Annotated in this window: 100 protein-coding genes, 1 tRNA gene and 1 riboswitch (2 of these 102 only partly in view); of the genes, 38 read left to right on the forward strand and 63 right to left on the reverse strand. The window is 69.8% G+C overall.

Translation table 11 applies throughout. The features are described 5' to 3' along the window. Positions 1-500 carry the 3' portion of a carboxypeptidase M32 gene (locus tag BLQ76_RS10525; RefSeq protein WP_090672865.1) on the forward strand. The gene continues 1,009 nt to the left of window position 1, outside the view, so 500 of the gene's 1,509 nt are visible here — the last part of the coding sequence; the start codon falls outside the window, past its left edge; the stop codon is at positions 498-500. A gap of 12 nt (positions 501-512) precedes the next feature. On the opposite strand, the gene BLQ76_RS10530 is transcribed toward BLQ76_RS10525, so the two are convergent. Further along, complete coding sequence (locus BLQ76_RS10530) at positions 513-1,400, reverse strand: NAD-dependent epimerase/dehydratase family protein (protein ID WP_090672867.1); 888 nt, start codon at positions 1,398-1,400, stop codon at positions 513-515. Positions 1,401-1,596: 196 nt separating this feature from the next. Between BLQ76_RS10530 and BLQ76_RS22085 the strand changes: the two genes are divergently transcribed. Both BLQ76_RS22085 and BLQ76_RS10535 read left to right on the forward strand, forming a co-directional pair. Continuing rightward, positions 1,597-1,764: a hypothetical protein gene (locus tag BLQ76_RS22085; RefSeq protein WP_170842555.1), complete on the forward strand. Its 168-nt coding sequence runs from the start codon at positions 1,597-1,599 to the stop codon at positions 1,762-1,764. 101 nt (positions 1,765-1,865) lie between these two features. Then, entirely contained in the window at positions 1,866-2,861 is a 996-nt protein-coding gene (locus BLQ76_RS10535) for an SDR family oxidoreductase (RefSeq protein WP_170842556.1), read from the forward strand. Positions 2,862-2,902: 41 nt separating this feature from the next. Here BLQ76_RS10535 and BLQ76_RS10540 read toward each other — a convergent pair whose 3' ends face one another. Then, positions 2,903-4,135, reverse strand: a complete 1,233-nt coding sequence (locus BLQ76_RS10540; protein ID WP_090672869.1) for an MFS transporter — start codon at positions 4,133-4,135, stop codon at positions 2,903-2,905. A 79-nt stretch (positions 4,136-4,214) separates the two neighbouring features. Here BLQ76_RS10540 and BLQ76_RS10545 point away from each other — a divergent pair, with 79 nt between their 5' ends. Beyond that, positions 4,215-5,186, forward strand: coding sequence for an AraC family transcriptional regulator (locus BLQ76_RS10545; protein ID WP_090672872.1), 972 nt, complete (start codon positions 4,215-4,217; stop codon positions 5,184-5,186). A 46-nt stretch (positions 5,187-5,232) separates the two neighbouring features. On the opposite strand, the gene BLQ76_RS10550 is transcribed toward BLQ76_RS10545, so the two are convergent. Beyond that, entirely contained in the window at positions 5,233-6,429 is a 1,197-nt protein-coding gene (locus BLQ76_RS10550) for a mandelate racemase/muconate lactonizing enzyme family protein (protein WP_090672874.1), read from the reverse strand. Next, a complete protein-coding gene (locus BLQ76_RS10555; protein ID WP_090672876.1) occupies positions 6,426-7,229 on the reverse strand; it encodes an IclR family transcriptional regulator in 804 nt (267 codons plus the stop codon). Before BLQ76_RS10555 ends, BLQ76_RS10550 begins: the two co-directional genes overlap by 4 nt. Positions 7,230-7,348: 119 nt before the next feature. Between BLQ76_RS10555 and BLQ76_RS10560 the strand changes: the two genes are divergently transcribed. The 15 genes from BLQ76_RS10560 to BLQ76_RS22090 all read left to right on the forward strand — a co-directional run bounded on the left by BLQ76_RS10560 (position 7,349) and on the right by BLQ76_RS22090 (position 20,928). Continuing rightward, entirely contained in the window at positions 7,349-7,783 is a 435-nt protein-coding gene (locus tag BLQ76_RS10560) for a VOC family protein (RefSeq protein ID WP_090672878.1), read from the forward strand. A 57-nt stretch (positions 7,784-7,840) separates the two neighbouring features. Further along, complete coding sequence (locus BLQ76_RS10565; protein ID WP_090672880.1) at positions 7,841-9,001, forward strand: mandelate racemase/muconate lactonizing enzyme family protein; 1,161 nt, start codon at positions 7,841-7,843, stop codon at positions 8,999-9,001. 26 nt (positions 9,002-9,027) lie between these two features. Beyond that, entirely contained in the window at positions 9,028-10,209 is a 1,182-nt protein-coding gene (locus tag BLQ76_RS10570; RefSeq protein ID WP_090672883.1) for an amidohydrolase/deacetylase family metallohydrolase, read from the forward strand. A gap of 258 nt (positions 10,210-10,467) precedes the next feature. Next, positions 10,468-11,679: an ABC transporter substrate-binding protein gene (locus BLQ76_RS10575; RefSeq protein WP_090672884.1), complete on the forward strand. Its 1,212-nt coding sequence runs from the start codon at positions 10,468-10,470 to the stop codon at positions 11,677-11,679. A gap of 84 nt (positions 11,680-11,763) precedes the next feature. Then, positions 11,764-12,618 carry a carbohydrate ABC transporter permease gene (locus tag BLQ76_RS10580; protein WP_090672886.1) on the forward strand — a complete coding sequence of 285 codons (855 nt, stop codon included), beginning with the start codon at positions 11,764-11,766 and terminating at the stop codon, positions 12,616-12,618. Then, entirely contained in the window at positions 12,615-13,463 is an 849-nt protein-coding gene (locus tag BLQ76_RS10585) for a carbohydrate ABC transporter permease (RefSeq protein WP_090672888.1), read from the forward strand. The genes BLQ76_RS10580 and BLQ76_RS10585 overlap by 4 nt, the downstream gene beginning before the upstream one ends. A 29-nt stretch (positions 13,464-13,492) precedes the next feature. Further along, positions 13,493-14,302: an aldo/keto reductase gene (locus BLQ76_RS10590; RefSeq protein ID WP_090673342.1), complete on the forward strand. Its 810-nt coding sequence runs from the start codon at positions 13,493-13,495 to the stop codon at positions 14,300-14,302. Positions 14,303-14,318: 16 nt separating this feature from the next. Further along, positions 14,319-15,386: an ABC transporter ATP-binding protein gene (locus BLQ76_RS10595; protein ID WP_090672890.1), complete on the forward strand. Its 1,068-nt coding sequence runs from the start codon at positions 14,319-14,321 to the stop codon at positions 15,384-15,386. A gap of 3 nt (positions 15,387-15,389) precedes the next feature. Next, positions 15,390-16,148, forward strand: coding sequence for an SDR family NAD(P)-dependent oxidoreductase (locus BLQ76_RS10600; protein WP_090672892.1), 759 nt, complete (start codon positions 15,390-15,392; stop codon positions 16,146-16,148). Positions 16,149-16,187: 39 nt separating this feature from the next. Then, positions 16,188-16,937 carry an RraA family protein gene (locus BLQ76_RS10605; protein ID WP_090672894.1) on the forward strand — a complete coding sequence of 250 codons (750 nt, stop codon included), beginning with the start codon at positions 16,188-16,190 and terminating at the stop codon, positions 16,935-16,937. Positions 16,938-17,032: 95 nt separating this feature from the next. After that, positions 17,033-17,512, forward strand: coding sequence for a heme-degrading domain-containing protein (locus BLQ76_RS10610; protein ID WP_090672896.1), 480 nt, complete (start codon positions 17,033-17,035; stop codon positions 17,510-17,512). A gap of 76 nt (positions 17,513-17,588) precedes the next feature. Then, positions 17,589-19,169, forward strand: a complete 1,581-nt coding sequence (locus tag BLQ76_RS10615) for a hypothetical protein (RefSeq protein WP_210184164.1) — start codon at positions 17,589-17,591, stop codon at positions 19,167-19,169. A gap of 144 nt (positions 19,170-19,313) precedes the next feature. Then, positions 19,314-19,949 (forward strand): hypothetical protein, encoded by a 636-nt coding sequence (locus BLQ76_RS10620; RefSeq protein WP_090672899.1) that lies wholly within the window; start codon positions 19,314-19,316, stop codon positions 19,947-19,949. A 39-nt stretch (positions 19,950-19,988) separates the two neighbouring features. Next, positions 19,989-20,690 (forward strand): SDR family oxidoreductase, encoded by a 702-nt coding sequence (locus tag BLQ76_RS10625; protein ID WP_090672901.1) that lies wholly within the window; start codon positions 19,989-19,991, stop codon positions 20,688-20,690. A 73-nt stretch (positions 20,691-20,763) separates the two neighbouring features. Next, complete coding sequence (locus BLQ76_RS22090; protein ID WP_170842557.1) at positions 20,764-20,928, forward strand: hypothetical protein; 165 nt, start codon at positions 20,764-20,766, stop codon at positions 20,926-20,928. A 73-nt stretch (positions 20,929-21,001) separates the two neighbouring features. Here BLQ76_RS22090 and BLQ76_RS10630 read toward each other — a convergent pair. Further along, positions 21,002-21,078 (reverse strand) — tRNA-Arg (locus BLQ76_RS10630). Between the two features lie 49 nt (positions 21,079-21,127). Continuing rightward, the gene (locus BLQ76_RS10635; protein ID WP_090672903.1) at positions 21,128-21,772 is read right to left on the reverse strand and encodes a thiamine diphosphokinase; all 645 of its coding nucleotides are present in this window, start codon (positions 21,770-21,772) and stop codon (positions 21,128-21,130) included. Between the two features lie 64 nt (positions 21,773-21,836). Further along, positions 21,837-21,939, forward strand: a riboswitch (TPP riboswitch). 50 nt (positions 21,940-21,989) lie between these two features. On the opposite strand from BLQ76_RS10635, the gene thiB reads away from it, so the two are divergent. The 4 genes from thiB to BLQ76_RS10655 all read left to right on the forward strand — a co-directional run bounded on the left by thiB (position 21,990) and on the right by BLQ76_RS10655 (position 27,034). Next, positions 21,990-23,000: a thiamine ABC transporter substrate binding subunit gene (thiB, locus tag BLQ76_RS10640; RefSeq protein ID WP_090672905.1), complete on the forward strand. Its 1,011-nt coding sequence runs from the start codon at positions 21,990-21,992 to the stop codon at positions 22,998-23,000. Positions 23,001-23,005: 5 nt separating this feature from the next. After that, positions 23,006-24,610: an ABC transporter permease subunit gene (locus tag BLQ76_RS10645; RefSeq protein ID WP_244519579.1), complete on the forward strand. Its 1,605-nt coding sequence runs from the start codon at positions 23,006-23,008 to the stop codon at positions 24,608-24,610. After that, positions 24,607-25,344, forward strand: a complete 738-nt coding sequence (locus BLQ76_RS10650) for a thiamine ABC transporter ATP-binding protein (protein ID WP_090672909.1) — start codon at positions 24,607-24,609, stop codon at positions 25,342-25,344. Before BLQ76_RS10645 ends, BLQ76_RS10650 begins: the two co-directional genes overlap by 4 nt. 172 nt (positions 25,345-25,516) lie before the next feature. After that, on the forward strand, positions 25,517-27,034 hold the full coding sequence (locus tag BLQ76_RS10655) for a M48 family metalloprotease (protein ID WP_090672911.1): 1,518 nt from the start codon (positions 25,517-25,519) through the stop codon (positions 27,032-27,034). A 21-nt stretch (positions 27,035-27,055) separates the two neighbouring features. Here BLQ76_RS10655 and BLQ76_RS10660 read toward each other — a convergent pair whose 3' ends face one another. The 11 genes from BLQ76_RS10660 to BLQ76_RS10705 form a co-directional block, all read right to left on the reverse strand. Continuing rightward, complete coding sequence (locus BLQ76_RS10660) at positions 27,056-27,544, reverse strand: hypothetical protein (RefSeq protein ID WP_090672913.1); 489 nt, start codon at positions 27,542-27,544, stop codon at positions 27,056-27,058. Positions 27,545-27,658: 114 nt separating this feature from the next. Beyond that, on the reverse strand, positions 27,659-27,817 hold the full coding sequence (locus tag BLQ76_RS22095; RefSeq protein WP_170842558.1) for a hypothetical protein: 159 nt from the start codon (positions 27,815-27,817) through the stop codon (positions 27,659-27,661). A 495-nt stretch (positions 27,818-28,312) separates the two neighbouring features. Then, positions 28,313-29,179 carry an RNA polymerase factor sigma-32 gene (locus BLQ76_RS10665; protein ID WP_090672915.1) on the reverse strand — a complete coding sequence of 289 codons (867 nt, stop codon included), beginning with the start codon at positions 29,177-29,179 and terminating at the stop codon, positions 28,313-28,315. A gap of 276 nt (positions 29,180-29,455) precedes the next feature. Continuing rightward, a complete protein-coding gene (locus BLQ76_RS10670; protein ID WP_090672917.1) occupies positions 29,456-30,049 on the reverse strand; it encodes a CarD family transcriptional regulator in 594 nt (197 codons plus the stop codon). Between the two features lie 395 nt (positions 30,050-30,444). After that, positions 30,445-30,783 (reverse strand): ferredoxin FdxA, encoded by a 339-nt coding sequence (gene fdxA, locus BLQ76_RS10675; RefSeq protein WP_090672919.1) that lies wholly within the window; start codon positions 30,781-30,783, stop codon positions 30,445-30,447. 226 nt (positions 30,784-31,009) lie between these two features. After that, complete coding sequence (locus tag BLQ76_RS10680) at positions 31,010-31,393, reverse strand: RNA-binding S4 domain-containing protein (RefSeq protein ID WP_090672921.1); 384 nt, start codon at positions 31,391-31,393, stop codon at positions 31,010-31,012. A 21-nt stretch (positions 31,394-31,414) separates the two neighbouring features. Next, entirely contained in the window at positions 31,415-34,861 is a 3,447-nt protein-coding gene (locus tag BLQ76_RS10685) for a helicase-related protein (protein ID WP_090672923.1), read from the reverse strand. 91 nt (positions 34,862-34,952) lie between these two features. Then, positions 34,953-35,309: a PepSY domain-containing protein gene (locus tag BLQ76_RS10690; protein ID WP_090672925.1), complete on the reverse strand. Its 357-nt coding sequence runs from the start codon at positions 35,307-35,309 to the stop codon at positions 34,953-34,955. 176 nt (positions 35,310-35,485) lie between these two features. Further along, positions 35,486-35,824, reverse strand: coding sequence for a hypothetical protein (locus tag BLQ76_RS10695; protein WP_090672927.1), 339 nt, complete (start codon positions 35,822-35,824; stop codon positions 35,486-35,488). A 103-nt stretch (positions 35,825-35,927) separates the two neighbouring features. Next, complete coding sequence (gene phbB, locus BLQ76_RS10700; protein WP_090672929.1) at positions 35,928-36,653, reverse strand: acetoacetyl-CoA reductase; 726 nt, start codon at positions 36,651-36,653, stop codon at positions 35,928-35,930. Between the two features lie 173 nt (positions 36,654-36,826). After that, positions 36,827-38,011, reverse strand: coding sequence for an acetyl-CoA C-acetyltransferase (locus BLQ76_RS10705; protein ID WP_090672931.1), 1,185 nt, complete (start codon positions 38,009-38,011; stop codon positions 36,827-36,829). Positions 38,012-38,237: 226 nt separating this feature from the next. Here BLQ76_RS10705 and phaR point away from each other — a divergent pair, with 226 nt between their 5' ends. Beyond that, positions 38,238-38,834 (forward strand): polyhydroxyalkanoate synthesis repressor PhaR, encoded by a 597-nt coding sequence (gene phaR / locus BLQ76_RS10710; protein ID WP_090672933.1) that lies wholly within the window; start codon positions 38,238-38,240, stop codon positions 38,832-38,834. Between the two features lie 90 nt (positions 38,835-38,924). On the opposite strand, the gene rpmF is transcribed toward phaR, so the two are convergent. Beyond that, positions 38,925-39,110: a 50S ribosomal protein L32 gene (gene rpmF, locus BLQ76_RS10715; RefSeq protein WP_090672935.1), complete on the reverse strand. Its 186-nt coding sequence runs from the start codon at positions 39,108-39,110 to the stop codon at positions 38,925-38,927. Between the two features lie 240 nt (positions 39,111-39,350). Beyond that, entirely contained in the window at positions 39,351-40,034 is a 684-nt protein-coding gene (mtgA, locus tag BLQ76_RS10720) for a monofunctional biosynthetic peptidoglycan transglycosylase (RefSeq protein ID WP_090672938.1), read from the reverse strand. 185 nt (positions 40,035-40,219) lie between these two features. On the opposite strand from mtgA, the gene BLQ76_RS10725 reads away from it, so the two are divergent. Further along, complete coding sequence (locus BLQ76_RS10725; protein WP_090673346.1) at positions 40,220-41,134, forward strand: polyprenyl synthetase family protein; 915 nt, start codon at positions 40,220-40,222, stop codon at positions 41,132-41,134. Positions 41,135-41,156: 22 nt separating this feature from the next. On the opposite strand, the gene BLQ76_RS10730 is transcribed toward BLQ76_RS10725, so the two are convergent. From BLQ76_RS10730 to ispG, 3 genes are all read right to left on the reverse strand, one after another. Next, the gene (locus tag BLQ76_RS10730; RefSeq protein ID WP_170842559.1) at positions 41,157-42,359 is read right to left on the reverse strand and encodes a GGDEF domain-containing protein; all 1,203 of its coding nucleotides are present in this window, start codon (positions 42,357-42,359) and stop codon (positions 41,157-41,159) included. Between the two features lie 123 nt (positions 42,360-42,482). After that, on the reverse strand, positions 42,483-43,334 hold the full coding sequence (locus BLQ76_RS10735) for a transglycosylase SLT domain-containing protein (protein WP_090672942.1): 852 nt from the start codon (positions 43,332-43,334) through the stop codon (positions 42,483-42,485). Further along, positions 43,331-44,614 (reverse strand): flavodoxin-dependent (E)-4-hydroxy-3-methylbut-2-enyl-diphosphate synthase, encoded by a 1,284-nt coding sequence (gene ispG / locus BLQ76_RS10740; protein WP_090673347.1) that lies wholly within the window; start codon positions 44,612-44,614, stop codon positions 43,331-43,333. Before ispG ends, BLQ76_RS10735 begins: the two co-directional genes overlap by 4 nt. A gap of 185 nt (positions 44,615-44,799) precedes the next feature. On the opposite strand from ispG, the gene BLQ76_RS21705 reads away from it, so the two are divergent. Beyond that, positions 44,800-44,958 carry a DUF3309 family protein gene (locus BLQ76_RS21705; protein ID WP_139183989.1) on the forward strand — a complete coding sequence of 53 codons (159 nt, stop codon included), beginning with the start codon at positions 44,800-44,802 and terminating at the stop codon, positions 44,956-44,958. Here the strand turns inward: BLQ76_RS21705 and BLQ76_RS10745 are convergent. From BLQ76_RS10745 to BLQ76_RS10795, 11 genes are all read right to left on the reverse strand, one after another. After that, entirely contained in the window at positions 44,955-46,154 is a 1,200-nt protein-coding gene (locus BLQ76_RS10745; RefSeq protein WP_090672944.1) for an MFS transporter, read from the reverse strand. The genes BLQ76_RS21705 and BLQ76_RS10745 overlap by 4 nt on opposite strands. Positions 46,155-46,182: 28 nt before the next feature. Then, complete coding sequence (locus BLQ76_RS10750) at positions 46,183-47,007, reverse strand: DeoR/GlpR family DNA-binding transcription regulator (RefSeq protein ID WP_090672946.1); 825 nt, start codon at positions 47,005-47,007, stop codon at positions 46,183-46,185. Between the two features lie 54 nt (positions 47,008-47,061). Next, positions 47,062-47,925 (reverse strand): formate/nitrite transporter family protein, encoded by an 864-nt coding sequence (locus BLQ76_RS10755; RefSeq protein WP_090672949.1) that lies wholly within the window; start codon positions 47,923-47,925, stop codon positions 47,062-47,064. 86 nt (positions 47,926-48,011) lie between these two features. Continuing rightward, positions 48,012-51,473, reverse strand: a complete 3,462-nt coding sequence (pyc, locus tag BLQ76_RS10760) for a pyruvate carboxylase (RefSeq protein ID WP_090672951.1) — start codon at positions 51,471-51,473, stop codon at positions 48,012-48,014. Between the two features lie 539 nt (positions 51,474-52,012). Then, positions 52,013-52,927 (reverse strand): DMT family transporter, encoded by a 915-nt coding sequence (locus BLQ76_RS10765; RefSeq protein WP_090672954.1) that lies wholly within the window; start codon positions 52,925-52,927, stop codon positions 52,013-52,015. Between the two features lie 449 nt (positions 52,928-53,376). Continuing rightward, the gene (locus BLQ76_RS10770; protein ID WP_090672956.1) at positions 53,377-54,432 is read right to left on the reverse strand and encodes a Gfo/Idh/MocA family protein; all 1,056 of its coding nucleotides are present in this window, start codon (positions 54,430-54,432) and stop codon (positions 53,377-53,379) included. Further along, on the reverse strand, positions 54,432-55,217 hold the full coding sequence (locus BLQ76_RS10775) for a ThuA domain-containing protein (RefSeq protein ID WP_090672958.1): 786 nt from the start codon (positions 55,215-55,217) through the stop codon (positions 54,432-54,434). Before BLQ76_RS10775 ends, BLQ76_RS10770 begins: the two co-directional genes overlap by 1 nt. 11 nt (positions 55,218-55,228) lie before the next feature. Beyond that, positions 55,229-57,937, reverse strand: a complete 2,709-nt coding sequence (gene treY, locus BLQ76_RS10780) for a malto-oligosyltrehalose synthase (RefSeq protein WP_090672960.1) — start codon at positions 57,935-57,937, stop codon at positions 55,229-55,231. A 31-nt stretch (positions 57,938-57,968) separates the two neighbouring features. Next, positions 57,969-59,828: a 4-alpha-glucanotransferase gene (malQ, locus tag BLQ76_RS10785; RefSeq protein WP_090672962.1), complete on the reverse strand. Its 1,860-nt coding sequence runs from the start codon at positions 59,826-59,828 to the stop codon at positions 57,969-57,971. Then, on the reverse strand, positions 59,821-61,737 hold the full coding sequence (gene treZ, locus BLQ76_RS10790) for a malto-oligosyltrehalose trehalohydrolase (RefSeq protein ID WP_090672964.1): 1,917 nt from the start codon (positions 61,735-61,737) through the stop codon (positions 59,821-59,823). The genes malQ and treZ overlap by 8 nt, the downstream gene beginning before the upstream one ends. Positions 61,738-61,889: 152 nt before the next feature. Continuing rightward, on the reverse strand, positions 61,890-63,008 hold the full coding sequence (locus BLQ76_RS10795) for a zinc-binding metallopeptidase family protein (RefSeq protein ID WP_090672966.1): 1,119 nt from the start codon (positions 63,006-63,008) through the stop codon (positions 61,890-61,892). Positions 63,009-63,219: 211 nt separating this feature from the next. Here BLQ76_RS10795 and BLQ76_RS10800 point away from each other — a divergent pair, with 211 nt between their 5' ends. The 4 genes from BLQ76_RS10800 (at position 63,220) to BLQ76_RS10815 (ending at position 71,057) form a co-directional block, all read left to right on the forward strand. Continuing rightward, positions 63,220-66,546 carry a transglutaminase family protein gene (locus BLQ76_RS10800; protein ID WP_090672968.1) on the forward strand — a complete coding sequence of 1,109 codons (3,327 nt, stop codon included), beginning with the start codon at positions 63,220-63,222 and terminating at the stop codon, positions 66,544-66,546. Further along, positions 66,536-68,905 (forward strand): circularly permuted type 2 ATP-grasp protein, encoded by a 2,370-nt coding sequence (locus BLQ76_RS10805; RefSeq protein ID WP_244519580.1) that lies wholly within the window; start codon positions 66,536-66,538, stop codon positions 68,903-68,905. Before BLQ76_RS10800 ends, BLQ76_RS10805 begins: the two co-directional genes overlap by 11 nt. Further along, positions 68,902-69,798 carry a transglutaminase family protein gene (locus BLQ76_RS10810; RefSeq protein ID WP_090672970.1) on the forward strand — a complete coding sequence of 299 codons (897 nt, stop codon included), beginning with the start codon at positions 68,902-68,904 and terminating at the stop codon, positions 69,796-69,798. Before BLQ76_RS10805 ends, BLQ76_RS10810 begins: the two co-directional genes overlap by 4 nt. Before the next feature lie 104 nt (positions 69,799-69,902). Then, positions 69,903-71,057 (forward strand): GGDEF domain-containing protein, encoded by a 1,155-nt coding sequence (locus tag BLQ76_RS10815; protein ID WP_090672972.1) that lies wholly within the window; start codon positions 69,903-69,905, stop codon positions 71,055-71,057. 16 nt (positions 71,058-71,073) lie between these two features. Here the strand turns inward: BLQ76_RS10815 and BLQ76_RS10820 are convergent, their stop codons facing one another. The 15 genes from BLQ76_RS10820 to uraH form a co-directional block, all read right to left on the reverse strand. Further along, positions 71,074-72,021: an aldo/keto reductase gene (locus BLQ76_RS10820; protein ID WP_090672974.1), complete on the reverse strand. Its 948-nt coding sequence runs from the start codon at positions 72,019-72,021 to the stop codon at positions 71,074-71,076. Positions 72,022-72,033: 12 nt separating this feature from the next. Next, positions 72,034-74,256 carry a 1,4-alpha-glucan branching protein GlgB gene (gene glgB, locus BLQ76_RS10825; RefSeq protein WP_090672976.1) on the reverse strand — a complete coding sequence of 741 codons (2,223 nt, stop codon included), beginning with the start codon at positions 74,254-74,256 and terminating at the stop codon, positions 72,034-72,036. Continuing rightward, on the reverse strand, positions 74,253-77,573 hold the full coding sequence (treS, locus tag BLQ76_RS10830; protein WP_090672978.1) for a maltose alpha-D-glucosyltransferase: 3,321 nt from the start codon (positions 77,571-77,573) through the stop codon (positions 74,253-74,255). The genes glgB and treS overlap by 4 nt, the downstream gene beginning before the upstream one ends. 56 nt (positions 77,574-77,629) lie before the next feature. Continuing rightward, entirely contained in the window at positions 77,630-79,678 is a 2,049-nt protein-coding gene (locus BLQ76_RS10835) for an alpha-1,4-glucan--maltose-1-phosphate maltosyltransferase (RefSeq protein ID WP_090672980.1), read from the reverse strand. A gap of 133 nt (positions 79,679-79,811) precedes the next feature. Then, a complete protein-coding gene (locus BLQ76_RS10840; protein WP_090672982.1) occupies positions 79,812-80,651 on the reverse strand; it encodes a fumarylacetoacetate hydrolase family protein in 840 nt (279 codons plus the stop codon). Positions 80,652-80,733: 82 nt separating this feature from the next. Then, positions 80,734-82,050, reverse strand: a complete 1,317-nt coding sequence (gene guaD, locus BLQ76_RS10845) for a guanine deaminase (protein ID WP_090672984.1) — start codon at positions 82,048-82,050, stop codon at positions 80,734-80,736. A gap of 11 nt (positions 82,051-82,061) precedes the next feature. Beyond that, on the reverse strand, positions 82,062-83,318 hold the full coding sequence (locus tag BLQ76_RS10850; RefSeq protein ID WP_090672986.1) for a urate hydroxylase PuuD: 1,257 nt from the start codon (positions 83,316-83,318) through the stop codon (positions 82,062-82,064). 193 nt (positions 83,319-83,511) lie between these two features. After that, positions 83,512-84,600: a BMP family ABC transporter substrate-binding protein gene (locus BLQ76_RS10855; RefSeq protein WP_090672988.1), complete on the reverse strand. Its 1,089-nt coding sequence runs from the start codon at positions 84,598-84,600 to the stop codon at positions 83,512-83,514. Between the two features lie 34 nt (positions 84,601-84,634). After that, on the reverse strand, positions 84,635-85,558 hold the full coding sequence (locus tag BLQ76_RS10860) for an ABC transporter permease (protein WP_090672991.1): 924 nt from the start codon (positions 85,556-85,558) through the stop codon (positions 84,635-84,637). After that, positions 85,555-86,685: an ABC transporter permease gene (locus BLQ76_RS10865; RefSeq protein ID WP_090672993.1), complete on the reverse strand. Its 1,131-nt coding sequence runs from the start codon at positions 86,683-86,685 to the stop codon at positions 85,555-85,557. The genes BLQ76_RS10860 and BLQ76_RS10865 overlap by 4 nt, the downstream gene beginning before the upstream one ends. Continuing rightward, complete coding sequence (locus BLQ76_RS10870; protein ID WP_090672995.1) at positions 86,682-88,208, reverse strand: ABC transporter ATP-binding protein; 1,527 nt, start codon at positions 88,206-88,208, stop codon at positions 86,682-86,684. The genes BLQ76_RS10865 and BLQ76_RS10870 overlap by 4 nt, the downstream gene beginning before the upstream one ends. Next, entirely contained in the window at positions 88,192-89,082 is an 891-nt protein-coding gene (gene xdhC, locus BLQ76_RS10875; RefSeq protein ID WP_090672997.1) for a xanthine dehydrogenase accessory protein XdhC, read from the reverse strand. Before xdhC ends, BLQ76_RS10870 begins: the two co-directional genes overlap by 17 nt. After that, complete coding sequence (gene xdhB, locus BLQ76_RS10880) at positions 89,079-91,484, reverse strand: xanthine dehydrogenase molybdopterin binding subunit (RefSeq protein ID WP_090672999.1); 2,406 nt, start codon at positions 91,482-91,484, stop codon at positions 89,079-89,081. The genes xdhC and xdhB overlap by 4 nt, the downstream gene beginning before the upstream one ends. Before the next feature lie 3 nt (positions 91,485-91,487). After that, entirely contained in the window at positions 91,488-92,939 is a 1,452-nt protein-coding gene (gene xdhA, locus BLQ76_RS10885) for a xanthine dehydrogenase small subunit (protein ID WP_090673000.1), read from the reverse strand. Between the two features lie 3 nt (positions 92,940-92,942). Next, entirely contained in the window at positions 92,943-93,311 is a 369-nt protein-coding gene (gene uraH, locus BLQ76_RS10890) for a hydroxyisourate hydrolase (protein WP_090673002.1), read from the reverse strand. 179 nt (positions 93,312-93,490) lie between these two features. Between uraH and puuE the strand changes: the two genes are divergently transcribed. Genes puuE through BLQ76_RS10905 form a run of 3 tightly spaced genes read left to right on the forward strand, consistent with a single transcriptional unit; the run spans position 93,491 to position 96,428 of the window. Next, entirely contained in the window at positions 93,491-94,927 is a 1,437-nt protein-coding gene (gene puuE / locus BLQ76_RS10895; protein WP_090673004.1) for an allantoinase PuuE, read from the forward strand. After that, positions 94,924-95,943, forward strand: coding sequence for an allantoicase (gene alc / locus BLQ76_RS10900; protein WP_210184165.1), 1,020 nt, complete (start codon positions 94,924-94,926; stop codon positions 95,941-95,943). Before puuE ends, alc begins: the two co-directional genes overlap by 4 nt. Further along, complete coding sequence (locus BLQ76_RS10905; RefSeq protein ID WP_090673006.1) at positions 95,940-96,428, forward strand: ureidoglycolate lyase; 489 nt, start codon at positions 95,940-95,942, stop codon at positions 96,426-96,428. The genes alc and BLQ76_RS10905 overlap by 4 nt, the downstream gene beginning before the upstream one ends. Positions 96,429-96,432: 4 nt before the next feature. Here BLQ76_RS10905 and BLQ76_RS10910 read toward each other — a convergent pair whose 3' ends face one another. From BLQ76_RS10910 to ureC, 5 genes are all read right to left on the reverse strand, one after another. Beyond that, entirely contained in the window at positions 96,433-97,647 is a 1,215-nt protein-coding gene (locus tag BLQ76_RS10910) for a GGDEF domain-containing protein (RefSeq protein ID WP_090673008.1), read from the reverse strand. A 109-nt stretch (positions 97,648-97,756) separates the two neighbouring features. After that, on the reverse strand, positions 97,757-98,410 hold the full coding sequence (gene ureG / locus BLQ76_RS10915; protein ID WP_244519581.1) for an urease accessory protein UreG: 654 nt from the start codon (positions 98,408-98,410) through the stop codon (positions 97,757-97,759). Beyond that, a complete protein-coding gene (locus tag BLQ76_RS10920) occupies positions 98,407-99,129 on the reverse strand; it encodes an urease accessory protein UreF (RefSeq protein WP_244519582.1) in 723 nt (240 codons plus the stop codon). The genes ureG and BLQ76_RS10920 overlap by 4 nt, the downstream gene beginning before the upstream one ends. Then, positions 99,083-99,550, reverse strand: a complete 468-nt coding sequence (locus tag BLQ76_RS10925) for an urease accessory protein UreE (RefSeq protein ID WP_090673013.1) — start codon at positions 99,548-99,550, stop codon at positions 99,083-99,085. Before BLQ76_RS10925 ends, BLQ76_RS10920 begins: the two co-directional genes overlap by 47 nt. A gap of 213 nt (positions 99,551-99,763) precedes the next feature. After that, positions 99,764-101,476 carry an urease subunit alpha gene (ureC, locus tag BLQ76_RS10930; protein WP_090673014.1) on the reverse strand — a complete coding sequence of 571 codons (1,713 nt, stop codon included), beginning with the start codon at positions 101,474-101,476 and terminating at the stop codon, positions 99,764-99,766. A 136-nt stretch (positions 101,477-101,612) separates the two neighbouring features. Here ureC and BLQ76_RS10935 point away from each other — a divergent pair, with 136 nt between their 5' ends. Together BLQ76_RS10935 and BLQ76_RS10940 are read left to right on the forward strand one after the other, a co-directional pair. Further along, entirely contained in the window at positions 101,613-102,035 is a 423-nt protein-coding gene (locus BLQ76_RS10935) for a hypothetical protein (RefSeq protein ID WP_090673016.1), read from the forward strand. Positions 102,036-102,069: 34 nt separating this feature from the next. Beyond that, complete coding sequence (locus BLQ76_RS10940) at positions 102,070-102,582, forward strand: hypothetical protein (protein ID WP_090673019.1); 513 nt, start codon at positions 102,070-102,072, stop codon at positions 102,580-102,582. A gap of 34 nt (positions 102,583-102,616) precedes the next feature. Here the strand turns inward: BLQ76_RS10940 and BLQ76_RS10945 are convergent, their stop codons facing one another. After that, a complete protein-coding gene (locus BLQ76_RS10945) occupies positions 102,617-102,922 on the reverse strand; it encodes an urease subunit beta (protein WP_090673022.1) in 306 nt (101 codons plus the stop codon). Positions 102,923-103,179: 257 nt separating this feature from the next. On the opposite strand from BLQ76_RS10945, the gene BLQ76_RS10950 reads away from it, so the two are divergent. Next, on the forward strand, positions 103,180-103,407 hold the full coding sequence (locus BLQ76_RS10950) for a hypothetical protein (protein WP_090673024.1): 228 nt from the start codon (positions 103,180-103,182) through the stop codon (positions 103,405-103,407). Between the two features lie 16 nt (positions 103,408-103,423). Here BLQ76_RS10950 and BLQ76_RS10955 read toward each other — a convergent pair whose 3' ends face one another. From BLQ76_RS10955 to pncB, 9 genes are all read right to left on the reverse strand, one after another. Then, positions 103,424-103,726, reverse strand: coding sequence for an urease subunit gamma (locus tag BLQ76_RS10955; protein WP_090673027.1), 303 nt, complete (start codon positions 103,724-103,726; stop codon positions 103,424-103,426). A 30-nt stretch (positions 103,727-103,756) separates the two neighbouring features. After that, a complete protein-coding gene (locus BLQ76_RS10960) occupies positions 103,757-104,545 on the reverse strand; it encodes an urease accessory protein UreD (RefSeq protein ID WP_090673028.1) in 789 nt (262 codons plus the stop codon). Positions 104,546-104,605: 60 nt separating this feature from the next. Further along, entirely contained in the window at positions 104,606-105,247 is a 642-nt protein-coding gene (locus BLQ76_RS10965) for an amino acid kinase family protein (RefSeq protein WP_090673030.1), read from the reverse strand. 130 nt (positions 105,248-105,377) lie between these two features. Next, positions 105,378-106,244 carry a dihydroneopterin aldolase gene (locus tag BLQ76_RS10970; RefSeq protein WP_170842560.1) on the reverse strand — a complete coding sequence of 289 codons (867 nt, stop codon included), beginning with the start codon at positions 106,242-106,244 and terminating at the stop codon, positions 105,378-105,380. Further along, on the reverse strand, positions 106,241-107,503 hold the full coding sequence (gene kynU, locus BLQ76_RS10975) for a kynureninase (protein ID WP_090673034.1): 1,263 nt from the start codon (positions 107,501-107,503) through the stop codon (positions 106,241-106,243). Before kynU ends, BLQ76_RS10970 begins: the two co-directional genes overlap by 4 nt. Further along, a complete protein-coding gene (locus BLQ76_RS10980) occupies positions 107,496-107,744 on the reverse strand; it encodes an Lrp/AsnC ligand binding domain-containing protein (RefSeq protein WP_090673036.1) in 249 nt (82 codons plus the stop codon). The genes kynU and BLQ76_RS10980 overlap by 8 nt, the downstream gene beginning before the upstream one ends. A gap of 37 nt (positions 107,745-107,781) precedes the next feature. Next, a complete protein-coding gene (locus BLQ76_RS10985) occupies positions 107,782-108,624 on the reverse strand; it encodes an alpha/beta hydrolase (protein ID WP_090673038.1) in 843 nt (280 codons plus the stop codon). A 7-nt stretch (positions 108,625-108,631) separates the two neighbouring features. Further along, on the reverse strand, positions 108,632-109,447 hold the full coding sequence (locus BLQ76_RS10990) for a ferredoxin--NADP reductase (RefSeq protein ID WP_090673039.1): 816 nt from the start codon (positions 109,445-109,447) through the stop codon (positions 108,632-108,634). Positions 109,448-109,591: 144 nt separating this feature from the next. Next, positions 109,592-110,896, reverse strand: coding sequence for a nicotinate phosphoribosyltransferase (gene pncB / locus BLQ76_RS10995; RefSeq protein WP_090673041.1), 1,305 nt, complete (start codon positions 110,894-110,896; stop codon positions 109,592-109,594). Between the two features lie 152 nt (positions 110,897-111,048). On the opposite strand from pncB, the gene BLQ76_RS11000 reads away from it, so the two are divergent. Beyond that, a complete protein-coding gene (locus tag BLQ76_RS11000) occupies positions 111,049-112,071 on the forward strand; it encodes a M23 family metallopeptidase (protein ID WP_090673042.1) in 1,023 nt (340 codons plus the stop codon). A gap of 92 nt (positions 112,072-112,163) precedes the next feature. Further along, positions 112,164-113,120: the 5' portion of a gamma-glutamyltransferase gene (ggt, locus tag BLQ76_RS11005; RefSeq protein WP_090673044.1), read on the forward strand. It continues 795 nt past the right edge of the window; only the first 957 of its 1,752 coding nucleotides appear in the window; the start codon lies at positions 112,164-112,166; the stop codon falls past the right edge of the window.

The following is a 113,120-nucleotide window of genomic DNA, read 5'->3' on the forward strand; positions in this document are numbered from 1 at the left end:
CGCCCGAGCGCTTCGCACGCGCGGTGAACCACGTCGAGCCGGGCTTCATCCGCGTGGATGCGGACGAGCTGACCTACGACTTCCACATCATGCTGCGCGCCGAGATCGAGCGGCAGCTGATGGACGGCTCGCTCGCGCCAGCCGACCTGCCGGGCGCCTGGAACGAGGCGATGCGGCGCGACCTCGGCCTCACCGTTCCCGACGACCGGCGCGGCTGCCTGCAGGACGTCCACTGGTCGTCGGGCTATCTCGGCTCCTTCCCGACCTACACGGTCGGCAACGCCATGGCCGCCCAGCTCATGGAATCGCTCCACGCCGGCGATCCCGAGCTCGGCGAGCGTCTGGCGGCCGGCGACTATGCGCGCCTGGCGGGGCACCTGCGCGAGGCCGTCTGGCGCCACGGTCGCTCGCGCTCGCGCGACGAGCTCCTCGTGGACGCCACCGGCTCGGCGCTGACGCCGGGGCCGTATCTTCGCTATCTCGCGGCCAAGTTCGGCTGAGGCGGGCGCGCCCTACTCAGCGACGTACTTCCGCCAATCGTGCTGTTCGCGAAAGCCGAGCACCTCGCGGATCTTGCGGTTGGAGAGCGGGGCCTCGAACTCGCCCATCTCGCGCGTGAGCGGCGTTCCGGGCTGGTGGCGGGCCAGGAACGCGGCGGTCGGCTCGCGCGCGGTGATCGTGTCGTTGGTGGCGTTGAACACCTGGTAGCCCAGCCCGTCCTTGTGAAGGCACAGATCCACGATCTGCCCGAGGTCGCGCGCGTCGATGTAGCTCCAGGCGTTGCGCTTACGGCTCATCGGGTCGGCCAGAAACGCGGGGAACCGGTCGTACTCGTGCGGCTCGATCACGTTGCCGATGCGCAGCGCATAGATGTCGGCCCCCGACCGCTCGGCAAAGGCGCGCGCCGTGCGCTCGTTGACGACCTTCGACAGCCCGTAGCTGTCCATCGGGTCGCTGTCGTAGTCCTCCTCCAGCGGAAAGGCGTGGAAGGGGCGGTCGCCTTCCGCAAAGCACACGCCGTAGGTCGTCTCGCTGGAGGCGATCACGATCTTGCGGATGCCGAGCTTCACGGCCGCCTCGACGACGTTGTAGGTGCCCACCGTGTTGATGCGGAACGTCTCGTTGTCGGGGTGGATCAGGACGCGCGGCACGGCGGCAAAGTGCACCACCGCGTCGACCCTGGCCGGGCCGCGCCCCGTGTCGTAGCCCTCAAACCCGAAGTGGCTCGACAGGGCGTTGAACATCTGCCCGCTGTCGGTGATGTCGGCCAGGAGCGTGTTGACGCCGGGATGGTCGAGCGGCTTGAGGTCGACGTTCAGCACCTCGTGGCCCCGGTCCACAAGGTAGGGCACCACATGGCGCCCCGCCTTGCCCGTCCCGCCCGTGAAAACTATGCGCATGTGGAACCTCCCGAAACGGCGGACCGGCGCTGCGGTCCCGTGCGCCATATGGGGGAGCGGCCCGGTTCGTCATGGGCGATCTGCGACCTTACGCGCGCAGGCACGAACGTCGGCCGCAAATACTTATCGTAGTTATTTTTATGTCGCCATCATCCGCAGGGCGCTAGAAGCTGGCCGAACCGCGGGAGGACGGATCATGGCAGACGGAACAGGACATCGGGGCAGGCTCCAGAAGCTGGAGCCGAACGGAGCCGCGGTGATGGTCGTTGCCTCACCCACCCTGTCGCTTCAGGCCTTGCGCAGCGGACTTCTGGCCTCCGCGGTTCTATGGCTCCTTCTTCTCGTGCTCTGGCTGGCGGCCTGACCACGACCGGCGCGACCGGTCGCTTGCAGCGAGGCGCCATGTCGCGGCTGGAACCATCGCGTATCGATCGACTTGGATCCTCTCCAACGGAGAGATCATCCATGACCGATACAAGCCGCCGCACCTTTCTGGCCGGAGCCGCCCTGACCGCCGGCGCGGCGGTGACGGCTGGAACGGCCTCGCGTGCCGCCGCGCAGTCCGCAGGTGCGACCGCGACGACACCGCCCGATCCGGCGACCTACCCCAAGCCCCCCTACCCGACCGACATGCAGCCCTGGCCGGGCCTTGCCTCCAAGATGAACCCACGCCCCGACCACGGCGAGACAAGCTACAAGGGATCGGGCCGGCTCGCGGGCAAGCGTGCGCTGATCACGGGCGGCGATTCCGGCATCGGCCGCGCGGCGGCGATCGCCTATGCGCGCGAGGGCGCGGACGTCGCCATCAACTACCTGCCGCAGGAGGAGCCCGACGCGCGCGAGGTCATCGCGCTGATCGAGGCGGAGGGGCGCAAGGCGGTGGCGATCCCCGGCGACCTGCGCACCGAGGAGTTCTGCCGCAGCCTCGTCGAGCAGGCCGCCACGCAGCTCGGTGGGCTCGACATTCTCGTCAACAACGCCGCGCTCCAGCAGACCCGGCCTTCCATCGCCGAGATTTCGTCGGAACTCTTCGACGACACGATGAAGACCAATGTCTACGCCCCCTTCTGGCTTTCCAAGGCGGCGTTGGAGCGCATGGGCAAGGGCGCGGTGATCGTGAACACCTCGTCGGAGCAGGCTGGCAACCCGTCGGCCGAGATCATGCACTACGCCATGACACGGGCGGCCGTGCTCAACTTCACCAAGGGGCTCGCCAAGGAACTCGCCCCGCGCGGCATCCGCGTCAACGCCGTGGCGCCTGGCCCCTTCTGGACGCCGCTCCAGGTTGCGGGCGGGGCGACGGTGGAGAAGCTGCGCGAGTTCGGTGCCGACTCGCCCATGGGCCGCGCCGGCCAGCCGGCGGAGATCGCCGGTCTCTACGTTGCGGCGGCCGACCCGCTCCTCAGCTACTCCACGGGCCAGATCTTCGGCTCGACGGGCGGCAACGGCCAGCCGGCCTGACGCACAGTCGGGGCGCCGCGCGACGGGCGGCGCCCCTTTCCTCAAGCAAGGGCGGCACGGCGGCGCTCCGACGCGCGACCCGCCGACAGGATGACCGCGGCGCCGAGCGCCACCGCGATCGCCGCATAGACGATCACGCCGGTCGGTCCGACCCCATCGATCAGGAGGCCGCCGATCACCGCGCCGCTCGCGATCGCGACCTGGAAGGCCGAGGACAGGAGCGCGCCGGCGCTCTCGGCCAGGTCGGGCGCGGCACGCGCGTTCCAGATCGAGACCGAGACCGGGAAACCGCCGAACGCGAAGCCCCAGATGGCGGTCGCGGCGAACGCCACCGCCGGCGAGGGACCCTGCAGGACCAGGGCCAGGGCCGAGGCCGCGATCAGCAGCGAGGCGAGACCCACCCCCCAGGCCGGGCTGCGCGAGGCGATCGCGCCCGCCGCGATGTTACCGGCAAAGCCCCCGACGCCGAAGGCGAGGAGCGCCAGCGAGATCGTCGAAACCGACATCTGCGGCACCTCTTCCAGGAAGGGGCGGATGAAGGTGAAGCCGGCGAAATGACCCGACACGACGATCACGATCGTCAGGAGCCCGATCGCGACCGCCGGACGACGCAGGGCGGTTCCAAACGACGCGAGGCTCGGGGGCGCGGTGGGCGGCAGCGACGGCAGCACCACCATCTGCACGCCGAGCGAGACGAGGCCGAGACCGGCCGCCGACAGGAACGTCGCGCGCCAGCCCCACAGCTCGCCCAGCGCCGCACCCAGCGGAGCGGCCACCACGGTCGCCACCGAGACGCCCATGATGATCGTCGACATGGCGCGCGGAACGTCGCGGGGGGCCACGAGCCGGAGGGCCAAGGCCGTCATCATGGCCCAGAAGCCGCCGAGCGCGAAGCCAAGCACGGCGCGCGCCGCCAGAAGCACCGCGACGCTGGAGGCCGTCGCGGCCATGACGCTGGAGGCCACCAGCATCGCCATCAACGCCCACACGATCAGGCGGCGATCGAGCCGTCCCGACGAGAGTACGAGAAGCGGCCCCGCGATGGCCGCGACCACGGCGGTGGCCGTGATCGCCTGGCCGACCACGCCGTTGGTGACGCCGAGTTCGGCGGCCATGGGGGTGAGCAGGCTCACGGGCAGGAACTCGGCCGTCACGAGGCCGAAGGCGCCGAACGAAAGCGATACGACGGCGGGCCAGGCGGCGCGCAGCGTTTCCAAAGGCTCGCCCGGGGCAACGGGCTGGTCGAGGGCAAGCGGTATGGCGAAATCCGACATCGGATCACTCCTGCGATATGCTGCGTTGCGATAACCTCTACGCTCGCCTCGCTGGCGTTTCCATGCCAGAATAGCCATTATGCTTGACCGATCCTCCAAACCTGCCCCGCATGACGCGGCCGATCCCTTGACCGAAATGCTGCGAGGGCTGCGCCTCGACGGCGTCGAATACGGCCGCTGCCGCATGGCCGGCGACTGGTGCTTCGCGTATCCCGCGCAGCCGCACGCCCACTTCCACTTCGTCGCCGGACGCGGCTGCTGGCTCCAGGAGCCGGACGGCACGTGGAGCGAGCTGGCGGCCGGCGACGCCGTCCTCGTGCCACGCGGCGCCGCCCACGCGCTGGCGAGTGCGCCGGGTCTCGAGCCCCGGCCCTTCCCGCGCCGCGAGTGCCTGGCGATCTGCGAAAGCGTCTACGACTACGACGGCGGCGCCCCGGCGGACGGCGAGGCCTGCGTCCTGTTCTGCGGTACGATGCGCTTCAACCTCGACGGGCTGCACCCGCTGCTTCAGGTCATGCCGGACGTCATGCGCGCCCAGGAGCTGATGGTGGCCGAGCCGACTATTCCGCACCTTCTCGATGCCATGGTGGCCGAGTGCGGGCTGAACCGGGTGGGGGCGAGCGGCATCCTGGCGCGGCTGGCCGACGTCATGGCGGCCCAGATCATCCGGTCCTGGGTGGAGCATGGCTGCGGCGAGTCGGCCGGCTGGGTGGCCGCGGTGCGCGACCCGCAGATCGGCCGCGTGATCGCCGCGATCCATGCCGAGCCCGAGCGGAACTGGGCGGTGGCCGATCTGGCCGACATCATGGGAGCCTCGCGATCGGGCTTTGCGGCGAAGTTCACCGCCACCGTCGGCACGACGCCCGCGCGCTACGTGACCGAGATGCGCATGCACCAAGCCCGGCAGTGGATCGGCCGCGACCGGATGCGCGTCGGCGAGGTCGCGCACCGACTCGGCTACGACTCCGAGGCCGCCTTCAGCCGCGCCTTCAAGCGGGTGGTGGGAACGGCGCCGGGCCGGCTGCGCACGGGCGTCATGGCGGACGCCTGAGACAGGCGCGGCGGGATCCTCGCCGGCCCCTCGGCACCCTTTACGGTCAGTCGAAGAAGCCTTCGTCACCCTCCGCCAGATAGCGCCGGGCGCGTTCGGGCACGAGCTCGACGCCCATGCCGGGGCGATCGGGCACCTCGATCATCCCGTTCACGACGATCGGGTCGGGCAGCCCGTCCACGATCTCGTTCCACCAGGACGGATCGCCGGTCGTGTACTCGAAGGCGATGAAGTTGTCGGGCAGCGTGGCCGAGACCTGGACCAGCGCGCCGAGGCCTAGGAGCCCGTTGGCCGTGCCGTGCGGTGCCATCGTGATGCCGTGCAGATCGGCGTATTCCGCGATCCACTTAAGCTCGGCGATGCCGCCGACATCGGCCGGGTCGGGCCCGACCACATGCACCGCGTTGGTCTCGATCAGCTCCTTAAAGTTGCGACGGAGATAGATCTGTTCGCCCGTGTGGATCGGCGTCGTGGCGGTGCGCGTCAGCTCGCGATAGGTGCCCGCATCCACCCACGGCGTGTAGTCGCCTGACAGGAGGTCCTCGACCCACAGGAGGTTGTAGGGCTCCAGCATCCGCACGAGGCGGATCGCGTCGGCGAGCATCCAGCCGGGACCGCAGTCGAGCGTCAGACCGACCCGGTCGCCCGCGACCTCCTTCATCGCCGCTACGCAGCTGACCAGATGGTGCAGGCCCCGCTCGGTCACCGGGCCGCGGTCCAGCGCGCCGTGGAAGGGGCCCGCCCCCAGCTCGCCGTAGGTGAAGTCCGGCACCTCGCGCTTCATGGGCGAATGAAAGCCGATCGGCTGCTTGATGATCGTGAAGCCCTCGGGCGACGCCATCATGCGCTGGAGATCGTCGGCGTAGTCCTCTGGCCGATGCCCCGTGAGCGGAAAGCGCACCGAGCCGTTGTAGACGCGCACGCGATCGCGCACCTTGCCGCCGAGCAGGCGGTGGACCGGCAGACCGGCGGCCTTCCCAGCCAGGTCCCAGAGTGCCATCTCGACGACGCTGACGGCGCTGCCCCAGGGCTTGAAGCCGCCGCGCTGGCGGATCTTGCGCATGGTGCGCTCGACCAGCGTCGGATCCTCGCCGATCAGCGCCTCGCGCAGGGCGAGGATGTGCGGCTTCAGATAGGGCTTCCAGGTCTCGGCCTGCGCGAAGCCCGACACGCCCTCGTCGGTCACGATGCGCACAACGGGACTGCGACCGATCACGGCGCATCGGAGGTCGGTGATCTTCATGCGGCGCGACCTGTCCTGGGGTCCTTGAGGGTACGGGAAACGGCGGCGGCGGCCTCGATCGCGGCCATCCGGATCGCCTCCATGCGCGCCGCCTCGGTTCCGGCGAGGAAGGGGATGCTGAGGGCTGCGACCATCGCGCCGTCGGGACCGTGGACCGGTGCGGCGAAGGCCTGGATGCTCGGCGCGTTCTCGCCCTTGTCCTGCGCCCAGCCAAGGCGGCGGATGCGCGCGAGTTCGGCCTTGAGGCGGCGCGGATCGGTGAGGGTGCGCGGCGTGAAGGCGACGAGCGGGCGGGCCAGCCAGCGCTCCAGCTCGTCCGGCTCCAGATGGGCGAGCAGCATCTTGCTCGCCGCGCCCGCGTGGATCGGCATGCGCTGGCCGGGCGCGACCGTCAGGGCGTATTCGCGCCGACCCTGCGCAGTGGCCAGCACCAGCACACCTTCGCCATCGAGAACGCTGAGCTTCACGCCCTCGCCGAGTTCGGCGGCGAGCCGGTCGAGGTGGGGCTGGCTCGCCGCCTGAAGGTCGATCTCGCTCGCCTGCGAGGCGACATGGGCGGCCAATGTCAGCAGACGCCGGCCGAGAAGATAGCTCCCCGCCTCGTTGCGGCGGACCATGTCGTGGCGCTGCAGCGTGTTGAGGATGCGGTAGACGCTCGTGCGCGGGAGGCCGAGCCGCGCCGTGAGGTCGCTGATCGACAAGCCCTCGGCCCGCTGCTCGAGCGCGGCGAGAAGCTCCATCATGCGGTCGATGGCGGGAATGGTGTGGCGGCTGGCGCCCGCCTCTTCGGGGATGTCCATGCACCTACCCTCTTGGCGGTTGACAGGAAGACGGGAGAGCGTAGCATCAAATAATGAACTGGTGAAGTTCATATTTGAACGACGCGAGACAAGCGTCGGCATCTAGGGAGGACCGCCGCATGCTGACCGTTTCGGCCATCGCTCATGTCGCCATCCGCATCAAGGACATCGACCGGACGATGCGCTTCTACGAGCAGGGGCTCGGCTTTCGCGAGATGCTGCGGCTCGACCGGGACGGACGCCTGTGGCTCGTCTACCTGCGCGTGACCGACCAGCAGTTCCTGGAAATCTTTCCCGAAGGCACGGGCGAGCGCGCCGCCGAGCGCGAGGCGGTGGGCTACAACCATCTGTGCCTCGAAGTGCCCTCGATCGACGGCGCGCTGCGCGAACTGGCGGCGGCCGGCATCGAGCCGATCCGCCCGAAGGTTCTGGGCGCCGACGGCAACTGGCAGGCCTGGATCGAGGATCCCGACGGGCACCGCATCGAGCTCATGGAGATGGCCGAGAATTCCATGCAGGCGCAGGCCATCGCACGCCTGCGCCAGGAGGGTTGAGGCGATGCGCACAACAAAGGCCGATGCGGCGCAGGGCGGATTTCAGGGACGCTGTGCATGAAGATCACGGGCCTCAAGACCTTCGTCGCCAATGTGTCGCGAACCAACTTCGTGTTCGTGAAGATCTATACCGACGACGGGATCGACGGCGTCGGCGAGGCGACGCTGGAGTGGAAGACGCGCACGGTGGTGGCCGCGATCGAGGAGCTGGAGCGCGTCCTCGTCGGGCGCGACCCGTTCGCGGTGGACGCGATCGTCGAGCAGTTGCATCGCGATAGCTACTGGCGCACGGGCGCCGTGTTCCGCACGGCGCTCGGCGGCATCGAAGCGGCCCTTCTCGACATCAAGGGCAAGGCGCTCGGCGTTCCCGTGTTCGAGCTTCTCGGCGGCCAGTATCGCGAGCGCGTCGCCTGCTACGCCAATCACTGGTTCTTCGGCGCGGTGACGCCCGAGGATCATGCCGAAAAGGCCAAGGCCGCCGTCGCCATGGGCTATCGGGCCCTCAAGTGGGACCCGTTCGACACGGCCGACCTCCAGATGGACCGGCGCCAGCGCCACGCCACGATCGCGATCGTGGAAGCGGTGCGCGCGGCGGTCGGGCCCGACATCGACCTGATGCTTGACGTGCACGGGCGGCTCGACGTGCCGACCGCGATCGCGATGTGCCGCGCGCTGAGCCCCTTCGACCTCACCTGGATCGAGGAGCCGACGCCCCCCGAGAGCATCGACGCGCTGGCCGAGGTGCGCGCCAACAGCCCCGTGCCGATCGCGGCCGGCGAGCGCTTCTTCGAGCCCGCGCGGTTCCAGGAAGCGCTCGCCAAGCGCGCGGTCGATATCCTCCAGCCCGACGTCTCGCATGTGGGCGGGCTCGGCGAGACCAAGCGCATCGCCCACAACGCTCACACCCATCTCATCCCGGTCGCCCCGCACAACCCGGTCGGCCCGGTGATGAACGCGATGACGCTCCATGCCTCGGTGGCGATCCCCAACATGCTGGTCTTTGAGACCGTGTCGGTGGACGTGCCGTGGCGGCGCGAGCTGGTGCGCGAGACGCTGCGTTTCGCCGACGGACACCTTCTGGCGCCGACCGCGCCGGGGCTCGGCGTCGAGTTGATCGAGGAGGCCTGCGCGCGCTTCCCCTACGAGGCGACCAACGTGCCGCTCTTCGACGGCTCCATGAACACGACCGGCGTGTCGACCGGCGAGAAGACCTTCTAGCGAGGCGGGGGCTCGGAGGCGGCGGCATGACACCATCCCTCCTTGTTCGCGGCGGGCGCGTGATCGACCCGGCATCGGGCTTCGACGCGGTGGCCGACGTCCTGGTGCGGGACGGCCGGATCGCCGCGATCGCGCCCGGCCTTGCACGCGAGGACGGGGCCGACGTCCAGGTGGTCGAGGCCGCCGGCGCCCTCGTCGTGCAGGGCCTCGTCGATCTGCACACGCACGCCTACTGGGGCGGGACGCTGCTCGGCGTCAACGCCGACAAGATCGGGCCGCGCACCGGCGTCACCACCTGGGTGGACTGCGGCAGCAGCGGCGCGGCGACGCTGGAGGGCTTCCTTTGGCACGTCGTTCGGCCGAGCCGTGTGCGCATCCTGCCCATGGTCAACCTGTCCTATATCGGCCTCGCCGCCGCCGGCCACCTGTCGATGGATGTCGGCGAGCTGCACGACTGGCGCTTTGCGGACCTTCGCGAGATCGATCGCGTGGGGGAAGCGTTCGGATCCGAGATCCACGGCGTGAAGCTGCGCGCCAGCAACAACGCCTGCGGCGCGAACGGCCCCGTCGTCCTGCCGCTGGCGCGCGAGGCGGCCGACCGGCTCGGCGTCCCCCTGATGATCCATGTCGGCACCGCGCCGCCGACCATCGACGAGGTGCTGCCCTTCCTGCGCGAGGGCGACATCCTCGCCCACGTCTACAACGCTAGCGCGGGCGGCTCGGTGCTCGACGCCTCGGGGCGCCTGCGCCCCTCGGTGCGCGAGGCCATGAGGCGCGGCGTGCGCATGGACGTCGGCCATGGCGGCTCGAGCTTCTCGTTCCGCATCGCCGAGCGCGCCATGGACCAGGGCCTCCTGCCCGACGCCATCAGCTCCGACCTCCACGCCCATAATATCGACGGCCCCGCCGGCAGCCTGCCGGAGGTGATGGCGAAGTTCCTGGCGCTGGGGCTGTCGCTGCCCGAGGTCCTGCGCCTTGCGACCACCTCGCCGGCCACTGTCATCCGCCGCCCCGATCTCGGGCGGCTACAGGTCGGCGGCGAGGCCGATCTGGCGGTGTTCCACCTGGAGGAGCGCGGCGTCGATCTCGTGGACTGCGAGGGCGTCGTGCGGCGCGGTTCCGTGAGTCTTCGCAACGTCCTGACGGTGTGCCGCGGCCAGGTGCTGGACAGCGTCGAGGACGGCCGAAACGAGGGACGCCGCTACTGACACCATGAAGAACCGGCTCCGGACTTGGCCGTTGACAAGTCGATCCCGGTCGCGTCACAGTGCATTATAGAACTCTACAAGTTCATATTTGAACTCATCTGCCAGACCCCGAGATCGCCGGAAGAAGCGACGGGGTCATGCCTCCGCCGGACGCGAGGCGCCGGGCTCGGTCCCGGCAGCGCATCGCCGGCGCCGGGCATCGACGGACGATCGGCTCATCGCCGCAACCGCGACGAAACCGTCGCAACGGGAGGAAGCATGCGGAAATCCCTGATCCGTACCGGGCTGGCGGGCGTCCTGTCCGCCCTGACGCTCGGCGGCACGGCCCTTGCGGGCGAGGTCGTCTGGTGGACGCCCAACTTCAACGAGGCGCGCGCCCGCGAGCTCGTCGCAAAGTTCCAGGAAAGCCACCCCGGCATCACCGTCAACCTGCAGATCACCACCACCGACGGCCTGCCGCAGCGCGTCCTGACCGCGCTCCAGTCGGGCGCCGCGCCCGACATCATCGACGTGCAGCATGGCTGGGTCACCGGCTACGCGCAGAACGACCTCGTGCTGCCGCTCGACGACGTCCTCAAGGACCGCGCGGACTACGTTCCCGCCAGCCTCGACTACGTGACCTACGACAACAAGCTGTGGGGCATGCCCTACCGCATCGAGTCGCTGGCGGTTCTCTACAACCGGAAGCACTTCACGGAGGCCGGTCTCGATCCGGCCAAGCCGCCGCAGACCTGGGAGGAGCTGCAGACCGCCGCCCAGGCGCTGACGCGCGACGGGCGCTCGGGCTTTGCGATCACGGGCGGCGGCGAGGTCGGCAACACGATCTTCCGCTCCATGCCCTTCATGTGGATGAACGGCGGCGGCATCCTCTCGCAGGACGGCACCAAGGTGCTCGTGAACAGCCCGGAAACCGTGGCCGCGGTCCAATTCTACACGGACTTCTACAAGAACAAACTTTCGCCCGCCTCGACGCTGGAGAACGACGGCACGGCCAACCGCCGCCTGTTCATCGCCGAGAAGGTCTCGATGTACCAGGCCGGCCAGTTCGACGTGAAGTCGATCCAGACCGAGAACCCGAACATCGACATCGGCGTGATGATCATGCCCCATCCGGCGGGCAAGGATACCGCCGCCGTGCTCGGCGGCTGGAGCTTCGTGGTTCCGAAGGACGCGAAGAACCCCGACGAGGCCAAGGTGCTGGTCGGCTTCCTGTCGGAATCCGCCAACCAGGGCTTCCTGACCGACACCTTCCCCGCCCGCCTCAGCGCGATGGACCTGCCGCGCTTCAGCGACCCGATCCTCCAGGTCTACAAGCAGATGCTGCCCTTCGGCCGCCCGGTCCCCAACCAGCGCAACTGGGTGCAGATCAGCCAGGCCTATTTCGACGGCATCCAGCGCATCCTGCTCGGCGACGAGGACGCCCAGACCGCGATGGACGAGGCGGCCGAGGAGATCGAGGGCCTGCTCTAGTCCCCGCGCCTTTCCCTCTCACGCGGCGGCCCGCTCGCGCGCCGCCGCGCCCCTTCCATGATGCGACCGACGATCGGTACCACCATGCAATCCCAGTCCACGGGCTATCTCTTCATCCTGCCGGCGCTTCTCGTGCTGGCGATGCTGATCGCCTATCCCGTCGCTTATACCGGCCTTCTCAGCGTCACCGACAGCCGGGGTGCCCTGGTCGGGCTCGACAACTTCCGCCGTATCCTCGGTGCGCGCGCCACGGGCACCGCCCTCGTCAACACGCTCTGGTGGGTGGCAGGCTCGATCGTCTTCCAGGTCGTGCTCGGCGTCCTGACGGCGATCCTCCTCAACCAGAGCTTCCGCGGCCGGGCGGTGGTGCGCTCGATCACGCTGATCCCCTGGGTCGTGCCGGGCATCGTCGCGGCCACGACCTGGGCCTGGATGCTGCACACCGAGTTCGGCATCGTGAACTACATGCTGACCGGGCCGGGCATTCTCGAGCATCCCGTCGGCTGGCTCACCAACGGCGACACCGTGCTGCCGGTGATGATCGCGATCAACGTCTGGAAGATGTTTCCCTTCGTCGCGATCATGGTTCTGGCCGGGCTCCAGTCCATCCCGAACGACCTCTACGAGGCCGCGCGCATCGACGGCGCGCGCTACTGGGAAGAGGTCTGGTACGTGATGCTGCCGCAGGTGCGCCCGGTGATCGTGGCCGTCACGCTGCTTCTCGTGATCTGGGCGCTCAACCACATCACCATCATCTACGCCATCACGCGCGGCGGCCCCGCCAACCGCACGCTGATCACCCCGATCCAGATCTTCCGCACTGCCTTCGAGAGCACGCAGTTCAACACGGCCGCCGCCCTGTCGGTGATGTTCTTCGCGGTCGCGATCCTGGTGGTCTTCGCCTATATCCGCCTGCTCGCGGCGGGAGCGGCCCGATGAGCGCGGGCGCCGCGCCCAAGCGCCCCGGTCTGCCGCTGCCCCTGATCTGGCTCGGCTCGCTGGTCCTTGTCCTCGTCTGCCTGTTTCCGTTCTGGTGGATGGGCCTGTCGTCGATCAAGACCTTGCGCGAGCTCTACACCGTGCCGCCGATCTGGTGGCCGGAGGTGCCGAGCCTCGAGAACTACCGCAAGGTTCTCTTCGAATCGAACATCCCGCGCTACTTCCTGAACAGCCTCGTCGTCTCGGTCGGCTCGACGGGCCTGGCCCTGATCCTGGCGATCTTCGCCTCCTACGGTTTTGCCCGCTTCGACTTTCGCGGCAAGCCGCTCCTCCAGTCCTTCGTGCTGATCGGCCAGCTGCTGCCGACCGCCGCGATCATCGTGCCGCTCTTCATCACGCTGCGCGTGCTCGGCCTCGTGAACACCTACTGGGGCCTCATCCTCGTCTACATGATCCTGACCCTGCCGCTCTCGGTCTGGATGCTGACGAGCTACTTCCGCGCCATTCCCGTGGAGCTGGAGGAGGCCGCGATCATCGACGGGGCCAGCCGGCTCGGCTGCCTGTTCCGCATCGTCCTGCCGTTGTCCGTGCCCGGCATCGTGTCGGTCCTGGTCTACGCCTTCGTGACCACCTGGAACGAGTTCATCTTCGCCCTGTGCTTCGCCACCGACGCCTCGGTGAAGACGCTGCCGATCGGGCTCGCCGAGTTCTCCACCGAGTTCAACACGGACTGGGGCGCCGTGATGGCGGCCTCGGTCATCATGACGCTCCCGATCGCCCTCCTGTTCCTGTCCATGCAGCGCCTGTTCGTGGGCGGCATGACGGCGGGGGCGACCAAAGGATGACGCGCACGAGCCTTCCGGAAGGACATGCCATGACCACGACCATTCCCGCGCTCGGCCTCGGCACCTACGGGCGCACCGGCGAGGAGGGCCTGGCCGCGCTTCTCGCCGCGCTGGAGCTCGGCTACCGCCATCTCGACACGGCGCAGAGCTACGGCACCGAGGAAAATGTCGGCGAGGCCATCCGTCGCTCCGGGCTTCCCCGCGACGAGGTCTTCGTCACCACCAAGGTCGCCGACACGAACCTCTCCCGCGCCGACTTCGCACCGAGCGTCCGCCAGAGCCTCGACACGCTGGGACTCGACCGCGTCGATCTCCTCCTGATCCACTGGCCCTCGGAACGCGACCAGGTGCCCTTCGAGGACTACATGACCGCTCTTGGCCAAGCGAAGGCGGCGGGCCAAACGCGCCTGATCGGCGTCTCGAACTTCCCGATCGAGCATCTGAAGCGCGCGCGCGCTCTGCTGGGCGAGGATGCGCTGGCGACCAACCAGGTCGAGATCCACCCCTTCCTCCAGTCGCCCACCTTGCGAGACTTCGCGCGCTCGATCGAGCTGCCGCTGACCGCCTACCAGCCGCTCGCCAAGGGCAGCGTCGGCGAGAACGAGACCCTCCGCGAGATCGCGGCGGGGCACGGCGTCACGCCGGCGGCGGTGGCGCTCGCCTTCCTTCTGGCGGAAGGACACATCGTGATCCCCGCCTCCGGCAGCCGCGCCAATCTCGAGGCGAACCTTCGGGCGCGCGACCTCAAGCTCCGGCCCGAGGAGATCGATGCCGTCCGGCGCCTCGACCGGGGCGAGCGCCGCATCGATCCGGAGAAGTCCCCTCGCTGGGACGACTGAAAGGGAGGGACGCATCATGGGTTCGGTATCGATCCGCGAGGCGCGCAAGAGCTACGGGGCGCTGGAGGTGCTGCACGGGGTCTCGGTGGAGATCGCCGACGGCGAGTTCGTCGTCCTCGTCGGCCCCTCGGGCTGCGGAAAATCGACACTCCTGCGCATGCTCGCGGGGCTGGAATCGATCTCGGGCGGCGAGATCGCGATCGACGGGCGCGTCGTCAACGCGCTGGCGCCGAAAGAGCGCGACATCGCCATGGTGTTTCAGTCCTACGCGCTCTACCCGCACATGACGGTGGCCGAGAACATGGGCTTCTCGCTCAAGCTCGGCCGCCGGCCGCGCGAGGAGATCCAGGATCGCGTCGGCACGGCGGCGCGCACGCTCAGTCTCGACGCGCTGCTCGACCGCCAGCCGCGCCAGCTGTCCGGCGGCCAGCGTCAGCGCGTCGCCATGGGCCGCGCCATGGTGCGGGCGCCCGCCGTGTTCCTGTTCGACGAGCCATTGTCGAACCTCGACGCCAAGCTCCGCGTCCAGATGCGCGCCGAGATCAAGCAGAACCATCAGCGCCTGCGCACCACGACCGTCTACGTCACGCACGACCAGATCGAGGCCATGACCATGGCCGACCGCATCGTCGTCATGAACGGCGGCCGCGTCGAGCAGATCGGAACGCCGCTGGAACTCTACGAGCGTCCAGCCAACCTCTTCGTCGCCGGCTTCATCGGCTCGCCCGCCATGAACCTCCTGCCCGGGCGCATCGCCGAGGGTGCGCTGACCGCCGAGGACGGCACGCGCATCCCGCTCGGCGGCGCGGCTTCGGCGCGAGGAAGCGCCGCAATCCTCGGCGCACGGCCCGAGCATATCGTGATCGATCCCGCCGGCGTGCCAGCCGAGGTGCTGGTGGTCGAGCCGACGGGCGCCGACACGCATGTCACGCTGCGCCTCGCCGGCCAGCCCGTCGTCGGCACGTTCCGCGAGCGCATCACGGTGCGGCCCGGCGAACGGCTGCCCGTGCGGCTCGACCCTGAGCGTCTCCATCTCTTCGACGCCGAAACGGGCCAGCGACTCGAACAGGGAGGCCGAGCCTAAGCCATGGCCGCCATCTATCCCGATCTTCGCGATCGCACCGTTCTTGTCACCGGCGGGGCGTCGGGCATCGGCGAGGCCATCGTGCGAGCCTTCGCCGCCCAAGGCTCACGCGTCGGCTTCGTCGATCTCGACGCGGGGGCCGGCGAGCGGCTGGCGGCCGAGCTTTCGGCGGCCGGCGGGCAGATCCGATTTGCCGCCTGCGACCTTCGCGACATCGCGGCGCTTCAGCGCGCCATCGGCGAGATCCGTGCCGCGCTCGGCCCCGTCACCGTGCTCGTCAACAACGCCGCCAACGACGAGCGCCATCCCACCCCCACCGTCACGCCGGACTATTTCGACGACCGGATCGCGGTGAACCTGCGCCACCAGTTCTTCGCGGCCCAGGCCATCCTGCCCGACATGGAGCGGGCGGGCGGCGGCTCGATCGTCTGCATGAGCTCGATCTCGTGGATGGCGGGCTTCGGCGGCATGGCGCTCTACACCGCCTCGAAGTCCGCCGTGCTCGGCCTCGTGCGCTCGCTCGCCCGCGACTACGGGCCGGCGGGCGTGCGCGTCAACGCCGTCTCGCCCGGCTGGATCATGACCGAGCGCCAGCTCGCGCTCTGGCTGACGCCCGAGGCCGACGCCATGCGCGAGGAGCGCCAGGCGCTGAAGCGCCGGCTCGTACCCGACGACATCGCCCGCCTCGTCCTGTTTCTCGCCTCCGAGGAGGCCGGCGCCATCACCGCGCAGAACCACGTCGCCGATGGCGGCTGGGTCTGACGCCCGTTTCCTTTCTCGCCTGCCTTCGAGGTGCCTTCCATGCAGTCCCCTTCCGACATCCAGCCGATCACCCGCCCGCCCCGCGCCTGGTGCGACGCGCTCGCCGCGATCGGCACGGCGACCTGCAGCAGCGAGCTCAGCCTCATGGGCATCCGCGATGCGCAGATCCATGGGCCACGACCGCTCAAGCTCGGCCGCTCGGTGGCCGGTCCCGCGCTGACGCTCCAGATGATGCCCAAGCGCGAGGACCTCTACGGCTCCAACGAGTACGAGAACCCGGAGGTCCAGCTCCATCGCCACGTTCTCTATCCCGCCGAGGCCGGCGACATGGTGGTGGTGGACGCGCGCGGCGACATGGCGAGCGGCATCTTCGGCGAGATGATGCTGACCTTCCTCGCGGGTCGCGGCGGGTCGGGCGTGGTGGTGGACGGCTGCATCCGCGATTCCGCCAAGGCGCGCGAGCTCGACCTCGGCGTCTGGGTGAAGGGTGTGACGCCCAACTACCACGCGCAGACCAACCTCATCCCCTTCGCCGTCAACGTGCCGGTCGCCTGCGGCGGCGCGCTAGTCATGCCGGGCGACATCATCGTGGCCGACGACGACGGCGTGGTAGTGGTGCCCGTCGCCATGGCGGAGCGGCTGATCGAGGGCGCGAGCCAGCATGTCGAGTGGGAGGAGTTCGCGCGCCTTCGCCTGTCGCAGGGCGGAGACCTGCGCAAATACTATCCCCTCACCGATGCCGTACAGGACGAGTACCAGGCCTGGCGCGCGGCCAACCAACCAGGTTGACGGTCGCGCTTCCGAGCTGCGGTTCGGGAGCGGACCGCAGCCCGGCTCGTCGCGTCGCGATGCCGCCCCCTCCCCAACCCGCGAGATCCGCCACCATGCTGAAGCCGTCGCTTGAGGAACTTCACCGGGAAGCGGACCAGTTCGACCTCGCCCGGTTCGACTATGCCGTGGCCTGGGAGCTCGGGCTTCGGTTGCGGGATCACGCCGTGGAACAGGCTTTGCCGGTCGGCATCGAGGTGTTTCACGGCACCGCGCCGGTCTTCCTGTCGCTCCTGCCCGGCTCCTCGCCCGACAATGTCGACTGGCTGCGGCGCAAGCGGGCCGTGGCGCTGCGCTTTCACCAGAGCTCGCTCGCCATGCGACGGTTGTGCGAGGAGAAGGGCGTCGAGTTCGCCGCGCGCTACCACCTGCCCTCGAGCGAGTTCGTCGCGAGCGGCGGCGCGGTACCGATCACGGTACGCGGCAGCGGCGTCGTCGGCGTCGCGACCGTCAGCGGCCTGCCCGATACGGAGGATCACGCCTTGGTTGTCTCCGCCTTACGGGAACTGCGCCGGGTGCAGGGCATCGGCGACTAACGATCAGGTGACCTGACGATCCGCGTCAGCCGTGGCAACATGGCAGCCGGACACCGTTCGCTGGGGAGGAAACGGAATGCGTGGGATCATCTGGGCCGCGGCGCTGGCTTTGGCGGCGGGCACCGCGCAGGCGCAGGACAAGCCGGTGGTGAACGCCGGCACGCCAGCGCCCGACTGCACCGCACGCGTGAACTACGACCGCAACGCCGACCTGCCGGGCTACCTGGATGGCGACGGCATCTGCCAGCCCTTCCTGCCGTTGAACCAGCTCATCCCGACCGGACGCGACGCCAGCTTCTACACGGCGGACTTCACGGACGCCGCGATCCGCCAGCGCTGGCAGAGCTGCAAGGCCGACGAGGCGTGTGCGGCTGCCGCCCGCAAGGGCGCGCAGGGCTTCGCCCGCGTCGAGACGCGCGAAACCGGGACGGTGGGCGCGACGGGCAAGATCGATCCCGAGGGCGACGTCGATCTCGCCGCGATCCGCCGGCCCGCCTTCTTCGGGCAGGAGCCCTACCGCGAGCCGATCGCGGCCAGCGACGCACGTGCCTATACGGTCGAGTTCACCGCGCCACGCGACACTCTCGAGCGCACCCAGCTCGGCAAGACCGGCGAGATCAAGTTGCGCGGCTGGTACATCCGGGGCGACGGTATCCGCAGTGAGGACGGCACCCGCCAGCGCGCGCTCGTCGTCATGAACAACGGCGGCGGCAACGAGATTACCGCGGTCGACGACCCGCGCTCCCAACTCGTCACGCGCGACGCGGCGAGCGGCAAGTTCACGCTGTCCGAGACGCCCGACGGCCTGACCGAGGAAGCGGGCATGCGCCACTGGCGGGGCTTTGCCGCCGCCTTCCATGCGGCTGGCTTCGACGTTCTTGTTACCGACCGGCGCGGCAACGGCATCTCGGGCGGCATGAACGGCTTCAACACGGCCGAACAGGCCAATGACATGATGCGCGAGTTCGACCAGCTCCGCGCCGGCGAGGGTCTGCGGGCGCTGGGAGCCGAGGGCGGCACGCTGACCGGACGGGCGGCGGCCGACGCCATCCTGCAGGGCGCGGACATCACGGCTATGCCGATCGTTCTCATGGGCTACTCGCGCGGCTCCTATGCGGTCGCCTACGCCATGCAGAAGAATTTCGTCGCCGACTGCAACCGCGACATGCCCGGTGGCACGTGCGGTCCGGCGCTCGGCCGCGCCAACATCAAAGGCGCGATCCTCTATGGTCCGAACTCGGGTGGTCTCGGCACGCGGGTCGCCGGCCACGACATGATCGAGGCGGCGCTGCGCGAGGAGTTCACCACGACCTACTATCCCGACGGCGAGGTGGCAGCCGGCGTCGCGCGCTGGCCGGCGCTGCAGATCGTGAAGGGCACCTGGGACTACGTCGAGGGGATGGAAGGCGCGTTCGCCAGCTACCAGCGAGCGACGGGCCTGAAGGACCTGTTCGTGTTCCACGGGCCCCATGGGCTGGCCACGCAGTCCGACGGCAACATGGCGCTGGCGGGCGACCGCATGGCGCGCTTTGCTCGCGCCGCCGCGCTCGGCCAAGGCCGCCTGGAGGGCACCACGCCGCCGGCCGACCTGCGCGACCTCGTTCTGTCCGCCCCGCCCGTCTGGGACACCAACACGGGACCCGCCCAACAACCTTAGACCAAATCCGGCGACGCGCCTTCCCAGCCTGATCCGGCGCGGCGGGACACGATCAGCAGGCCTGTCGGCGCGGTGCGCTACAGGCCTCCCGTCGTCCGCACATGGTCCGTGCAGCCTTTCCCGGCGCAGGTTCGTTGCAGGAGGATGTCCGACGACACTGCCACCGCCAAGACCGATCTCGTCGCCGAATGGCCCTTCCCGGTCGCGGCGACGCTCGGCTCGGCCGTGCGCGCCAAGGGTATCGAGCAGGAGCTGCGCGCGCGTCTGCCGTTCCCCCGACGCGGCGATCTCGCGATCGAGGCAGGCCGGGTCGTCCTGCGTTTACCGAACGAGAAGGGTCCCCAGTTCGAGGGAGCGCGAGCGACCATCGACAAGGCGCTGGAGGGGATCGCCGCTCTTCCCGTCCTGCCGCGCGAGATCGAGGACATCCTGACGATAACCGGTCACGAACGCCTGAAATGGACGCGCGACGGTCGGCTCCAGAGCGCGGGCACACGCACGGTGAAGCTGCGCGGACGCGCCAAGGCGGTCACGTTTCACGTCTTCGATCCCCGCCATGTCGAGGACCTCCTGGATCGCGACCTCGTCACGATCTGGCGCGAGGAGGACCGGAAAACGGTCGCCGAGAACCGGCGGCGGGCCGCCGGCAAGGCGGCGCTGACGCGGGCCGGCAAGGGAGCCGCCAAAACCGCCGTGCGCGGGGGCGGACGCCGGGACAAGACGGCCAAGCCGTCGCTCGCCGAGTGGGATGCCTTTGCATCCGACGGCCTGCTGCGCTGAAACTGGGCCCGACGAATCGTCCGCCGGGAGTCGAGTGCCATGACCGATCGTGTTGCCGTTGTCACCGCCGGAGGGAGCGGCATGGGCGCAGCCGTCGCGCACCGCTTGGCGGCCGACGGGTATCGGATCGCGATCCTGTCCTCGTCGGGCCGGGGCGAGGCGCTGGCGGCCGAACTCGGCGGCCTCGGCGTGACGGGTTCGAACCAGAGCGAGGACGACCTGAAGCGGCTCGTCGAGGGCGTGATCGAGCGGTGGGGGCGGATCGACGTCCTCGTCAACAGCGCGGGCCACGGGCCCCGCGCGCCGATCACGGAGATCACCGACGAGCAATGGCATCTCGGGCTCGACGTCTATCTTCTCAACGTCGTGCGCCCGGTGCGGCTCGTGGCTCCCGTCATGCAGGCGCAGGGTGGCGGCTCCATCGTCAACATCTCCACGGCATGGGCCTTCGAGCCGAGCCCGATGTTTCCGACCTCGGCCGTGTTCCGGGCCGGGCTCGCCGCCTACACGAAGATCTTCGCCGACAGCTTCGCACCCCACGGCGTGCGCATGAACAACGTCCTGCCCGGCTGGATCGACAGTCTTCCGGCAACCGAGGAGCGGCGCGAAAGCGTGCCCATGGGCCGCTACGGCCGGGTCGAGGAAGTCGCTGCGACCGTCGCGTTCCTGGCCTCCGACGGCGCCGGCTACATCACGGGACAGAACATCCGGGTCGACGGCGGGCTGACGCGGTCGGTGTGAATCGGCCTGCGGTAAACCTCCCGTTCACCATATCGGCGCATCCTTCGTTTCAGTGCAGCGAAGGAGACCGTCCATGACCGACCTCGCGACGATTGTAACCAACCCCGCCCTCCAGTCCCGCATCCGCGACGCCCTGCGCCGCTCCCCCATCCACCGGTTGGAGGAGCGGCTGCCCGGCCGCATCACCCAGCTTCTGGCCGAACTCGATCGGGCGGAGACGCGTCGGCCCCTCCATTGAGCGCCCAGCCCACGGCACGCCGTCGTTGCAGATCCTTAGGCGGCATGGGCCGCGCGTGTTTCTCGGAGAACGGTGGTGTCCCGGAAGGGATTCGAACCCCTGACCCCAGGTTTAGGAAACCTGTGCTCTATCCAGCTGAGCTACCGGGACACGTGCCTATCGGTAGCCGCATCGTGGGGCGGGTTCAAGTGCGCGCCTGTCAGCGTGGGTCCCCGTCCTCCTGGAAGAGGACGACGGCGCGGCCGGTGCGGCAGGTTAGTTCGACCGGCCCCGTCGCCTCGTTGGACTGCGTGAGAAGCGAGCCGAAGGGCAGCGCCACGTCCTGAAGCGGAAAGCGCGCCCCCCGGATCGTCAGCCCCGCGACGTCCGAAAAGCGCAGAACCGAGAACTGCGCGCCGCTCGCCGCCTCGAGCCGGACCGGCGCGGGCCCGAGCGGCAGGCAGCGCTCGCGCCCGTCGCTCATCGCGACCGCAAGGCCCCGCTCGTGCTCGCGCAGGAGCAGCACGAGATGGCTGAAGGCGTGGTCGCTGCGCCCGCCCATCGCCCCGATCAGCAGCACGTCGCGCGCCCCGCGCGCCCGCGCTTCGAGAAGCGCCACCTCACCGTCGGTCTCGGCCTTGTCGCGCGGCAGCGAGCGGCGCTCGACCGCCGGCCAGCCGGCCAGGTCGGCAGGCGTGGCGGAGTCGAAGTCGCCGACCCACAGTTCCGGCGCGACGCCGAGCGCCCTCGCATGGCGGATGCCCGCATCGGCCGCGATCGCGCGACGCCCGCTCACCGCCGCGCGCAACCGCGCGGTCGGCTCGATCGGCCCGGCCAGAAGGATGACGAAGCGGGTCGGGTCCATGACGGGGCCTTTTTCTGTCGCGTCCGGTCTCTTGCCGCCTCCCGGCATCCTCCGCTAGATGGAACCTGTCCACACGGGGTGCCCATCCGGGCTGAGAGGCGGTTGTCCGCCAACCCGCCGAACCTGATCCGGATCGTACCGGCGGAGGGATGGGGGCCATCGCGACATCGATCCCGACGCGACGCCTTTCCGTCCCCTGCCCTGGAGGAGAGTGCCGATGGCCCGCCGCCTTGCCGCCCTTGCTGCCGCCCTGTCGCTGGTTGCCGTCGTGCCGGCACGCGCCGAGGACAAGCCGGTACTCACCGTCTACACCTACGAGAGCTTCACGCCCGACTGGGGTCCCGGCCCCCGGATCGAGGCGGCCTTCGAGCGGACCTGCGCGTGCGACCTGCGCTTCGTCGGGCTGGAGGACGGCGTGTCGATCCTCAACCGCCTGAAGCTCGAGGGCGCCTCGACACAGGCCGACGTCGTGCTCGGCCTCACCGCCGAACTGGTTCCCGAAGCCAAGGCGACCGGCCTTCTCGCGCCGTCGGGCGTCGATCTGTCCGCGCTGACCGTGCCGGGCGGCTTCGGCGACGACACCTTCGTGCCCTTCGATCGGCTCGATCTCGCGTTCGTCTACGATTCCGAGGCGGTGGAGGACCCCGCCACGTCGCTGGACGCGCTGGTGAACGGGGACCCGGACGAGAAGATCGCGATCCAGGATCCGAGAACCTCGACGCCGGGCCTGGCGCTCCTTCTCTGGGTGAAGGCGGTCTACGGCGACCGCGCCGAGGAGGCCTGGACGAAGCTCTCGCGGCGCATCCTCACCGTCACGCCCGGCTGGAGCGAGAGCTACGGCCTGTTCACCAAGGGCGAGGTGCCGATCGTCCTGTCCTATACGACGTCGCCGACCTACCACGAGATCGAGGAGAAGACGGATCGCTACAAGGCGATGCGCTTTGCGGAAGGGCATTACCGGCAGGTCGAGCTCGCCGCCCGCCTCAAGGCGTCGCCGCATGCCGATCTCGCCGAAAGCTTCCTGCGCTTTCTCGTGTCGCCCGAGGTCCAGTCGATCCTCCCGGTCACCAACTGGGCGTTGCCGGTCGCCGCGACCGCCGAGCCGCTGCCGGCCGCCTTTGGCAACGTCGTGCAGCCGCCCAAGCCTCTGGAGATCCCGGCCGAGGAGGTGGCGCGCCAGCGCTCCGGCTGGACCGAGGAATGGTTGCGGGCGATGGCCCGGCGATAAGCGCCGTGCTCGCTCCCGCCGACCGCCGGCTGCGTCGGGCGCTCGGCCTGGCCGGCGGGCTGGTCGCCTTCGGCTTTCTGGCCGGCGCGCTTCTGGCCGTGCCGCTCGTGACCGGACTGTGGCCCGCCGCGCCGCTTGCGCTGCTCCAGGATCCCTATCTGCGCGGCATCGTCGCTTTCACGCTCGAACAGGCGGCGCTCTCCGCACTCCTGTCGCTGGCCCTCGGCATCCCGCTCGGCCTGGCGCTTCACCGCACGCGCCTGCCCGGTCGCGCGTTTGTGCTGCGTTTGTTTCTCGTGCCGCAAGCCCTGCCGCCGCTGGTCGGGGCGCTGGGACTTCTCGCCGTGTTCGGACGCGGCGGCTGGCTTGGCGATGCGTTCGCGCTCGCCGGCCTCCCCCGGCCGTCGATCTACGGGCTCGCCGGCATCCTGTTGGCGCACGTCTTCTTCAACGCGGCGCTCGTCGCCCGGCTGGTGTATGGCGCGCTCGGGGCCGTTCCGCACGAGAGCTGGCGCATCGCGGGGCAACTCGGCCTTTCTCCGCTGGCGGTGCTGCGTCATGTCGAGGGACCGGCCGTCCTGCGCGCGCTGCCCCAGGCCGCCTCGCTGGTGTTCGCGCTGTGCGTGACGAGCTTCACGCTGGTGCTCGTTCTGGGGGGCGGGCCGGCGGCGACGACCGTCGAGGTCGCGGTCTACCAGGCGCTGCGATACGACTTCGATCCGGGCCGGGCGCTGGCCTTGGCGCTTCTGCAGATCGGCTTGGTCGCGCTGGCGCTGGCGCCGCTTCTCATGATCGGAGGCAGCACGGCGGATCTTGGTCTCGGGCATGCGGGAGCGGCCCGCCGCTTCGACCGTCCCAGCCGTGGGCGCACGGTGTTGGACGGGTTCGTGATCGCCCTTGGCCTGGCGCTTCTTCTGTGTCCCCTCGCCGCGCTCGTGGCGAACGGGCTGGCCGCCGATCTCGGCCGCCTCGTCGGCGACCCGGCGGTCGCACGCGCCGCCCTCACCAGCCTTCTGGTCGCGGTTCCCGCGGCGCTCCTCGGCCTTGGCCTGTCGCTCGCCCTTGCGTTGGCCGCGGCGGGCGGCGGCACGTTCGCCCGCCTTGCTGCGGGAGGCGCCTCGGCCCTCGTCCTCGTGGTGCCACCGATCGTGGTGGGTGCGGGCTGGTTTCTTCTTCTGCGCGGCACGGGCGATGTGGCACGTCTCGCGCCGGTCGTGGTCGTGGTGGCGCAGGCCGTCCTGATCCTGCCTTATGGGGTGCGCCTCTTCCTGCCCGCGATCGTGGAGGCTGACCGGCGGCACGGGCGACTGGCGCTGGGCCTCGGCCTGACCGGCTGGGCCCGGCTCCGGCATCTGGAGGGACCAGCGCTGCGGCGCCCAGCAAGCCTCGCGCTCGGCCTCGCGCTGGCGGTCTCGCTTGGAGACCTCAGTACGGTCGCCCTGTTCGGCTCCACCGATTTCACGACCCTGCCGCTCCTTCTCCTGCAGCGCATGGGCTCCTATCGCTCGGCCGACGCGGCCGGCCTCGCCCTTCTTCTGGGACTCGGCGTGCTCGCGGTGCTTCTGGCCGCCGAGGTCAGCGGGCGGCAGCGCGGGGAGACCCGCGCATGAACGGTCTGCAGCTCGACGGCATCCTGTTTCACCACGACGACGCGCCCTTTCGCTTCGACCTCGACGTGCGCCGGGGCGAATGGATGGCGTTGATCGGTCCCTCGGGCGCGGGCAAGTCGACGCTGCTCGATCTCGCCGCCGGCTTCATCGCCCCCGATGCGGGGCGGATCCAGATGGCGGCCCGCGACGTGACGGACACGGGGCCTGCGGAGCGGCCGCTCTCGATCGTCTTTCAGGACGACAACCTGTTTCCCCACCTCACCGCCGAGGAGAACGTGGCGATCGGCATCGCCCCGGGCCTTCGCATCGGCCGCCGGGCACGGGAGCGGGCCCGTCAGGCGCTGGGCGAGGTCGGGCTCGGCGCGTTCGCGCAGCGCCGTCCCGCCGCCATGTCCGGTGGCGAGCGCCAGCGCGTCGGGCTAGCACGCGCCTTCCTGCGCGAGCGACCCGTCCTGCTTCTCGACGAGCCCTTCGCCGCGCTCGGCCCCGCGCTTCGCCGCCAGATGCTGGACCTTCTCGCCGCATCCCGCGCGCGCCGAGCCGATCCGCCGACCGTTCTCATGGTGACCCACCATCCCGAGGATGCGCGCGGCGTCTGCGACCGCGTGGCGTTTCTGGAGGGCGGCGTGGTGCGGGCCGTGGGCGAGACGGATCTCATGCTGGGCGCGCAGGCCCCCACGGCCGTGCGCCGCTATCTCGGCGCCTTGACGCCCGGTGCGGAGCCGGCACCGTAATTTCGGCGGCTTTATCCACCAAGAGACGGCCGCCAAACGAGATGGTCGGGTCGTCGGGGTGTCCGTCTCGTTTTTCCGGCCCTGTGCTCGCGTCGCCCTTTCGCGTTCGAGCGGGGGCGATTACATGAGAACGGACCCGCAACGGACGGGCGGTTCCGGGGGATCGAGGGGCATGGTGGAGAGGCTGGGTGCAGGGCTGGGCGCGGCTGGTCGTCGTTGGGGCGTGATCGCCCTGACGCTGGCCGCGCTGTCGGGCTGCACCTCGCTCGGCAGCGGGCTCGAGGAAGCGGGCGGGGAACTTCAGACCGGCTACCTGCCGGGCCAGAGCCGCACGCCGGTTTCCTTCGAGGGCGTGCAGGAGAACGATCCGCAGTCGCCGATCGGCCGCTCGCAGCATCCCAAGATCCTGGCGGCCTACGGCGGCGCCTATTCCGATCCCAAGCTCGAACTGATGCTGGCCGGGATCGTCGGCAAGCTCGGCGCGGTGTCCGACGATCCCGGCCGCGCCTACCGCATCACCGTTCTCAACTCGCCCAACATCAACGCCTTCGCCCTGCCGGGTGGCTATCTCTACGTGACGCGCGGTCTGCTCGCGCTCGCCAACGACTCGGCCGAGGTCGCGGCGGTGCTGGCGCACGAGATGGGCCACGTGAAGGCCAATCACGGCATCGAACGCCAGCAGCGCGAGGAGGCGGCCGAGCTCGCCGGTCGCGTGGTGCACGAGGTCCTGGCGAGCGACACGGCGGCGCGCGCCGCATTGGCGCGCGGGCGCCTGAACCTCGCCTCGTTCTCGCGCAACCAGGAACTTCAGGCCGATGCCATGGGCATCAAGCAGACGGGCGATGCCGGCTACGACGCCTATGCGGCGGCCCGCTTCCTGCGTACGATGGACCAGTTCTCCTCGTTCCGGAACGCGTTCCAGGCCTCCAATCCCGACCTCGACTTCCTGGCCTCGCACCCGGCCGCGCCGCAGCGCGTCGAGCTGGCCAAGAAGCATGCCAGCGCGTTCGGACCGGAGGGCTCGGGCGCGACCGACCGCGATCGCTACCTGTCGGGTATCGACGGCATGCTGTTCGGCGACACGGCGTCGGAAGGCTACGTGCGCGGACGCGCTTTCTTCCATCCGGGCCTCGGCATCACGTTCCAGGTGCCCGAAGGCTTCGTGATCGACAACACGGCGGAGGCCGTGCTGGCCACGGGTCCCGGCGACACGGCGGTGCGCTTCGACGGCATCGCCATTCCGCAGACGACGACGCTGACCGATTATATCCAGAGTGGCTGGGTCGGCGGGCTCGACCGCACCTCGATCCGACCGTTCCGGATCGGCGAGCTGGAGGCGGTGTCGGCTCAGGCGGCCGGCGGCTCCTACGTCTTCAACGTCACCGTGGTGCGGGTCGGCGGGCAGGTCTACCGCTTCCTGACCGCGCTTCCCGCCGACTCGGCGGAGCGCCTGCCGCCGATCGCCCAAAGCATCGCCAGCTCGTTCCGCCTGCTGGGCCCGGCCGAGCGCGAGCAGTTGAAGCCTCTGCGCGTGCGCATCGTGACGGCGCGGCCGGGCGACACCGAAGCCTCGCTCGCCTCGCGCATCCAAGGCGTTGAGCGCAAGGTCGAGATGTTCCGCCTGTTGAACGACATGGACGACCTCGGCCCCGTCAAGGCCGGCACGCGCTACAAGATCATCGCCGAATAGCCACGCCGTCGTCGGATCCGTTCACGGGATCAGGATGCGCCCCTGAGGCTCGTCGGACGACAGATCGCTGGTCTCGGGCACCTCATCTTCCCTGCCAGCCGGATTGAAGCGCAGTCGCACGACCGAGGTCGGCATGCCGCCGCCCGCATGCGTGACGGCGAGGTCCAACCAACCGTTCGTGCGCGTCGTCAGGACCCGCACCGGCAAACGCACGAGGGGCGCTTGCAGAATGGTTCGGCACGGACCCGTCCCCTCGCAGCTGACGACCCACAGCGTGCAGCCGCCGGTGCCGCAGCTACCCGGGTCCCGATCGTAGACGACGAATTCCGGACCGCCGTCGCCGCCGAAATCGGCCGCTGCCCAGCGGTACCGTGTCACCTCCAGCGCGTCGCGCAGGTATGCGGCGAGCGGCGGAGGCGGTGCCGACCGGGCATGGACGGGAGATGCCAGGATAGCCGTCAGCGTCATCGCCGCCGCGAGACGGGAGCTTGGCCGAATGGGAAGGAGCATGAGGACGCAATCTCTGGGTCGACGGGGTCCCCCGAGATCGCATCGCCTGGTTTCACGACGATGTCTTGGCCGTCTGCTGCACGCCGTGGAACGATCCGGGTGCCGGACGCCCGATCAGGCCTCGGATGCCAACCGCAGACGGTCTCGCGCGCTGTCGGTCTGCATACGCTGCTCCTTGCGGATAATGGCGAACGCGGCCTTGCCCGTCAGGTAGACGATGCGTGGGCGCGCGACCTGGTCGGCCGCTGCCAAGCCCCTGACCAGATGCGGCATGAGGCCGAGGCCGAACCATCAGCGCGGCATGAAATGCCATCGGAGTGCCTACAGCCGCACGCTCCTAGACCGATGCCTGCACCCGTGGGCGGGATGTCATAGAGCAGCGGACCGCGTATGCATCGACCGCTGTGCGCGCATCTGCCGGCTGACGGGCGCGGAACCTGCAGCGGGAGCGCGCCGTCGCAACGTAGTTCCGCTCGTTATTTGAACTCTCCAACGCCTGCGCGCTTCCCTTCCCGATCGATGGGTCGGGTGCGAGGGAAAAGCGCCTTCTGAATAGATCTGAGCCGCCCTGCGGCCACCGTCCGCGATCCCCTGCCAAGAGGTGAGCACGAGACGTGATGCGATACGGGCTGGCGCACTGGAATCTTGCCGGTGAGCGGGTATCCGTCCTATCGCAGCGGTAGCAATCCGCATGATGCGCCGCGACTTGCCGATACGAAAAGGCCGCCACGAGGGCGGCCTTTTGATATTTCTACCGATGCGAAGCGATCAGGCGACGAAGGCGGCTTCGTCCGGATTGGCCTGAAGCAGGGCCACGCGCAGCTTCTCCAGCGCACGGGTCTCGATCTGGCGCACGCGCTCCTTGGAGATGCCGAGCTTGGAACCCAAGGCTTCCAGCGTCGCGCCGTCGTCCTGCAAGCGGCGCTCGCGGATGATCTTGAGTTCGCGCTCCGACAGGACGCCGAGCGCCGAGCGAAGCCACACGACGCGCCGCTCGTCGTCGATCGAGGCCGAGACCATCTCGTCGGGCAACGGGTCGTTGCAGACCAGGAAGTCCTGGCGATCGGCCGAGCCCGAGTCGTCTTCCATGAGAGGAGCGTTCAGCGACGAGTCTGGACCGGACAAACGCGAGTCCATCAGCGCGACGTCGCCTTCGGACACCTTCAGCGCAGTTGCGATCTCGCGGTACATCTCGGTGCCGGACAGGCTCTCGGACCCTTGGCTGAGGCGGGCGCGCAGACGGCGCAGGTTGAAGAACAACGCCTTCTGGGCAGACGAGGTACCGCCACGAACGATCGACCAGTTGCGCAGGATGTAGTCCTGGATCGAGGCGCGGATCCACCAGGTGGCGTAGGTCGAGAAGCGCACCTCCCGCTCGGGCTCGAAGCGGGCGGCGGCCTCGAGCAGACCGACGTGACCTTCCTGGATGAGGTCGTTCATGGCGAGGCCGAAGTGACGGAACTTCGAGGCCATGGAGATGACGAGGCGCATATGAGCGGAGGTGATGCGGTGCAGCGCCTCTTGGTCCTGATGCTCCTTCCACCGGACCGCCAGCTCGTACTCCTCTTCCCGCTGCAGATAGGGGGCGGCCATGGCGGCCTGGATGAGGTGACGGCGGGTGGACTGAGACTTCATTGGTTCGGACCTTCCCAACGGAAAACGCGTGGATCCGAACGCCGCAGAAACGGGACCGAAACCCGGCGCTCTGTTGCGTTAACACTGTCCGCTGACGAAGGTTCCCAAAGGGGTAAACTTTTTTCGGCAAAATAGCGCGGCGTAAAAAAGTTCAAGGGGAAGAAGGAGATGCGCAGGCATGCGTCGATCTCCGACACTTGGCGTATCATTTCATCGCGCAAAAGAAAAGCCGCCCCGAAAGGCGGCTGATCTGGGACGTCCCGGGTTGAGAACCGCTTAGGCGGCCTCCTCCTGCTCGCCGGTTTCGGTGCCGTCGTCGACCTCGTCCTCTTCGAGAACCTTGGCGGTGCGCTTGGGCCCCTTGTTGAGGTTGAGCTCGATGAGGCGTACGGCCTCGGTCTCCGAAACCTCGTTCACGGCGGCGAGTTCGCGCGCCATGCGACCGAGAGCGGCCTCGTAGAGCTGGCGCTCGCTATAGCTCTGCTCCGGCTGCGATTCGGCGCGGTACAGGTCGCGCACGACCTCGGCGATCGAGATCAGGTCGCCGGAGTTGATCTTGGCATCGTATTCCTGCGCGCGGCGGCTCCACATCGTGCGCTTCACCCGCGCCCGGCCCTGAACCACCTTGAGGGCGCGCTCCACGAAGTCGGTCTCGGAGAGCTTGCGCATGCCGACGCTCTCGGCCTTGGCCACGGGGACCTTCAGCCGCATCTTGTCTTTCTCGAAGTCGATCACGAACAGCTCGAGCGTCATGCCCGCCACGACCTGCTCCTCGATCGCCACGATCTGCCCCACGCCATGGGCGGGGTAGACGATGCTCTCGCCGGTCTTGAAGCCTTGACGCTGGGAGACCTTCTTCTGAATGCTCATAACGCTAGCTGAACTCCCTGTTGTGCAGAGCCGCCGAGGCCGCTATGCACGGGGCGACCTCGAAGGGGGTCGCGGGTTGAGCAGGCCGAACGGTCCGAGCGACCGGCGGCGGCAGCCTGGCCTGACTCGGGCACACCGCTTCCGCCACGACGCAGCCGATCCGTTTCCGAGCGGAGACGGACGAGCGATCGGAAGGCGGGAGGAGCGAACCTTTCAAGAGGCCGTGACCGCCGGGTCAAGGGTAGGTTTGGATGTCCGGCGCTCGACTGTTGCAGAAATAATACCCTGTCGAGGCGCAAAATTCAACCCAAATCGCCCGCGCCGCCCGGAGGCGACGCGAGCCGTCCACGATGAATTGCAGTTTCGGGAACGCGACGTGCGAACCCGACGCGATCTCAATCGCCTTGGCCGGGCTCGGGCGAGAAGAACTTCTCGAGCTTGCCCTCGACCCCGTCCATCGCCTTGGCGTCGGCCGGCGCCTCGCGCTTCACCGTGATATTGGGCCACTTATCGGCATAGTCGGCGTTGAGCTTCAGCCAGGTATCCAGCGCAGGCTCGGTATCCGGCTTGATCGCCTCGGCCGGGCACTCGGGCTCGCATACGCCGCAGTCGATACACTCGTCGGGATGGATGACGAGCATGTTCTCGCCCTCATAGAAGCAGTCCACCGGACAAACCTCGACGCAATCCATGTACTTGCAGCGGATGCAGTTGTCGGTGACGACATAGGTCATGGCGGCATTCCCGGCAGAGGCCGCCCGCGGAGCCGGCAGGCGGGAGAGAGCCGGCGGCGGGCGTCAGGAGAGGAAGGGTGGACGGGGCGCCGAGACGGCGCACCAAGGTCCGATATCGGGGGGACGTAGCGGCTTCAGGGGGGGCTGACAAGGGTCGCGCATTGCGCGGAACGGACGCGGAGGGGAACGTTCGTTCGCTCATCCGCTCGGTCGGCCGCAAGGGCGCTCAACCGTCCTCGCCCCAAGCTTCTTTGAAGCGTCGCGCTTCTTCGCGCTCGCGTCGCGAGGGGCGCTCGCCCGGATCGACCTGCGGTGCGGTCGGCACGGTCGGACCCGGCTCGGGCGGCGGCGTCAGGTCCTCGAAGAGGAGCGCCGCCTCCGGCGCGGGACCGCGACGCGTTCCCGGATCGAGAACCTTCAGGACGCGGATCCGCTCGGCGACCGAGATCGTCAGCACGTCGCCGGGCCGCACCAGCCGAGCGGAATGGGTGATCTTCTCGCGGTTCACCCGCACCGCGCCGGACACGGTCAGCTTCTGGGCGAGCGATCGGGACTTGCAGACGCGCGCGAAGAACAGCCACTTGTCGATGCGCTGTTCGCCTGCCGCCATGCCCGCTCCCGCGTTCGCGTCCTACTTGAGCTTGTCCTTGAGCGCCGCGAGCTTGGCGAAGGGCGAGTCGGGGTCGATCGCGCGCGGCTTCTCGAACCGGCGCTCCTCGAAGCGACGCTCTCCGCCCCCCTTCTCGCGATCCTTGCCGAACGAACGATCCTTGCCGCCCTGGCGCTCGCCGTTCCGATCCTTGCCGAAGTCGCGGGTGCCGCCATCACGGTTCTTGCTACCGTTCCGGTTCGGCGCACCGCCACGCTCCTGCTGGGTTCGGTCATCCCGGCGCTCGCCGCGCGGCGGACCGCCCTGCGCGCGCCGCTCGTCGCCGCCGCGCTCGGGACGGTTGCCGTTTCCGCGCCCGAAGCGCTGACCGGCACCTCCGCGGTCTTCACCGCCGCGGGCCTCGCGGTTCTGGCCGCCCGGGCGTCCCCGGCCTTGACCGCCGCGACGCTCGCCCCGGTCGCCGCCACGATGGGGACGCCACAGGAGCACCATCTTCGGCGGCTCGGCCGCGACTTCAGTCTCGGCCGTCACCGCGCCGTCCACGGCGGCCGGCTCGGCCGCGACGATCTCAACCGTCGGGCTCCCGTCGTCGGGCTCGGGGGCGGACGCGGGACGCTGCTCGACCTCGTCGGCATCGGTGGGCGCGGCGTCGGACAGGATCGCGTCGACGGGTCGCGGCTCGTCGCCTTCGACGGCCTCCAGATCCCCCTCGTTCAACGCGGCGCCCGGCTCCATGGCAGGCTCCAGATCGGACACCGCCACGCCCTCGGCGGAAGCCAGGGGTTCAGCGACGTCCGCCTCGCCCGCCACCCCGTCGCTGGCCGGCTCGTCACCGCGCAGCGCCAGAAGAGCGCCCTCCTCCAGGATCGTCGCATCCGCCTCGGAGGTCGCCGCCTCGGCCGGCACGGTCGCCACGGGCTCGGCCGCGCGCACCGCCTCGGCGGCGGCCAGCGCCTCGTCCTGGCGTCGCATCGTCGCCTCGACCTCGCGCTGCTCCATCGCGTTGGAGCGGTAGCCCAGACCCTTCAGGATTTCGTCCATATCATCGGCGGTCGCGCCGAGAATCGACATCATGGCCGGCGTGACGATGAACTCGCGGCCGTTGAAGGCGCCCTCGGGACGCTTGCCGGTGGCGGTCGGCGACCAGCCCAGAGCCGGCCGGATCAGGTCGGCCAGACGCTCCAGGATGTCGACGCGCACGGCCCGGCGCCCGAGCAGGCGATAGCCGGCCAGCGCGTAGAAGACCGGATCGAACTCGGGATTGGCCTGAACCGAGGTGCGGCCGGTGGCCAGAAGCTGCGTCACCTCGCCGTAGCCGGAGCGCTCGCGTCCATCCTCCTTGATGCCCCACAGGAGGGTCAGAAGGGCGGCGGGCGCCGGCTTCACGAGGGCGGGAACGAAGATGTGGTAGGCGCCGAAGCGCACGCCCAAACGACGCAGCGCGGCGCGCGCGTCCTGATCGAGCGCGCGCACCTCCTCGGCGATCTCGCGGCGCTGAAGCAGGCCGTAAGCCTCGAACAAACGGAAGGCGATGCCCTTGGCGACGCCTTCCGCGCCCTGCGCTTCCTTGAGATCGACAAGCGGCTTGAGGATCGTGGAGATCTGGTAGGTGACGAAGCGATCGGCGCGCGCGGCGACCTTGTCGCGCGCAGGACCCGTCAGCTGCTCGTCGGCAAGCAGGACGACGCGAGGGCGCAGGGCGTCCTCACCGGCGATAAGGCTCGCGATCGGCGCGCCCAGCCAGCGCACATAGGCGTCGGAGCCCAGCGCCAGATCTCCGTTGGGTGCGTTCGCGAAGCGCTCAGCACGCTTCTCGTACTCGCTCGCCAACGCCTTCTGCGCCGCCGCACGCACCGTCTTGGCGTCCGGTCCGTCGCTCTTGGTGTCGGGCGTGAAGCGGAATCCCTGCAGCTCGCCCACCAGGTGACCCTCAACGAGCACCGTGCCGTCGCCGCCGATTTCAGCTTCCATGAACGCGTTCTCTCTCAGCCGCTTCATCAGGACGCTTGTCCTGCGATCTACGAAGCGTTTCGTCAACCGCTCGTGCAGGGCGTCGGAGAGACGGTCCTCGATGGCGCGGGTGTTTTCCTGCCAGTGTGTCGGATCGGCCAGCCAGCCGGGCCGGTGCGAGATATAGGTCCAGGTACGGATCTCGGCGATACGCTGCGAGAGCGTGTCGATGTCGCCCTCGACCGAGTCGGCGCGTCGCACCTGGGCCGCCATGTAGTCCTCGGCCACCGTGCCCCGGCGCACGAGGTCGGCATAGATCGAGGCGATGATCTCGGCATGCTGGGCCGGCGCGATGCGCCGGTAGTCGGGCAGCTTGCAGGCTTCCCAGAGGAGCTCCACCGCCTTGGCGCCATGGGCCGCCCGCATGACGGCCTCGTCGCGCGACAGGAACTCCAGCGCCCGTTGATCCACCGAGGGAAGCGAGCGCGACAGCGATTCGTTCGGCGGCGCGCGGTCGAGGGACTGCTTCAGGGCGTCGACGCTGGCGAAGTCGAGGTGCCGGTTGCGCCATTGCAGGACCCGCACGCTCTGGAACTCGTGCGCCTCCAGGTGCTCCACCAGTTCCTGGGGCATGGGATCGACGCGGCCCGTCACGCCGAACGTGCCGTCGCGCACGTGGCGGCCGGCGCGCCCTGCAATCTGGCCCAGTTCGGCGGGCGTCAGCTGGCGGTACTGGAAGCCGTCGTATTTCCAGTCCTGGGCAAAGGCCACGTGATCGACGTCGAGGTTGAGACCCATGCCGATTGCGTCGGTCGCGACCAGGAATTCGACATCGCCGTTCTGGTAGAGTTCGACCTGCGCGTTGCGCGTGCGGGGGGACAGGGCACCCAGCACGACGGCCGCGCCCCCGCGCTGACGCCGGATCAGCTCGGCGATGGCGTAGACCTCCTCGGCCGAGAAGGCGACGATCGCCGAGCGGCGCGGCAGGCGCGTGATCTTCTTGGAGCCGGCGTAGAGGAGTTGCGACAGGCGGGGGCGCGTGATGCACGAGATTCCCGGCAGCATGCGCTCCAGGACGCCGCGCATCGTGGCCGAGCCGAGCAGCAGCGTCTCGTCGCGGCCGCGCGTATGCAGGATGCGGTCCGTAAAGACGTGGCCGCGCTCGAAGTCGCCGGCGAGCTGCACCTCGTCGATCGCCACGAACGAGGCGTTCGTTTCGCGCGGCATGGCTTCGACGGTGCAGACCTGGAAGCGCGCGTTGGGCGGCTTGATCTTCTCCTCGCCGGTGATCAGCGAGACGGCGCCGACCCCCACCCGGTCGACGACCTTGCCGTAAACCTCGCGCGCCAGAAGGCGCAGCGGCAGGCCGATGACGCCGGACGGGTGCGCCACCATGCGCTCAATGGCGAGCCAGGTCTTGCCGGTATTGGTGGGGCCGAGAACCGCCGTGACGCCACGCCCGTCGGGGTGGTTGCCCGCCGGGCGGGCCGAGCGCGAGAGAAGGGGCGCATCCATCATCACGCGAGGTTACGTGGGAAGCCCTTCGCAAAACGCAACCGGGCGCGGCGACGGATCGCCGCGCCCGTCCGCAAAGCGGTCGAGCCGCCCCTCAGCGTACGTCGACGATGTCGCCCGAGCGGCGGTCGATGATGACGGTCAGGTCGCGGCCCCGGCGGTCGCCGCCCTCGACGCGGATCGTGCGGCCGCGCGAGAACACATCGTCCACCTCTCGCATGCCCTGCGAACGGGCGATGCGCACGGCCTCGCGCTCGGTGATCTCGCGCCGGCGCGGCGGCGGCTCGTCGCGGAAGCGGCGCGGGCCGTCGTATCCCGGAGGGCCCCGGTCGTCGGGCAGGACCCGCACGCCGTCCGGTCCGATCTGGATGCCCTGCGCCAGGACGGGCGCGGCGGTGAGGCTGGCCAGTGCGGCGACGAGGCCGACGCGCAGCAAGGATCTGATCGTCATGAAAGACTCCCGTTGAACGCCCGGCCGGACAAGCCGCAGCGCCGGGTGCGCTACAGACGCGCGGCCCGGCGTTTGGTTCCCGAACCGCGCAGCCACCGGCTGGAAACGAACCGTCGGACGCGAAAAGGGCGGCGCCGCGAACGGCACCGCCCCGTCTTCACTCTCTGGCGAGGGGCTCAGCGGACCGACAAGACGTCGCCCGAGCGACGGTCGATATCGACCTGGATGTCGTCGCCCGAGCGGTCCACGCCGACGACGCGGAACGAGCGGCTGGTGCGACGCACGTCGTCGACCTCGCGCACGCCCTCGCCGCGGGCGATACGGATGGCGTCGCGCTCGCCGATCTCGCGGGCCGCGCGACGGTCGTCGCGACGCATGTCGTCGTCGCGGCGGGCGTTGGGATCCACGAGGCGGACGCCGTCGCGGCCGATCTCGATGCCCTGGGCAAAGCTCGGCGTGGCGGTGGCGACGGCCACGAGGGCGAGGGCGGCGGCGGTGAGGCTCTTGTTGATCATCGGGTCCTCCGGTGCTGCCAGTGGCAGCGCGTTGGTTCGGTTTCTCTTGGCCCCGTTAACACCCGTGCGCGCCGGAGGGTTCCCACGCCCGCCGCCGAACGCCTCAGGCGAGGTACTGACCGCCGTTGGCCGACAGGGTCGCGCCCGTGATGAAGCCCGCCTCCTCCGCCACGAGGAACAGGACGCAACGCGCGATCTCCTCGGGCTCGCCGAGGCGTCCCACCGGGATATGCGGCAGGATGCGCTCGTTCAGCACCTTCTCATCGATCGCGCGCACCATCTCGGTGCCGATATAGCCGGGCGTGATGGCGTTCACCGTGATGCCGGCGCGCGCGCCTTCCTGGGCCAGCGCCTTGGTGAAGCCGATGTCGCCGGCCTTGGCGGCGGAATAGTTGGCCTGGCCGGCCTGACCCTTCTGCCCGTTGATCGATGAGATGTTGACGACGCGCCCGTACTTTCTCGAGCGCATGCCCTCCCAGACGAGGCGCGTCATGTTGAACAGGCCCGTAAGGTTGGTGCCGATCACGGCGTTCCACTGCTCGGGCGTCATCTTGTGAAACATGGCGTCGCGCGTGATGCCGGCGTTGTTGACGAGAATGTCGACCGGCCCGACCTCGCTCTCGACCCGGGCCAGACCCGCCTCGCAGGCCGCGTAGTCCGACACGTCCCAGCGAAACACGGGAATGCCGGTCTCGGCGCGGAAGCTCTCGGCCGCCGCCTCGTTGCCGGCGTAGTTCACCGCGACGCCGTAGCCCTCCGCCTTCAGCGCGCGCGCGATCGCCGCGCCGATGCCGCGCGAGCCTCCCGTCACCACCGCGACCCTTGCCATGCCTGCTACCTCCCTCTTGTTGCAATCGTGCCGACGGGACGAGCCACGGCCGTGCGGCTGGCGCCGACGGGACCCGCGACCCGCCGCCCGGGATCAACGGACCCGGGACGACCTGTCGGTATGGTGTCGAAAATCAGGACCGCCCGCCGGCGAGCCCGCAAGTCATGGGCGCCTCAGAGGCGCTCGACGCACATGGCGACGCCCATGCCCCCGCCGATGCAGAGCGTGGCGAGCCCCTTGCGCGAGCCGCGGCGGCCCATCTCGAAGATCAACGTGTTGAGGCAGCGCGCGCCGCTCGCGCCGATCGGATGGCCGATCGCGATCGCGCCGCCGTTGACGTTCACGATCGCGGGATCCCAGCCCATGTCCTTGTTGACCGCGCAGGCCTGGGCCGCGAAGGCCTCGTTGGCCTCGACGAGGTCGAGGTCCTCGACGCGCCAGCCGGCCTTTTCCAAAGCGCGGCGCGAGGCGGGGATCGGTCCCGTGCCCATCACCGCGGGATCCACGCCGACGCTGGCCCAGGACACGATGCGCACGAGCGGCTGGAGGCCCCGGCGCGACGCTTCCGCCTCGCTCATCAGGACCACGGCGGCCGCCCCGTCGTTGATGCCGCTGGCGTTGGCGGCCGTCACCGTGCCCTCCTTGTCGAAGGCGGGACGAAGCTTGGCGACCTTGTCGAGCGTCGTGCCGTGCTTGATGTACTCGTCGTCCGAGACGACGGTGTCGCCCTTGCGCCCCTTCACGGTGAAGGGGACGATCTCGTCGCGGAAGCGACCGGCCTTCTGCGCGTCCTCCGCCTTGTTCTGCGAGCGCACCGCGAACTCGTCCTGCTCGCCGCGCGTGATCTGCCACTGGCGCGAGACGTTCTCGGCCGTGTTGCCCATGTGGTAGCCGTGGAAGGCGTCGATCAGGCCATCCTTCAGCATCGTGTCGACGAGCTTCAGGTCGCCCATCTTGGTGCCCGAGCGAAGGTGCGCGGCATGGGGCGCCATGGACATGGACTCCTGTCCCCCCGCCACCACGACGCGCGCGTCGCCGCCCGCGATCTGCTGCAGGCCGAGCGCCACGGCCCGCAGGCCCGAGCCGCAAAGCTGGTTGAGGCCCCAGGCCGTCGCCTCCTTCGGGACGCCCGCCTTCATGGCGGCCTGGCGGGCCGGGTTCTGCCCCTCGCCCGCCGACAGGACCTGGCCGAGGATCACCTCGTCGACCTCCCCGGCCTCGACCCCGGCGCGGCGCAGCGCCTCGCCGACGGCAACCGCGCCGAGCTCGTGCGCCGGCACGTCGGCAAAGGCCCCGTTGAAGGCGCCGACCGGCGTGCGGGCCGCGCCCACGATCACGATGGATGGATTGGCACTCATGGACTGTCCTCGCTCTCGCCTTGTCCGCCCCGGTCCGGCGTCGCGCGCCGGTTCGCGTTAACAATTGCCCCGCCGGAGAAGAGGTTCAAGACGCCGCGATTCCGGATCGCATCGCGGCGAACCGGGGACAAGCGACGCGCGGCGTTTGGAAACATGGCGCGATTGTGCCTATCTCTTATCCACGGGTCCTGCGAGGGGCCTGCGGCGCACGGGAGGCATCGGGCGGATGGCACGCAACAACGAGACGACGATCATCAAGAAGTACGCCAACCGTCGGCTCTACAATACCGGCACCTCGATGTACGTGACGCTCGAGAACCTTGCGGCCATGGTGAAGGGCAACGAGGATTTCGTGGTGCAGGACGCCAAGACCGGCGAGGACATCACGCACTCGGTGCTCACGCAGATCATCTTCGAGCAGGAGAACAAGGGCGGGCAGAACCTGATGCCCATCACGTTCCTGCGACAGCTGATCCGCTTCTACGGCGACCAGATGCAGATGGTGATCCCCGCCTATCTCGAGCATTCCATGGCCGCGTTCTCGCGCGAGCAGGAGACCTTCCGCGGCGCGAACGGGGGCACGCAGTCGCCGATGGCGCTGATGGAGGCGCAGGTCCGGCGCAACACCGAGATGTTCCGCGAGGCGATGGCCGTGTTCAACCCGTTCATGGCGGGCGCGCTGGGCGGAGGCGAGACCAAGAAGCCGACCGCTCCCCCGCCAGCCGCCGCAGCGCAGCCGAGCGCCGACGATCTGTCGGCGCTGCGCGACCAGCTGGCCGAGATGCAGCGGCGCCTCGAAGCGCTGGACCGCAAGAAGGACTGAGACCCGGCACGGCCGACGAAAAAGGCCGGGCGCGAGCCCGGCCTTGCAACTGTCGGAACGCCGTTCCAGCCGCCCAGGGGCGGCTCGGGATCAGGCGTTCTCCTTGACCTTCAGGATCTGGCGGCCGCGATACATGCCGCTCTTGAGGTCGATGTGGTGCGGACGGCGCAGCTCGCCCGAGTTCTTGTCCTCGATATAGGTCGGCGCGGAAAGAGCGTCGGCCGAGCGGCGCATGCCGCGCTTGGAGGGGGAGGTCTTTCGCTTGGGAACGGCCATCGTTTCTTCTTTCGTTCGCGCCGGCAGCGCCAGGTTTCCTCAAAAGCCGAGGGCCGGCGGGACCGCAACTGGAATTTCGGGTTCGACCGGTCCGCGCTCCCGTACGGGACCTCGAACCGCTCCCCGCATCGGCAACGCTCGCGCCGCGCCCTGTCTTGAAGGCCGCGCTTCGTTCCGCGATCCGGGGAAATCAGCGGTGCCCATAGCAAACGCCGGCCCGAAAGGAAAGAGGGCGCGGCGTCAGACGCCGCTGACGCAGCCGATATAACCGCCGCTCGCCCGCGCGCGCGCCGCCACCGTGCCCGCCAGGCGCCGAAGCCCGGCACTCGGATTGGCCGGATCGCGCGTCAGGGGCGAGGGCAGCGTGACCGCGAGAAGCGCCGCCTGGTTGGCGGTGAGCTGGCTCGCGGGGCGGTTGAAGTAGTAGCGGCTCGCCGCTCCGATCCCGTAGATGCCGTTCCCCCATTCCGCGACGTTGAGATAGATCTCCATCGTGCGGGTCTTCGACCAGACGAGGTCCGCATAGGTCGCAAGCGGCAGCTCCAGCGCCTTGCGCAGGAACGAGCGTCCGTTCCAGAGGAACAGGTTCTTGACCGTTTGCATGGGAATGGTCGAGGCGCCCCTGCCCGCCTCGCCCTCGTTCACCGCCTGGTCCACCACGTTGCCCAGCGCGTCCCAGTCAACGCCGCCATGGAAGCAGTACTGCCCGTCCTCCGACATCATCACCGAGCGCACCAGCACCGGTGCGATGTCCTCGATCGGCGTCCATTCGCGCTCGAAGGGCTGGAACGTGAAGTGTTCGGCCAGCATCAGCGTCGAGATCGGCCGGATCCCCGGGATCGCATAGACCGGCACCAGCACCAGCGGGATCGCGGCCAGCACCGCCACGACCAGGAGGGCGGCGGAGACGAGACGTCGGACCATGGGCGAGGCGTCTTCCGGGGTTGAGGGAGAATCGGGCGGGCTCGGGCCTCGGCGAGAAGGCTAGCCGCATCGCGGTCTTAGCGCCTCCCCCGCAGCCGGAGCAACCGCCGGACTTGCGCGCGGGCGCGCGCTTGCGCCAAGAGGAGTGCGCCGACACCCTTCCCGATCCGGACCCGAAGCGCCCCATGCCCAGCCAGACCGACACGCGCTTTGCCGACGAACTGTCCCAGGCCGCCGCGCGCGTCGAACAGGCCATGGACGCCTCGCTCGGTGCCGGGAGCGCGCTTCTGGGCACGGCGCCCGACCGGCTGCTGGCGGCCATGCGCCACGGCGCGCTCGGCGGCGGCAAGCGGCTGCGGCCCTTTCTCGTGATCGAGAGCGCCGCGCTCTTCGGCGCAGCGGCTGAGCAGGCGATGCCGGTGGCGCTCGCGCTGGAATGCGTCCACTGCTACTCGCTGGTCCACGACGACCTGCCGGCCATGGACGACGACGACCTGCGGCGCGGGCAACCGACCGTGCACCGGGCCTTCGACGAGGCGACCGCAATTCTGGCGGGCGATGCGCTCCTGACGCTCGCCTTCGGGCTCGTCGCGGACGCCCATGGCATCGCGCCGGAGCGACGCATCGCACTCGTGCGCCTCCTGTCGCACGAGGCGGGCGCCGCCGGCATGGTCGGCGGCCAGGCGCTGGATCTGGCGGCCGAGCGCCGCCCGACGCTCCCCGAAGCGGAGATCCGGCAGCTTCAGGCGATGAAGACCGGCGCCCTGATCGCCTTCGGCTGCGAGGCGGGCGCGGTGCTGGCGGGAGCGGCGCCTCGGGAGCGCACCGTGTTGCGGCGTTTCGGCGAGGCGCTGGGCCTCGCCTTCCAGCTGGCCGACGACCTTCTCGACGAGACGGCGGATGCGGCGACCCTCGGCAAGGCGGCCGGCAAGGATGCCGCGCGCGGCAAGAAGACCCTGCCCGCCCTGCATGGCCAGGACTGGACGCGGCAGGAACTGGCCCGGCTTGTCGGCGAGGCCGAGGCGATGCTGGAGCCCTTCGGCGAGCGGGCCGAGACGCTGCGCCGAGCGGCCCGCTTCGTGGCCGGGCGCGACCGCTGACGCACCGCCCGCCCCGGGCCGCTCAGGCCGGTACGGCGGCGTTTCGCGCTGGCCACAGGTCACCCGCGTCGGGGCCGGCAGGCGGCGCGGTTTCATCCGGCGTCGAGATGACGAGACGATCGCGGCCGTCCGCCTTGGCACGATAGAGCGCGACATCGGCCAGCGCGAGTACGGCGTCCCGTCGGGAAGCAGCCCCCGCCCCGGCGAATGCCAGGCCGACGCTCGCGGTCACCCTGATCGTCTCGCCGCGCCAGTCGACCGGCGTGTCGTGCATCGCCTGACGGATGTCCCTCACGCGCGTTTCCGCCCGGCTCGCCCCTCCGGCGGGCACATAGAGCACGAACTCCTCGCCTCCGATGCGCGCCAGAATTTCGCCCCGGCCCAGGCACCGCAGGGCGATCGCGGCAAAGACGGCCAGCACGTGGTCTCCGCCCGCATGGCCGTGGCGATCGTTCACCTGTTTGAAATGGTCGAGATCGAGGACGGCGATCGCGGCCCCCGGCGCGAGATCGGCCGGGACCGAGCCCAGAAAGCCGTGCCGGTTGGGCAGGCCCGTCAGGGCGTCGGTGACGGACTGACGCCGGTGCCGTTCCTCCAGCCGTTCGCGAACGAGCGAGGCCAGAAGCGCCGCGATCGCGAAGTTCAGCATCATGGTCGCGGCAAAGCCGAGAGCCAGCGAGCCCGGCGTGGCGAGCCCCGACAGGAGCAGCGGAACCTGCGCGCCATAGATCGCCGCGCACACGATCGCGGTTGCGGCGAGCGGACCGCGCGAGGGCAAGGGCTCGCTCCGGCGGTTCGCCAGCAGACCGAAGCCCGCCGCCAGCAAGGCCAGGGTCGCGCCCAGGTGGAAGACCGTCGCACGGATCGTGTTGTCGGCGAACACCGGCGTCAGCAGTCCCACCAGCAGGATCGCGGCCGCGATCAGAAGCAGCCATCGCCAGGCGCCGACCCGCCGGTCGAGACGGCGCATGCCCAGAAACAGGAGCGTGTAGGCCGCGACGCCGAGACCGGGGCTCGTGTCGCGCCAGACCACAGGCGGGATCGTCCCGCTCTCGCCCAGCCCCGCGAGAAGCGCGCCCGCCGCCAGCATCAGAAAGGCCGTCGCGATCACGGCGACGCCCGACGGCCGCTCGGCGCGCAGCCAGACGAGAAGCAGCACGCCCGCTCCCGCGAGCAGCGACGTCTTATGGAGAAGCAGGACCGTTCCGAGATCGAGCAGGGTCATGCGAGGTCCCGGATTGCACGGCACGGCGTCGGCGGACCGGTGATTCGGCCCGGCCGACGTCGCGGCGGGCATGATGCCGAGTCGCCCTTAAGACCCGGTTCCCGTTCCTTCGTGGAGCGAAGCCTAGTTCCGCACCACGACGCAGCTTCCTCCGACCGAGCGGTAGCGCGCGCAGAAGCTGTCGGCCTCGCGGCGTGAGTCGGCGCCGATGCGCACGGCCGTGATACGGCGCGGGCCGGAGATGGGGCGCGAGCGCAGGAGGATCGGCGTGATGCCGCCGAGCACCTTCGGATACTGGTCCTGGAGGCGGTGGTAGATGCGCACCGCGATCGCCTCGTTGGGATGGCCGGCCACCTGCGCGCCCCACGGACGCAGCGGTGCCGATTCGGCCAGCGCGAACACGGCGCGCGTGGGCAGGATCGGCAGACGGCGGCAGGCGCTCGCGAAGTCGAGATCCTTGACCAGCGGCGTCACGGCCGCCTCGCGCCCCGCTTCCTCGCGAAACCACGAGGCAGGCTGGGCGGTGATCGACAGGACGTAGTCCTCGGTCTCGAAAGGCAGACGCCCGCCGGACTGCATCCAGCGCTTCACGCGGTTGATGCCCCCGTTGTAGGCGGCCGCCGCCAGCCCCCAGGAGCCGAGTTCGCTCCGCAGGTCCTTGAGGTAGCCGGCCGAATGGCGCAGCGCCTCGCGCTTGTCGAGCGGGTCGCCGAGGCCCCGCTCCTTGGCGGTGTAGGGCATGAACTGGGCGATGCCGAGCGCCCCCACCGGCGAGCGTGCCCCTTCGTCGAAGCGGGACTCCTTCCAGATCAAGCGCGCGAAGAAGGCCGGCTCCATGCCGACCTCCCGCGCGTTCGCCTCGATCAGGTCGCAGATCTCCGCCACGCGCGGGTCGTTGGCACGCTCGGGCTGGGCCGCGGGCGCGGGCTGCGCGGCTGAAAGCGCGAGCAGAAGGAGCGCTAGGCGGCCCTTCACTCGGCCGCGGCGGTGGTGGGACGCCCGTAGCGGCGCTCAATGTACTGGAGCACCATCTGGTGGAAGTCGTGGGCGATGGTTGCGCCGCGCAGCGTCGCGACCTTCACGCCGTCCATGTAGACCGGGGCGGACGGCACCTCGGCCGTGCCCGGCAGCGAGATGCCGATATCGGCGTGCTTCGATTCCCCCGGCCCGTTGACGATGCAGCCCATCACGGCGACCGACAGGGCCTCGACGCCGGGATAGCGCTCGCGCCAGACCGGCATGTTCTCGCGGATGTCGCTCTGGATCGTCTCGGCCAGTTCCTGGAACAGGGTCGAGGTCGTGCGCCCGCAGCCGGGGCAGGCGGCGACGATCGGGATGAACTGGCGAAAGCCCATGGTTTGCAGGAGCTCCTGCGCGACCTGCACCTCGCGCGTGCGGTCGCCGCCGGGCTCGGGCGTCAACGACACGCGGATCGTGTCGCCGATGCCCTCCTGGAGAAGGATGCCCATGGAGGCAGCCGAGGCCACGATGCCCTTCGTGCCCATGCCCGCCTCGGTAAGGCCGAGATGCAGCGCGTGGTCCGTGCGGCGCGACAGGTCGCGGTAGACGCCGATCAGATCCTGGACGTTGGAGACCTTGGCCGACAGGAGGATGCGATTGCGCGAAAGACCGGTCTCCTCGGCGAGCTGGGCCGACAGGAGCGCGGACCGGATGATCGCCTCGCGCATCACGGCTCTCGCCGGGGCGGGCGCGGGCAGCGCGGCGTTGGCGTCCATCAGGCGCGTCAGGAGCTCCTGGTCGAGCGAGCCCCAGTTGACGCCGATGCGCACCGGCTTGTTCCAGCGGATCGCCTGTTCGACGATCTCCACGAACTGCCGGTCCTTCTTGTCCTTGAAGCCGACGTTGCCGGGATTGATGCGGTACTTGGCGAGCGCCTCGGCGCAAGCGGGATGATCGGCCAGCAGCTTGTGGCCAATGTAATGGAAGTCGCCGACCAGCGGCACCGACAGGCCGAGGCGGTCGAGCCGCTCGCGGATGCGAGGCACGGCGGCGGCCGACTCGTCGCGGTCCACCGTGATGCGCACGATCTCGGAGCCGGCGCGCGACAGCTGGGCGACCTGCCGGACGGTGGCGTCGATGTCGGCCGTGTCGGTGTTGGTCATGGACTGCACCACGACCGGCGCGCCGCCGCCGACCTGAACGCCGCCGACATCGACGCCGACCGTCAGGCGGCGCGGCAACGGGTCGACCAGGACGGGCTCGAACGGAGCTGGGGCGGGGGCGCTGGAAGGCATGGCGCTGTTGAGCATGGTGCTCCGGACGTTTCGCTCGGGAGGCGGACGGCTTCGATCTACAGGGGGCGGGTGCCGATCGCAATCAAGGCGCTTCATCATGTCGCGAGCGTGACGGGCCCATGCTTGATCGGCAAGCCGGCAGTCCCTATCGCCCGGTGACGTCCCCTGCCCGGAGTTTTGAGCCCATGCCGCTCGGCGCCACGCTGACCCTGTTCTCGGCCCTCGTGTTCATCGCCTACCTGCCGGTCTGGCCCTGGTCGCGCCGCTTCAGCTCCAAGCCCGCGATCGTCTGGGGCGTGATCTTCCTGGTCTGCGTGCTCCTGTGGGTGACCGTCCTGATCTAGTGGGCCGGCGCCCGGTCGGCGCCGCGCATCAGGCCGGCCAGCGGGAAGACGAGGGCGAGCAGCACGGCCAGCCCCAGGAAGACGGGCGGGAAGCCGAAATGCTCGGCGAACCACCCGATCGCGGACGGCGCGATCAGGATCCCGCTATAGCCGATCGTGGTAGCGATCGAGATGCCGACGCCGGGCTTGACGCCGGGCAGGTTGCCGGCCGCCGAAAAGGCCACCGGCACGATGTTGGAGAGGCCGACGCCGAGCACCGCGAAGCCGACGAGGACCACCGGCAGGTCGGGGCCGAGGGCGATCATCAGAAGCCCGACGAGGCCGAGGCCGACCGAGATGCGCACCGTGTGCACCGCGCCCAGCCGGTCGCGGATCGGATCGCCCAGGAAGCGGAACAGCGCCATGGAACCCGACAGGGCCGCAAAGGCGAGGCCCGAGTAGGCGACCTCGGTGCCGTGGTCCTGGCGCAGGTAGATCGCGCTCCAGTCGATCGCCGCGCCTTCCGGCACCATGGCGAACAGCGCGCAAATGCCGATCGCGACCGCGCCCCAGCTGAGGATCCCGCCCCGCGCGGCGCCGCCCGTATCCGCGCCGGATGCCGCCTCGTGCGGCGCATCGCGGTCCTCCAGCATGGCGCGGCCGACGGGGATCGCGGCGAGCAGCGTCACGAGGCCGATCAGCATCATGTGGCCGGTGCTGCCGAGCGCGGCGATCAGCGGGCCGCCGACGGCCGCGCCCGCAAAGCCGCCGATCGACCAGAAGCCGTGACAGGACGACATCATGGCGCGCGGCAGCCGCCGCTCGACCGCCACCGCATTGGCGTTCATGGCGACGTCCATGCCACCCATCGACATACCGAAGAACAGGATGGCGAGCGCGGCGAGCGAAGGCGAGGGCGCGAGCGCCAGAAGCGGGAAGGCAAGCGCCAGCAGGACCTGCCCGACGACCACGGGGCGGCGCGTGCCGAAGCGCGCCGTCGCCGCCCCGACCAGCGGCATGGCGAGCACCGCGCCGATGCCGAAGGCGAGGATCAGGAGGCCGAGGCGCGACTCCGACAACCCGAGGCGATCCGCCAGGACCGGCACCTGCGGCGTCCAGTTGCCCAGGACGAAGCCGTTGGCGAGAAAGGCGCCGGAGACGGCGAGGCGCTCGCGCGGCCAGAGCGAGGCGCGCGGCGATGAGGCGAGGGAGGTCATAGGCGGTCCGGTCCTGTCATGCGTTTCGTCAGGCGGCGCGCGAGGCCGCGCGGCGAAGGCGCGGCCCCTCGACGGCGCTCGGCGCCTCGGCGCGCTCGCAGGCTATGCCGAGCGCGGCGAAGGGCTCGACCAGGGCCGCGTCGCAGTCGTGCTCCACCACGAGGCGGGCCAGACGCCGCGCCGGGGCGACCGTGAAGGAGGCGGCCGTCGTGAACTTGTCGGTGGTGGCGGCCACCCACACCTCGCCGGCCCGCTCGGCGAGGCTCCCCTTGAGCTCGGCCTCCTCCGGATGATGGGCGGTGATGCCGGCCTCGGCGTCGAGGCCGCAGGCGCCGAGGACCAGAACGGTCGGGCGTAGGCGCTCGGCCTCGCGCAGCGTCTGCGAGCCGAGGCAGGCCCCGCTCTCGCCATGGAGGCGACCACCGAGGAGGACGGTTGCGACGCCGGGCTTGTCCTGCAGCGCGCAGGCGATCGCGGGCGCGTTGGTGACGACCGTCAGCCCGCTTCCGGGCGGCAGCCGCTCGGCGACGAGAAGGTTGGTGGAGCCGGCATCGATGAAGAGCGTCGAGCCCGGCATGACGCCGGTGACGATGCGCTCGGCGAGCCGCGTCTTGCGGGCGACCATCTGGTCGCGCCGCTCGCTCAGCGTCCCGACCTGCGGCGCGAAGGGCAGCGCCCCGCCGTAGACGCGACGGCACTCCCCGCGCGCGGCGAGCTCGCGCAGATCGCGCCGGATCGTGTCCTCCGACACGCCGAACGCGTCCGCCAGCCGGACCGCAAGTACGCGCCCGTCACGCGCCAGCCATTCGCGGATCAGCGTCTGCCGCTGGCCTGTCAGAAGAGGAGCATCCATCGCACTACCAAACGTGCATGATCGTGCATCATGTGACACGACCATGCAGACAGGTCAATGCCCCGCCTGTTCCGGCCGGCGCAGGTAGGCGAACCAGTAGGCAATCCCGATCAGGCCGCCGCCAACCGTGTTGCCGATCGTGACGAAGACGAGGTTGTGCACGAGCGGCCAGAAGCCGAGCGTCGCGAAGGCGGTCGGGTCCGCACCCGTGCCGGTCCAGAATTCGCTGCCCGCGGTCGCCTTCACGAGGAGGCCCATGGGCAGGATCGACATGTTGGCGACCGAGTGCTCGAATCCGGCCGCGACGAAGGCGGCGATCGGCCCCGTCAGCGCCAGGATCTTGCCGGGCACGGTGCGAGCGGCCTGCGTGACCCAGACCGCCAGGCAGACCAGCATGTTGGCGAGGATGCCGCTGGCGACGAGCTGGAGCGCGCCCTTGCCCATCTTGGTGCGCGCGGTCTCGAGCGCGGCAAGGCCCACGGCCCCCTCGCCAGGCATGTGTCCTCCGGCCACCACGAAGAGGACGGCGACGAGCAGCGCGCCGACGAGGTTGCCGCCGTAGACCACCAGCCAGAAGCGCCACATCGTGCCGCGGTCGAGCGTATGGCGCAGGCGGTGGATCACGAGCATCGTGTCGCCGGTGAAGAGTTCGGCGCCGGCCACCGTCACGAGCGTCAGCCCGACCGAGAAGCCGATGCCCGCCAGGAGATGCTGTGGTCCCGAGAACCCGTCGCCGCCCGCGCTCACCACGAGGTAGAGGATCGAGCCGAAGGCGATGAAGGCGCCCGCCAGCACCGCGAGCAGGAAGACCTCGGAGGTCGGCTTCTTGACCTTGCCGCCGAGGTAGTCGAGCGCGATGCGCGCCGCCTCGGGCGGCTTGGCGTCGGCGACGAGGACGTCGGGCTTCCCGTCGGGCATGGGCATGTCTCCGGCCGTGGGCAGCGGGGATGCTGCCGTCCCGCCGCCAAATGGGCGGCGGGCGGGGACCGGGAAGGCGCCGAGCCTCAGCTTGCCGTGAAGACCACGAGCAGGTCCTTGGCGTCGATCGGGTCGCCGGCCCGCACGTGGACGGCCTCGACGGTGCCGTCGCGCTCGGCATGGAGCGCCGTTTCCATCTTCATCGCCTCGATCGAGAGGAGAACGTCGCCGGCGCGCACGCTCGCGCCCGGCTGGACGAGGAGCGAGGACACGACGCCGGGCATGGGGGCCGCCAGGTGGGCAGGGTTGCCGGGCTCGGCCTTCGGCCGCGCCTTGGCCGCGGCGCCGTTCGAGCGGTCGGGCACCTTGATGCGGCGCGGCTGGCCGTTGAGCTCGAAGAAGACGGTGCGCTTGCCCTTCTCGTCGGTATCGGCGGTGCCGAGGCATCGCACCACCAGGGTCTTGCCGGGCTCGAGGTCGACCAGGATCTCCTCCTCGGTCTCGACGCCGTAGAAGTAGTTCGGCGTCGGCAGCGCCGAGACCGGGCCGTAGGTGTCGGCCGCCTGGGCGTAGTCGGTGAAGACCTTGGGGTACATGAGGTAGGAGGCGAACTCCGTGTCGCCGACCGTGCGGCCGAGCTTCTCCTCGATCTTCGCGCGCTCGGTGACGAGGTCCGCGTCCGGGATCAGCGATCCCGGGCGCACCGTGATCGGCGTCTCGCCCTTCAGGGCCTTGCGCTGCAAGCCTTCCGGCCAGCCGCCGGGCGGCTGCCCGAGGTCGCCGCGCAGCATGGAGACGACGGAGTCGGGGAAGGCGATGTCGCGGGTCGGGCTCTCGACATCGGCCACCGAGAGGTCCTGCGCCACCATCATCAGCGCCATGTCGCCCACGACCTTCGAGGAGGGCGTAACCTTCACGATGTCGCCGAACATGCGGTTGGCTTCGGCATAGGTGCGGGCCACCTCGTGCCAGCGCGTGTCGAGGCCGAGGCTTCTCGCCTGCTCCTTCAGGTTGGTGAACTGGCCGCCCGGCATCTCGTGAAGGTAGACCTCGGACGCCGGTCCCTTGAGGTCGCTCTCGAAGGCGGCGTACTGCGTGCGCACGGCCTCCCAGTAGAAGCTGATGCGGCGGATCGCGTCGGCCGACAGGCCGGGATCGCGCTCCGTTCCGCGCAGCGCCTCGACCACCGAGCCGAGGCAGGCCTGCGAGGTGTTGCCCGACAGGGCGTCCATCGCCGCGTCCACCGCGTCGACGCCCGATTCCACGGCCGCGAGGATGGTGGCGCCTGCGATGCCGCTCGTGTCATGCGTGTGGAAGTGGACGGGCAGCCCGACCTCCTCGCGCAGCGCCTTGACGAGGACGCGCGCGGCCGCCGGCTTCAGGAGGCCCGCCATGTCCTTGAGGCCGAGGATGTGGACGCCGGCGCGCTCCATCTCCTTGGCGAGGGAGACGTAGTACTTCAGGTCGTACTTCGAGCGCTCGGGGTCGAAGAGATCGCCGGTGTAGCAGATCGCGCCCTCGCAGAGCTTGCCGGACTCCACCACCGCGTCGATCGAGACGCGCATGTTCTCGACCCAGTTCAGGCAGTCGAAGACGCGGAAGAGGTCGACCCCGCCCTTGGCCGCTTCCGCCACGAAGAACCGGACGACATTGTCGGGATAGTTGGCGTAGCCGACGCCGTTGGAGCCGCGCAGCAGCATCTGGAGGAGGATGTTGGGTGCGCGCTCGCGCACCAGCGCCAAGCGCTCCCACGGGTCCTCGGTGAGGAAGCGCATCGCGACGTCGAAGGTCGCCCCGCCCCAGCATTCGAGGCTGAGAAGCTCCGGCAGGCCGCGCGCGTAGGCCTCGGCGATGCCGGCGATGTCGTGGGTGCGCATGCGGGTGGCCAGCAGCGACTGGTGGCCGTCGCGCATGGTCGTGTCGGTGACCAGCACTGGGGCCTGCTCGCGCATCCAGCGCGCGAAGCCGGTCGCGCCCAGCGCCTCCAGCCGTTGGCGCGAGCCGGGGCGGATGTCGCCCTTGAAGACGGGGGCGACGGGCTTCCTCGCGTCGGCCGGCGGCTTGGGCCGTCCCCGCGTCTCGGGATGGCCGTTGACGGTGACGTCGGCGAGATAGGTCAGGAGCTTGGTCGCGCGGTCGCGGCGGCGCACCTGCGCGAACAGCTCCGGCGTCGTGTCGATGAAGCGCGTGGTGTAGCTGTTGGCCGCAAAGGCGGGATGCGTGATGATCGCTTCCAGGAAGGTCAGGTTGGTGGCGACGCCCCGGATGCGGAACTCGCGCAGCGCCCGGTGCATGCGCGCGATCGCCTCCTGCGGCGAGGGCGCCCAGGCCGTGATCTTCTCGAGCAGCGGGTCGTAGAAGCGGGTGATGATCGCGCCGGAATAGGCCGTGCCGCCGTCGAGGCGGATGCCGAAGCCCGTCGCGCCGCGATAGGCGGTGATGCGGCCGTAGTCGGGAATGAAGTTGTGCTCGGGGTCCTCGGTCGTGATGCGGCACTGGAGGGCGTGGCCGTTGAGCCGGATGTCCTCCTGGCGCGGCACGCCGGACTGGGGCGTTCCGATCGCGTGACCGTCGAGGATGTGGATCTGCGCCTTGACGATGTCGATGCCGGTGACGACCTCGGTCACCGTGTGCTCGACCTGGATGCGCGGGTTGACCTCGATGAAGTAGAAGGCGCCCGTGTCGGCATCCATCAGGAACTCGACGGTACCCGCGCCGACATAGTTCGTGGCAGCGCAGATGGTGCGGGCATAGGCCGCCAGCTCGCGGCGCCGCGCGTCGTCGAGGTAGGGCGCGGGCGCGCGCTCCACGACCTTCTGGTTGCGGCGCTGGATCGAGCAGTCGCGCTCGAAGAGGTCGACGACGGTCCCGTGGGTATCGCCGAGGATCTGCACCTCGACGTGGCGGGCGCGCTCGACGAGCTTTTCGAGATAGACCTCGTCCTTGCCGAAGGCGGCCATGGCCTCGCGCTTGGCCTCGGTCACCTCGCGCGCGAGGTCCTCCGCCTTGCGGATGGCGCGCATGCCGCGCCCGCCCCCGCCCCACGAAGCCTTCAGCATCAGGGGATAGCCGATCGCGTCCGCCAGGCGCCGGACCTCGTCCATGTCGTCGGGCAAGGGATCGGTCGCCGGCACCACCGGCACGCCCACCTCGACCGCGAGGTTGCGCGCGGCGACCTTGTTGCCGAGACGGCGCATCGTGTCGGCGGTCGGGCCGATGAAGACGAGGCCGGCCTCCGTGCAGGCATCAGCGAATTCCGGGCTCTCCGACAGGAGCCCGTAGCCCGGATGGATCGCGTCCGCGCCCGACAGCTTGGCGACCCGGATCACCTCCTCGATCGACAGGTAGCTCTCGATGGGTCCAAGATCGCGGGCGAGATGCGCGCCCCGACCGATCGGGTAGCTCTCGTCGGCCTTGAAGCGGTGGAGAGCGTACTTGTCCTCCTCCGCCCAGATCGCCACCGTCTTCAGCCCCAGCTCGTTGGCGGCGCGAAAGACGCGGATCGCGATCTCGGAACGGTTGGCAACAAGGATCTTCGAGATCGGCACGAGCGGTTCCCCCCTGGCGGCCGACCCGGCCGCTTGCGGGAGGAGAGCTAACTGCAACTCCGGCTCCGTTGCAATGCAGCATCGCACAGGAACGCTTCGACGCCGCGGGATCCCCTGACATCCGAGATAGCGATCGCCGCGCTAGGCGACCCCGATCCGGTATCCATGCGCATCCCATGGAAACACAGTGCGAGCGCAGGGACCGCTCGCCGCGGTGTTCGAGCTAGCGCTGCGGCGAGGTGCGATCCCTGACCTCAAGGCGTTCGCGCTGGGCTTTCAGGTCGTGGGTCCAGGTCCGGTCGGCGGTCTCCAGACCAAGGGCGGTCCGGTCGAGATCGACCAAGCGCCCTTCCCTCGCGCACCCGCATCCGGGAATGGATCGCCCGGGCCATGCGGCGCTCGACCTCGTGTCGCCCCGAGGTGGCGTGATTCCAGCGTGCGGACATGCATGGTCCAGGGACGCCCGGCGACACCAAAGGGCCCGCCGCTGTCGCGACGGGCCCAGTGAGGCAGGCAGGACGATCGGGTCGCGCTGGCCGTCAGGCCTTGGCGCTCCGGAAGGCGGACGACCAGTTGCGCCGTGGCGCCGGCTTGGCGCCGGGGACGGCGGAGACAGGCGTGCCACCGGTCAGGGTCGCCATGCCGCAGAAGCCGACCAGCGCCATGCCGGCCACCGCCAGAGGATCGGGGAACTCGCCGAACAGCACGGCGCCGAGCACCGCGGCCCAGACGATCTGGCTGTACTGGGCGGGCGCGATGCGGCTGGCCGGCGCCAACCGGGCGGCCACCACCATGGCGATGTTGCCGATGCCCGCGCACAGGCCGCCGAACAGAAGGATCGGCCAGTCGGCAAGCGAGGGCATGGTGAAGGTCGGCACCATCAGGACGCCGTTGACGACCACCGCGCCCGTCAGAACCGCGCCGACAAGGGTCAGGCGGCGTTCGGTCGGGCCGAGCTGACGCAGGAGGATCGCGCTGGACGCGCCGCAAAAGGCGCAGACCAGCGCCGACAGATGGCCGAGCGTCAGGGCGTTGAAGCCGGGCCGCACGACCAGCAGCACGCCGGCCAGACCGCCCAGCAGCGCCAGCCAGCGCGAGGCCGTGACCACCTCGCGCAGCACGGTTGCCGAGAGCACCGCAACGAAGACCGGCAGCAGGAAGATCAGGGCGTAGGCTTCTGCCATCGGCAGGTGGGTGAAGGCGTAGACGGCGGTGATGCCGCCGCTCGTGCCGGTGGCCACGCGCAGCGCGACGAGGCCGGGCCGGCGGGGACGCACGATCTGCGCCCAGGTCTCGTCGCCCCGCTTGGAGAGGATGGCGGGAACGAGCGCGATCAGGGAGACGAAGAAGCCGATCTCGAAGACCGACATGTGGCTTCCGAGCAGCTTGCCGGCGGCGTCGGAGCAGGAATAGGCGAGGTAGGCCAGGAAGGCGAGCAGGATTCCGGTCTGCATGGATGCGGGCTTTTCGAACGATCAGGACAAAGCCGGCATCACGATCCGTCGATCGTTTGCTCGAAGAGCCCTTTCGGGACCCGTCGGGCGCGTATTCGCTTAAGGGGTGTCGGCGCTGCGCACACTCGCGCAAGACGGTTGATAGAGCCTTAAAACCGCGCCGCACAATCGGGTTAACGGCTTGAATCGGATGATATTCTCTTACGGTTCGATATGCCGGCGTGATCGCTTCGCTCGGCTGACGAATTGCGGCAAATTCGCGGAAGGCGGGCGGGCGAAAATAAGAAATCGCGTACGCGGCGCGGGTGCATCAGTGGCGGCCTCGCCCGTGTTCGACGAGGCGTGCGATGGCACCGACGCAGTATGCGTCGCGGCCCTTCTGGAACGCGTCGCGGGCGACCCTTCGGCCGCCCGCGACGTGCCAGGCCCGCGATGTCGCAGGCAGCCGGTCAGTCCACCGGCAGCATCCGGCCCTCGCGATCCGATACGAAGCAGAGATCGAGAAGCTTCTGGACCTCGGCCGCGCGGCGGAAGCTCGGCTGGCCGTTCTCGCCCGACATGAGCGCCATGGCGAAGCGGTGCTCGTTGCGGGGCGTGACCGGGCATTCGACCGGCTTCCAGGTCGCGGTCTCGATATCGGGTCCGAGGCACACGTGGAGCGTCGAGTCGAGCTGGTTCGCCCAGATGCGCAAGCTCCCCTTCTCGCCATAGAGCGTGAGGTGCAGATCGTTGAGGTTGCCGGTGGCGTAGCGGCTCATGTGGATGACGCCGAGCGCACCGTTGTTCATCTCCACCGTCATGGCGACGCTGTCGTTGACGTCGAGCGTGTAGTTGCCGATCCGGTCGCCTTCCGCCTTGTGGTAGGTCTTCATCCGGGCCTGGAGCGCGGCGATCTCCAGCCCCGAGCCGAAGGTCGCAAAATCCAGGATGTGGATGCCGATGTCGCCGAGCACGCCCTTCGAGCCGTGCGCCGCCGACAAACGCCAGAGCCAGCGCTCCTCGGTGCGCCAGTCGCCCCAATGCCGGCCGGTGAGCCAGCTCTGGAGGTAGTTGGCGTCGATATGGCGGATCGTGCCGATCCGTCCCTCGTCCACCATGCGGCGCGCCATCTGGATGGCGTGGGCGTTGCGGTAGGTGAGGTTCACCATGTTGACGAGACCGGCGGCCTCCGCGGCCTCGGTCATCGCCATCGCGTCGGGATGGTCGACCGCCAGCGGCTTCTCGCAGAAGACCGGCTTTCCCGCCTCGATGAGCTGCAGCGTCGTCGCCTTGTGGACGCCGTCGGGCGTGGAGTTCACGGCCGCGTCGAACGCGCCCCACGCGATCGCCTCGGCAAGGCTGCCGAAGGCGTTCGGAATGGCGTGTTCGGTCGCGAACTCGCGCGCGCGCGGCAGATGGGTGTCCACGGCGGCCACCAGCTGGCAGCCGGGAATGGCGCCGAAATGCTCGGCGTGGCGATGGGCGATGCCGCCCGTGCCCAGGATCAGGATGCGCTTCTCGCTCATCAGCGGTAGCCCGCCTCGCCGGCCTTGTGGAGGGAGCGGCCCTTCTTCTCGATCCGCTCCCGTGCCTGGTCGATCGGAACGTTGGGCGCCTCGGCGACCCCCTTCCAGGGCTTGGCCGGGTTGTAGGCCCAGCGCACCGCGTTGCGCAGCACGCGCTGGATGTTGGCGTCGTGATAGATCGGGTAGGTCTCGTGGCCGGGCTCGAAGTAGAAGATGCGTCCCGCGCCGCGCTGGTAGGTGAGCCCCGAGCGGAACACCTCGCCGCCCTCGAACCACGACACGAACACAGTTTCCAGCGGCTCGGGCACGAGGAAGGGCTCGCCGTACATCTCCGAGTTCGGCAGCTCGATGAAGCGGTCGATGCCTTGCGTGATCGGGTGGCTCGGGTTGATCACCCACAGGCGCTCGCGCTCGCCCGCCTCGCGCCAGCGAAGCGAGCAGGGCGTACCCATGAGGCGCTTGAAGATCTTCGAGAAGTGCCCGGAGTGGAGGACGAGGAGACCCATCCCCTCGTGAACGCGCTGCGCCACGCGTTCCACGATCTCGTCGGCTACCTGACCATGCGCCTTGTGACCCCACCACAGGAGCACGTCGGTCGCCTCCAGGCGCTCGGCGGTCAGGCCGTGCTCGGGCTCGGGCAGCGTCGCCGTCGCGACCTCGAGCTCGCCGTCCTCGCGCAGGCTCCGGGCGATGGTCTCGTGGATGCCGTCGGGGTAGACCTCCTTGACCACGGCGTTTTCGCTCTCGTGCAGGAACTCGTTCCAGACGGTGACGCGGATCGGCATGGCGTGTCCTTTCAGTCGGCGAGAAGCAGGGCGACGGGCAGGTCGGCGAGAAGGTCGCGCAGGAGAAGCGACGGCGCCCCGCGCACCTCCTGCAGCGTCAGGACGTTCTCGAAGCGCGCCCCGGCGATCTGCGAGGGCAGGCGGAGCGCCGTGTCGGCCCAGCGGTCGGGATCGGGCATCGGCCGCTCCGCCTTGTTGCCGAGGAGCTCATGGGCCAGGCGCGGCGCAACGGCCACCGCCACCCGCCCCTCGTCGTCGGTGCGCGCAAAGGCGACGACGTGCTGCGCCATCGGCCCGGTGACCTCGAGAGGCAGATACTTGCCCGTGGTGAAGAGGGTCGGCGCTTGTCTGCGCGCCTTGAGGGCGGCGGCCGTGAGCTTGGCCTTGACCTCGCCGTCGCGCCAGTGCGCCAGCGCCTGTTCGACCCCCTCCCCGTTCGCCATGGCGCGGGCACGCGCCTCGAAGTCGACCTTGCGGCGGTTGTCGGGGTCGACGAGGCTGAGGTCGTAGAACTCCGTGCCCTGGTAGATGTCGGGCACGCCGGGCGCCGCAAGCCGGATCAGGGTCTGCGCGAGCGAGTTGAGGGCGCCAGCCACGACGAACGGCTGCACCTCGCGCCAGAAGGCGGCGAGGAAGGACCCGGACTGGGCCGGCGAGAGCGCGGCCTCGACGAAGCTCTTCAGTGCCGCCTCGTAGTCCTCGGCCGGCGCGGTCCAGGACGTGAAGCGCTTGGCCTCGCGCACCGCCTTTTCCGCAAAGGCCTGCAGGCGCTTGGCGATGGCGGCGGCCGCCGTCTCGTCGGCGGGATCGAAGTCGGCAGGCAGAACGCCGAGCAGCGACTGGTAGAAGCCCCACTCGGTCGCCGGGTCGGGCGAGAGGCGACCGTTGCCGAGATCGACGCGGAAGCCCTTCAGGGCCTCGGCCGCACGCTCCACGATCTCGCTCCAGGCCTCTGGCGCCTCCGACAAGGCGTAGATGCGCGCACGCGCGTCCTCGCCGCGCTTGGTGTCGTGGGTGGACAGCGCCATCAGCCCGTCGGGCTGGTCCTCCAGGCGGATCAGCATCTGATCGTGGAAGGCCGCCGTGTCGGCGCCGTAGTGGTCCGGCTCGCCGCCGACCTCGTTCAAGGCGATCAGACGGTTGTAGCGGTAGAAGACCGTGTCCTCGACGGCCTTCGCCATGACCGCGCCGGTGGTCTGCTGGAAGCGCCGCGTGAACTTCAGGGCGCCGGTCACGTCGCGCCCGTCCTCGAAGGCGAGCTTCAGGAGGCGGCCGACGAAGGCGACGGGTTCCTGAGCCTCGACCTCACGGCCGGCCTGCGCACGTGCCACCGCCTGGTCGATCACCTCGACGTCCTTTTCCGGCACGCCGTCGACGCCGACATAGGTGCGGTAGACCGGGAGCTCGGTCGCGACCTCGACGATCGAGCGGGACAGGTCGTCGCGTCCGAAGTCGCGCGTCGACAGGCCGCGTTCGGCGACGTTCAGGGCTTCCGTGGTCAGGACCGAGAGTTCGCCCGCAAGGTTGTGGGTGAAGATCGCGCGCTTCTGCTCGGCGATCATGGCGCGCAGGTCCTCGGTCTCGCCGACGAAGTCTTGGTAGGCGCGCGTCATCGCCTCCTCCTGGCGGCCGTCCACGAAGAGGTTGGCGACCGCCTGGATGAACTCGTAGCCGGTGGTGCCCGCGATGTTCCACGACGTGCGCAGCCGCTCGGGGCCGGTCAGGATCTTCTCGACGTGGATGAACACGTCGCGGCGCAGCGACTGGAAGTTCTGGTCCAGCTCGTGGAGGTAGCCCTTGGGGTCGGCGACGCCGTCCACGTGGTCGATGCGGATGCCGTCGAGCCGGCGTTCGCGCGCCAGGCGCATGATGGTCTGGTGCGACTCGCGGAAGACGCGGCGCATCTCCTGGCGAACGCCGATGAGGTCGGCGATCTCGAAGAAGCGGCGATAGGAGAGCTTCTCGCGCGCCAGGCGCCACCAGGCGAGGCGCCAGGTCTGCGCCTCGTGGAAGGCGTGGAGCGCCGCCTTGTCGGCGTTGATCGCCTCGATGCCCTTGCGCAGCGCGGCGAGGAAGGCGGGGTCGGCGACGTGCTCGGCGAAGCGCTCGCCCAGCTCCTCGCCGTCGGCCGGCACGGCCGAGGAGAAGCGGCGCACGAGCCGGTCGCGCTCCTCGTGCTCGACGAAGGCGAAGACGTGGCTGAGCGTGCGCGGATCCACCGGCAGCGTGTAGCCCGACGCCGAGAAGCGGATCTCGCGCCGCTCCTCGTCGTAGACGATGGCGAGGTCGCCGCTTTCCAGCGCCTCGCCATAGGGCTTGCCGAGCGTCGGGATCAGGATCTTCTCGGCATCCCAGGAGATGTCGAAGGTCTCGGCATGCCAGCTCTCGCGGCCCCAGCGCAGGACGTCCTCCCACCACGAGTTGCGCGGCGAGACGCCCATGTGGTTGGGCACGAAGTCGAGGACGAGGCCGAGGTCGGCGCGGATCAGCGCGTCGCTCATCTGGTTGAAGCCGCCGTCGCCGCCCAGATCCGGCTCGAAGCGGTTGTAGTCCACGACGTCGTAGCCGTGGGTCGAACCGGCCGAGGCGGCGAAGATCGGCGAGGCGTAGAGGTGGCTCGCGCCCAGTTGCCCGAGATAGGGCACGAGGTCTTGGGCCTGCGCGAAGCCCGTCCCCTCCCGGAACTGGAGGCGGTAGGTCGCGACGAGGGGACGGCTCATGGAAACTCCGGGAAACGGAAGATGGGGAAGGTCAGGCGAGTTGCGGGCGTTCGTCGCGCAGTGCCCGCGCCATGGCCTGGAAGCGCTCGTCCGCGGCCAGATCCTCCAGAAGGACCTCGGAGCGGATGCGCCAGTTGGGATACTCGTCGGTCGTGCCCGGCAGGTTGGGCTGGCGTTCCGACAGGATCATGTCCTCGACCTGGACGGCAAACAGCATGGAACGGGTTCGCGCGGCGAAGCGGTGGATCGCGATGGCGAGTTCCTCGTCGAGCCGCTCGGGCAGCGGATCGCCGCCGTCGAGCAGCCCCGCCAGATGGGGCGACAGAAGGTTCTCGTGGCGCAATGCGCCGAGCAGCGCCTTGCGGTCGCGGTCGCGCGAGGCGAGGTCGCGCGCCGTATGCGCCTCGCTCTGCCGCCCGGTCTCGGAGCGCAGCCGGATGTCGGAGCCGTGCCACCAGCCGGCGAGCGCGGCGAGGTCGTGGGTGGAGATGCAGGCGAGCGACAGTTCGGGATACTCCGTCGTCGCCTTGAAGAGCCCGTCCTCCCAACGCTCGAAGTAGAGCACCTTGTAGGACAGGATCGCCGCCTCCTCGGCCGTCTCGCGGAAGCCCTCCGGCACGGTGCCGAGGTCTTCGCCGATCACGAGGCAGTCGCGCCGCTCCGACACCTCGGCGAGCGCGTCGATCATGTCGCCGAGCGGATAGCGCACATAGCCCCCGCCAGACGAGCGCGAGGTCTCCGGGATCCACCAGAGGCGGGCCAGCCCCATCGCGTGGTCGATGCGGATCGCGCCCGCATGGTCCATCAGGCTCTCGTAGGCGCCGACCAGCGGGGCGTAGTTCCGCTCCGCCAGCGCGTCCGGCGACAGGGGCGCCAGCCCCCAGTCCTGGCCGTCGGAGTTGAACATGTCGGGCGGCGAGCCGACGCGCGCGGCGCGCACGGTCACCTGAGGATCCGCCCAGGTTTCCGCCCCGTCCGGCGAGACGCCGACCGCAAAATCGAGATAAAGGCCGACCGCCATGCCGGCGGCCAGGGCACGCTCCTGCGCCGCCGCCAGTTGCTGGTCGGCCAGGAACTGGAGCCACCCATGGAAGAGGACGGCGTCGACGTTCTCCCGCTCGAAGCGGCGCACCGCCTCGCCTGAGCGGTCGTGAAGCTCGGCGGGCCAATTGTGCCAGCCCGCGCCCTCGCCCGCCGCCACCCGGGCCTCGGACAGGGCCTCGAACAACGCGAAGCCCGCGAGCGCGTCCCCGCCCTTCTCCCGAAAGGCGGCGAGCGCGGGATCGCCGCGCAGGGCATCCTTCTGAACCTCGAAGAGCTCGCGGAGAAGCCGGCGCTTCAGCGTGCCGGCGGCCATGTAGTCGACGAGCTCGCCGTCCAGCCCCTCGAACAGCGCGGGCTCGGCGGCGCGCAGCGTTTCGATCGCCTCCGCGCCGCCCTCCACCGCATCCACCGCGACGTAGAACGGGTTGATGAAGCGGCGCGTCGAGGGAGAATACGGGCTGTAGCGGCCGGGATCGGCCATAAACAAGGCGTGCATCGGGTTGACGCCGACGAAGTCCGCGCCGACCGCCGCCGCGATCTCGGCGAGGTGGCCGAGGTCGGCGAAGTCGCCCAGACCCAGCGAGCGCCGCGAGCGCAGCGCGTAGAGCTGGCACGTCACGCCCCAGCGCCGCTGCCCGCGCACGCGCTCCGGCAGGGCGCAGCGCCGGCGCGGCGCGTGCTGAAGCTCGGCAAAGCGCCCCCGCTCGCCGCTCTCGGGGTCCACCCGCAGGGCCTGGAGAAGGGCGCCTTGAGCTTCGGCGTCGATCGCCATGGGCTCGCCCATCTCGGAGCGATAGCGAACCTGGATGCCGTGGCTCTCCGCCAGTTGCTCCAGCCGCTCACTCATCGCCCAGGCCCTGCACCAGGACGCGGTCCGACAGAAGCGCCAGAACCGTCCAGGACGGCATGGCGCCGTTGCCGACGTGCTCCACCACGTCCTTGTGGTTGGCGTAGACGGCCTCGGCCGAGCCGATCGCGGGATCCAGCAGTCCGTTCTCGATCTCCCAGGGGTCGTCCGAGAGGTTGGCGAACAGGTGGTAGAAGCGGCCGGGCTGCAGTTCCCAGACCACGCAGAAGGCCCGCTCCTCCACGAGCGCCATGCCGCAGTCGCCCTTCACCCCGTCGAGCAGCGGGAAGAGCACCTCCTGGCGGATATGGAGGAGCTTCGTCGTGACCTGAAGCCGGCGCTTGTGGATCGGCTGGAGGAGCTGCGACCAGTCGAGACGCGAAATCTCGAAGGTCATGTCGTCGTTGGGGTCGGGGAAGATCTTCTGCGCGTCCTCGTCCTCGAAGGCGGCGAAGCTCTTGAACTCGCGGCGCCGGCCCTTCGACACGGCGTTGGCGAGTTCGCCGTCGAAGTCCGTGAAGAAGCAGAAGGAGTTGCAGTCGCCGAACTCGTCGCCCTGGAACATCAGCGGGATCTGGGGCGACAAGAGCAGGATGGCCTGGAGGCAGTCGTAGGACCGGGCCGAGGCGAGCGAGCGCAGGCGGTCGCCGAAGGCCCGGTTGCCGATCTGGTCGTGGTTCTGAATGAAGTTCACGAAGGCGGTGGGCGGCAGGCTCGCCGAGGCCGTGCCGACGTCGCGCTCGCGATGGTCGGAATACTGACCCTGGAACACGAAGCCGGTGGCGAGCGCGGTCGCCATCTGCTCGGTCGAGTGCGGGTCGTAGTCGCGATAGTAGCTCTCGCGGTCGTTGGTCCCGATCACATGGGCGCAGTGGTGGAAGTCGTCGTTCCACTCGCCCGAGACGAGCGGGATCGAGCCGTCCTCGTTGCGGTCGATGTGCCAGACGATGTTGCGGTCGTCCTCGGTGGTGATGTGGACGTGGCGGTCGGTCACCACCTCGCGCACGCGGGCGGCCAGCTCCTTCACGAGCGGCGTGTCGGTCGTGTCCTTGATGGAGTCGATCGCGTCGAGCCGCAGGCCGTCGATGCGGTACTCCTGCATCCAGTAGAGCGCGTTCTGGATCATGAACTCGCGCACCGGCGTCTCGTCATAGGCGATCGCCGCGCCCCAGGGCGTGTTGATCTCCTGGTGAAAGAACTCCGGCACGTAGGCCGGCAGGTAGTTCCCGTCCGGCCCGAAGTGGTTGTAGACCACGTCGAGGAAGACCATGAGCCCGCGCTCGTGCGCGGCGTCCACCAGCTTCTTCAGCCCCTCCGGCCCGCCATAGGCCTGGTGCGGGGCATACAGCAGAACCCCGTCGTAGCCCCAGCCGCGCTGGCCGCCGAACTGGGCGACCGGCATGATCTCGATCGCGGTGATGCCGCTATCGCGCAGGTGGTCGAGCTTGGCGATCGCCGACTCGAACGTGCCCTCCGGCGTGAACGTGCCCACATGCAGCTCGTAGAAGACGCACTCGTGCCAAGGGCGTCCCTTCCAGCCGCCGGTGCGCCAGCGATAGGCGGCGGGATCGACGAGGCGCGACAGCCAGTGGACGTCGCCGCCTTGGGCGCGCGCGGCCGGATCGGGATAGGTCTTGTCGCCCTCGAAGCGGAATCCGTAGAACTGGTCGGGCTCGGCCTGGGTCTCGACCTCCCACCAGCCGTCCTCGCCCTTTTGGAGGGGGTGGAAGCTGTCGGGCTTGGCCGCCTCGTCGCTGGCGAGCGCCAGTTCCACCGCGCCCGCGCTCGGTGCCCAGATGCGAAAGCGTGTTCCCTCCGGCCGGTAGGTCGCGCCCCAGTGCGTCTCGAAGCTGAACGTGTTCTCGGCCGGCGCATGGCCGGCGGCCGTGTCCCCGTAAGCGGTGTCCATGAGTTGTCGCCCCTTCCGTCTCATTCCAAAAAGCCGAGAGACCTCCCGCACGCCGTCCCGTCCGGCGTCCGCGCGAGGCTTAACTGGAGCAGGTCACGCCGCCGGCAGGGGCGCGCGCCCGCGTTATTTCCTCAAGCGCCCAAACGGTTTTTTCAGGCCGCCACGGCGCCGGGGGCGGCAGGCGTTTCCGCCGCCGTCACGGCGTTGCCGACGCGCCCGTGGACGAGATCGTGGATGAAGCCGAGCTTGCGGATCACCGTGCGCGACAGGACGAACGGGTAGAGGTCGCTGAGGCCCATGGCGCGGTTCATCGAGTTCAGCGCCTGGCTGAGCGCCAGCCAGGCGTCGGCGATCTCCTCGATCGTGGTCGCCGCGTCGTAGACCTTGAAGTCGAGCTCGGTGGTGAGGATGCCGTCGCGGTCGAGGCGCGGGTGGATCGTCATGCCGTAGGAGCCGCCGACCTCCAGCGTGTCGACGATGTGGAGATAGTGGGCCCAGGTCTCGGCGAAGTCCTCCCAGGGGTGGGAGCCGGCATAGGAGGACACGTACTCCTCCTGCCAGCCGGGCTTGGGACCGTTGGCGTAGTGCGCCTGGAGCGCCTGGCCGTAGTCGATCCGGTCGTCGCCGAAGATCGCGCGGCACGCGTCGAGCGCTCCACCGTCGCGCACCAGCATGTCCCAGTACCAGTGGCCGACCTCGTGGCGGAAATGGCCGAGCAGCGTGCGATAGGGCTCGCCCATGGCGTTCCGCCGCGTTTCGCGCTCCACGTCGTCGGCCTCGGCGAGCGCCACGGTCACGATGCCCTCGTCATGGCCGGTCATGACCTTGACGCCGGCCGCCGGGTCGTCGGCCAGGAACTTGAAGCCGAGACCCTCGGGGTGCTCGGCGCGCGTCCACAGCGGCAGCTTGAGCCGCAGGAGCGTGTAGAACATGCGGTGCTTGGCGGCCTCCATCTTGCCCCACAGCGCCTGGTTGGCGGGGTCGGAGAGGTCGGGCACCATGAGGTTGTGCCGGTCCGCGAGGCATAGAAGGTCGGCGCTTTCGGCGGGAATCAGCCAATTGCACACGCCGTAGCGGTGGTTGTCGCAATAGCGCCAGCGATCGGCGCGCTGGCCGCCGCGCTCGACGGAGACGAAAGCGTCGCCATCCACCTCCAGCGCCAGCATGCGGTTGCCGCGCGGCTCGTAACCCAACGTATGGCCGCAGCGCTCGCAGCGGATATTGTCGAAGAACACGACCTGATCGCAGGCCGGGCAGGAGAACAGCTTCATGGCAACGCTCTTGGGTGCGGCGCGGAAAAACGGGAGATCGTTGCGCTAACTGTGCCGACGCTCCCAGGTTCCCGACCGCGCCACGCTTTGCCGCCGCGACGCCTGCTGCCTGTTTCGCGCGCATTCTACACCGGTGCGACGGTTGTGTGCGGCGCGGGAGCGGCTATGGTCTGGCCTCAAGTCCTCCCCTGCCCCCAGCCGATGGACACGCATGCCGGTTCTCGCCGCCCTCCGCCACCTGACGCACTACCGCTACGACCGCCCCGTGCGCCTCGGACCGCAGACCGTGCGCCTGCGCCCCGCACCCCATTCGCGCACCCGCACGCCCGCCTACAGCCTCCATGTCGAGCCGGCCGGCCATTTCCTGAACTGGCAGCAGGATCCGTTCGGCAACTGGCTGGCACGGCTCGTCTTTCCCGAGCCGGTGCGCGAGCTGCGCATCGAGGTCGACCTTCTGGCCGACATGACGGTCTACAACCCGTTCGACTTCTTCGTGGAGGACGCGGCCGAGACCTTTCCGTTCACCTACGACGCCGAGCTCGGGGCGGATCTGGCGCCGTATCTCGCCCATGACATGGCGGAGCCGCGTCTTCAGCAGTTTCTCAAAGGGGTCGACCGGACCCCGCGCCGCAGCGTCGACTTCCTGATCGATCTCAACCGCCACGTAGCGAGCGAGATCAGCTACCTCATTCGCATGGAGCCCGGCGTTCAGACGCCTGAGGAGACGCTGGAGAAGCGTTCGGGCTCGTGCCGTGACTCCACCTGGCTCCTTGTCCAGGCGTTGCGCCACCTCGGCATCGCCGCGCGTTTCACCTCGGGCTACCTCATCCAGCTGAAACCCGATGTCGTGGCGCTGGACGGTCCGGCCGGCACGGCGCACGACTTCTGCGACCTCCACGCTTGGGCCGAGGCCTTCCTGCCCGGTGCGGGCTGGATCGGCCTCGACCCGACCTCCGGCCTTCTCACCGGCGAGAGCCATGTGCCGCTCGCCTCCACCCCGCACTACCGCTCGGCCGCGCCGATCGCGGGCGGCGTCGAGCCGGCCGAGACGACCTTCGACTTCGCCATGGAGGTGCAGCGCCTGCGCGAGGAGCCGCGCGTCACCAAGCCCTTCTCGGACGAGAGCTGGCAGGCGCTCGACGCGATGGGCCAAAAGGTGGACGCCGACCTTCAAGCCATGGATGTGCGCCTGACCATGGGCGGCGAGCCGACCTTCGTCTCGGTGGACGACTTCGAGGCGCCCGAATGGAATGCCGACGCGACGGGCCCCGCCAAGCGCGGCCTGGCCGACACGCTCCTGCGTCGGCTCCAGCAGCGCTTCGCACCGGGCGGCTTCCTCCACCACGGCCAGGGCAAGTGGTATCCCGGCGAAACGCTGCCGCGCTGGACCTACTCGATCTACTGGCGGCGCGACGGCGAGCCGATCTGGCGCGACCCGGCGCTGGTCGCCGGCGAGGCGCCGGGCGCGGACGCGCCGCCCGCGACGGTCGAGAAGGCGCAGCATATTCTAGAGAGTGTCGCCACGCGCCTCGGGCTCGACCCCGCCAACGCCCTGCCCGCCTTCGAGGACCCGACCTACTTCGTGGCGCGCGAGGCCAAGCTCCCGGTCAACGTCTCGCCCGCCGACTCCCAGCTCGAGGATCCCGAGGAGCGCCAGCGTCTCGCGCGCGTCTTCGACCGGGGCCTCAGCCAGCCGGTCGGCGCGGTGCTGCCCGTGCAGCCCTGGCAGGCCGACGGACGGCGCTGGCTGTCGGAACGCTGGCGCACGCGCCGCGGCCACCTCTTTCTCGTGCCCGGCGACAGCGCGCTCGGCTATCGACTGCCGCTGTCCTCGCTGCCGCACCTGCCGCCTGCCCTTTATCCCTATACCCACCCGGCCGACCCGCAGCAGTCCTTCCCGCCCCTGCCGCCGCGTGCCGCGCTCGGGCAGACGCAGCCGCGCATCGACACGGCCGACGCCGAACGCTGGCAGGCGCCGGCCACCGCCGCCGACACCGAGATCGCCGGCCACGTGCGCACCGCGCTCGCGGTCGAGCCGCGCGACGGCGTCCTCCACGTCTTCATGCCCCCGGTGGAACGGGTCGAGGATTACCTGGAGCTCCTGGCGGCGGTGGAGGCGGCGGCCGCCGAGCACCGGCTGCCGCTTCGCATCGAGGGCTACGCGCCGCCCTTCGACCCGCGCCTCGACGTCATCCGCGTCGCGCCCGATCCCGGCGTCGTCGAGGTCAACGTCCACCCCGCGCACAGCTGGGACGAGGCGGTCGCCATCACCACCGGCGTCTACGAGGACGCGCGTCATTCGCGGCTCGGCACCGACAAGTTCATGGTGGACGGGCGGCACGCGGGAACCGGCGGCGGCAATCACGTCGTGCTCGGCGGCCAAACGCCCGCCGACTCGCCCTTCCTGCGCCGGCCCGACCTCCTGAAGTCGCTGATCCTCACCTGGCAGCGCCACCCCTCGCTGAGCTACCTCTTCTCGGGGCTCTTCGTCGGCCCGACGAGCCAGGCGCCGCGCGTCGACGAGGCGCGCCACGACGCGCTCTACGAGCTCGAGATCGCGATGGCGAACGTGCCGCCGCCCGGCGAGGGCGAGCCGCCCGCCCCCTGGCTGGTAGACCGCCTGTTCCGCAACCTTCTGGCCGACGTCACCGGCAACACGCACCGCTCCGAGATCTGTATCGACAAGCTCTACTCGCCGGACGGACCGACCGGGCGGCTCGGCCTCGTCGAGTTCCGCGGCTTCGAGATGCCGCCGCACGCGCGCATGAGCCTGGCCCAGCAGCTCTTGATCCGCGCTCTCGTCGCCAAGCTCTGGCGCGAACCCGCCTCGGGCCGGCTCGCGCGCTGGGGCACGCAGCTTCACGACCGCTTCATGCTGCCCGCCTTTGTCTGGGCCGACTTCCTCGACGTCCTCGCCGAGCTCGGTGAGGCCGGCTATTCCCTGCGGCCCGAATGGTTCGAGGCGCAGGCCGAGTTCCGCTTTCCCTTCTGCGGGCGCGTCGCGCTGGAGGGCGGCGTCTCGCTGGAACTCCATCAGGCGCTGGAGCCGTGGCACGTCATGGGCGAGACCGGGGCGATCGGCGGTACCGTGCGCTTCGTCGACTCCTCGGTGGAGCGCCTCCAAGCCAGACTCGATGGTTTCGATCCCTCGCGCCATCGCCTCGTCTGCAACGGCCGCACCGTGCCGCTGACGGCCACCGGCCGGGTCGGCGAGGCGGTGGGCGGCGTGCGCTTCAAGGCTTGGGCCCCGGCCTCCGGCCTCCACCCGACGATCCCCGTCCATGCGCCGCTGACCTTCGACCTCTATGATCTTTGGAACGGGCGCTCGCTCGGCGGCTGCCGCTACCATACGGCCCATCCCGGCGGGCGGGCCTACGACACGTTCCCGGTGAACGGCTACGAGGCCGAGGCGCGGCGCCTCGCGCGCTTCGAGGAGATCGGCCATACCGCCGGCCGCTTCGCGCCCCCGCCCGAGTTGCCCGACCCGAACTTTCCGCTGACGCTGGACCTGCGCCGGCCCGCCTCCCTTGCGCTCTGATCGTCTCGCCCGCGCGCCGGCCGCGGGAAACCCGCTTCTCGACGGCTATGCGCCTCCGTCCGGCGCGTTCGACGAGATGCGTGGGGCGGACGGCATGGTTCGGCCGCATTACCGCTCGCTGATCGCGGCACTGGGCGCGCTGGCGCCGGAGGAGCGCGAACGACGGCTTGGCTCGGCCGCCCAGTACCTTCGCGAAGCCGGCGTCTTCTACCGCGCAGGCGGCGAGACCGGCGAGCGGCAATGGCCGCTGGCCGTTCCGCCCTTGATCCTCGCCCCCGAGGAATGGCGGGCGCTGGAGCGGGATCTCAAGGCGCGAGCGCATTACCTGGAAGCCCTTCTGGCCGATCTCTACGGTTCGCGCCGGCTGGTGCGCGAGGGCGTCCTGCCCGGTCGGCTGCTCGGTTCCAACCCCGAGTTCCTGCGCCCGCTCGCGAACCAGGCGCTCGGCGGCCGCCCGCTTCTCGGCTTTCTCGCGATCGACCTGCGGCGCGACGCGAACGGTCGGTGGCACGCGGTCGCGGACCGGACGCAGGCGCCGTCCGGCGCCGGCTTCGCGCTGGAGAACCGCGTCGCCACCGCGCGGGCCCTGCCGGATCTCGCCAAGGCGCACCGCCTGCGGCGCCTGGCCGGTTTCTTCACGCGCTTTCGCGATACGCTCGACGCGTTGGGCGGGCGCACCGAGGGTGGCGGGCGGCCCGGTCTCCTGACGCCCGGTCCCTCCAACGAGACCTATTTCGAGCACAGCTATCTCGCCCGCTATCTCGGACTTCAGCTTCTCGAGGGCGGCGACCTCGCCGTCCACGGCGACGAGGCGCGGGTGCGCACCGTGGAAGGGCTGCGGCCGATCTCGGTGCTCTGGCGCCGCATGGATGCGGACTGGACCGATCCTCTGGAACTCAAGTCGCGCTCGCGGCTCGGCACGCCCGGCCTCGTGCGCGCCGTTCGCGCGGGCCACGTCCACCTCGTCAACGCGCTCGGGTCGGGGCTGGCCGAGACGCCCGCCTTTGCCGCCTTCGAGGACGCGATGGCCCGTCACCTGACCGGCGAACCGCTGGCGCTTGCCGCGCCCGAGACGCTGTGGCTCGGCGACGCGAGCGCGCGCGAGCGGTCGCAGGACGCCGGTTGGCGCATCATCGAGGGCTTTCCGGGACAGGCCGAGACGGCCGTTCGCACCTCCGGCGAGGAGCGATGGGCGGAGCTTGCCGCGCGGCGCGTTCTGCCCGCGTCCACGACGCCGGTCTTGGAGGAGGGGCGCCTCGTGCCGCGCCCGGTCACGTTGCGCGTCTTTTTGGCCCGCAGCGCGGCAGGATGGGAGGTCATGCCGGGTGGCTTTGCGCGAGCCGCCCCCCGCTCCGGCTCCGACGTCGAGGCTATCGCGGCCGGCGGGCGCTCGCTCGACGTCTGGATCGCGGCCGAGGAAGAGGAGCGCCCCGTCACGCTTCTGGGCCAGGCGACGGGCGACTTCCAGCGGCGCCTGCCGGGATCCCTGCCCTCTCGCGCGGCCGACAACCTGTTCTGGCTCGGCCGCTCGGTGGAGCGGCTGGAGGCGGCGGTGCGTCTGTGGCGCGCCTCGCTGGTGGCCGATGCGCCGTCCGGCGCGCTGGCCGCCGCGCGCGCCGCGCTTCTGGCGCGCTCGGGCGTGGGCGCGGCCGACGAGGACGCGGCGCTCGGTCTTCGTCACCTCGCACGGGGCGCCTACGACATCGCCTCGCGCATTCGCGACCGCTTTTCGCCGGACGGCTGGCGCGTGCTTCACGAGATCGTGGAGGTTCTCGACGAGGCGGTGGCCGGGTCGAAGGGGCGCGACGACGACGTACTCGCCGATCGCCTGCTGACGCGCCTTGCCGGCTTCTCGGGTCTCGTCGGCGAGAACATGGTGCGCCTGTCGGGCTGGCGCTTCCTCCAGTGCGGACGCCGCCTGGAGCGTGGGATGCTGGCGGCGGAGGTGGGAGCGGCCTTTCTGGCGGTCGAGGACGAGGGCGTGCTCGACGCGCTGCTCGACTACGCCGACAGCCGCATGACCTATCGGCGCCGGTTCTCGGTGGAGCTGTCCGCGCCCAGCGTCCTTGACCTCGTGGCGCTCGATCCGCTCAACCCGCGCTCGGTCGCCTATCAGGTCGAGGCCCTGCGCGAGCTTCTGGCCCAGATGCCGGGCAACCGACCCGGCGAGAGCCTCGATCCGCCCTCGCGCCGCGCTGCGCGCCTCAAGGTCCGTCTCGAAACGGCGCTGCCGGCCGAGGTGAACGCGGCCTGGCTCGCACGCATCGCCCGCGACCTCGCCGACATCTCCGACCTTCTGACGGAGCGCTTCTTTGCCGCCGAGCCGGAGGGCGCGATCGAGCGCTGGGAGGCCGAATGACGGTGCGCTACCGCATCCACCTCCATATCGGCTACGGCTATCGCGGCCAGGTCAAGGACGCCCGCCATGTCCTGCGCGTCACACCGCGCGAGAATGCGGGCCAGCGCGCCGAGAGCGTGCGCATCGACATCGCACCGCGTCCCGCCGAGATCGAGACAGAGCCCGACTTCTTCGGCAACGCCACCGACCACCTTCTGATCCGCGAACCGCACGCCGCGCTCGCGGTCGACGCCCGCCTCGTGGTGGCGGTCGACCGGCCTGCCCCCGATCTCGCAGCGACGCCCGACCTTTCCACCCTGCGCTCGGCGGCCGCGGCCTCGTGCGAGAGCGAGGGCGACGGACCGATCCACTTCCTGGGTGCCGGACGCCTCGTCGAGCCCGCGCCGGCCGTGGGGCGCTATCTCGCGCAAGCGCTGGACGCGGCCCGGCCGGCCGGCGAGACGATGCTGGAGATTTCGCGCCGCATCCGGACCGAGTTCCGATTCGCACCGGGGGTCTCCACCGTCTCGACCCGCGTCGAGGAAACCTTCGAGCGCCGAGCCGGGGTGTGCCAGGATTTCGCCCATCTTCTGATCGCGGGCCTGCGCGCCCTGGATATTCCGGCCCGTTACGCCAGCGGCTTCCTGCGCACCCTTCCACCGCCCGGCAAGCCGCGGCTGGCGGGCGCCGACGCCATGCATGCGTGGGTCGAGGTCTGGCTCGGCGAGAAGGCCGGCTGGATCGGCTTCGATCCGACCAACGCCTGCCTCGCGCTGGAGGATCACGTGCTCGTCGCGGTGGGGCGCGACTATGCCGACGTCGCGCCGATCGACGGCGTCCTGATGACGTCCGGCCCGCAGCGCACGCGCCACAGCGTCGACATGGTGGCGCTCGAGGAGACGGTCGCGGCGTGAGGATGCAAGGAAACGTTCACCCTGAATCGTCATGCTGGCGATCGAAAGGGAACATTTCCCATTTCCCGCGCATGCTGCGGGCCTGACGAAGCAGGATCTGATTCATGTCGGGCGAGGTACCGATCCTTTATTTCCTGATCGTGGGGACGGCCATGGTCGCGGGGGCGCTCACCTTATGGGAGCGCCATGCCACGACGACGCACCGCGCGCCGCTCGCCTGGTGGGCCACCGGCTATTTCATGATCGCCGCCGGCTGCATCCTGCGCATCGTGCCGAACGTCCCGCACGAGATCGTCATCGGCCTCTCCAACGTTCTGGTGACCTGGGGCTACGGAGCCGTCATCGCCGGTCAGTACCGCTTTCTCGGTCGGGCGCTGCCGCTTGTTCTGCCGGTCGGCCTCCTGATCGCGACCATTCTGTGGGTCGCGTTCGGTCAGTATCAATCGATGAACGACCGGATCGTGATGACATCGCTCGCCTCGGGCTCGATCTGCTGGATCGGCTGCGCGATCCTGGCGCGGTCCTGGCGGGAAGCGGACACCGCCCTGCGCGCCCAGCGCCTGGCCTCGGTCCTGATGGCGATCCATGCCGGCTTCTTCTTCGTGCGAGCGGGATCGACGCTCTTCAGCAGCGATGCGGTCGCGCGCTGGGGACCGGACGTGACCATCACGATGTTCGAAGGCATCTTGTGGTCCTTCGCCGGTCCCGCGACGCTTCTGACCATGGTGCGCGAGCAGCGCGAGAATCGGCACGAGGCCGCGTCCAGCACCGACTTCCTGACCGGCCTCGACAACCGCCGCGCCTTCTTCGGAAAGGGCGAGGCGATCGTGTCCGGCGATCAGGCCGGCGCCCTTCTCGTCTTCGACCTCGACCACTTCAAGCGCATCAACGACACGTTCGGGCATGGCATCGGCGACGAGATGCTGCAGCTCTTCAGCCGCATCGCCCAGCGGGAGATGCGCGGCGTCGACGTTCTGGCCCGGCTGGGCGGCGAGGAGTTCGCGGCGCTCCTGCCCGGTCTGGACGCGAGCGAGGCAGAAGCGGTGGCACGGCGCGTGGCGCGCTCGCTCGAGGCCACAGCGCTCGACCGGCCCGGCGCGGCGCCGGTCCGGGCCACGGTGAGCGTCGGCGTCGCGATGTTCGACCCCCGCGAGCCGGCGGTCCTGGCTGCGATTCTGGCCGCCGCCGACCGGGCGCTCTACCGGGCCAAGCGCGAGGGGCGGAACCGCATCGAGCGCGCGGTTCCCCTGGCCGCCTGACGAAGGTTCCGCTGTCTCAGGCGCTGGCCTCGTCGAGGCGGCGCATGTCGTCTTCCGTCAGCGAGATCCGGGCGGAGCGAGCCAGGCTTTCCAGCTGATCCACGCTGGTCGCGCTGGCGATCGGCGCGGTGACGCCGGGCTTGTGCATGATCCAGGCGAGCGCAACCTCGGCCGGCCGGGCCTTGTGGCGTCCCGCCACCTCGTCCAACGCGTCGAGGACGCGAAGTCCCCTGGCGTCGAGATACTTGGCGAGCCCGCCCCCGCGCTGGCTCTTGGACAGATCGTCCTGGCTCCGGTACTTGCCGGACAGGAAGCCCGAGGCGAGGCTGTAATAGGTGATGACCCCGATCTCCTGCGTGCGGCAGAGATCGAGAAGCGGCCCCTCCAGGCTCGAGCGGGCGACGAGGTTGTATTCGGGCTGCAGCACGTCGTAGCGCGGCAGCCCGTTGCGCTCGGCGGCCGCCAGCGATGCCTTGAGCTGATCGGCCGAGAAGTTCGAGCAGCCGATCGCCGCGATCTTTCCCTCGTCCTTCAACCGGGCAAAGGCCCCCAGCGTCTCCTCGTGCGGCGTGGCGTCGTCGGGCCAGTGCGAGAGGTAGAGATCGATGCGGTCGATCCCGAGCCGCGCAAGCGACTTCTCGGCCGCGCGTGGGATATAGTCGCCCCGCAGCGTCTTGCCCTCGCCCACGTCCGAGCCGACCTTGGTGATGATGACGACCCGGTCGCGCTTGGCCGGATCGCGCTTCAGCCAGCGGCCGATGATCGTCTCCGACTCACCGCCCTGGTTGCCGGGCGCCCAGGCCGAGTAGACGTCGGCCGTGTCGATGGCATTGAAGCCGTGGTCGACGAACGCGTCGAGCAGGCGGAACGAGGTCGCCTCGTCCGCCGTCCACCCGAAGACGTTGCCGCCGAAGACGAGTGGCATGATGGAAAGGCCTGTGCGGCCGAGAGCACGGGACTGCATGCGGGAAACTCCTTAGGCCACGCGAGGCGCTTCGCCGGGCACGAGCACGATGGTCGAAAGCGGTGGCAGCGACAGCGACAGCGAGAAGGGCCGGCCGTTGGCGTGGACCTCCTCAGCCTGCGCGCCGCCCATGTTGCCGACGTTGGAGCCGCCGTAGATCTCGGCGTCCGTGTTCATCGCCTCGGCCCAGAAGCCGCCGTGCGGCACGCCGATGCGGTAGCCGTGGTGGACGTTGGGCGTGAAGTTGCAGACCACGAGCGCCGTGCCGCCGTTCCGGTCCTTGCGCAGGTAGGCCAGGACCGACTGCTCGACGTTCGACGTGTCGACCCACTCGAAGCCATGCGGGTCGCAGTCGTTCTCGTGAAGCGCCGGCAGGCCGCGATAGAGCGTATTGAGGTCGCGCACGAGGCGCTGGACGCCGGAATGCTCACGGTGTTCGAGAAGGTGCCAGTCGAGCGACTGGTCGTGGTTCCATTCCGCCGACTGGCCGAACTCGCCGCCCATGAACAGGAGCTTCTTGCCCGGGTGGGTCCACATGAAGCCATAGTAGGCGCGCAGGTTCGCGAACTTCTGCCACCAGTCGCCCGGCATCTTGCCGAGGATCGAGCCCTTTCCGTAGACGACCTCGTCGTGGGAGAGCGGCAGGACGAAGTTCTCGGAATACGCATACACCATGCCGAAGGTCATGTGGTGCATGTGGTACTTCCGGTTGATCGGATCCTCCTGCATGAAGTGCAGCGTGTCGTGCATCCAGCCCATGTTCCACTTGAAGTGGAAGCCGAGACCCCCGGCATAGGTTGGGCGCGACACGTTCGGGAAGGAGGTCGACTCCTCGGCATGGGTCGTGGCGTTGGGGTAAAGGCCGCCGACCTTCTCGTTGGTCTCCTTCAGGAAGGCCATGGCCTCGAGGTTCTCGCGCCCCCCATAGATGTTGGGCTCCCATTCGCCGTGGTTGCGCGAGTAGTCGAGGTAGAGCATCGAGGCCACCGCATCGACGCGCAAACCGTCGACGTGGAACTGGTCGAGCCAGTAGAGGCCGTTGGCGACCAGGAAGTTCTTCACCTCGGTCCGCCCGTAGTCGTAGATCAGCGTGTTCCAGTCCTTGTGGAAGCCACGACGCGGGTCGGCATGCTCGTAGAGGGCGGTGCCGTCGAAGCGTCCGAGTCCATGGACGTCGGTCGGGAAGTGGCCGGGCACCCAGTCGAGCAGCACGCCGATATCGGCCTGGTGCAGGGCGTCGACGAGGCGTGCGAAGCCCGCCGGATCGCCGAAGCGCGCGGTGGGCGCGAAGAGGCCGATCGGCTGGTAGCCCCAGGAGCCGTAGAACGGGTGCTCGGAGACCGGCATGAACTCGACATGCGTGAAACCCATCTCCTGGATGTAGGGGACGAGCTCGCGCGCCAACGCGTCGTAGTCGAGGAAGGTGTCGCCGTCGCCGCGCCGCCAGGAGCCCAGATGCACCTCGTAGATCGAGACCGGCTTGGAGGCATCCTGCCAGTCGGACGGCTTGGCCTGAAAGGCGCTGTCGCGCCACTCGTGCTGGACGAGGCCATCGACGATCGAGGCGGTGGAAGGGGCGAGCTCCTGCCGGAAGCCCACGGGATCGGCCTTGAGCGGCAGGATCTCGCCATGCGCGCCGATGATCTCGTACTTGTAGACCTCGCCGCGCTTCAGCCCCGGGATGAAGATCTCGAAGACGCCGGCCTCGATGCGCTTGCGGCAGACGTGCCGACGCCCGTCCCAGGCGTTGAAGTTGCCGACCACCGACACGCGCCGGGCATTGGGAGCCCAGACCGCGAAGCTGACGCCCTCCACCCCGTCCATCATGGCGGGATGGGCGCCGAACTTCTCATAGAGCCGGTAATGCGTGCCCTCCGCCATGAGGTAGGCGTCGAAGTCGGAGATCACGGTGCCGAAGCGGTAGGTATCCTCCTCCTGCCAGCTATCGCCGCCGTGGCGGAACAGGAAGCGGTAGGCCGGGGCGTCGTGGGCAAGCGTGCCCGTGAAAAGGCCGGGCACGTCCCCGGCCTCCATGCGGCCGAGCGAGCGGCCGCGCTCGTCCACGAGTTCCGCCGCCTCGGCACCCGGCCGGTAGGCGCGCACCGTCCAGCCCTCGGCATGGCGGTGGCGCCCGAGCACCGAGAACGGGTTCTCGTGCCGACCGGCGGCGAGCGCGCGGGCCTCGTCGCCGTGGAGCCGGTGGTCGACGCGCGCGGTGGCTCGGGTCTCGCTCATGAAAGGACCTGTCGCTTCTGGAGGAGGGAGACGATGCCGCGCAGGGGAATCGAGAGCCAGGCAGGACGCATGGCCGCCTCGTAGCGCAGCTCATAGAAGGCTTTCTGGAGGAGGAAGAGATCGAGCAGGCGCTGGTTCCCCTCGTCGGAGAGGTCCACCCCGCTGGCCGCCTGCCAGGCGTCCAGGAAGGTTGCGACCGTCGCGTCGCGCCAGCTCTCGGCCATCTCGCGGATACGCTCCAGCGTCGCCTCGTCGGCCGGGCCGACCCGGTCGCGCGCCGCGAACGCCGCGTAGTCGTAGGAGCGCATCATGCCCGCGACATCGCGCAGCGGCGAGGTCTTGGCGCGCCGCTCCTCGAGCGAGCGACCCGGCTCGCCCTCGAAGTCGAGGATCACGATGTCGTTGAGCGACACCAGGAGCTGGCCGAGGTGGTAGTCGCCGTGGATGCGGGTGCGCAGCCCGGCGGCCGAAAGGTCGGCGAAGCCGGCAAACCAGCGGTCGATCGCCTCGCGCGCGTCCACGAGGCGGCGGACCTCCTCGCCCGTCGCGCCCTCGACCGGGAGGTTGGCAAGGATATCCAGAACCTCGTGCGCCTCGCCTTGCGCCTCGCGCACCAGCACGGCGACCGAGGCGGCATCGAACGGTTCGGGATCGAAGGCCGGATCGCCCGTGCGCGTGGCGAGCGCCGCGTGCATCTCGCCGGTCCGCCGCCCGATCGTCTCGCCGGGGTCAAACTGGAGGATGAGCGGCATCTCGCCCTCGCTTCCCTCGTCCGTCGCCTCCGCCGTCGCTTCCGTGCCGTAGGCGTTGTCGCGCAGGTAGCGCGAGAGCGATTCCGTCACGCGGGTCCAGGCATCGCCCTGGTTGACGATGCGCTCGAACAGGGCGGCCACCGCCGCGCGGGTCCCGTCGGCACGCTCCAGCTCCATCGAGGCCAGAAGCGCCGGCGCAGCGGTGAAGTCGGTGCGCTCGGTCAGGAAGCGCGTCACCTCCAGTTCCGGCTGGTCGCCGTCGCGCAGGCGACGGTAGAACTTGAGAATGCCCGCGCTTCCCACCGCGATCGACGTGTTGGATTGCTCGCCCGACAGGGGCGAGATCTCGTCGACCCCGACCGCCGCCGCGGCTTGCAGCGTTTCGGCGCGCGCGCTCGAGCCCTCGATGCGCAGACGCTGCTCGCCCAGTTCGATCGTCTCGCCCTTGGCCATCAGCTGTACCATGAGGTGGACGAAGCTCGCGTCGCGCGCGGCATCGATCACCGCGCCGACCTGTGCTCCCAAGCGGATCTTGGCCAGCGTGAAGGGCAGCGTCGGCGCGTTGGCGTGGAGATGTTCCTCGCCCCACTTGGCGGCCAGCGGCAGGAAGTAGCGCTGGTCGCCCGCATCCGTGCGCACCACCGCCTCGCCCAGGAGGTGCTGGCGGGAGCCCAGCGAAGGCTGGCCCACGATGGCGTAGGTCGCGCCGCTGGGCCGGTCGGTGCGGCCCGCGAACCAGCGCTGGCGCCCGACGAAGCCCGGCAGGACGTTCTCGATCTCGCGCCGGTTGCGGCCGGGGATCGTTTCCTTGAGGTCGCCCGTGATGACGAGGGTCTGGAACTCGGGCTGCGGCTCGGGCGTGGTCGAGGCGCGCACCGTGTCCTCGCTGCCGAGCGCGAACCAGTAGAAGCCGTAGGCCGGCATCGACAGGTTGTAGGGCGTCGTTCCGACCTTCGGAAAGGGCGACAGGCCCAGCATCTCGACCGGCACCGAGCCCGCATAGGCGGAGAGGTCCAGCTCCACGGCCTGGGCTGAGCCCGACAAGTTCGCCACGCACAGGATGCGGTCGCCCTCGTGCTCGCGCAGGTAGGCGAGGATCTTGCGGTTCGAGGGGTAGAGGAACGAGATCGTGCCGCGCCCGAAGGCCTGACGCGTGCCGCGCACCTGGACGAGGCGCCGCATCCAGGCGAGCGGCGAGGCCGGGTTGGCCGACTGCGCCTCGACGTTCACGGCCTGGAAGCCGTAGACCGGATCCTGGATCGGGGGCAGGTAGAGGCGCTGCGGATCGGCTCTCGAGAAACCGCCGTTGCGGTCGGCCGACCACTGCATCGGCGTCCTCACGCCGTCGCGGTCGCCGAGATAGTAGTTGTCGCCCATGCCGATCTCGTCGCCGTAGTAGAGAACGGGCGTGCCGGGCATGGACATGAGAAGGGCGTTGAGCAACTCGACCTTGCGCCGGTCGCCGCCCATCAGCGGTCCGAGGCGACGGCGGATGCCGAGGTTGATGCGGGCCCGCTTGTCGTTGGCATAGGTCGACCAGAGGTAGTCGCGCTCCTCGGCCGTCACCATCTCGAGCGTCAGCTCGTCGTGGTTGCGCAGGAAGATCGCCCACTGGCAGTTGTCGGGAATGTCGGGCGTCTGGCGCAGGATGTCGGTGATCGGGTGCCGGTCCTCCTGCGCGAGCGCCATGTACATGCGCGGCATGAGCGGGAAGTGGAACGCCATGTGGCATTCGTCGCCCTCACCGAAGTAGGGGCGCGTGTCCTCCGGCCACTGGTTGGCCTCGGCCAGCAGCATCCGGTCGGGATAGTGCGCGTCGATCTCGGCGCGGATCACCTTCAGGACGTCGTGCGTCTCGGGAAGGTTCTCGTTGTTCGTGCCTTCCCGCTCGACGAGGTAGGGGATCGCGTCGAGCCGCAGCCCGTCCACGCCCTTGTCGAGCCAAAAGCGCATGGTCTTCAGCACCTCCTCGATCACGCGCGGATTGTCGAAGTTGAGGTCGGGCTGGTGCGAGTAGAAGCGATGCCAGAAATACTGGCCCGCGACCGGGTCCCAGGTCCAGTTCGACGATTCCGTATCGAGAAAGATGATGCGGGTCTGGTCGTAGCCCTTGTCGTCGTCGCGCCAAACGTAGAAGTCGCGCTCCGGCGAACCCTTGGGCGCGTTGCGCGCCGCCTGGAACCAGGGGTGCTGGTCGCTCGTGTGGTTGATCACGAGCTCGGTGATGATCTTGAGGTCGCGCTTGTGCGCCTCCTCGACCAGGCGCTCGAAGTCCTCCATGGACCCGTAGCTCGGATTGATCGTCTCGTAGTCCGAGATGTCGTAGCCGTCGTCGCGCAGCGGCGAGGGATAGAACGGCATGATCCAGATGGCGGTGACGCCGAGCTCCTTCACGTAGTCCAGCTTCGACAGGAGACCGGCGAAGTCGCCGATGCCGTCGTTGTTGGCGTCCATGAAGGTCTTGACGTGCAGCTGGTAGATGACCGCGTCCTTGTACCAGTCATGGGCGCTGCGGTCGGGCGTCGAGTCGGGCTCGGCGCTCTGGATCGGGGAGAGATCGTTCATCGGGCGACTGCGAGAAGAGGAATCGAGAAAACCGGAAGAGGGTCGGCCGGGACGGGTCAGACCGAGATGCGGAACACCGCGTAGGGGCGCTCGTCGGGCCGGAACCACCAGTGCTGGACCTTGCCGCTCCAGACGAACTGCTGGCCGGTCACGAGGTCCTCGACCTTGACCGAGCCGTTGTCGGGCAGGTCGAACTCCCAGAGCGGCACCTCGAAGTGCCCGCCTTGAGGATGGTGCGGATCGAGCGAGACCATGACCAGCAGGAAGGACGACAGGTCCGGCGTACGGCGGCCGTAGTAGAGGATCTCGTCGTTCCAGAAGTTGTAGAACTCGAGATTGCGGAAGTCGCGCAGCGCCGGCTCGGAGCGGCGGATGCGGTTGAAGAAGCGGATGTCCTCGCGGATGTTGCCGGGAGCCCGCCAGTCAAAGGCGCGGATCTCGTACTTCTCGGAGTTGAGATACTCCTCCTTGCCGGGCGCGAGCGGCTCGCTCTCGCACAGCTCGAAGCCGGAGTAGACGCCGTAGTTGCCGGCCAGCGTCGCAGCCAGCGCCAGACGCAGCTGGAAGCCCGGCCGCCCGCTCGTCTGCAGGAAGAGCGGGTTGATGTCGGGCGTGTTGACGAAGAAGTTCGGCCGCATGAACTCGGCGCATTCGGCCGTCGTCAGCTCGGTCAGATACTCGCGCAGCTCCCACTTGCGGTTCCGCCAGGTGAAGTAGGAGTAGCTCTGGTTGTAGCCGACCTTGGCGAGACGCTTCATGAGCTTGGGCCGCGTGAAGGCCTCGGCGAGGAACACGGCGCCGGGATCGCGCTCGCGCACCTCGGCGATCATCCACTCCCAGAACGGGAAGGGCTTGGTGTGCGGGTTGTCGACCCGGAAGATGCGCACGCCCTTGTCGAGCCAGAACAGGACGACGTCGCGCAGTTCCAGCCAGAGCCAGGGGATCGCCCCACCCGCGTAGAAGTCGACGTTGACGATGTCCTGGTACTTCTTGGGCGGGTTCTCGGCGTACTTGATCGAGCCGTCGGGCCGCCAGTCGAACCAGTCCGGATGCTCCTTGATCCAGGGGTGGTCGGGCGAGCACTGGATGGCGAAGTCGATCGCGATCTCGAGCCCGTGGTCGGCCGCGCGTGTGACGAGGCGCTGGAAGTCCGCGAAGCTCCCGAGCTCGGGGTGAAGGTCCTTGTGGCCGCCCTCTGCCGAGCCGATCGCGTAAGGGGAACCCGGCTCGCCCTCCTGCGCGGTGACGTTGTTGTTCTTGCCCTTGCGGTTGGTCTTGCCGATCGGATGGATCGGCGGGAAGTAGAGGACGTCGAAGCCCATCTCCTCGATGTCGGGTAGGCGCTTGATGACGTCGTCGAACGTGCCGTGACGGTTCACGTCGCCCGACTGCGAGCGCGGCATCAGCTCGTACCACGCCGAGAAGCCGGCGGCCTCGCGGTCCACCCAGACCGGCACGTCGATCTCGAAGCGCGACAGGTTCTCGCGCACACCCACCTCGCGCAGGAGGAGCGCGGTGTCGGCCTCCGTCATCGCCTCGTAGAGCGCGTCGCCGCCGCCCTTGGCCGCGAGCTTGTCGATGCGCGCGCGCAGCGCCTTGAGGCGCTTCTGGTCGTCCTTGCTGCCACGGCCGGACGCGGCCGCCTTTTCCAGGAGGATCTGGCCCTCGCGCAGCTCCAGCGCGATGTCGACACCCGCGTTCCGCTTCTTCTTCGTGTCGCTCGCCCAGGTCGCGAAGACGTCGCGCCAGGCGATGATCGAGTAGCGGTAGGGTCCGGGCCTGTCGAAGCTGACGCTCGCCGCCCAGCGATCGTTCGTGAGGAACGTGAAGGGCGTCTCGCGCCAGTCCGCGTCGCCGGCCCCGCGCGTGATCAGGGCGGCGTCGATGATCTCGTGCCCATCGGTGAAGATGTCGGCCGAGACCGTCAGCGTCTCGCCGGCCAGACGCTTCACGGCGAAGCGCCCCGCGTCGATCATCGGCTCGACGCCCTCGATCGCGACGCGGGCCTGGGCGAGCTCGCGGATCCGGGCGATGGAGCCCTCGTTCGCGCCGACCCCTTGCGCCTTGCGGCGGGTCTTGGGCGTGGCGATCTCGACTTGGGACATGGGCGGACCTTTCCAGGCGGATTGTCTGCGGGTCTTGAAAAGCAGAGCGGGGCCCGGCACGGCACGTGGTGTCCGTGCGACCCCCGGATGGCTCGGACGGGTCAGCAACGCCCGTCCGGCGCCGGCCGTTCCGTCAGCCGAGGATTGTCTGGCGTTGCTCGCCGAGGTGCGGGCTGCCGAGCGTGACGATGTCGCCCGCCTTCAGCCATTGCGGCGGCTTCATGCCGGCGGCCACGCCGGACGGCGTGCCGGTGGTCACGACGTCGCCCGGCTCGAGCGCGAAGAAGCGCGAGGCGTAGGACAGGATCTGCGGCACCGTGAAGATCATGTCGGCGGTGGTGCCCTCCTGCCGGCGCTCGCCGTTCACGGAGAGCCAGAGGTCGAGGTTGGCCGGATCGGATATGGCGTCGCGCGTCACGAGCCAGGGGCCGAGCGGGCCGAAGCCGGGCGCGCTCTTGCCCTTGATCCACTGGCCGCCGCGATTCTTCTGCCACTGGCGCTCGGAGACGTCGTTGCACAGGCAGTAGCCGGCCACGAAGTCGAGCACCTTGTCCTCGTCCACGTTGTAGCAGCGCTCGCCGATCACCACGGCCAGCTCGACCTCCCAATCGACCTCGGATGCGCCGGGCGGATAGGGAATGTCGTCGCGCGGCCCCGCCATCGAGGACACGGCCTTGTTGAAGAGGAGCGGCTCCTCGGGCACGTCGGAGCCGGTCTCGGCGGCGTGCTCGCGGTAGTTCCGGCCGACCGCCAGGAAGTTGCGCGTTCCCGCCACCGGGGCCCCGAGGCGCTGGTTCGGGTCGATCTTCGGCAGCGAGCGCACGTCGAGGGCGCGCAGGCGATCGAGGCCTTGGCGGGACAGGACGTCGCCTGCAATATCGGGTATCTCGCCGGACAGGTCCCTCAGATGGTTCTCGTCATCGATGAGGCCGGGCTTCTCGGCCCCCACCTCTCCGTAGCGCACCAGCCGCATGGGATTCCCTTCCAAGCTCGATCGGTCCGGCGCGGAACATAAGGCCGCCGGTCGGCTTGTCGCCCCCCGGGACGCGCTTTTGTCAGCGCCGATGGGCGAGGCGTCCCGCAACAAAGGTCGCGGCCACCGCCCGGTCGTCGCCCATGGTCACGAGGGCGAAGAGCTCCTCCTCGAGACTGTTCGCGCGCTCCATGCGCCGGCGCATGGCAGGGGTCGCGCCCGGATCGAGGAGCACGAGGTCGGCCTCGAAGCCCGGCGCCACCTGCCCGATCCGGTCGCCCCAGCCAAGCGCCTCCGCGTTGCCGGCGGTGATCATGTAGAGCGCGGCATGGCCGGTCAGCTTCTGGTCGCGCAGCGCCAGGACCTTGTAGGCTTCCGCGGCCGTCGCGAGCAGCGAGTAGGAGGTGCCGCCGCCGATATCGGTGGCGAGCCCCGTGCGCAGCCCGGCCGCCAGCGCCGCGTCGCGGTCGAAGAGACCCGAGCCGAGAAAGAGGTTCGAGGTCGGGCAGCAGATCGCCGAGGCCCCGCGCTCCGCAAGGCTCCCGCGCTCGCGCTCCGAGAGGTGGATGCAGTGGCCGAACAGCGCGCCGGGGCGCACGAGGCCGTAGCGCTCGTAGACCGCCGTGTAGTCCTCGGCCCAGGGGAAGAGCTCGCGCACGAAGGCGATCTCGCCATGGTTTTCGGAGAGGTGCGTCTGGATGTGGAGGTCCGGATGGTCGGCCGCGAGCTGGCCGGCCGCTTCGAGCTGCGCCTCGCTGGAGGTCGGGGCGAAGCGCGGCGAGATCGCGAAGGCGAGCCGCCCCCGGCCATGCCAGCGTTCGATCAGCCGATTCGACTCGTCGAAGCCGCGCTCGGGTGTGTCGAGAAGCGCCGGCGGCGCGTTGCGGTCCATCATCACCTTGCCGGCGACGAGGCGCATGCCGAGCCGTTCGCCTTCCGCGAACAGGCTTTCGGCCGACTGGGGATGCGAGGTGCAGAAGGCGCTGGCGGTGGTCGTGCCGTTGCGCAGGAGTTCGGCCAGAAGGAAGCGGGCCGCCTCGTCGGACACGGCCGGATCGCCATAGCGGCTTTCCTCGGGAAAGGTGTAGCGCGCCAGCCATTCCATGAGCTGCGTGCCGTAGGATCCGATCACCTGGGTCTGCGGCATGTGGAGGTGCGGGTCGATGAAGCCGGCCATGAGAAGGAGCGGCCGGTGGTCGGCGACCTCGAGCGCCGGGTCGAGGCCGGCCAAGAGCGCCGGCGCCTCGCCGACGCTCTCGATCACGCCATCGCGCACGACGACCAGCCCGTCCTCGATGTAGCGATGGGCCCCCTCGCCCTCCCGCATCGGATGCGCATGGTAGGAGAGGACGCGCGCGCGGATCGCCAGCGAGGCGCCGGCCGGGATGGCAGCGGTCATATCGGTCTTCCTTAGGGTCGGCCGAGGCCGTCGCCCGAGCGCAGCCAACGGGCGAGCGCCAGGCGCTCGGCGGGCTCGAGGCCGGTGAGGTTGCCGGGCGGCATGGCATGCGAGCGCACGGCCTGGTTCTCGATCAGCGAGGCGGCGAGAACGATATCGCGTCCCGATTCCAGGACGACGTTCTTAGGCGGATGGGCAAGGCCGGGCCAGAGCGGCTTCCTTGCATGGCACATGGAGCAGCGCGACTGGACGATGCCCTCGGCCTCTGCAAAGTGCGGCGAGGTCGCGAGCGCAAGCTCGGGGTCGGCGGGAAACTCCATCGCCGCCGCGCCCTCGGGCGTCTCGGCCGGCACCTCGGTCCAGCCCGGCGCACCCGACAGCGCAATGATCACGGCGAACAGGGCGCCGGCCGCCCCCCAGCACCACCAGAGCTTGGCGCCTGTCTTGTGCATCGTGTTGAAGAAGTGGCGCACCAAGGCGCCGATCACGAGCACGATGCCGGCGATCACCCAGTTCCAGCGCGTGGCGAAGACCAGCGGGAAGTGGTTCGACATCATCAGGAAGACGACCGGCAGGGTCAGGTAGTTGTTGTGCAGCGAGCGCTGCTTGGCCGCCGCGCCGAGGCTCGGGTCCGGCGAGCGGCCGGCCTTGAGGTCCGCCACGACGATGCGCTGGTTGGGGATGATCAGCATCGCGACGTTGGCGGTCATGATGGTGGCGATCATCGCGCCCGTGTGCAGCATCGCGCCCCGGCCCGAGAAGAGCTGCGCGAAGACGAAGCTCGTCAGGACCACATAGACGAACAGGACGGCCAGAAGCGCGGAGTCGTTGCGCTTCAGCGGCGACTTGCAGATCGCGTCGTAGACCACCCAGCCGAGCGCAAGGCCGGCGATGCCGATCAGCGTCGCGGCCCAGGGCGCAAGGTCGGCGCGCGCGGGATCGATGAGGTAGAGATCGGCGCCGAGATAGTAGACCAGGAACAGGAGCGCGAAGCCCGACAACCAGGTCGAGTAGCTCTCCCACTTAAACCAGGTCAGGTCCTCCGGCATGTGCGCCGGGGCCACCATGTATTTCTGCACGTGGTAGAAGCCGCCGCCATGGACCTGCCAGGCCTCGCCGCCGACGCCGGTCATGGGCGCGCCGCGCGGGCGGCGCAGGCCGAGGTCTAGGGCGATGAAGTAGAAGCTCGACCCGATCCAGGCGATCGCGGTGACGATGTGGGTCCAGCGCACGGCGACCTGGAGCCATTCGGAAGCATAGGTCCACATGGGGACACCTCGCGGCGCCGCCCCCTTGTCGCGAGCGCCGGTTCTGAGAGATCCGTGGAATGCCCTTTGGCGGCCTCTCGCCGTTCAGGAGACGGTGGGAGAAGCGGGCATGGAAAGGGCGGCGCTCGTCACGCCGCCCCGAGACTGCAGCATCGCCCGAGACCGGGCGACGCGCAAGGTCAAACGGGCCGGCTCAGTTGCGCACGCCCTGGACGTACCAGTCCATCTTCAGGAGGTCGGCATCCGGGATCACGGTGCCGCTCGCGATCTTCTCGGCGCCGGCCTGATCCATGATCGGTCCGGTGAAGACGTGGTAGGTGCCGGCCTTGGTCTCGTCGACGATCCGCTGCGCGGCGGCCTTCACGTCGGCCGGCATCTTCTCGTTGAAGGGCGACATGGTGACCTCGCCCTCCTTCATGCCGAGCCAGACATCGTCCTGCTTCCAGGTGCCGTTCATCACGGCCTCGACGCGCTGGACGTAGTAGGGACCCCAGTTGTCGACGATCGCGGTCATGTGGGCGTTGGGCGCGAAGCTCTGCATGTCCCAGGCCTGGCCGAAGGCGATGGCGCCGCGCTTCTCGGCCTCCTGCAGGGGGCCCGGCGAGTCTGTGTGCTGGGTGATGACGTCCGCGCCCTGGTCAAGCAGCGCCGAGGTCGCCTGCGCCTCCTTGGCGGGGTCGTACCACGAGTTCACCCAGACGACCTGCGTCTCGAAGTTCGGGTTCACCTTGCGCGCGGCGAGCGTGAAGGCGTTGATGCCCATCACCACCTCGGGGATTGGGAAGGAGGCGACGTAGCCGGCCTTGCCGGACTTCGACATGTGGCCGGCGATCGTGCCGAGCACGGCGCGGCCCTCGTAGAAGCGGGCGTTGTAGATGCCCATGTTGGGCGCGGTCTGGTAGCCGGTGGCGTGCTCGAACTTCACGTTCGGGAACTGCTTGGCGACCTTCAGCGTCGGGTTCATGAAGCCGAACGAGGTCGCGAAGATGATGTCGTTGCCGTCCTGGGCGAGCTTGCGGACGACGCGCTCGGCGTCGGGCCCTTCCGCCACGTTCTCGACGAAGGTCGTCTCGACCTTCGAGCCGAGCTTCTCGGCGAGGTACTTGCGGCCCTGGTCGTGGGCGAAGGAGTAGCCGAAGTCGCCGACCGGGCCGACATAGACGAAGGCCGCCTTGACGGGGCGGTCGGTGACCTGCGCGAAGGCGGGCGCGCCGCCGAGCGCGGCGACAGCGGCGATCGCGACGCCTCCCAGAAGAACTTGGCGGCGGGTCATCAGGCTCATGGTTCGGCTCCTTAGGGGTGGGGTCGAGAAGACGTCAGGCGCTCGCGCGGAACGGCTTGCCGAGGCAGGCCGGCGCGGAGGCCGAGGATCGTGCGCGCCCCGACAGGAGCGCGAGAACGAGGATGGTGGCGAGATACGGCAGGCTGGTCAGGAACTCGGGCGCGAAGACGCTCCAGCCCGCGGCCTTGGCCTGCAGTTCCAGCGTGATCACCGCGCCGAAGAGGTAGGCGCCGAGGAGCAGCCGGCCGGGCCGCCAGGAGGCGAAGACGACGAGCGCGATCGCGATCCAGCCGCGCCCCGCGGTCAGCCGCTCGGCCCACATGGGGGTGAGCACCAGCGAGTAGTAGCTGCCGGCCAGACCCGCACAGGCACCGCCGAAGAGGACGGCCATGTAGCGCACCGCGATCACGCGGTAGCCGATGGAATGGGCGGAGCTGTCGCTCTCGCCGACCGCACGCAGGATCAGCCCACCGCGCGAGTGTCGCAGGAACCACGAAACCGCAAAGGTCAGAAGGAGCGAGAAGTAGACGATCGGCGAGTAGCCGAAGAGGATGCGCCAGAACGGGTCGTTCGCCAGGCTCACCGGGAAGGGCGAGCCGAGCGTCGGCGTCGTGATGCCGACGAAGCCCGCACCGCCGAGCGCCGAGACGCCGGTGCCAAAGATCGTCAGCGCCAGCCCCGTCGCGACCTGGTTGGCCGTCAGCGTCAGGGTCAGGAAGGCGAAGATCAGCGAAACCGCGGCCCCGGCGAACACGGCAGCCAGCGCGCCGAGCGCGGGCGAGCCCGTGGTGACCGAGACGGCGAAGCCCGTCACCGCGCCGACCAGCATCATGCCCTCGACGCCGAGGTTGAGGACGCCGGACTTTTCGGCGACGAGCTCGCCGAGCGCCGCCAGAAGGATGGGCGTGGCGGACGCCACCACCGCCACGACGATCGCGACCGCAAGTTCCGGGCTCACAGAGCGGCCTCGCGGGTGCGGATCGGTTCGGGCGTGGGCAGCGGAACCGCGACCTGGGCCACCGGCCGCGCGCCGCGCGTCAGGCGGTAGCGCACGAGGATGTCGACGCCGAGCAGGAAGAACAGCATCATGGCCTGGAACACGCCGATCGCGGCGGCCGGCAGGCCGATCGAGGTCTGCGCGCTCTCGCCGCCCACATAGGTAAGCGCCAGCACGAGCGCGGCGGCCACGATGCCGAGCGGATGAAGACGGCCGAGAAAGGCGACGATGATCGCGGTGTAGCCGTAGCCCGTCGGGAAGGCCGGCACCATCTGGCCGAAGGGCCCCGCCGCCTCCAGAACGCCGGCCAGCCCCGCCATGCCGCCGCCGAAGAGCAGCGCCATCCAGACGACGCGCCCCTCGCGAAAGCCGGCGAAGCGCGCCGCCTGCGGGCTGAGACCCACCACGCGAACCTGGAAGCCGGCGAGCGTGCGGGCCAGCAGCCCCCAAGCGACGAACGCCAGCGCCAGCGCGATCGGAATGCCGATATGGATCAAGGTGCCCGGCACCGCAGTGGGCAGCGTCTGCGAAGCCGAGAACATGGCGGTCTGCGGGAAGTTGAACCCCATCGGGTCCTTCCAGGGCCCGCGCATGAGATAATAAAGAAGCTGGATCGCGACGTAGTTCAGCATCAGCGAGGACAGAATCTCCGAGACGCCGAGACGCGTGCGCAGGAGCGCGGGCACCGCTGCCCAGACCATGCCGCCGAGGATGCCGCAGACGATCATGGCGGGCAGGATCCAGACCCCTTCGGCGTCCAGCGTCAGAAGCGCGAGACCCGTACCTCCCAAGCCGCCGAGCACGTACTGCCCTTCCGCGCCGATGTTCCAGACGTTGGCCCGGAAGCCGATCGACAGGCCGACGGCGATAAGAGCCAGCGGCGCGGCTTTCACGAGAAGGTCCTGCCAGCGGTAGCTGTCGAAGAGCGGCGAGACGAAGATCTCGCGCACCGCGCCGAAGCCGTCGTAGCCCAGCGCCGTGAAGACCACCGCGCCGACGATCAGCGTCAGCGCCACGGCCAGAACGGGCGTCAGCCAGAGCATGAGGCGGCTCGGCTCGCGCCGAGATTCAAACCGAAGCGTGCTCATGCCGCCGCCTCGTGCGGGGTCTCGCCGTGAATGCCACCCATCAGGAGGCCGACGCGCTCGATCGAGATGCCCTCCACCGGCATCGCCTCCGACAGGCGCCCCTCGTTGATCACGGCGATGCGGTCGCACAGCTCCAGAAGCTCGTCGAGGTCCTGGCTGACCACGAGGATGGCCGAGCCGCGGCTCGCCAGATCCAGCATGGCCTGGCGGATCTGTCCGGCCGCGCCCGCATCCACGCCCCAGGTCGGCTGGGACACGGCGAGGACGGCAGGCTCCTGCGCGATCTCGCGCCCCACCACGAACTTCTGGAGGTTGCCGCCCGACAGGCTCGCAGCGGTGGCGCCGGGTCCCGTCGCCTTGACGCCGAAGGCGGAGATGACGGAGCTAGCGAAACGCCGTGCCGCCCCGAAGCGCACGAGACCGCTCCCCGAAAGCTTGGCCCGCGCGCGCGCCGAGAGGATGGCGTTGTCGGTGAGCGAGAGTGCCGGCACCGCCGCGTGGCCGTTGCGCTCCTCGGGCAGGGTCGCGAGCCCTAGACGGCGGCGCGCCGAGACGCCGAGACGCTCCGCCCGCTGGCCCTCGATGCGGATCTCGCCCGCGACGCCCGACAGGCGCTCGCCCGACAGCGCGGCCAGAAGCTCGTTCTGTCCGTTGCCGGCCACCCCCGCGATGCCGAGGATCTCGCCGCCGCGAACGGTCAGCGACACGTCGCGGAGGCTCGTGCCGAAGGGTGGCTCGCCGGGTGCCGAGAGGTTCGCGATGGCGAGGCGCTCGGCGCCCGTGGTCCCGGCCTTGCGTGCGCTGAGCTGCTTGAGCGAGCCGCCGATCATGCGCTCGGCCATCGTGCGCGCCGTCTCCTCGCGCGGGTCGCACGTGTCGACGACGCGTCCGCCGCGCAGGATCGTCGCCGACTGGCAGAGCGCTTTGATCTCGGCGAGCTTGTGCGAGATGTAGAGGATCGAGCAGCCCTCGTCGCCGAGCTGGCGCAGGACGCCGAACAGCGCCTCGGCCTCCTGCGGGGTCAGGACCGAGGTCGGCTCGTCCATGATCAGAAGACGCGGGCGGCCGAGCAGCGCGCGAACGATCTCGATGCGCTGGCGCTCGCCGACCGAGAGCGTATGCACCTCGCGATGCGGATCGAGAACGAGGCCGTAGGTCTCCATGACCTCGCGCACCTTGGCCTCGAGCTGGCGGCGCGGCGGAGGATCGTCGAGGCCGAGCGCAATGTTTTCCAGCACCGTCATCGCCTCGAACAGGCAGAAGTGCTGGAACACCATGCCGATGCCCGCGCCCCGCGCCTCGCGCGGCGAGCGGATGGCGGCGGCGCGACCGTCGATGCGCACCTCGCCCGAGTCGGCCGATTGGACGCCGTAGATGATCTTCACCAGCGTCGACTTGCCGGCCCCGTTCTCGCCGAGCAGGGCGTGGATGCGTCCGGGATCGACGGAGAAGCTCACGTCGTCGTTGGCGACGACGCCGGGGAAGCTCTTCGTGACGTGGGACAGCTCAAGACGTGGCGGCATGGAGCGCTGCAGTGGATCGGTCGGAGACGTTATTGCATCCGTTTTGCGCAGGCGCAAAGCCTGTGCAGCGGTTTTCCCGCGATCGTGCGAGGGCGACGAGAATTTCCGCAGCGGCAAGGGCCGCGATGACGCTCGGACGCTTGTCGCGCAGGGCCGCGCCGCCGATCGGCAGCGTCAGCTTTTCGGCGTCGCCCGCGCGTCCCTCCTCGGCCAGACGCCGCTCGAAGGTCCGGCGCTTGGTGGCCGAGCCGATCATGCCGACATAGGCCGCGTCGCCCCGGGCGAGCGCGGCGGCGGCGAGCAGGAAGTCGAGCCCGTGGTCGTGGGTCATCACGACGAAGGCGCTGCCCGGCTCCGCCGCCTCGATCGTCTCCTCGGGCAAGACTGTCAGCCGGCGCTCGACGCCGTCCGGAAGACGGGCGAGATGGTCGGCACGCGTGTCGACCACGAGAAGGCGCAGCGGCAGCGGCTGGAGCGCACGGGCGAGCGCCTGTCCCGTATGGCCCGCGCCGAAGACGAGAACGGCCGGGTCCTGCTCACGCTCCGCGGCCAGGCGTTGCTCGCGCTCGGCCGCGACGCTCTCGGTAAGCCGGCACAGGCGCAAGGTGACGTGCCCGCCGCAGCACTGGCCGATCGCAGGGCCGAGCGGCACCGCGAGGCGCGATGTATCCTCGCCGGCCGCCAGGAGGCGCCGCGCCTCGATGATCGCCTCCATCTCCAGCGCGCCGCCGCCGACCGTGCCCTCGACCGAGGTCGCGGTCACCAGCATCGCCGCCCCCTCCTCGCGCGGCGTCGAGCCGCGCGCACGCTCGACCTCGACGAGGCAGGCGGGCTCGCCCGAGGCGAGCGCGCGGGCGACGTCGGGCTCGCTCACCGGCGCACCGCCTCGACCGCATGAAGCAGGCGCTCCGGCGTCGCCGGCGCATCGAGCGCAGGGAAGCGACGGTAGTCGCCCGCCGCCAGCACGGCGTCGCCGAGCGCCGAGAAGGCCGAGAGCGCCAGCATGAAGGGCGGCTCGCCCACGGCCTTGGAGCGGAACACGGTCGCGGCCGGGTTGCGCCCCTTCTCCCAGAGGCTGACGCGCAGGTCGTCGGGCCGGTCGTTGGCGGTCGGGATCTTGTAGGTCGAGGGCGCATGGGTGCGCAGGCGCCCGCTTGCGTCCCACCACAGCTCTTCCGTGGTCAGCCAGCCCAGCCCCTGGATGAAGCCGCCCTCGATCTGGCCGAGGTCGAGCGCCGGGTTCAGCGACTGGCCGACGTCGTGGAGGATGTCGGCGCGCAGGAGGCGGTTCTCGCCGGTCAGCGTGTCGATCACGACCTCGGAGCAGGAGGCGCCGTAGGCGAAGTAGTAGAAGGGCTTACCCTTCGCCTTGTCACGGTCGTACGAGATGCCGGGCGTGGCATAGAAGCCCGTCGCAGATAGCGAGACACGCGCGAGATAGGCCTCGCCCACGAGGTCGCGGAAGCGCTTCTCGTCGGCTCCCAACCGGACGCGGCCGGGCAGGAACTGCACCTCGTCACGGCGCAGGTCGTAGCGCTGGCAGGCATAGTCGGCGAGGCGCTCCTTCAGGGTGCGACAGGCGTTCTGCGCGGCCATGCCGTTGAGGTCGGCGCCGGATGATGCGGCCGTGGCCGAGGTGTTGGGCACCTTGGCCGTGGTGGTCGGGGTGATCTTCACGACGGCAAGCTCGACGCCGAACTCCTCGGCCACGACCTGCGCGACCTTGGTGAACAGGCCCTGCCCCATCTCCGTGCCGCCGTGGTTCAGGTGGATCGAGCCGTCCTTGTAGATGTGGATCAGCGCGCCGGCCTGGTTGAGATGCGAGGTGGTGAAGGAGATGCCGAACTTCACCGGCGTCAGTGCCAGCCCCTTCTTGAGGACGGGGCTCCCCTCGTTGAAGCGGCGCACCGCCTCGCGCCGCGCGCGGTAGTCGCTCGTGGCTTCGAGCTCCGCGACGATCTCGCCGATCACGCAGTCCTCGACGCTCTGGCCGTAAGGCGTCGTGCCGGGCTGGCCCCGTCCCATCGGGGCGTAGAAGTTGCGCTTCCTGACATCCAGCGGGTCGAGCCCGGTCTGATGAGCGATGCGGTCCATCGCCCGCTCGATCGCGACCATCCCTTGCGGCCCGCCGAAGCCTCGGAAGGCCGTGTTGGAAACGGTGTGGGTCTTGAGACGCCGCGAATGGATACGCGCCGCCTTGAGGTCGTAGGCGTTGTCGGCATGGAACATGGCCCGGTCGGCGATCGCGCCCGACAGGTCGCGCGAGTAGCCGCAGCGCACGAGATGCCGGAAGTCCGCCCCGTGCAGGCGGCCCGTGTTGTCGAAGCCGACGCGGTAGCGCGTTCGCATCTCGTGGCGCTTGCCGGTCATCTCCATGTCGTCGTCGCGGTCAAGCCGGCACTTGGCCGGTCGGCCGGTGGCTTGAGCGACCAGCGCGCAGACGCTGGCGAACAGCGCGGGCTGCGATTCCTTGCCCCCGAAGCCGCCCCCCATGCGCCGCACCTCGACCGTGACGGCGTGGTCCGACAGGCCGAGGGCCTTGGCGACGTTGTGCTGGACCTCCGAGGGGTGCTGCGTGGACGAGCGCACGAGGATGTCGCCGCCCTCCAGCGGCCAGGCGTAGGCGATGTGCCCCTCGAGATAGAAGTGGTCCTGCCCGCCGGTCTCGACCTCGCCCTCGAGCGTGAGCGGCGCGGAGCGGATCGCAGCGCCGGCATCGCCGAGGCGCATCTCGTGCGGGTCGAGAAGGTCGCGGCCCAAGGCGTCGGCGAGCGCCACCGCCTCGTCGATCGTGACGGCGGGCTCGAGGTCCTCGTAGTCCACGACGGCGAGCTTGGCCGCCGCGCGGGCTTGGCCCACGGTCTCGGCGGCCACCGCAAAGAGCGGCTGGCCGACATACTCGACATGGGCTTCCGGGAAGATCGGGTCGTCGCCGAAGACCGGCGAGTAGTCGTTGACGCCGGGAATGTCGCGAGCCGACAGCACGCAGGCGACGCCCGGCGCCTGGCGCACCGCGTCGAGGTCGAGCCGCACGAGCCTTGCATGGGCGCGCGCGCTCATGGCGATGAAGACCTGGAGCGTGCCCGGCAGCTCGGGATCGTCGTCGGTGTAGAGCGCCTCGCCCGACACGTGGCGCGGGCCGGAATCGTGCGGCACCGGGCGACCGACGCCGCCGCGCAGGCGCTGGGGATGGCGGGCCGGAGCCTTCTCGCCCGGCGCCTCGACCGGATCGATCGTGCCGGCGACGCCGCGGTCCTGGATGCGCGTTTCCTCCATCGCTCAGGCCACCTCGCGGATCCGGGTGGGAACGCTACCCTCCAGCTCCAGGCGGAAACGCTCGATGGCGTTGCCCGCGACGAGAAGGCGGTAGCCGGCGCTCGCGCGCATGTCGGTGAGCGGCTGGAAATCCTCCGCCAGAGCCTCGGCCGCGTCGCGCGCGGCTTCACGGCTGAAGCGGCGGCCGAGAAGGGCGGCCTCGGCCGTCGAGGCGCGGGCGGGCGTGCCCGCCATGCCGCCGAAGGCGAGGCGCGCTTCCGCGACGACGTCGCCCTCGAAGCGCAGCTTGAAGGCGGCGAGCACGGCGGAGATGTCCGAATCGAAGCGCTTCGAGATCTTGGACACGGCGTAGCGCTCGGCCGGGTCGAGGAGCGGCACCTCCAGCGCTACGACGAACTCGCCACGCTCCCGATCCTGCCGGCCGTAGGCCAGGAAGAAGTCCTCCAGCGGCAGCTGGCGCATCGCGTCGCCCCGGCGCAGGTGGACGCGGGCGCCCAGCGCGATCAGTGCGGGCGCTAGGTCCCCGATCGGCGAGCCGTTGGCGATGTTGCCGCCGACCGTCCCGCTGTTGCGCGTCTGGTAGCCGGCAAAGCGGCGCATCAGCTCATCGAGGTCGGGATGGAGGCGGGCGAGATGCGGGCGCGCCTCGGCATGGGTGACGGCGGCCCCGAAGTAGAGCGCATGCGGCCCCTCCTCGACATGCCGGAGGTCCGCGACGTTGGCGACGTCGATCAGGAGCGGCAGCGCACGGTGCCCCTTGGTGACCCAGAGACCGACATCGGTCGCACCGGCCACGAGCTGCGCGTCCGGGTGCGCGGCGTAGAGGTCAGCCAGCGTGTCGACGTCAGGCGGGGAAAGCCAACGTCCGGCGGGAGCTTGGTAGTCGAACACGTCGTCGCCGCGCAGCGCCTCGAGGCGGCGCGCCGTCGCGGCATCGGCCCCCGCCGTGTCCGGCACGGCCACGTCCGCCAGTGCCAGCCCCGCATCGACGATCGGACCGTAGCCGGTGCAGCGGCACAGGTTTCCCGAGACGAGGTCCTTGACCGCCGCCCGGTCGCCGGCCGGGAGCCCGCCCGCGATCCAGCCCGCGTGCAGCTGCATCGCAAAGCCCGGCGTGCAGAAGCCGCACTGGCTGGCATGGTGCTCGACCAGCGCGCGCTGCACGGGATGGGGCGTGCCGTCCGGGGCCCGCAGGCTTTCCACGGTCTCGACGCTCTTTCCGTGGAGCGCCGGCATGAACAGGATGCAAGCATTCACCGCGCGGCGCCGAAGGCTTCCCTCTCCGTCCGGCTCCGACAGGAGGATCGTGCAGGCGCCGCAATCCCCTTCCGCGCAGCCTTCCTTGGTGCCGGTCAGACGCTCGGTGCGGCGCAGGTGCTCAAGCACCGTCGCGGTGGGGGCGACACCCTCCACCGCGCGCTCATGGCCGTTCAGGAGAAAGCGGATCGCGCTCATGCGTCAGCTCCCGCGATAGGTGGAATAGCCGAAGGGCGAGAGAAGCAGCGGCACGTGGTAGTGCCGCGCCTCCGAGACCGCGAAGCGGATCGGGATCTCGTCCAGGAACAAAGGGTCGGGCAGGTCGCCGACGCTGCGCCGGAGATAGGCGCCGCAGCGGAAGGTCAGCTCATAGAGGCCGGGGCGCAAGGCTTCGCCTTCCAGAAGCGGCGCGTCGCAGCGCCCGTCGCCGTTGGTGCGGGCCTCGGCGAGCCGCTCGCGCGTCGCGCCGTCGAGGCGGTCGAGCACGATGTCGAGCCCCTCGGCCGGGCGACCGCGCGCGGTGTCGAGCACATGCGTCGTCAGCCGCCCGCCTGCCTTCCCGTCCGCCATGCGCCCGCCCTTCCCGTGGATTTTGACCTGTTGGTCAGGAGTTTGCACCCGCCAGCGACCCCGCGTCCAGTGGGTCGCGCCGTCCCGCCCGGCAAGGCCCGGCACGGGCGAGGCTTGGCAAAGCGGCCGGGCTTCGGTTTACCTCGTGGCCAGCGTTCCCGCCTCGAGAGTTCCGCCCGATGAGCTTCTACCCCCGCGACATGCTCGGCTACGGCCGAACGCCCCCCGACCCGGCCTGGCCGAACCCGGGCGGCCCGGGACCGGCGCGGATCTGCGTCCAGTTCGTGGTGAACTACGAGGAGGGCGGCGAGAACGCGGTGATCCACGGCGACAAGGCCTCGGAGGCCTTTCTGTCGGAGATCGTCGGCGCCAGCCCCTGGGTCGGCCAGCGCCACATGAACATGGAGTCGATCTACGAGTACGGTGCGCGCGCGGGCTTCTGGCGGCTCCACCGCCTGTTCACCGAGCGCCAGCTGCCGGTGACCGTCTACGGCGTGGCGACGGCCCTCGAGCGCTCCCCGGAACAGGTCGCCGCCATGCGGGAGGCGGGCTGGGAGATCGCGAGCCACGGCCTGAAGTGGATCGACTACCGCGACCACGCGCGCGAGGCGGAGCGCGCCGACATGGACGAGGCCATCGCGCTTCATGCGGCCGTCACGGGCGCCCCGCCGCTCGGCTGGTACACCGGCCGCTCGTCCAGCCACACGCTGGAGCTCGCGGCGGAGCGCGACTTCCTCTACGTGTCGGACGCCTATGCCGACGACCTGCCCTACTGGCAGGAGACCGAGACCAAGCCGATCCTCGTCCTGCCCTACACGCTCGACACCAACGACATGCGCTTCGCAACGCCCCAAGGCTTCAACGCGGGCGACCAGTTCTTCTCCTACCTCAAGGACGCGTTCGACACGCTCTACGCGGAAGGCGAGGCCGGCTCGGCGAAGATGCTGAACATCGGGCTTCACTGCCGCCTCGTCGGGCGGCCGGGACGCGCGGCGTCGCTGGCGCGCTTTCTCGACTACATCGGCTCCAAGGACGGCGTGTGGGTCGCCACGCGCGAGGCGATCGCCCGGCATTGGCGCGAGCATTTCCCCTACCGGGAGCGCACCCGGCCGAGCCGGCTGGAGCGCCCGGTCTTCCTGGCGATGTTCGGCGGGGTGTTCGAGCATTCCCCCTGGGTGGCGGAACGCGCCTTCGACCGGGGCCTTGGGCCCGCGAACGACACGGCCGACGGCCTGGCGGCAGCGCTCGCCACCGCCTTTCGCCTCGCCTCGCCAGATGAACGGCGCCGGGTCGTCGAGGCGCATCCGGACCTGGCCGGCCGGCTCGCGCTCGGCGGCGGGCTCACGGCCGAGTCGGCCGGCGAGCAGCGCTCGGCCGGCCTCGACCAGTTGACCGAGGACGAGCTCGCGCGCTTTACCGTGCTCAACGAGCGCTACCGCACCCGCTTCGGCTTCCCCTTCGTGGTGGCCGTGCGGGGCCTCGCCAAGCACGACATCCTTGCCCAGTTCGAGCGCCGCGTCGAAAACGACCCGGCCGCCGAGCTGGAAACCGCCTCGCGCGAGGTGGAAAAGATCGCGCGCCTTCGCATCCATCAGATCCTCGGAGACCGTCCGTGAGCGACCGCTTCATCGCAGCCCAGCCCCTGCCCGAGGCGGACGCCCTTCTTCAGCGCTTCGTGGATCTGGCCCACCCCCGGCTCGGCACCGAGGTGACGTTCGCGACCGACGACTTCTTCGCCGACAAGAGCCGCATGATCGATCCGGCCCCGCCGGTCTTCTATCCCGACCGCTTCGACGACCACGGCAAGTGGATGGACGGCTGGGAGTCACGCCGCAAGCGCGTGCCCGGCCACGACTGGGCGGTGATCCGCCTCGGCCGGCGTGGCATGGTCCACGCGGTGGACATCGACACGAGCTTCTTCACCGGCAACTTCCCGCCCGAAGCGATGGTCGAGGCCGCCGACACGGCGGACGAGCCGGGCGACGGCGACTGGCGCCCGCTCGTGCCGCGCTCGCCCTTGCAGGGCAACGGGCACAACCTCTTCAGGGTCGAAGCTCCCTCGCCCGCGCGCTGGCTGCGCCTCCATATCCATCCCGACGGCGGCGTCGCGCGCCTGCGCGTCTTCGGCACGATCCAGGTCGACTGGTCGGGCATGGCGGCCGACGAGGAGATTGATCTGGCCGCCCAGATCAGCGGCGGCGTACCGCTCGGCTGGAACGACGCCCATTACGGCCATCCCGCCAATATGCTGGCGCCGGGCCGCGCCCCGGTCATGGCCGACGGCTGGGAGACGGCACGCCGCCGCCGGCCCGGTAACGATTGGAGCGTCCTGAAGCTCGGAACCGCCGGCACGATCCGGCACCTCCTGATCGACACACGCCACTTCAAGGGCAACTATCCCGACCGCTTCTCGCTGCGCGCGGCTAGGCTCGAGTTCGATCCGGCGGCCTCGGAGCTGGACGAGGTGTCGGCCCGCTGGCCGGTGCTCGTACCCGAGACCAAGCTCGAGGCCGACGAGGAGCGGCGCATCGACCATGTCGAGGCGCTTGGCCCCGTCACCCACGTGCGGCTCGACATCTTTCCGGATGGCGGCGTGTCGCGCTTGCGCCTCTTCGGGCAGCGCGCCCCGTGAAGCGCATTACGGCCCGGCCGCTGGACGCAGATAGCTTCCGCCCCTTCGGCGAGGTGATCGAGAGCGACAACGCCCGTTCGATCCGCCTCATCAACGGCGGCACCACCACGCGCTTCCACGAGGTGGCGCCGGTGGAGGTGGGCAAGGGTCGCGCGATCCTCTCGATCTTTCGCGGCAAGCCCTTCGCGCCGCCGCTCGCGATCCGCATGATGGAACGTCATCCGCTCGGCAGCCAGGCCTTCGTGCCGCTTTCGCCCCGCCCCTATCTCGTGGTCGTGGCGGAGGATGCGGGCGGGCGCCCGGGCGAGCCGGTGGCCTTTCTGGCCGAGGCGGGACAAGGCGTCAGCTACCCCCCCGGGGCCTGGCACCATCCGCTGATCGCGCTGGAGGCGGTCTCGGATTTCCTGGTGGTCGATCGCGAGGGCGAGGGGCCGAACATCGAGGAGTATGAATTCAGAGACGGCTTCGAACTCGTGCTCGCCTGAGAGCTCAGGCGACCAGAGCCTCCGGCTCGTCGCCACCGAACACCCTATGGCGGTTGCGGCCGTGCCGCTTCGCCTCGTAGAGAGCGGCGTCGGCCGCGTGCAGGACGGCGGTCGGCAGCGCGAACGCTTCCTCAAAGGCCGCCACGCCGATGCTGACCGTCACGATCGCCGCCGCGTCCGGCCGCTGGCCGTGCGGAAGCCGCCTGGCCTCCACCCCCATCAGAAGGCGCCGCGCCAGGCGCTCTCCGTCCTCCCGCGTCGCACCGCGCAGGACCACGGCGAACTCCTCGCCGCCGTAGCGCGCGACCAGCGCGTCGCAGTCGGCCGCCTCGCACGCCAGGACGTCTGCCACGCTGCGCAGGCATGCATCGCCCGCCGGGTGGCCGTAGGCATCGTTGAACCCTTTGAAGTGATCGACGTCGATCATCAGGAGGGCATACGGCACGCCCGCCGCGCGAGCCCGCGCATGGGCCTCCGCAAGCACCTCGTCGAAGCGTCGCCGGTTCGAGATTCCGGTGAGGGCGTCGGTGGTCGAAAGGGCGGCGAAGGATCGACGCGCCGCCTCGAGCTCGGTCGCCTCCCGCGTCCGCATCCAGACCTCGACATAGCTCTGGCGCTGCATGCGCTGGATCAGCCAGTTGCCGACCAGAAGAAACGTCATGGCCGTCCCCGTCTGGAGCGTCAGAGCCAGACGCAGCTCGGTTTGCAGGGCGGGCTGGGTCCAGATGGCGGCAAAGGCCAGCGGCATGCATACGAGATTGTAGAAGATCGCGGCAGGAAAGCGCAGCACCATGATCACGCAGGCGAACACGACGGTCAGGAGGAAGTCGCTGTAAGAATAAGGGCCGAGCGACGACCGCGTCAGCCAGAACAGGAGGACCGGGACCAGCGAGGCGACGGTCATCGCGATCGCGACGAGCGCCTCGCGCAGACGCAGGCCCAGATGCGGTATGCACCAGACCAGGGCGCCGCCCGCCGCCGTCACGAGAAGCCGCAGGATGGTCGGCACCCAGCCGAGTTCCTGCATCAGAATGAAGTTCGACAGGTTGTAGAGATTGTAGAAGACGAGGCCGAGAACCACGGTCGCTCGAAGCTGGCGGACGCGCTGCTGCTCGGTGTCGCGCGCGAAGGCCTCGCGCGGGCCGGACGGAAGGCGCAGGAACAAGCCGATCCCCGGCATGGTCGGCATGCCGGCGGGGTTGGTCGCGTGCGCGCTCATGGCTTGGGATCCCGACCGGGCATCGTTGGCCGGCTCAGGATCGGTTCTAGGTGACGCCGCGTAAACGAAGCCTCAAGCCTCTGCGCCGCGTCGCAGCGGTGCGTCTGCGTCAGGCCGTCGCAGGCTCCGGCAGGCGCAGACCGCCCTGCCCGACCAGGAAGTCCATGACCGCCTCGAGGCCCACCCCGCGCGACAGGTCGCAGAAGGCGACCGGACGCGGTCCCCGGCCGCGCGAGGCGTCCTCGGCCATGCGGTCGAGATCGGCGCCCACGTGGGGGGCGAGGTCGGTCTTGTTGACCACGAGAAGGTCGGAGCGCGTGATGGCGGGCCCACCCTTGCGGGGGATGTCGTCGCCCTGGCACACCGAGATCACGTAGATCTGCAGGTCGACGAGGTCGGGCGAGAAGGTGGCGGCGAGGTTGTCGCCACCCGATTCCACCAGCACGAGGTCGAGATCGGGATGGCGCGCGCGCAGCTCGCCGATGGCGCGCAGGTTCAGCGAGGCGTCCTCGCGGATCGCCGTATGGGGGCAGCCGCCCGTCTCGACGCCGATGATGCGGTCGGCCGAAAGCGCCTGCCGGCGCACCAGCGCCTCGGCGTCCTCGGTCGTGTAGATGTCGTTGGTGACGACGCCGATCGACACGCGGTCGCGCAGGGTGCGGCACAGGCGCTCGCACAGCGTCGTCTTGCCGGACCCGACCGGACCGCCGATGCCGATTCGCAAGGGGCCGTTGCGGCGGGACGAAGCGGGCATATCGGTCATGATCGGAAGAGCCTTGGTTGCAGGGTCTCGTGGCGAAGCGCGCAGAGTTCGGAGACGAGCGCGCCGGAGCCGAGGTCCGCCAGCGTCGATGTCGCGGCGCGACGGGCGGCCTCGATCACCGACGCTTCCAAGTCGTGATGGGCCTGCGTCACCGCGCTCTGCCCGAGCGGCACGAGGCGCAGGGCCGCCGACAGGAGCGTCGACGCGAAGCCCTGTGCATAGGCGAGAAGCGCGGCGCCCAGCGGAATGGCGCGAGCGGCGCAGAGCCGGGCGACGGCGACCGGATAGGCGTCCTCGTCCGGCTCAGGGCCCGGCGACCCCGTCCAGGGTGCGGCGGCTCGCCGGAAGGCTTCGCCCAGGTCCCGCGTCTCGGCGCGGCGCGATTGCGAGCCCGCCAGCGCCAGCGCGAGGTCCGACACCTCGCGCACGGCCTGCCGGTCGCCGGCCGCCTCGGCGCGATAGGCCGCGCAAAACAGCACGAGATCGTTCCAGCCGCTGCCATGCGCCAGCAGTGCCGCGATCCAGTCGCGCGTCGCCGCGCCGTCGCGCACGCGCCCCTCGCGCACCGCCGTCTCCAGTCCGTGCGACAGGGCGAAGGCGCCCACCGGAAAGGCCGGCGACAGCCAGGTCAGGAGTTGGACAAGCGCGAGCCCCTCGCCGCGCAAGGGATCGTCAGTCGTGTCCATGGTGGTGGTGATGGCCGCCCTGCGTTCCGCCATAGGCGCCGCCTTCCGGATCGAAGGCCGCCTCGACGGGCTCGACCTGCGCGCCGAGCTCGCGCAGCATCGCCTCCACCACGTGGTCGCGCCGCAGAAGCAGGCGGTTCGCCTCGATCTGGCAGGGCAGGTGGCGGTTGCCGATCTGCCAGGCGAGCGCAAGCAGGTGCGCCGCGTCGCGCCCCGACACGGCCACAAGCGGCTCGGGCTTGGCACGCACCTCTAGGAGACGGCCGTCCGACAGGAGGATCGCGTCGCCCTCGCGCAGGCGGTGGGCTTCCGGCAGGTCGAGCAGGAAGGCGATGCCGCCGTCCGAGACCATGGCCATGCGGCGGCGATGGCGCTGTGCCTCGTCGAGCGTGATCGTGTCGGCGGCCGGGGGCTCCCAGGCGCCTCGCGCGATGATGGTGCCAGCTTCGATCATATGGATCGGCTCACCGGAAAAGGGCGGACGGTCATGCAGCCTCCGGCAGGAAATCGAAACCCGAGGGTTCGTGTGTCAGTACCACGGATGCCGGCGGTTCGGCCGCCCCATCGACGGGACGCTGCGCCCACGGCGCGGCGATGGTCGGGTTCCACCGAAAACCGGCTGACGCCATGGGGTCGAGGGCGATCCTGTGCCGCACGGTGGTGTAACCTAGAACAGGAAGTAGCGCTGGGCCATCGGCAGGACCGTGGCGGGCTCGCAGGTCAAGAGTTCGCCGTCGGCGCGCACCTCGTAGGTCTCGGGGTCGACCTCGATATGCGGGGTGAGGTCGTTGAGGATCATGGAGCGCTTGCCGATGCCCCCGCGCGTGTCGCGGACCGGCACGAAGGGCTTCTCGCAGCCGAGCCGCGAGCGCAGGTCATCCTGCATCGCTGCGCCCGACACGAAGGTGATGCCGCTTGCGCCCACGGCCTTGCCGAAGGCTGCGAACATCGGGCGGTAGTGCACGGGCTGGGGCGTCGGGATCGAGGCGTTGGGGTCGCCCATGGGGGCGGCCGCGATGGTGCCGCCGAGCAGCACCATGGCCGGCTTCACGCCGAAGAAGGCCGGGTCCCAGAGCACGAGGTCGGCACGCTTGCCGACCTCCACCGAGCCGACCTCGGCTGCCAGCCCCTGCGCGATCGCCGGGTTGATCGTGATCTTGGCGATGTAGCGACGGACACGCAGGTTGTCGTTGTCGCCCGTCTCGCCGGGCAGGCGCCCGCGCTGCTGGCGCATCTTGCTGGCGGTCTGGAAGGTGCGGATCACCACCTCGCCGACGCGGCCCATGGCCTGACTGTCGGAGGCGACGATCGAGAAGGCGCCGATGTCGTGGAGGATGTCCTCGGCCGCGATCGTCTCGCGCCGGATGCGCGACTCCGCAAAGGCGATGTCCTCCGGGATCGACGGGTCGAGGTGGTGGCACACCATGAGCATGTCGAGATGCTCTTCGAGCGTGTTGGCCGTGTAGGGCCGCGTCGGGTTGGTGGAGCCCGGCAGGACGTTGGGCAGCCCGCAGACCTTGATGATGTCGGGCGCGTGGCCACCGCCCGCCCCTTCCGTGTGGAAGGCGTGGATCGTGCGGCCCCGGAAGGCGTCCACCGTGTTCTCCACGAAGCCCGACTCGTTGAGCGTGTCGGTGTGGATCATGACCTGGACGTCGTGCTCGTCGGCGACCGACAGGCAGCAGTCGATCGCGGCGGGCGTCGTGCCCCAGTCCTCGTGGAGCTTCAGCGACGAGGCGCCGGCGCGGATCATCTCGACCAGCGCCTGCGGCTGCGAGGCATTGCCCTTGCCGGCCAGCGCGAAGTTCATCGGCAAGCCGTCCAGCGCCTGCAGCATGCGCGCCAGATGCCAGGGTCCGGGCGTGCAGGTAGTCGCCAGCGTGCCGTGCGCGGGACCCGTACCGCCGCCGATCATGGTGGTGACGCCGGAATACAGCGCGTCCTCGACCTGCTGGGGGCAGATGAAGTGGATGTGGCTGTCGATCGCGCCGGCGGTCAGGATCTTGCCCTCGCCCGCGATCGCCTCGGTGCCGGGACCCACCACGATCGTGACGCCGGCCTGCGTGTCGGGGTTGCCGGCCTTGCCGATGGCATGGATCCGCCCGTCGCGCAGGCCCACATCGGCCTTGTAGATGCCGGTATGGTCGACGATCAACGCGTTGGTGATGACCGTGTCGACCGCCCCTTGCGCCCGGCTCAGCTGCGACTGGCCCATGCCGTCGCGGATCACCTTGCCGCCGCCGAACTTCACCTCCTCGCCATAGGTGGTGAGATCGCGCTCCACCTCGATCAGAAGCTCCGTGTCGGCCAGCCGGACGCGATCGCCGACCGTGGGTCCGTACATCGCGGCGTAGCTGGCGCGGGAGATCGTCACGGGCATGGTGCGGCGCGGTCCTCGTTTGACGGCAGGGCAGCAAAGTTTAAGCGCGATCGGACGGGAATGCGCAATCGCGAAGAATTGTGAACTGCCGTCCACACCCCTCGCGACCTTTCGCGGGGCCGCGCATTATCCCTTCATGCGCCTCCCCCTTCTGACCCTTTGCCTCCTAGCGACACCCGCCCTGGCCCAGCCCTTCGGCTTCGGCCCGCCCGGCACGCCGGCCGGGTCGTCGATGAGCGGTGCCCAGATCGGCAACTATCGTTCGCCGCGAGCCGGGATCGCCATTCCGGACGCACCGGTCTTCGGGGACACGCCGGTGGAGCGTGCCTACGGGCGCGACGTCGATGATTCGTTTCTGCGCCCCCGCGTGCCCCGCCCCGACGCCGACGGCGCCACCACGCACCTTCGCGCGGCCGAGGGGCGCTCCACCATCCGGCCCGACACGGCCGGCGACTTCGCGCGCTCCGACCCGTCCGTTCTGAACCAGAGCGGCGTCACGCGCCCGATCTCGCCGCCGCGCCGGGCGCGAATCGTTCCCAACCCGCAGCGCTCGCGCTAGAGCCCGTTCGAACCCGACCCGAAGGACCCGTCCCGTGCCCCGCCTTTCGCTTTCCCTTGCGGTTTCCGCCGCCCTTCTTCTCGCCTCGCCGGTTCTGGCCCAGTCGCTCGGCGGCGCATCCAGCGGCGGCAGCGCCGGGGGCGCCGGCTCCTCGTCGAGCGTCGGCGGGTCCTCGCTCGGCGGCTCGGCCGGCGGCGGCGTTTCGCCGAGCCTCGGCGGTGCCTCCAACACGATCGGCACCAGCGGCGGCGGTCTCGGCAGCAGCGCGACCTCGACGCAGCAGCGCGCCACGGCCGGCTCCACCACGATCAACTCGGTGAACGCCGACGCGGTGGCGCGCAGCGGCAACGTGGGTGCGGCCAGCACGATCGGCGGCACCGGAACCAATGCGGTCGGCAGCGGCACGGGCGGTTTCCAGAGCGTCGGCGGCACCGGACCGGCCGCGCTCTACAACATTCCGCGCCCGCGCGTGAACGTCGACCTGTCGGCGATCCGGTCGGCCCTGCGCGCCGGTCCCAACGCCACGCCCGACTCGCGCGGCAACTGAGGGAACGACGGTTCGGGACGGCGACCGGCCGCCGCTACAGGTCGCCCGACATCTTCCCGTTGAAGCCGAACACCCGGCGCAGGCCCGCGATGGGTACGAGACGCACGTCGCGCGCCTGACCCGGCTCGAATCGCACCGCCGTTCCGGCCGCGATGTCGAGCCGGTAGCCGTGCGCGGCCGCGCGGTCGAAGCGCAGTGCCGGATTGGTCTCGGCGAAATGGTAGTGCGAGCCGACCTGTATCGGCCGATCGCCCGTATTGGCGACCTTGAGTTCGATCGCCTTGCGGCCCTCGTTGAGGGTGATCGTCCCGTCGCGCGTCAGGATTTCGCCCGGAATCATCGGTCAGTTCCTCGTCCTGGTCCTGCGGCCGCCTTGCATGGCCTGCAAGGCTGGCATGGTCCTGTTGCGGCCGCAACCGGTGCATCGCGGCGAAACCCGTCGGCGCGCAATGCGTTAACCGCGCAGATCAGATGAAACCATCCGGCTCCCCCGCGCAATCGGAACGAAACCTGCGCGGGCTAGAAGTCAGGGAACAGAACGAGACGGCCAACGGAGCGATCCGAATCGGCCGCACCACCAACAGGGTTCGATACGTCATGCTCTCTCACGCGAAGGGAACCGTGCTTCTGGCCGGTGCTGTCGCGGCGGTGCTCGTCACCGCTGCGCCGGCGGGAACGGCCGAGCCGTTCCGGATCCGTACCGTCACCATGAACGGCACGCAGGGTCCCGCCTATTACTCCCGCCTGTCGGGCGGCTATCGTTTTCTCGCCACGGCGGACGCCGGCAAGGGCCTCGTCGCCTCGGTCGACAACGACACGCCCTGATTCGGGCACACCGGCGTCAGCGCACCGGCTCGTGGACCGTCACGAGCTTGGTGCCGTCCGGAAACGTCGCCTCGACCTGAATGTCGTGAATCATCTCCGCGATGCCGTCCATCACCTGATCCCGGGTGACGACATGGGCGCCCGCCTCCATCAGGTCGGCGACCGTTCGTCCATCGCGCGCCCCCTCCACGACGAAGTCGGTGATGAGGGCGACCGTCTCGGGGTGGTTCAGCTTCACGCCGCGCTCCAGGCGACGCCGCGCCACGTTGGCGGCCATGGCGACGAGCAGCTTGTCCTTTTCGCGCGGGGTCAGGTTCATCGCTCATCGGCTCCGCAGGTCGGGCAGGGTCTAGAGCGACCATAGTCCGGGAACGCCGCCCGGCGAAAGGGCGGCCAGGAGCGGAACGAGGCGGCGGCGCAGCGCGTAGCCATCGGTCGCCAAAAGGCGCACCACGAGCGATCCGTCGACGAGGCTCGCACCGCCCTCCGGTCCGGCGAGTTCCCGCACCCGCGTAAGGTCCACCTCGCCGCCGCGCCGCAGGATCGTGGCGAGCGCGCGCGCCTCGCCCAGCATCGGTGCGCGGGACAGCATCTTCCAGTCGGCACCCAGATCGAGTTCCTCGGCAAAGACCAGACGCCCGCCGCAGCGCACGCGCCAGCTGTCGCGCAACCGTCCGCCGCAGACGCTTTCGCCCGATTCGGAGCGTCCGAGGACGACGCTTTCGCACAGGAGGAGCCGGCTCGTGGCCTCGCAGTCGACGGTCAGCCGCCGGCGGAGCCGTCCGGCGTCGAACAGGATGGTTTCCTGCGGAAGGAAGCTCGCGCCGGCGTCCTCGCCCACATGGATCTGCGTTTCGACGCTGGCCTCCGCCCCGTCATGCGAGCGGTACACGCGCTCGGCAGCCTGCGTCGTCACCACCAGATCGCCGCGCGGCTCGATCTCGAAACGCTGCTCGAGCCGGTCGCCGCCCGCCAGGCCGCCGGCGGTGTTGACGAGCACCGCCTCGGCACGTCGGGTCCGCGCGCGCGGGAAGCGCAACTTGAGCGAGCCCGCCTGATGGAGGCGCCGGATACGGGTGGCTTCCGTGGGTCCGACCGGCCCGACGCGAACCGCGACCGCCCCCCGCGCGCGCTGCAAGGCAGCCGGTTGCGGGATCTCCGGGACGTCGGGCAAGAGGAGCGAGGCGGTGCGGGCGGTCTACTGCGCGGCTTCCACGAAGCGCGAGCGCTGCAGCGCGCGGCCGGGAACGCCGCCCTCCGACAGGCGCTTGCCCGCAACCGCAAGATCGGAGGGACCCGCGATATGCACCTCGGTCTCGCAGCCGAGAATATCCTCAAAGGCGGGCGGCACCATGCCGGCGGCCACCACCGATGCGATGCCGGTGCCGGGCGGCACGTCGATCTGCTTCAAGAGGCAGAGCGACGCACCGGGAATGTGGCCGGCGAGCCAGGCGGCGAGCGTATCGGAGTTGGTGTCCCAGCCCTCCGCGATCTCGGCGGCGCCGAGCGCCATCACCGTGGGCATCCAGACCGGCACGAGGCCCTCCTCCTGCACGCGCCGGATCTCCTCCAGCGTCGCAGCCGGGCGAAGGCGCGTGCCGAGACTGACCAGGGCGTGGCCGAACTGCTCCATGCCGAGCAACGCCATGCGATGGGCGGCCTCCGCGCCGTAGCCCATGCGGGACTGGTACTGGCGAACCGCCTTGGCGAACGGCCCCCCGCCCGGCACGATCACGAGGGGATCGCGTGCGCGCTCGATCGCCGCGACCCAGCGACCGAGATCCGCCGAGGCGATCGAGGAACCGCCGAACTTCACGATGAGGACGCGCTTGCCCGCCATGCCGTGTGGCCCTTTCCGGCGCGACTCGAAGGGAGGATCGGATCGCGCGATACGCTCTATTTGGACAAGTTTGTGACGGAATGCAAAGTTCCGCGAGCCGCATGCCGCAGCGCAGCAAAAGCAAGCGTTTTCAATCGATTAGAAGATCGTCCCGCGTTCGGCTGATCCGGATGCCGACGGCACCGGGGCCCAAATCGAGCTTTTCCACGTCGATCTGGACGGCCCGGACGCGCGGATCGGCGAGCACCGCCTCGGCCAGTTCCTCGGCCAGCGTCTCGACGAGCGCCGTGTGTCCCCGCTCGGTCAGGCGACGAGCGGCGTCGAGGATCAGGTCATAGGAGTACACATCGCCCATCTCCCGCGGTCGGCGCCTGGGCCGCAGGACGTCGGCCTCGACGTTGAAGCGTACGCGCTGCGCGCGGCCCTGCTCGAACCCGTAGGCCCCGACCGTCAGCGGCAGCACGAGGTCGCGCACGAGAATGCGGTCGGTCGCCCCGGTCTCGTCCGGCGGGTCCTGGATCAGCAACGAGCGCAACGCGGCCGGATCGACCTCCTCGTCGAAGACCAGCGCGTCGGGTCCGAGCACCAGAAGACGCGGGATGTCGGGCGCTTCCAAGGCGCCGCCCAGCCAGCATTCGAGACCCGCCTCGCGGCAGCGCGCCTGGAAGCGCGCCAGGGCCTCGAGGCTCACGGTGCGCAGAAGCGCGCGGTCGGGGTCGAGCAGAACGGCAGCGAAGCCCGACAGGTCCTCCAACGCGTCGTTGACCTCGCGCAGGCGGGCGACGCGCAGCGGCTCGCCGGGGAGGCTCTCGTCCACGGCGACCGCCAGAAGGGTTTCGGGCCCATCGCGCCCTTCCGCGAGGCGGTCGGGAACGCCGATCGAGGGACGCTCGCGGCGCAAGGGCGCGAGCACGTAGTCGGCGCCGGCCGCCAGCGCGCGGCGCGCGGCGTCGGGACTGGAAACACGGACGCAGAGGCGGGTGCGCACGGTACTCACGTGACCGCGTTCCGGACCTGGAAGCGGGGGTCGAGATGGAGCCCCGCATGCAATACCTCGGCGATGCCGCGCGCCGCGCGCAGCGCCTCGTCGAAGCGGTTGTAGAGCGGCGCGAAGCCGAAGCGCAGAATGTCGGGCGCACGGAAGTCGCCGACGATGCGGTGTGCGATCAGGGCCTGCGCGAGCGCGTAGGCGTCCGGGTGGCGCCACGACACCTGACTGGCGCGATCCTCGCCCCGGCGCGGGCTCGCAAGCCGCAGATCGGGTCCCGCCAGCGCCTCGACCGCCTCCACGAAGAACGTGGTGAGCGCGACGGACTTGTCGCGGATCTGGCTCATCGTGACGCCCTCGAACGCATCCAAGGCCGCATCGAGCGAGGACAGCGCGATCACCGAGGGCGTACCGGCCTGGAAGCGGCGGATGCCGTCCGAGGGCCGGTAGCCCGGCTCGAAGCTGAAGGGCGCGGAATGGCCGAACCAGCCCGACAAGGGCTGGCGGGCCTCGCCTTGGTGGCGCGGCGCGACAAACAGAAAGGCCGGCGCGCCGGGCCCGCCGTTCAGGAACTTGTAGCCGCAGCCTACCGCGAAGTCCGCGCCACTGGCTTCCAGTGCCAGTTCCAGCGCGCCCGCCGAGTGGGCGAGATCCCAGATCGCGAGCGCTCCGGCGGCATGAGCGGCCCTGGTGAGGGCCGCCATGTCGTGGATCGCGCCGGTGCGATAATCGACATGGGTCAGCATGAGGACGGCGGTGCGCTCGCACAAGGCGCCCGCCGGGTCCGCGCCCTCGTCCACGAGGCGCAGCTCGTGTCCTTGCGCCAGAAGCTGCGCCAGGCCTTCCGCCATGTAGAGATCGGTCGGGAAGTTCGCGCGCTGCGAGACGATGACGCGCCGCTCGGGGCGGAGCGCGAGGGCGGCGGCGAGCACCTTGAAGAGATTGACCGAGGTGGAGTCGGCCGCGACGACGCTGCCGGCGGAGGCACCGATCAGCGCGGCGATCCGCTCGCCGACGCGCCCCGGCAGGTCGACCCAGCCGGCCGCGTTCCAGGAGCCGATGAGACCGTGGCCCCATTCCTCGGAAACCGTCCGCGCGACGCGCTCGGCGCTGGCCTTCGTCAAGGCGCCGAGCGAGTTGCCGTCGAGATACACGAGGCCGTCTGGCAACCGGAAGCGTTCGCGCGCGAAGGCGATCGGGTCGGCCGCGTCGAGTTCGCGCGCGCGCGCGTCCCAGCGGTCGGTGGCTCGGGGGAGCGCGTCAGCCACGGCCGAAGGCCTTGAAGGCGACCGTGGTGAACGTGTCCGAGACGCCGTCCAGCACCTGGAGGCGTTCGGTCACGAAGTGGCCGATGTCGCGCTCCGGGTCGAGATAGAACTTGGCGATGAGATCGTAGTGTCCGGAGGTGGAATAGACTTCCGAGATCTCCTCGATCTCCTCCACCAGACGGTCCGCCACGCGATAGGCGGCGCCCGGCCGGCACTTGAACTGGACGAAGATGGTCTGCATCGCGCGTGTCTGCCTCCGGGGGAACGGAGGGTTGCTATCAGAGCGGCGCGGCCAGCGTCAAAAGGCGCGTCAGCGCGGAGGCGGGATCCGCCAGATCCTCGACGACGTCGAAGTGGTGTCGCGCGGGAATCTCGGTTCCCTCGATCCGGGCGCCGAGCCCGGCCCAGGCCGAAACCAGGAAACCCGTCTGCCGGCGAAGCTCGGGCAGTTCGGCCGCTCCCACCACCGCATGGATCGATCCCTGCCAGGCCGGCTCCAGGAGCGCCGGGCTCTGGCCAAGCGCCTCGGCGGCGTCGATGCGCAGCGTATCGTTCATGCGCGTGCGGCGGATCGGGCGCAGGTCGTGCAGGCCGCTGACCGGCACGACGCGGTCGATCCGGGCGAGCAGCGCGGGGTCGATCGGCGAACCCGCGGCGACCATGCGGGCGACGAGGTGGCCGCCAGCGGAATGACCGGCGAGGCGCAAAGGGCCTGCCGGCACGAGACGGGCCGCTGCCGCGACCGCGGCCGCGACATCCTCGGCGATCGCGGTCAGGCGGACGTCGGGCGCCAGCCGATAGCTCGGCACCGCCACCGCGAAACCGCGTTCCAGACACCCGCGCGACAAGTGCGACCAGTAGGTGCGGTCGAGCGCCTTCCAGTAGCCGCCATGGACGAAGACCACGAGGCCCTCCGCCTCCGCTTCCGGCCGGAAGAGGTCGAGGCGCTGGCGCTCGTGCGGGCCGTAAGCCACGCCGAGATCCGCCTTGCCGCGCGCGCCGAGGCGCTGGCGGAAGGCCTCCGCCTCGCGCGTCCAGCGCGGCGCGAACGCTTCCGAGCCTGGCACCGCGGCGGAGTTGTCGTAGGCGCGGTCGAAGTCGGCGACGGGGCTCGGGCTCATGGGCGGATCAGTCGACGAAGGCGCGTTCCACGACATAGGTGCCGGGCTTGGAGTTGGCGCCCTCCTCCATGCCGAAGCGCTCGCACAGGGCGGCGGTCTCGCGCAGCATCTCCATGGAGCCGCAGATCATGGCACGATCGGTGGCCGGGTCGATCGGCGGCAGGCCGAGGTCGGAGAAGAGCTTGCCGGTTTCGAGCAGCGTCGTGATGCGCTCGCCCCTGGGCTCGCCCTCGCGCGTTGCCGCGCCGTGGTAGCGCAGCTTGCCGGCGGCCATCTCGGCCAGGATCTCGTCGGTCTCGATCGCCTTCACGAGCTCCTCCCCGTAGGCGAGCTCGGCCCGGGTGCGCGTCGTATGCGTGAGGACGACCTCCTCGAACTTCTCGTAGGTCTCGGGATCGCGGATGATGCCGGCGAACGGCGCGACGCCCGTGCCCGTGGAGAAGAGGTAGAGGCGCTTGCCCGGCAGGAGCGCGTCGAGCACGAGCGTGCCGGTCGGCTTCTTGCGCATCAGCACCGTGTCGCCCGGCTGGATGCGCTGGAGGTGCTCGGTGAGCGGACCGTTCGGCACCTTGATCGAGAAGAACTCGAGTTCCTCGTCCCACGAGGGACTCGCGATGGAGTAGGCCCGGAACACCGGCTTCTCGGCGTTGGGCAGGCCGATCATCGCGAACTCGCCGGTGCGGAAGCGGAAGCTCGCGGGGCGCGTCATGCGGAAGCGGAACAGCGTGTCGGTATAGTGCTGCACCTCGGTCACGGTCTCGGCGAAGACGTTGGCGGGGATCGGGAAGCTCGGCGCCTGGGCGGCAGCGGCGGAAACGGACATCGCGAAACCTTCTGGACTGAACGGCGGGGAGCCTTAAGCTCGAGCGGGTCGCGGGAGGTCGACCGGCGGCTCCCGAGGCAACGGTTGGTGATAGCTAAGGCGCTGTGTGCCCGAGCGCGAGGGCAGCGGGAAGAAACAGGGTCCTCAAACCAGCACCTCGCGCGAAATATCTGCCGCCGAGCCGAAGACGCGGCGATAGCGCTCGATCTCGATCGGCGTGCCGGTCGCCTTGGCCGGATTGTCGGACAGCTTCACGGCCGGACGCCCGTTGACCTCGGTCACCTTGCAGACCAGCGAGATCGGGTGGAGGCTCGGGATCTCGGCCGGCGCCACGCCCCGGAAGTCGTTGGTGAGGTTGGTGCCCCAGCCGAAGCTGAGCCGCACGCGCCCCTCGAAGTGGCGATAGGTCTCCTCGATGGAATCGACGTCCATGCCGTCCGAGAACACGAGAAGCTTCTCGCGCGGGTCGACGCCCTGCTCGCGCCACCAGCGCATGATCGCCTCGCCGCCCTCGATCGGGGGCGCGGAGTCGGGACGGAAGCCCGTCCAGTCCGCCACCCAGCGCGGCGCATGGCGCAGGAAGGAGCTGGTTCCGAACGTGTCGGGCAGCACCACGAGAAGGTTTCCGCCGTACCAGCCCTGCCAGTCGCGCAGGACCTCGTAGGGCGCCTGGCGCAGCGCCTCGTCGGTCCGCGCGAGCGCGGCATAGACCATGGGCAGCTCGTGCGCGTTGGTGCCGATCGCCTCCAGGTCGGCCTCCATGGCGAGCAGCACGTTGGAGGAGCCGAGGAAGCGGCTTCCGAGCTTCTCCTTCAGGGCCTCGACGCACCAGCGCTGCCACAGAAAGGAATGGCGGCGACGCGTGCCGAAGTCGGTGATGCGCAGGTTCGGCAGGGCGTCGAGCCGGGCGACCTTGTCCCACATCTTGGCCTTGGCGCGCGCATACAGAACGTCGAGCTCGAAGCGGCCGGCGTTGCGCATTGCGGCGCGCGAGCGCAGTTCGTTGATGATGGCGAGCGCCGGGATCTCCCACATCATCGTGTGGGTCCACGAGCCCCGGAACATCAGCTCGTACTGCCCGTCGCGCTTCTCCAGCTCGTAGGGAGGCAGTTCGAAGTCGCGCAGCCACTGAAGGAAGGCCGGCCGGAAGATCTGCGTCGAGCCGTAGAAGGAGTTGCCCGCCAGCCAGATCATCTCGCGCTTCGAGAAGCGCACGGTGCGGGCGTGGTCGAGCTGGGCGCGCAGCTCGCCCTCGTCGATCTGGTCGGCGATGCGCACCGTCCGCGTGCGGTTGATCATGCGGAACGTGACCGCGGTGTCGCGATGCAGGCCCCAGACCATCTGCAGCATCAGGAGCTTGTAGAAGTCGGTGTCGAGCAGCGAGCGGACGATCGGGTCCAGCTTGAACGTGTGGTTCCAGACCCGCGTCGCGATATCGGTGGCGACCATGCTCCGTTCCTCCGGCGCGCCGGCCCCTCCTAGCGGGGCATCCGAATCGTTCCCTTAAGCCATGCCGCTGCCCGGCGACAGGGCGCCTCTCACGAAACCGCCCCCTTCGCCGTGTTGCTGAGGTCGGTTCGATTCGGAAAGGAAACAGGACGATGAGGCTCGCAGGCGCACGCTCGGGACTGATGCGACTCGCGTTCGGTGCGGTTCTGGCGGGGGGACCGGCCTGGGCCGAGGACGCACCGCCCCTGATGCTCGGCCTTCCCGTCGCCTGCGCGCTGGGTGCGGACTGTTTCGTGCAGCAGTTCCCCGACATGGACGCAGGCCCCGGTGCCACCGACCCGTTCTGCGGCACGGCGGCCTATGACGGGCACGATGGTCTCGACATCCGCCTCCTGTCGATGCGCGACGTCGCGCGCGGCGTCGCCGTGGTCGCGCCGGCCGCCGGAACGGTGCGAGGGGTCCGTGACGGCATGGAGGACCGCTTTGCCTCGACGCCCGAGTTGCGCGCCGCGATCCGGGGCACCGAGTGCGGCAACGGCGTGGTGATCGACCATGGCGCTGGTGTGGAGACGCAGGTCTGCCACCTGCGCAAGGGCAGCGTCGCGGTGCGTGCGGGCGAGCGGGTCGAGACGGGTGCCAAGCTCGGCGAGATCGGCGCCTCGGGCCTGGCCGAGTTTCCCCACGTCCACCTGTCCGTCCGGCAGGAAGGCCGGAAGGTCGATCCGGTGAGCGGTCGACCGGTCGGCTCGGGCTGCCGCGGGGACGAAGCGATGGCGGCCAGCTGGTTCTCGCCCGATGCCCGCAAGGCGCTTCTCGCCCATCCGCCGACCGCGATCCTCGCCACCGGCCTTTCGGGCGCCCCGGTCGACTACAACCGCCTGGTGGTCGACGGTCCGCCGCCTGTTCCCGCCAGCGGCGAACCGGCAACGCTGGCCTACGGCTGGTATGCGAACGTGCGCGGCGGCGACCGGATACGCCTCACGCTCACCGCACCCGACGGCTCGCGCTTCATGACGCAGGACTCCGAGCCGCTCGCCGGCGCGAAGGCGGCCTATTCGGCGTTTGCGGGACGCCGCCAGGCGTTGAGGCCCGGCCTCTGGCATGTGCGCACGGACGTTCTGCGCGATGGAGCCACCGTTGCGAGCCGCGAGGAGCGCGTCGAGGTCGCTCCCTGACGCTGTCGCGACGCGGCGTGACAAAGCCGACCGCGCGCCGCACTCTCGCCCGGCTGTTTGATCCAACCGATCCGTGCGCCGGAGATGCCCCCATGCCCACCCGTCCGTCGTTTCGCGCGCTGTCCGGCCTCCTGGCCGCGGCGCTTTGCGTCCTGCCCGCAGCGCCTCCCGCGTTCGCGGCCTCGCCCGCGCCCGTCCGGGCCGCCCACGGCATGGTGGTGACCGCCCAGCGCCTGGCCTCCGAGGTCGGCGTCGAGGTCCTGCGGGCGGGCGGCAACGCGGTGGATGCGGCGGTGGCGGTCGGCTACGCGCTCGCCGTCACCTATCCCACCGCCGGCAATCTCGGGGGCGGCGGCTTCATGACCGTGCGCATGGCGGACGGGCGCACCGGCTTCCTCGACTTTCGCGAGCGCGCCCCGCAGCGCGCCTCGCGCGACATGTATCTCGGCCCCGATGGCGAGCCGGTCGCGGGCCTGTCCACCGACGGATGGCTCGCGGCCGGCGTGCCGGGCTCGGTCTCGGGCCTCGAGACGGCGCGCGAGCGCTTCGGCACCAAGGGCCGCACCGATCTGATCGCGCCCGCGCTGCGCCTGGCGCGCGAGGGCTTCACGCTCTCGCCGGGCGACGAGGAGAGTTTTGCCGACGCCAGCGCCGATCTCGCCAAGGATCCCGCCGCCCGTCTGATCTACGTCCGCCCCGACGGCTCGCCGCTGCGCACCGGCGACCGGCTCGTGCAGCCGGATCTGGCGGGCGTCCTTCAGGCCGTCTCGGAGGGCGGTCCGGCCGCCTTCTACGAGGGCGAGCCGGCCCGGCGCATCGTCGCGGGCTCGCAGAAGGGCGGCGGCATTCTCTCGATGGAGGACTTCAAGCTCTACCGGACGCGCGAGCTGGAGCCCGTGCGATGCGGCTATCGCGAGCTCGAGATCCTGTCGGCGCCGCCGCCGAGTTCGGGCGGCACGGTGATCTGCCAGATCCTCAACACGCTGGAGGCTTACCCGCTGAAGGATGCCGGCTACGGGTCGGCGCAAGGGGTTCACTGGACGGTGGAG

It is taken from the genome of Aureimonas jatrophae, from assembly GCF_900104035.1.
In the GTDB taxonomy this organism is placed as follows: domain Bacteria; phylum Pseudomonadota; class Alphaproteobacteria; order Rhizobiales; family Rhizobiaceae; genus Aureimonas; species Aureimonas jatrophae.

Excerpts from the sequence above, each read along its gene's own strand:
- BLQ76_RS10530 (WP_090672867.1), bottom strand. The coding sequence starts at position 1,400 with ATGCGCATAGTTTTCACGGGCGGGACGGGCAAGGCGGGGCGCCATGTG.
- BLQ76_RS22085 (WP_170842555.1), top strand. The coding sequence starts at position 1,597 with ATGGCAGACGGAACAGGACATCGGGGCAGGCTCCAGAAGCTGGAGCCG.
- BLQ76_RS10535 (WP_170842556.1), top strand. The coding sequence starts at position 1,866 with ATGACCGATACAAGCCGCCGCACCTTTCTGGCCGGAGCCGCCCTGACC.
- BLQ76_RS10540 (WP_090672869.1), bottom strand. The coding sequence starts at position 4,135 with ATGTCGGATTTCGCCATACCGCTTGCCCTCGACCAGCCCGTTGCCCCG.
- BLQ76_RS10545 (WP_090672872.1), top strand. The coding sequence starts at position 4,215 with ATGCTTGACCGATCCTCCAAACCTGCCCCGCATGACGCGGCCGATCCC.
- BLQ76_RS10550 (WP_090672874.1), bottom strand. The coding sequence starts at position 6,429 with ATGAAGATCACCGACCTCCGATGCGCCGTGATCGGTCGCAGTCCCGTT.
- BLQ76_RS10555 (WP_090672876.1), bottom strand. The coding sequence starts at position 7,229 with ATGGACATCCCCGAAGAGGCGGGCGCCAGCCGCCACACCATTCCCGCC.
- BLQ76_RS10560 (WP_090672878.1), top strand. The coding sequence starts at position 7,349 with ATGCTGACCGTTTCGGCCATCGCTCATGTCGCCATCCGCATCAAGGAC.
- BLQ76_RS10565 (WP_090672880.1), top strand. The coding sequence starts at position 7,841 with ATGAAGATCACGGGCCTCAAGACCTTCGTCGCCAATGTGTCGCGAACC.
- BLQ76_RS10570 (WP_090672883.1), top strand. The coding sequence starts at position 9,028 with ATGACACCATCCCTCCTTGTTCGCGGCGGGCGCGTGATCGACCCGGCA.
- BLQ76_RS10575 (WP_090672884.1), top strand. The coding sequence starts at position 10,468 with ATGCGGAAATCCCTGATCCGTACCGGGCTGGCGGGCGTCCTGTCCGCC.
- BLQ76_RS10580 (WP_090672886.1), top strand. The coding sequence starts at position 11,764 with ATGCAATCCCAGTCCACGGGCTATCTCTTCATCCTGCCGGCGCTTCTC.
- BLQ76_RS10585 (WP_090672888.1), top strand. The coding sequence starts at position 12,615 with ATGAGCGCGGGCGCCGCGCCCAAGCGCCCCGGTCTGCCGCTGCCCCTG.
- BLQ76_RS10590 (WP_090673342.1), top strand. The coding sequence starts at position 13,493 with ATGACCACGACCATTCCCGCGCTCGGCCTCGGCACCTACGGGCGCACC.
- BLQ76_RS10595 (WP_090672890.1), top strand. The coding sequence starts at position 14,319 with ATGGGTTCGGTATCGATCCGCGAGGCGCGCAAGAGCTACGGGGCGCTG.
- BLQ76_RS10600 (WP_090672892.1), top strand. The coding sequence starts at position 15,390 with ATGGCCGCCATCTATCCCGATCTTCGCGATCGCACCGTTCTTGTCACC.
- BLQ76_RS10605 (WP_090672894.1), top strand. The coding sequence starts at position 16,188 with ATGCAGTCCCCTTCCGACATCCAGCCGATCACCCGCCCGCCCCGCGCC.
- BLQ76_RS10610 (WP_090672896.1), top strand. The coding sequence starts at position 17,033 with ATGCTGAAGCCGTCGCTTGAGGAACTTCACCGGGAAGCGGACCAGTTC.
- BLQ76_RS10615 (WP_210184164.1), top strand. The coding sequence starts at position 17,589 with ATGCGTGGGATCATCTGGGCCGCGGCGCTGGCTTTGGCGGCGGGCACC.
- BLQ76_RS10620 (WP_090672899.1), top strand. The coding sequence starts at position 19,314 with ATGTCCGACGACACTGCCACCGCCAAGACCGATCTCGTCGCCGAATGG.
- BLQ76_RS10625 (WP_090672901.1), top strand. The coding sequence starts at position 19,989 with ATGACCGATCGTGTTGCCGTTGTCACCGCCGGAGGGAGCGGCATGGGC.
- BLQ76_RS22090 (WP_170842557.1), top strand. The coding sequence starts at position 20,764 with ATGACCGACCTCGCGACGATTGTAACCAACCCCGCCCTCCAGTCCCGC.
- BLQ76_RS10635 (WP_090672903.1), bottom strand. The coding sequence starts at position 21,772 with ATGGACCCGACCCGCTTCGTCATCCTTCTGGCCGGGCCGATCGAGCCG.
- thiB (WP_090672905.1), top strand. The coding sequence starts at position 21,990 with ATGGCCCGCCGCCTTGCCGCCCTTGCTGCCGCCCTGTCGCTGGTTGCC.
- BLQ76_RS10650 (WP_090672909.1), top strand. The coding sequence starts at position 24,607 with ATGAACGGTCTGCAGCTCGACGGCATCCTGTTTCACCACGACGACGCG.
- BLQ76_RS10655 (WP_090672911.1), top strand. The coding sequence starts at position 25,517 with ATGGTGGAGAGGCTGGGTGCAGGGCTGGGCGCGGCTGGTCGTCGTTGG.
- BLQ76_RS10660 (WP_090672913.1), bottom strand. The coding sequence starts at position 27,544 with ATGCTCCTTCCCATTCGGCCAAGCTCCCGTCTCGCGGCGGCGATGACG.
- BLQ76_RS22095 (WP_170842558.1), bottom strand. The coding sequence starts at position 27,817 with ATGCCGCATCTGGTCAGGGGCTTGGCAGCGGCCGACCAGGTCGCGCGC.
- BLQ76_RS10665 (WP_090672915.1), bottom strand. The coding sequence starts at position 29,179 with ATGAAGTCTCAGTCCACCCGCCGTCACCTCATCCAGGCCGCCATGGCC.
- BLQ76_RS10670 (WP_090672917.1), bottom strand. The coding sequence starts at position 30,049 with ATGAGCATTCAGAAGAAGGTCTCCCAGCGTCAAGGCTTCAAGACCGGC.
- fdxA (WP_090672919.1), bottom strand. The coding sequence starts at position 30,783 with ATGACCTATGTCGTCACCGACAACTGCATCCGCTGCAAGTACATGGAT.
- BLQ76_RS10680 (WP_090672921.1), bottom strand. The coding sequence starts at position 31,393 with ATGGCGGCAGGCGAACAGCGCATCGACAAGTGGCTGTTCTTCGCGCGC.
- BLQ76_RS10685 (WP_090672923.1), bottom strand. The coding sequence starts at position 34,861 with ATGATGGATGCGCCCCTTCTCTCGCGCTCGGCCCGCCCGGCGGGCAAC.
- BLQ76_RS10690 (WP_090672925.1), bottom strand. The coding sequence starts at position 35,309 with ATGACGATCAGATCCTTGCTGCGCGTCGGCCTCGTCGCCGCACTGGCC.
- BLQ76_RS10695 (WP_090672927.1), bottom strand. The coding sequence starts at position 35,824 with ATGATCAACAAGAGCCTCACCGCCGCCGCCCTCGCCCTCGTGGCCGTC.
- phbB (WP_090672929.1), bottom strand. The coding sequence starts at position 36,653 with ATGGCAAGGGTCGCGGTGGTGACGGGAGGCTCGCGCGGCATCGGCGCG.
- BLQ76_RS10705 (WP_090672931.1), bottom strand. The coding sequence starts at position 38,011 with ATGAGTGCCAATCCATCCATCGTGATCGTGGGCGCGGCCCGCACGCCG.
- phaR (WP_090672933.1), top strand. The coding sequence starts at position 38,238 with ATGGCACGCAACAACGAGACGACGATCATCAAGAAGTACGCCAACCGT.
- rpmF (WP_090672935.1), bottom strand. The coding sequence starts at position 39,110 with ATGGCCGTTCCCAAGCGAAAGACCTCCCCCTCCAAGCGCGGCATGCGC.
- mtgA (WP_090672938.1), bottom strand. The coding sequence starts at position 40,034 with ATGGTCCGACGTCTCGTCTCCGCCGCCCTCCTGGTCGTGGCGGTGCTG.
- BLQ76_RS10725 (WP_090673346.1), top strand. The coding sequence starts at position 40,220 with ATGCCCAGCCAGACCGACACGCGCTTTGCCGACGAACTGTCCCAGGCC.
- BLQ76_RS10730 (WP_170842559.1), bottom strand. The coding sequence starts at position 42,359 with ATGACCCTGCTCGATCTCGGAACGGTCCTGCTTCTCCATAAGACGTCG.
- ispG (WP_090673347.1), bottom strand. The coding sequence starts at position 44,614 with ATGCCTTCCAGCGCCCCCGCCCCAGCTCCGTTCGAGCCCGTCCTGGTC.
- BLQ76_RS21705 (WP_139183989.1), top strand. The coding sequence starts at position 44,800 with ATGCCGCTCGGCGCCACGCTGACCCTGTTCTCGGCCCTCGTGTTCATC.
- BLQ76_RS10745 (WP_090672944.1), bottom strand. The coding sequence starts at position 46,154 with ATGACCTCCCTCGCCTCATCGCCGCGCGCCTCGCTCTGGCCGCGCGAG.
- BLQ76_RS10750 (WP_090672946.1), bottom strand. The coding sequence starts at position 47,007 with ATGGATGCTCCTCTTCTGACAGGCCAGCGGCAGACGCTGATCCGCGAA.
- BLQ76_RS10755 (WP_090672949.1), bottom strand. The coding sequence starts at position 47,925 with ATGCCCGACGGGAAGCCCGACGTCCTCGTCGCCGACGCCAAGCCGCCC.
- BLQ76_RS10765 (WP_090672954.1), bottom strand. The coding sequence starts at position 52,927 with ATGCAGACCGGAATCCTGCTCGCCTTCCTGGCCTACCTCGCCTATTCC.
- BLQ76_RS10770 (WP_090672956.1), bottom strand. The coding sequence starts at position 54,432 with ATGAGCGAGAAGCGCATCCTGATCCTGGGCACGGGCGGCATCGCCCAT.
- BLQ76_RS10775 (WP_090672958.1), bottom strand. The coding sequence starts at position 55,217 with ATGCCGATCCGCGTCACCGTCTGGAACGAGTTCCTGCACGAGAGCGAA.
- treY (WP_090672960.1), bottom strand. The coding sequence starts at position 57,937 with ATGAGCCGTCCCCTCGTCGCGACCTACCGCCTCCAGTTCCGGGAGGGG.
- malQ (WP_090672962.1), bottom strand. The coding sequence starts at position 59,828 with ATGAGTGAGCGGCTGGAGCAACTGGCGGAGAGCCACGGCATCCAGGTT.
- treZ (WP_090672964.1), bottom strand. The coding sequence starts at position 61,737 with ATGGACACCGCTTACGGGGACACGGCCGCCGGCCATGCGCCGGCCGAG.
- BLQ76_RS10795 (WP_090672966.1), bottom strand. The coding sequence starts at position 63,008 with ATGAAGCTGTTCTCCTGCCCGGCCTGCGATCAGGTCGTGTTCTTCGAC.
- BLQ76_RS10800 (WP_090672968.1), top strand. The coding sequence starts at position 63,220 with ATGCCGGTTCTCGCCGCCCTCCGCCACCTGACGCACTACCGCTACGAC.
- BLQ76_RS10810 (WP_090672970.1), top strand. The coding sequence starts at position 68,902 with ATGACGGTGCGCTACCGCATCCACCTCCATATCGGCTACGGCTATCGC.
- BLQ76_RS10815 (WP_090672972.1), top strand. The coding sequence starts at position 69,903 with ATGTCGGGCGAGGTACCGATCCTTTATTTCCTGATCGTGGGGACGGCC.
- BLQ76_RS10820 (WP_090672974.1), bottom strand. The coding sequence starts at position 72,021 with ATGCAGTCCCGTGCTCTCGGCCGCACAGGCCTTTCCATCATGCCACTC.
- glgB (WP_090672976.1), bottom strand. The coding sequence starts at position 74,256 with ATGAGCGAGACCCGAGCCACCGCGCGCGTCGACCACCGGCTCCACGGC.
- treS (WP_090672978.1), bottom strand. The coding sequence starts at position 77,573 with ATGAACGATCTCTCCCCGATCCAGAGCGCCGAGCCCGACTCGACGCCC.
- BLQ76_RS10835 (WP_090672980.1), bottom strand. The coding sequence starts at position 79,678 with ATGTCCCAAGTCGAGATCGCCACGCCCAAGACCCGCCGCAAGGCGCAA.
- BLQ76_RS10840 (WP_090672982.1), bottom strand. The coding sequence starts at position 80,651 with ATGCGGCTGGTGCGCTACGGAGAGGTGGGGGCCGAGAAGCCCGGCCTC.
- guaD (WP_090672984.1), bottom strand. The coding sequence starts at position 82,050 with ATGACCGCTGCCATCCCGGCCGGCGCCTCGCTGGCGATCCGCGCGCGC.
- BLQ76_RS10850 (WP_090672986.1), bottom strand. The coding sequence starts at position 83,318 with ATGTGGACCTATGCTTCCGAATGGCTCCAGGTCGCCGTGCGCTGGACC.
- BLQ76_RS10855 (WP_090672988.1), bottom strand. The coding sequence starts at position 84,600 with ATGAGCCTGATGACCCGCCGCCAAGTTCTTCTGGGAGGCGTCGCGATC.
- BLQ76_RS10865 (WP_090672993.1), bottom strand. The coding sequence starts at position 86,685 with ATGAGCACGCTTCGGTTTGAATCTCGGCGCGAGCCGAGCCGCCTCATG.
- BLQ76_RS10870 (WP_090672995.1), bottom strand. The coding sequence starts at position 88,208 with ATGCCGCCACGTCTTGAGCTGTCCCACGTCACGAAGAGCTTCCCCGGC.
- xdhB (WP_090672999.1), bottom strand. The coding sequence starts at position 91,484 with ATGGAGGAAACGCGCATCCAGGACCGCGGCGTCGCCGGCACGATCGAT.
- xdhA (WP_090673000.1), bottom strand. The coding sequence starts at position 92,939 with ATGAGCGCGATCCGCTTTCTCCTGAACGGCCATGAGCGCGCGGTGGAG.
- uraH (WP_090673002.1), bottom strand. The coding sequence starts at position 93,311 with ATGGCGGACGGGAAGGCAGGCGGGCGGCTGACGACGCATGTGCTCGAC.
- puuE (WP_090673004.1), top strand. The coding sequence starts at position 93,491 with ATGAGCTTCTACCCCCGCGACATGCTCGGCTACGGCCGAACGCCCCCC.
- BLQ76_RS10910 (WP_090673008.1), bottom strand. The coding sequence starts at position 97,647 with ATGAGCGCGCACGCGACCAACCCCGCCGGCATGCCGACCATGCCGGGG.
- ureG (WP_244519581.1), bottom strand. The coding sequence starts at position 98,410 with ATGACCGATATGCCCGCTTCGTCCCGCCGCAACGGCCCCTTGCGAATC.
- BLQ76_RS10920 (WP_244519582.1), bottom strand. The coding sequence starts at position 99,129 with ATGGCGGAACGCAGGGCGGCCATCACCACCACCATGGACACGACTGAC.
- BLQ76_RS10925 (WP_090673013.1), bottom strand. The coding sequence starts at position 99,550 with ATGATCGAAGCTGGCACCATCATCGCGCGAGGCGCCTGGGAGCCCCCG.
- ureC (WP_090673014.1), bottom strand. The coding sequence starts at position 101,476 with ATGCCCGTGACGATCTCCCGCGCCAGCTACGCCGCGATGTACGGACCC.
- BLQ76_RS10935 (WP_090673016.1), top strand. The coding sequence starts at position 101,613 with ATGCGCCTCCCCCTTCTGACCCTTTGCCTCCTAGCGACACCCGCCCTG.
- BLQ76_RS10945 (WP_090673022.1), bottom strand. The coding sequence starts at position 102,922 with ATGATTCCGGGCGAAATCCTGACGCGCGACGGGACGATCACCCTCAAC.
- BLQ76_RS10950 (WP_090673024.1), top strand. The coding sequence starts at position 103,180 with ATGCTCTCTCACGCGAAGGGAACCGTGCTTCTGGCCGGTGCTGTCGCG.
- BLQ76_RS10955 (WP_090673027.1), bottom strand. The coding sequence starts at position 103,726 with ATGAACCTGACCCCGCGCGAAAAGGACAAGCTGCTCGTCGCCATGGCC.
- BLQ76_RS10965 (WP_090673030.1), bottom strand. The coding sequence starts at position 105,247 with ATGGCGGGCAAGCGCGTCCTCATCGTGAAGTTCGGCGGTTCCTCGATC.
- BLQ76_RS10980 (WP_090673036.1), bottom strand. The coding sequence starts at position 107,744 with ATGCAGACCATCTTCGTCCAGTTCAAGTGCCGGCCGGGCGCCGCCTAT.
- BLQ76_RS10985 (WP_090673038.1), bottom strand. The coding sequence starts at position 108,624 with ATGAGCCCGAGCCCCGTCGCCGACTTCGACCGCGCCTACGACAACTCC.
- BLQ76_RS10990 (WP_090673039.1), bottom strand. The coding sequence starts at position 109,447 with ATGTCCGTTTCCGCCGCTGCCGCCCAGGCGCCGAGCTTCCCGATCCCC.
- pncB (WP_090673041.1), bottom strand. The coding sequence starts at position 110,896 with ATGGTCGCCACCGATATCGCGACGCGGGTCTGGAACCACACGTTCAAG.
- BLQ76_RS11000 (WP_090673042.1), top strand. The coding sequence starts at position 111,049 with ATGAGGCTCGCAGGCGCACGCTCGGGACTGATGCGACTCGCGTTCGGT.